This is a genomic window from Streptococcus sp. HMSC078H12 (assembly GCF_001814615.1).
GTDB lineage: Bacteria > Bacillota > Bacilli > Lactobacillales > Streptococcaceae > Streptococcus > Streptococcus salivarius_F.
In genome coordinates, this window is the sequence record NZ_KV817316.1 from 302,674 (window position 1) to 418,016 (window position 115,343).

Here is a 115,343-nt window from a genome sequence, read left to right on the forward strand (position 1 = left end):
AACGTCAAAGGCCTAGGAGTCGTTAGCTACCGTACTTTTGATGCAGAAACAGCAAAACAATTTACTTATGTTATTGGAAAATAGAAAGGAGTTATTTATGCTAAAGCTTAAATACGTACCAGTTGAAAACTGCAAAGCCGAATGGGGTGATAAGTTAGCATTAATGAAAAGATTTGAAGGATTAAAATTGAAGACCTTAAATAATTTACTAACTGAAATGAGAATGAATCCCCAATTCAAAGACTATGTGATTAATTCCGGTCACAGAACTGTTTGGATCAACTTCGAGGGTTTCTTAAATTTCTTACGCTATAGGCAAAATAAACGATTTAAAGAGGTGGGATAATGGAGCAAGTTAAAATAGCTAATATTACTCAAAAGACAACAAGACCTGCTGATAAAACTGGATATATTGAAGTAAAATTTAGAACCTACTTCAATAACCCGTTAACGAATAAACGCAGAGAAATTCTATCTGATTGGTATACTATCGCCAATAAAAAGGGTACCACAGGAAAAATAAAACTATCTCCTCAAATTAAAGCTATTATCCATAAAGAACTTCAAGAGAAGGCCAATAAGGTTTATGAAGAGCTGACTGGAACTATTCTTCTAGAAAAATCAGACATCACGCTTGATGAGGTCTGGAATGAATGGCATAATGAACGAGTTGAAAGACAACTAGTTGCTCCTAAAACATTAGCAGGTGAAAATGGTAGATACCGTAACCATATTACTAAGCAAATCCCTAAGGGTTCGATTTTAAAAAATATTCCATCTAGTTTAATTAAAAACTTACTTGATAATCTTTATCCTATAGGAAACCATAAAAGGCTCGCACAAGGTGTAAAATCCGATTTAACATCAATCTATAAGTTTGCCATTCTTCATGATTACATTTCTCCTGACCAAAATCCAATGCCCTATATAAGTATTGGTAGGAAAGGCCTTTCTGACGAATTAGATCGTTTAAAGAAATCAGATATAGAAGATCAATATCTTGAATCTTGGGAACTCAAAGAAGTATTATCCATTGTTCGTAAGTACAATGAACAGTATGCACGTATTTTTGAATTTCAAGCACTAACCGGAATGCGTATTGGTGAAGTGCTCGGTTTAAAGGAGGAAGCTATTGATTTTAATAAAAATATAGCCTCAGTTATTAGAACTCGTGCTACTCATGGAGGAGCTTCAGAAGATAGCTATGAAGGTAATGTAAAGAACTTACAAAGTTACCGAAATGTCCAATTATCTAAAAGGGCTATCGAAATTCTTAAAGAGGAAATTGAGTTAAATCACCAACATATAAGATTCAATCCTGATTATAAAGATAATGGATGGATTTTCACCTCTAAGAGCATCCATAAACCTGATTACAATGGTACTCCTCTTCATTACAGTGTATTAAACAACTTCCTCAACTCTTCAGAAAATGGTAAACTAAACCGCAAGGGAAACCCGAGACGGGCAGGAATCGATATTGACAATAAGCTTAGTTTCAAGAAACATATTACAACTCATATCTTCCGACACACGCATATCAGCTTCTTGGCTGAACAAGGAGTACCTTTAGAGGCTATTCAAGATCGTGTTGGACATTCTAGAGGTAGTCGAGTAACAGAAATTTATTTGCATATCACTAAAAAAACAAAGGATCAAATTATACCTATCCTTGATACTCTTACACAATAAGTGTGGCAAATCTGTGGCAAAACACAAGAAAAAGGCTTGTCCACATTGGACAAACCCTTTATTTTCAAGCTTATATAGTCTAATTAAGCTTTGTTTGCTGAACCGAATACGTCGATACGTTCTTCAACAGCTTCTGTAATAGCTTCGAAACCTGGTTTCAAGAATTTACGTGGGTCGAAGAGTTTCTTCTTGTCGTATTCTGCTTCATTTGCTTCGTATTCAGCAACAAATTTACGTGTTGCGTTAGCAAATGCGATTTGACATTCAGTGTTAACGTTAACTTTAGCAACACCAAGTTTGATAGCTGCTTGGATTTGATCGTCAGGAATACCTGATCCACCGTGCAATACGATTGGGAAGTTAGGAACAGCTTCTGTCAATTTTTGCAAGTGGTCAAGGTGAAGTCCGCTCCAGTTTTCTGGGTAAGGACCGTGGATGTTACCGATACCTGCTGCAAGGAAGTCGATACCAGTTGCAACCATAGCTTTAGCATCTTCGATTGGTGCCAATTCACCATCACCGATGATACCATCTTCTTCACCACCGATTGTACCAACTTCAGCTTCAACTGATACACCGTTAGCGTGTGCAAATTCAACAACTTTAGCTGCTTTTTCAAGGTTTTCTTCAACTGGAAGGTGTGAACCGTCAAACATAACTGAAGTGTAACCTACACGGATACATTCCAAAGCATCATTGTAGTGACCGTGGTCAAGGTGAATAGCAACTGGTACAGTAATACCCATTGATTCAACCAATTCTTCGATAAGAACTTTACACAATTTGTAACCACCCATGTACTTAGCTGCACCCATAGAAGTTTGGATAAGTACTGGAGCTTGTTTAGCTTCTGCTGCACGCAAGATAGCTTGAGTCCACTCAAGGTTGTTTGTGTTAAATCCACCAACTGCGTAACCATTATCACGAGCTGCTTGGACAAATTTTTCTGCTGAAACGATTGCCATTATAAAGGCCTCCTATATTTTTTTGGGTTTGAACCCGTTTACAAGTTTATTCTATCACAATTAGACTCAAAAAACTAGCTTTTCTACAATTTGTAAGCGTTTTGATTTTTTAATACAAAAAAACCAGTCATCTGACTGGTTACTCTGCGGAAAGAGGGACTTGAACCCTCACGACCTAAAGCGGTCACAGGATCCTTAGTCCTGCGCGTCTGCCAATTCCGCCATTTCCGCTAACAACATTAGTTATTATATCAAGATTGACAACTTGTGTCAATACTTTTTTTGAAAGTTTTTATAACTTTCTCTTGTCTCTTTCGAAACAACTACTATATAATACCATTTATTGTTTACTGACGTCAATACTTTTTTGCCTTTTTTTAAATTTTTTAGCAAAAGTTATCTATTATATCTTTTATCAAAGATTAACCTAAACTCTTATTCAGTTTATCTAATTTCTCTCTAAGGGGAGCTAAGTAGACTTCTTCTCCAAAACCACGCGATTTTAAGCCATCCTCAGCACAAGCCAATAACGATTCTGTCAAAGGTAAAATCATTTTGAGGTCTGTAGCAGAAATATCTTTTTTCGAAAATAAACGACGAATTCTAGGAAAATCATAGTCAAATGCTTCAAAAAAGGGTGAGTCATTCAAAATATTTTCCAGATTTTCCAAATTGACTAAAAGACCAAGGTGAAAGGCTACTGGTGCAAAGGTTAATGAGAAAGGTTGGGTACAAACACTGCGAAACTCAATCGTCCCTCGTGTCGTTAAATCTTGGAATTGATAAGAACGGTGAGTCTTAAAATCTTCCTCACTTGGCTCAATAGTGACTACTTTGCCATGAATAGAGTGTGCTTTGACAGATGACGTACTTAGATAGTCTTTAGCACGTATTGGTTCAAAATAGTAGGTTTCATCACCACGCTTGGCAGTAAAAATGGCTGTCTCAGACAAGTAAGAAAAATAGTCATCTTCGCTCTTAAACACCTTAGGAAATACCCCTGCATTTTCCTCAAACACACCATGCATGGAATTCTCCCAGAAAACATCACGGGAAAGCGCTAAATCCCAATCAGAACCCCAAAATTCAGAGTTTGCCAATAATACTGCCTTGGGTCCCTCTATTTGATTAAAAGCATTTAAAACCCTTAAATAGGACGTTTTTGAAACATCTAACTGTACCTGACTCCCACAGATGAAAGAACCATATTCTGGATAATCATGAAAGAAAGGATCCTTCTTTGCTTTAGATAACTCGAGAAAATCCATAAGCATCTCATAACGAGGAGATTTAACAGATCTGTTGTCATTTTTTACCCAGTTTGGATTCACTCCCCAACCTTGCAACTCATGATTATGATTCTGCAGATAAGGTTGGATTATACCGAGGTAAGTATCCAAACGTTCCTCAACCTCAGAGATTCTTTCAGCCTTTGCAAAAGCAAACTCAATCGTATTGTAGGAGACTTCAAAAAGAATCATATCTCCAGAAGCTTTATCGATAAGCTGAATAGGATTATTATCAGAATCATACTTATCAGCTTGAAAATCAAAATTATCCAAAAGATAGACTAGTAACTGTTTTGTAAGAGAGACATCTGTAGCATTACCACTCAAATTAACAACTGGGTATTCCAACTCAATCCCCACAAATAATTCGGGTTGCTCCTTAATTGGCTCATAGTACCTTTGCTTAAGCAGTTCCTTGGCTGTTGTCAAAATAATGTCCCCCTTTTTAAAATAAGCTTATTCCATTATATCAAAATATTCAGACGATTTATAGACAAAAAAACGCCTGCTTACGAAAAATAACCGTATTACCTTTCGTAAACAAGCGTTACATGCTTATTTATTCCCATTTTTATGATGAGTGTTCCCGCTAGGCGTATGCCCAGCGGTAGACCAGAGCTAGACTAAGAAAAGCTAAGCTATTCCATCATCATAACACTCAACAAAATTGATAAAAATTAAACAAGTTCGATGATTGCCATTGGGGCAGCATCGCCACGACGTGGTTCTGTTTTAAGGATACGAGTGTATCCACCGTTACGTTCAGCATAACGAGGTGCGATTTCTGAGAAAAGTTTTTGAAGAGCAGTTGTTGATGTATATTTATCAGTTGCTTCATCATAGCTTTCAGATGCAATTTCGTTACGTACAAATGCAGCTGCTTGACGACGTGCGTGCAAATCACCACGTTTACCAAGAGTAATCATTTTTTCAACTGTTTTACGGATTTCTTTAGCACGTGCTTCAGTTGTAACGATTGCTTCGTTAATGATAAGATCTGTAGTCAAATCACGAAGAACCGCTTTACGTTGTGAGCTTGTGCGTCCAAGTTTACGGTAAGCCATGTTATCCTCCTATATTATTATTTATCGTTTTTGAGTCCAAGTCCAAGATCAGCCAACTTAACTTTGACCTCTTCAAGAGATTTACGACCTAGGTTACGGACTTTCATCATTTCAGGCTCAGTTTTTTCTGTCAAATCATGAACGGTATTAATACCGGCACGTTTCAAACAGTTATATGAGCGTACAGACAAATCAAGTTCTTCGATGGTACGGTCAAGCACCTTTTCATCGTTCACTTTTTCAGTTTCTTTCATTACATCAGTAGCTTTAGCAACGTCAGTAAGGTCAGTAAACAAGTTCAAGTGTTCAATCAAAACGCGAGCCGAGAGACCGAGGGCATCTTCAGGGATGATTGTTCCGTTTGTCATGATTTCGATTGTCAATTTATCAAAACCATCGTTGCTACCTACACGGGCAGGTTCAACTTGATAATTGACTTTTTTCACTGGTGTGTAGATTGAATCTACAGCCAATGTTCCCACTGGTGCATCATCTTTCTTGTTTTCATCAGCTGGAACATAACCACGGTTTGTAGCTACTGTCATAGTCGCTTTCAAAGAAGCTCCTTCAGCGATAGTGAAAAGATAATGATCAGGGTTAACAATTTCAATGTCGCTATCAGTCAAGATATCTCCAGCAGTAACTTCAGCTGGACCTTGAACATCAAGTTCAATTGTTTTTTCGTCTTCGACGTAAGATTTTACAGCAAGTCCTTTAATATTAAGGATAATTTGCATCACGTCTTCACGGACGCCTGGTACGGTATCAAATTCGTGGAGTACTCCATCAATCTTAATTGATGTTACGGCAGCACCTGGAAGTGATGACAAAAGTACACGACGAAGAGAGTTACCCAAAGTTGTACCATAACCACGTTCTAGTGGTTCGATGACAAATTTGCCGTAATCTTTATTTTCATCAATTTTTGTTATTATTGGTTTTTCAAACTCAATCATTTATTATACTCCCTCGAAACGAACCTTGTGTACTATTGTTATTAAAGATTACACACGACGACGTTTTGGAGGACGACAACCATTATGTGGTACAGGTGTTACATCACGGATTGCTGTTACTTCAAGACCTGCAGCAGCAAGAGCACGGATAGCAGACTCACGACCTGAACCAGGACCTTTAACAGTTACTTCAACTGTTTTAAGACCATGTTCTTGTGCAGATTTAGCAGCAGCTTCTGAAGCCATTTGTGCAGCAAATGGTGTAGATTTACGAGAACCTTTGAAACCAAGAGCACCAGCTGATGACCATGCTACAGCGTTACCATGCACATCTGTAATCATAACAATAGTGTTATTGAAAGTAGCGTGAATGTGAGCAATACCAGATTCGATATTCTTTTTCACACGACGTTTACGTGTTGGTTTAGCCAATGTTTTTACCTCCTATTTTATTTTAATTATTTTTTCTTACCTGCAATCGCAACAGCTTTACCTTTACGAGTGCGGGCATTGTTTTTAGTGTTTTGTCCACGGACAGGAAGTCCACGACGGTGACGGATACCACGGTATGAACCGATTTCCATCAAACGTTTGATGTTAAGGTTAACTTCACGACGAAGGTCACCTTCAACTTTGATTGCATCCACTTCGCGACGGATAGCGTCTTCTTGATCATTTGTCAAATCTTTAACGCGGATGTCTTCAGAAACGCCTGCAGCAGCCAAGATTTTCTTAGATGTTGCAAGTCCGATACCGTATACGTAAGTAAGTGAAATTACTACACGTTTATCGTTTGGAATGTCAACTCCAGCAATACGAGCCATGATTTCTCCTTTCTATATTATCCTTGACGTTGTTTGTGTTTTGGATTTGTTGGACAAATTACCATAACACGACCGTTACGACGAATAACTTTACAGTATTCGCAAATTGGTTTAACCGATGGTCTTACCTTCATGTTTCAATCCCTCCAATTATTTCGATTATTTAAAGCGGTATGTGATGCGTCCACGTGTCAAATCATAAGGACTCATTTCAACAGTCACACGGTCACCGACCAAAATACGAATGTAGTTTTTACGGATTTTACCAGAAACTGTCGCCAAAATTTGGTGTCCATTTTCCAATTCAACAGTAAACATAGCATTAGGCATAGTTTCTACAACTTTACCTTCAATTTCAATCACGTCTTCTTTTGCCACGCAAAAGTACCCCCTAAAATTTCGATTTGATTTCCTCTGAGCACAGAGGTAACAATTATAAGTCAGACTAAAGTATTATAACATGCTTAAGTCTGATACGCAAGTAAGATTATATAATTATTTAATTGCTGCAATCGCTTTTTTAACATCAGCGAATACATCGTCGATATCTTGGTTACCTTGAATATCTGATACAAGACCAAGCTCACGGTAATGTGCAATAATTGGCTCCCCTTGAGCAATATTCACATCCAAGCGGCGTTTCACTGTTTCTGGTTTGTCATCTTCACGTTGGTAATAGTCTTCTTCCTTGTAGTCAGCTGGTGGGTTGAATACTTTATGGTAAGTTTCACCTGTTTCGCGGTGAATAATACGACCACTCAAGCGTTCAAGAAGGCAAGATGGATCCACTTCGATATTGATTACTCCATCAAGCTCCAAACCAAGATCAACCAAGATTTGATCCAAGGAATGAGCTTGTTCGATTGTGCGAGGAAAACCATCCAAAAGGAATCCTTTTTCCTTAATGTCGTCTTGAGCCAAACGCTCTTTAACGATTCCGTTTGTTACTTCATCTGGTACCAATTCACCTTTATCGATGAATGATTTGGCCAAAACACCCATTTCAGTTTGGTTAGCCATAGCAGCACGGAACATATCACCAGTTGAGATGTGAGCTACACCAAATTCTTCAACAATTTTTGCAGCTTGAGTCCCTTTACCAGCACCTGGTAGACCCATAATTAAAAGATTCATCTTACGAACTCCTTATTTTTGTTTTCAAATAACTCTATCAAAGTTTAAAAACATTGGTAGAGTTATCAAAAAACAAAAGAGAAGGGACAGAAAGTAACCTTTCTTTCCCTCTCAATTGTTCATGAGAAGACTTAGTCTTCAAGATTCATAAATCCAACGTACTGACGTTTCAATAGGTAACCTTCGAGTTGTTTCATACCTTCGATACCAGTTGAAATCAAGATCAAGAGAGATGTACCACCAAGCGCGATTGAGCTTGTAAGGTGCATAAATTGTTGAGCCGCAATTGGAGCCAATGAAATAAACGCGAGAAATACAGCCCCGATTGTTGCCAATCTCTTAAGCAATGAAGACATGTACTTTTCAGTCTCACGACCTGGACGAACACTAGGAATGTAAGACCCATTCTTTTGAAGATTTTCAGCAGTTTTTTCAGGATTTACTTGGACAAATGTGTAGAAGAATGAGAACAAGATAATCAATATCGCGTAAGTAATCATTCCACTAGGTGTATTATACGAGAGTAGTCCTTGTAAGTGTGATAACCATGTAACCTTCGAGAAGAATGGAAGAATAGTACTAGGAATTGTTGTAATCGAGCTAGCAAAGATAACGGGAATAACACCAGCTGGATTAACTTTCAATGGAAGGTAAGAACTCGTTGGAGCTCCTTGAACCAATTTAGTATATTGAATTGGAATTTGATATTCTGCCTGTTGAACAAATGTCGTAAAGAAGACAATCGCCAAACCTACCACAATTAGCAAAGCAACTATGATATATGAACGAGTCAATTCTCCTGAACGAACGTTGACAAAGAAATCCTCGTAAATTGTTGAGAACATTTTTGGAATAGAAGCAATGATCCCTGAAAAGATAATCATTGACACACCATTACCAAAACCTTTATCTGTGATTTGTTCACCAAGCCATGTCACAATTATGCTACCAGCAGTTAGAATTGTCCCAATCAATAGGTAGGTTGAAACATTTGGTGTTTTAACCAATGAAATTGATGAGAGAGTATTAAAACTTGCTGTAATACCAATCGATTGAACAAAGGCTAAAACAAGAGTGATGTAGCGAGTCGCTTGGTTCAATTTACGACGACCAACTTCCCCTTGTTTGCCCCACTCTACAAATTTTGGATAAATATCCATCTGCAAAAGTTGGACAATGATTGATGCTGTAATGTAAGGACTAACCCCCATCGAGAAGATAGAGAAGTTATTCATGGCATTACCAGACACCAAGTTAAGCATGTTCAAGAAAGGTAAATCACTTAATTGTTTCAAACTTTCCGCATTGATACCAGGAACTGTTACATGAGTCCCTACACGAAAAACGAAAATAATGAAGATTGTAAATAAAATCTTATTACGAACGTTTTTGACTTTCAATGCGTCTTTTAATAGTTTAAAGAACATAATGAGTTACCCCTCATTAGATGACTTCGATTGAACCACCTTTAGCAGTGATAGCTGCTTCAGCAGATTTTGAGAATTTAGCTGCTTTAACAGTCAATTTCTTAGTCAATTCGCCGTTACCAAGAACTTTAACGCCTGATTTTTCAGCACGAACGATTCCAGCTTCTTTAAGAACTGCTGGAGTTACTTCTGTACCATCTTCAAAGACGTTCAATTGATCAAGGTTTACAAGTGCGTATTCTTTAGCGTTGATGTTAGTGAATCCACGTTTTGGAAGACGACGGAACAATGGAGTTTGTCCACCTTCAAATCCTGGACGTACGCCACCACCGCTACGAGCTTTTTGACCTTTTTGACCACGGCCTGAAGTTTTACCGTTACCAGATGAAGTACCACGACCTACACGGTTACGGACTTTACGAGAACCTTCAGCAGGTTTCAATTCATGAAGTTTCATTATTATTTTCTCCTCTTTTTGTAAAATGCTAGCGCCTCTAACCAAGTAAGGTAGCTCAATTAGAAACTCGCCTATACATGAAATTCAGTTTAAGTCGCAAGGGAACCCTCACGACTTAAATCAATTTTTATTTAACGTCTTCTACAGTTACCAAGTGAGATACTGCGTTGACCATACCACGGATAGCAGCGTTGTCTTCTTTAACAACTGAGCTATTCAATTTACCAAGTCCAAGAGCAACAACTGTTTTACGTTGTTCTGGTTTGCGTCCGATTGGAGACTTAGTCAAAGTAATTTTAATTTGAGCCATTGTTATCTCCTTTCTTATGCCAAGTCAGATACTGAGATGCCACGAAGAGCCGCAACTTCTTCAGCACGTTTAAGTTGTTTCAATCCTTCAACAGTCGCACGAACGATGTTGATTGGAGTGTTTGAACCGAGTGATTTAGATGTTACATCAGCAACACCAGCCAATTCGATGACGGCACGAACTGCACCACCAGCGGCAACCCCAGCCCCTTCAACAGCTGGTTTCAACAATACTTTCGCTCCACCAAATTCTGAACGAACTTCGTGAGGAATAGTTGTACCAACCATAGGAACTTCGATAAGGTTTTTCTTAGCTGCTTCAACTGCTTTACGGATAGCTTCTGGAACCTCTTGAGATTTACCAGTACCAAATCCTACGCGACCATTACGGTCACCAACAACAACAAGAGCAGCAAAACGCATGTTGCGTCCACCTTTTACAACTTTAGTAACACGGTTGATAGCAACTACGCGTTCTTCAAGTTCTACTGCATTATCTTTAAATGCCATTATTAAGTGTCCTCCCTATTAGAATTTCAATCCGTTTTCACGAGCTGAGTCAGCCAAAGCTTTAACACGTCCGTGATAGAGATATCCACCGCGGTCAAACACCACTTCAGAAATACCTTTAGCTACTGCGCGTTCAGCAACAAGTTTACCGACAACAACGGCTTGTTCTGTTTTAGTTCCTTTAGAAACTTCTTTATCAAGAGTTGATGCACTTGCGAGCGTTACACCCGCTACGTCATCAATAACTTGAGCGTAGATGCCTGTATTAGAACGGAAAATGTTCAAACGTGGGCGATCAGCAGTTCCAGAGAGTTTTCCGCGAACGCGACGGTGGCGTTTTTGGCGGAGTTTGTTTTTATCTGGTTTCGAAATCACAATTTTCACCTCTTAATTATAATGCTTGCTCATGAGAGCTTTTGGTAAAGAGACAATCCAAAAAGAATTGCCAAAAGGATAAAATCCTATTATTTACCAGTTTTACCTTCTTTACGACGTACGTATTCACCAACGTAACGGATACCTTTACCTTTGTAAGGTTCTGGTGAACGAAGGCTACGGATGTAAGCAGCTGTTTGACCAACAACTTCTTTGTTAATACCACTTACAACGATTGAAGTTGCAGATGGTACTTCAAAAGTAATACCTTCTGGAGCTTCAACTTCGTCTTGGTGAGATTTACCAACTGAAAGAACAAGTTTTGTTCCTTGGAGTTGCGCACGATATCCGACACCGCGCATTTCAAGTTCTTTTTTGAAACCTTCAGAAACACCAACAACCATGTTGTTCAAGTTTGCACGTGAAGTACCGTGGATTGTTTTGTTTTCTTTTGAGTCGTTTGGACGGTGAAGTGTAACTTCGTTGCCTTCAACTTTGATTTCAATGTTTTTGTTAAACTCACGAGTGAGTTCGCCTTTAGGTCCTTTAACAGTAACAACGTTATCGTTGTTTGTTACTTCAACACCAGCAGGCAAAGTAATAACTTTATTACCAATACGTGACATAGTATTTAATTCTCCTGTTAGATTATCAAGCCACAAAGTGACTAGTTTTCACGGGGATGAGTTTCATTGAATATAATCAACGAAACTCGCACAAATCATTTGAGATAAGTGCTTAGTATCAGCTTCTTACCAAACGTAAGCGATAACTTCTCCACCAACGTTCTTTTGACGAGCTTCTTTGTCAGTCAAAAGACCTTCTGAAGTAGAGATGATCGCGATTCCAAGTCCGTTAAGAACTTTAGGAACATCTTCACGTTTAGAGTAAACACGAAGACCTGGTTTTGAGATACGTTTCAAGTTAGTGATAACACGTTCACCGTTTTGTCCGTATTTCAAGAATACGCGGATGATACCTTGTTTGTCATCTTCGATAACTTCAACGTTTTTTACGAAACCTTCACGTTTAAGGATGTCAGCGATACCTTTTTTAATGTTTGATGCAGGTACTTCAAGTACTTCGTGTTTAGCTTGGTTAGCGTTACGAATACGTGTCAAGAAATCTGCAATTGGGTCAGTCATAACCATTTTATATTTTCTCCTCTTACTAGTAGTTTGAATAATTCACTTGCTAGTTAATGATTGAGCTAGGCTCAGATTGTGTTTAATACAATCAAATTAGGTAAAACTAAATTGATTGTACCATGTTTTTACCAAGAAGCTTTGGTAACACCTGGAATTTGACCTTTGTAAGCCAATTCACGGAAGCAAACACGGCAAAGTTTAAATTTGCGATAAACTGAGTGTGGACGTCCACAACGTTCGCAACGAGTGTAAGCTTGCGTAGAGAACTTCGCAGGGCGTTTGTTCTTAGCAATCATTGATTTTTTAGCCAATTTATTTACCTCCTAGATTATTTTGCAAAAGGCATTCCAAGGCCTTTAAGCAATTCACGACCTTCTTCGTCAGTGTTAGCAGTAGTTACGATAACGATATCCATACCACGTACTTTATCAACATCGTCGAAGTTGATTTCTGGGAAGATAAGTTGTTCTTTAACACCAAGTGTGTAGTTACCACGTCCATCAAATGATTTAGTTGGAACACCATGGAAGTCACGAACACGTGGAAGTGATACTGATACCAATTTATCCAAGAATTCGTACATGCGTTCACCACGAAGGGTAACTTTAGCACCGATCGCTACACCTTCACGAAGACGGAAGCCAGCGATTGATTTCTTAGCTTTAGTAATCAATGGTTTTTGACCTGAAATAAGTGCCAACTCAGCAGCAGCTTTTTCAAGAGTTTTAGCGTTGTTTACAGCTTCACCAACACCCATGTTGATAACGATTTTATCAACTTTTGGCACAGCCATAACTGAAGAATAGTTAAATTTTTCAGTCAAAGCTGGAATTACTTCGTTAGTGTATTTTTCTTTAAGACGGTTAGCCATTTAATACTTTCTCCTTTCCTTCGTGATTAGTCAAGCACTTCGCCTGATTTTTTGTTGTAACGAACTTTTTTGCCGTCAACAACTTTGTAACCTACACGTCCAGCTACACCGTTCTTGTCAAGAACTTGAACGTTTGAAGCATGGATTGGTGCTTCTTTTTCCACGATAGCACCTTGAGGGTTTTCAGCTGATGGTTTTTGGTGTTTTTTGATGATTGCAACACCTTCAACAACAACTTTGTTTACTTTTGGAAGAGCTTTAAGAACTACTGCTTCAGTTCCTTTGTCTTTACCAGCAATAACGCGAACTTTATCGCCTTTTTTTACAAACATTTGAGTATTTCTCCTATTATTTCTTACGCCCTAATGGGCACCCTGAATATATCAGGGGACTAAGTTTGTGTTAATTCAGATTAAAGTACTTCTGGCGCCAAAGATACGATACGCATGTATCCACCTTCACGCAATTCACGTGCAACAGGGCCAAAGATACGAGTTCCACGAGGAGTTTTGTCATCGCGGATGATTACTGCAGCGTTGTCATCAAACTTGATGTATGAACCGTCTGGACGGCGAGCACCAGTTTTTGTACGAACGATAACAGCTTTAACAACATCACCTTTTTTAACAGCTCCACCTGGTGTAGCTTGTTTTACAGTTGCAACGATAACGTCGCCGATGTTAGCGAATTTACGTCCTGAACCACCAAGAACTTTGATAGTCAAGATTTCACGAGCACCGCTATTATCAGCAACTTTTAAGCGACTTTCTTGTTGAATCATTTCAATTGTCTCCTTTTAGTTTTATTAGATAATAACAGCTTCTTCCACAACTTCTACAAGACGGAAGCGTTTTGTAGCTGAAAGTGGGCGAGTTTCCATGATACGAACGATATCGCCTTCTTTAGCAACGTTGTTTTCATCATGTGCTTTGTATTTTTTAGAATAGTTGATACGTTTACCATAGACTGGGTGGTTACGTTTAGTTTCAACTACAACTGTGATTGTTTTATCCATCTTGTCAGATACTACGCGTCCAACAAGGGTTTTACGTTGATTACGTTCCATTATTAGAATTGCTCCTTTCCCAATCTATTATTTGATTTCAGATTGCACAGTTTTAACACGTGCAATTTGTTTTTTCACTTCGTTCAAACGGGCAGTTTGATCAAGTTGACCTGCTGCAGCTTGGAAACGAAGGTCGAAAAGTTCTTTCTTAAGTTCGTTTTCTTTTTTAGCAAGCTCTTCTTGAGACAAGCCACGAAGCTCAGCAACAAACTTTTTGATTTCTTCAAGTTTCATGTCTTCTCCTTATTCTGCTTCACGTTTCACGAATTTACATTTAACTGGCAATTTGTGGCTAGCAAGACGAAGTGCTTCACGTGCAACTTCTTCAGAAACACCTGCGATTTCGAACATTACTTTACCACGTTTAACTGGTGCTACCCAACCTTCAGGTGCCCCTTTACCAGAACCCATACGTACACCGATAGCTTTAGCAGTGTATGATTTGTGTGGGAAGATCTTGATCCAAACCTTACCACCACGTTTCATGTAACGAGTCATGGCAATACGAGCAGCCTCGATTTGACGGTTTGTGATCCAGTGGCTAGTTGTAGCTTGAAGACCGTATTCACCGAATGATACTTCTTTACCACCTTTAGCCTCACCGCGCATTTTTCCACGGAATTCACGACGGTGTTTAACACGTTTAGGTACTAACATTTGTTATTTGCCTCCTTTAGTGTTTTTACGAGCTGGAAGAACTTCTCCACGGTAGATCCAAACTTTAACACCAAGTTTACCGTAAGTTGTGTCAGCTTCTTCCCAAGCGTAATCGATATCAGCGCGAAGTGTGTGAAGTGGAACTGTACCTTCAGAGTATCCTTCTGCACGGGCGATATCTGCACCGTTCAAACGACCTGATACTTGAGTTTTGATTCCTTTAGCTCCAGCACGCATTGCACGTTGGATAGCTTGTTTTTGTGCACGACGGAAAGCAACACGTTGCTCAAGTTGACGAGCAATTGTTTCACCAACAAGGTGAGCGTCCAAATCAGGTTTCTTGATTTCAACGATGTTGATGTGTACTTGTTTTCCAGTCAATTTGTTAAGTTGAGCGCGAAGAGCGTCAACGTTTGATCCACCTTTACCGATAACCATACCTGGTTTAGCAGTGTGAAGTGAAACAATAACTTTGTTTACAGCACGTTCGATTTCAATAGTTGAAACTGAAGCGTCTGCAAGTTCTTTTTGAATGAATTTGCGGATTGCCAAATCTTCGTGAAGGTAATCTGCGTATTCTTTTTCAGCATACCATTTCGCATCCCAGTCACGGATGATCCCGACACGCATACCAATTGGATGTACTTTTTGACCCACGAGTTTACCTCCTTATTTTTCTGACACAACTACAGTTACGTGAGTTGTGCGTTTGTTGATTGGTGAAGCTGAACCTTTCGCACGTGGACGGAAACGTTTCATTGTTGGTCCTTCGTTTGCGAATGTTTCAGATACTACCAAGTTAGCTTTTTCCAAACCAAAGTTGTTTTCTGCGTTAGCGATAGCAGAGTTAAGAGTTTTCTCAACAATGCGAGCTGCTTTGTTTGGAGTGAATTTCAAGATTGCGATTGCATCAGCAACGTTCTTACCACGGATAAGATCAAGAACAAGACGTGTTTTACGAGGTGAAACACGCACTGTACGAGCCATTGCTTTAGCTGAAGTAATTTCTGCCATTGTGTCCTCCTCCTATTAACGACGTGTTTTCTTATCGTCAGCTGCGTGACCTTTGTAAGTACGAGTTGGTGCAAATTCACCAAGTTTGTGACCTACCATGTCTTCTTGGATGTAAACAGGAACGTGTTTACGTCCATCATAAACTGCGATAGTGTATCCGATGAAACTTGGGAAAATCGTTGAACGACGTGACCAAGTTTTAATTACTTTTTTCTTTTCGTCATTTGCTTGAGCTTCAACTTTTTTCATCAAATGCTCATCGACGAAAGGTCCTTTTTTAAGACTACGTCCCATTTTGTAGTTTTCTCCTTTAAATTGAATGTACCACAGCGGCTTGCACTAAGAAGTGCTACCGAGTTGGCGGATGTTATGTGCTAAGCGACTAAATTATTTTTCGTTACGACGACGAACGATAAGTTTGTCAGATTTAGCTTTCTTGTTACGAGTTTTAAGACCAAGCGCAGGTTTACCCCATGGAGTAGATGGCGCTTTACGTCCAACTGGTGCTTTACCTTCACCACCACCGTGTGGGTGATCGTTAGGGTTCATTACAGAACCACGAACTGTTGGGCGAATACCTTTCCAGCGATTACGGCCGGCTTTACCAAGGTTGATAAGTGATTGTTGTTCGTTACCTACAGTACCGATAGTTGCACGACATGTACCAAGAACCATACGAACTTCGCCTGATTGAAGACGAACAAGTACGTATTTACCTTCTTGACCCAAAACTTGAGCAGATGCACCAGCAGCACGGATAAGTTCAGCACCTTTACCTGGTTGAAGCTCAATGTTGTGGATAACTGTACCAACTGGGATGTTTGCAAGTGGAAGAGCGTTACCAACTTTGATATCCGCATCTGGACCTGAAACGATACGTTGACCTACTTCAAGACCTTTAGGTGCGATGATGTAAGCTTTAACCCCGTCAGTGTAGTGTACAAGAGCGATGTTTGCAGTACGGTTTGGATCATACTCAATTGTTTTAACAACTGCTTCAACGCCATCTTTGTTACGTTTGAAGTCAATCAAACGGTAGTGACGTTTGTGTCCGCCACCTTGGTGACGTACAGTGATACGACCGTTGTTGTTACGACCAGCTTTGTTCTTAAGAGAAACAAGCAATGATTTTTCAGGAGTGCTTGTAGTGATTTCTGCGAAATCCAAAGAAGTCATGTTACGACGGCCATTTGTCGTTGGTTTATAAACTTTAATACCCACGTTAATTTCTCCTTTGATTATTCAGCTTCAGCTGCAAACAACTCGATTGCTTTAGAATCAGCTGTAAGAGTGATGATAGCTTTTTTAGTTTTTGAAGTGAAACCAGTGTAACGTCCAACACGTTTTTGTTTTGGTTTAACAGTTACAGTGTTCACGCTAGCAACTTTAACACCTTCAAATGCAGCTTCAACTGCTTGTTTGATCAAGAGTTTGTGTGCACGTGTATCAACTTCGAAAGTGTATTTTCCTGCTTCAAGAGCAATCATAGATTTCTCAGTGATAACAGGTTTTTTGATTACGTCATACAAATTCATTATGCAAGAACCTCCTCGATTGATGAGATAGCTTCTTTAGTAACAAGAAGTTTATCTGCGTTTACGATGTCAAGTACACTTGCAGTTGCAGGAGTTGCAACAGTTACGTTTGCAAGGTTACGTGCTGAAAGTTCAGCGAATTTGTTTCCTTCTTCAACGATAACAAGTACTTTAGAATCGATGCTAAGAGCTGAAAGAACGTTTGCGAATTCAGCAGTTTTTGGAGCTGCAAATGAAAGAGCTTCAACTGCTACAAATTTATCTTCTGCAACTTTAGCTGAGTAAACAGATTTCAATGCAAGGCGACGAACTTTTTGTGGAAGTTTGTATCCGTAAGAACGTGGAGTTGGTCCGAAGACAACACCACCACCACGCCATTGTGGTGAGCGGATAGAACCTTGACGAGCACGTCCAGTTCCTTTTTGACGCCATGGTTTACGTCCACCACCTGATACTGCTGAACGGTTTTTAACCGCGTGAGTACCTTGGCGAAGGCTAGCACGTTGGCTGATTACGACATCAAATACTACTGATTCGTTTGGTTCGATACCGAAGATAGCGTCGTTAAGTTCAACTGTGCTAACTTCTTTACCAGTTTGGTCAAATAGTTTTACGTTTGCCATTTTTAACTGATTTCTCCTTTCTTATTATTTAGCAGCTTTAACTGCTGATTTGATAGTGATAAGAGATTTCTTAGCACCTGGTACGTTACCTTTGATAAGGATAACGTTTTTCTCTGGGATAACTTGTACAACTTCAAGGTTTTGAATTGTCACACGGTTGCCACCCATACGTCCTGCCAAGTGTTTGTTTTTGAAAACACGGTTAGGCGCAACAGGTCCCATTGAACCTGGACGACGGTGGTAACGAGAACCGTGAGCCATAGGTCCGCGTGATTGACCGTGGCGTTTGATAACACCTTGGAAACCTTTACCTTTTGAAGTACCAGTTACGTCAACAACATCTCCAGCTTCGAATGTGTCAACAGTGATTTCTGATCCAACTTCCAAGCCTTCAATGTTTTTGAATTCACGAATGAAGCGCTTAGGAGCTGTGTTAGCTTTCGCTACGTGGCCTTTGGCAGGTTTGTTGCTCAATACTTCGCGTTTGTCGTCAAAACCAACTTGAACTGCTTCGTAACCGTCTGTTTCAACAGTTTTAACTTGAAGCACAACGTTTGGAGTAGCTTCGATGACAGTAACAGGGATAAATTCACCTGCTTCAGTGAAGATTTGAGTCATTCCCACTTTTTTCCCTAAGATTCCTTTTGTCATGAGAAAATATTTCCTTTACTTTATTGTTTTTTCAAAAAGTTTTTTATGAGCGTTTTTTATGCTCAAAAAAGTTTTTAACGAGCGTTTTTTATGCTCAATGAATCAAGCTTTTAATTAAAGTTTGATTTCTACGTTCACACCACTTGGAAGATCAAGTTTCATCAAAGCGTCAACTGTTTTTTGAGTTGGGTTGATGATGTCGATAAGACGTTTGTGTGTACGCATTTCAAATTGTTCGCGAGAATCTTTATATTTGTGAGTCGCACGAATAATTGTGTAGAGACTACGTTCAGTTGGAAGTGGAACTGGCCCAGCAACTGTCGCACCTGTGCGAGTTGCAGTTTCTACGATTTTTTCAGCCGCTGTATCAAGCGTACGGTGTTCGTAAGCTTTCAAACGGATACGAATTTTTTTGTTTGCCATTTTTTCTCCTCTTTCGTCTATTTAAGATAATAGGCTAGCTCCTCAAGAAAACCAACACGGATTGCGTGGCAGTGCAACCAGGCGTGTCGCAACCTCTTGTATCATAGCTAAGCGCTGTATTTACAGCACCATAATATAATAACAAAAGAACCTACTCATTGCAAGGGATTTTTTAAGTTTTTTTCCTTTTTCTTTATTTTCTTTTTTGACTAAACAAAAAATCCACCTTAGATGGATTTTTTATCAACTTTCTTGAGTGTAGTCGTACCCCATGTGTTCATAGGCTTTAACCGTTGCAACACGACCTGTTCGTGTACGCATAATGAATCCTTTTTGAATTAGGTAGGGTTCATACATATCTTCTACCGTTTCTCGCTCTTCTGCAATATTCACCGACAAGGTACCTAGACCAACCGGTCCCCCACCATACATTTCAATCATAGTTCGAAGAATTTTTTGATCGACATAATCTAGTCCTTCATGGTCCACATCCAACATAGTCAACGCCTTGTCTGCAATCTTATCATCAATGATGCCATCACCCATGATTTGTGCATAGTCTCTCACGCGCTTAAGTAGGCGGTTAGCAATACGAGGCGTCCCACGGCTACGACGTGCTAGCTCTAGAGCAGCTTCAGGTGTTATAGTCATGTCAAAGATTTCTGAAGTACGTTCAATAATTTCCTTCAAATCTGGTAGCTCATAATATTCCATATGACCATTAATCCCAAAACGAGCCCTCAATGGATTTGACAACATACCTGCTCGTGTAGTTGCACCTACTAATGTGAACGGTGGTAACTCTAGGTGGACACTACGACTTGTTTCGCCCGCACCAATCATGATATCGATGTAGTAATCTTCCATAGCACTATAAAGAACTTCTTCAACTGCCATAGGCATCCGGTGAATCTCATCAATAAATAAGATATCACCCGGCTCCAAGTCATTGAGTATGGCAACTAAATCACCAGCCTTTTCAATTGCTGGCCCAGACGTCTGCTTTAAATTGACTCCCATCTCATTAGCTATCACAAAAGCCATAGTTGTTTTCCCCAAACCTGGAGGACCAAACAAAAGAGTATGATCTAGGGCTTCATCACGAAGTTTAGCTGCCTCTATAAAAATCTTTAATTGGTCTTTAACCTTATCTTGACCAATGTATTCCTTAAAGTACTGAGGACGAAGGGTACGCTCAACATACTCCTCATCTCCTAGTAAATCATTATCTAATATTCTTGCCATAGGCTTATTTTAGCACAAAACAAAAAATGCAGTCAAAATTTGTCCATAAAAAAGAAGACAAGACTTGCCTTCTCTTTTAATTATTTCTTACCACCCTTAACTGGTGCCTTATCAGCTTTCTCTATAGCTTCTTTAATTGTCTTAGTATAGAGTTTAGCGCCACGGTTAATTGAGTCGCTATCGGATCCAAAGTGAACCCCATCTGTACCATTCCAGATAGAAATATTTTCTTTAGCCACTTGATACCAGTCAGCAACCGTCACAAAGTCGTATTTCTTAGCCATCTCTAACTCATACTTACGTAACTGAAGCAAAGATTGGGCCTCATTACCAGATTTACTACCATTATATGGTGTCACAAAGATAATATGGTGACCCTTAGGTAAATTCTTGATGATTTTATTAATAACGCCTTTATAGTCGTCAATCTCATTAACACCACCAGCAATGACAACATCCTTAGCAAGAGCATTACTATCCGCGTAATCTTTAAGCAAATCGTTGATTGTTGATAGGTTACGACTGACTACTGCATCTATAGCGACATTATCAATACTTGATTCCAGCTGATCTTTTGATCTAAGAGCTACGGAGTCCCCTAAAATTGTCACTCCCTTATTCACACCAAATGAAGTAGCCTGACTGTTCTCCGCATTTGTACGCGTCAATTTCATCTTAGTTTGAGCTTGCGACAAACCATTAGCTTCTAAATCTTTCTCAAAGTTCCCTACAGCCGGCGCAAAGAGAGAAATAAGCACTGTAATTAAGGTGAGACCACTAAATACATAAAGCACAATATGTCGGTACGGCGTCAAGTCTAGGTCTATTCCAAAGAGACTGGCCTTTCTTCCTGCAATAAATGGCTCTATTATATAGTAGGAAAGTGTCGCAAAAACAATTGACAGAATCGTTGTCAGAATGACTGCAATAATATTATTGGTCAATTGACTAAAGATAATATATAGTGGCCAGTGAAAAAGATAGACACTATAACTGATTTCTGCCAGATAACTAATAAGAGCAGGCTCTGATTTTCCAGGCAATTTCTCATGGAGGACACGGGCAGAGTAGATCATAACAGCCGTGAACAAACTAGCCAAAACAAAACCAAATAGATAGGTGATGCGTTCCTCAAAATGAAGGACTAAGCCCAACAATACGAGCAAGGCAAAACTCCCTACCATATAAAGGACTGTCTTTTTCAGAGCCCAAAGACGTATATTTTTCTTGAACCTAGCGGTCGTTTCATACACACCCGAAAGTGTCGCAAAGAGCGAGCCTAGGAAGAATGGATAGGCATGCGTAATTGATGAGAAATATAAGCGAGAAAAACTATCAACAAAGAAAGCACTAATAAACATTGATAGGAAGCTCACCATAAAGCAGGCAAGAGATACCATAAAGACTAGGCCTCTAAATTGATTTTGGTGTTTGACACGCTTAGCTAGGAACCAAAGCAAGACACCCCAAAGAATATAATAGTGAACCTCAATAGCCAGACTCCATGTATGGAGGTAAATATGCTGGTTAAACTGGTTCTCGTAATTTCCCCCAGTCAGAATCTCATAATAGTTAGTTACAAAACCGATAACAGAGGTAATTTGACGTCCAATACCTGCAATAAAATCATTTCGAACCAAGAGTGCCAAAGGGGTACAGATAAGCACCATCAACACAAGTGGTGGTACGATCCGGTAGAAGCGTCGTCGCATAAAACCAAGGTAATCAATGCGATGCGTCCGAGATACCTCATCAATCAAAAGCGCTGTAATCAAATACCCTGAGAAGGTAAAGAAGACATCAACACCGATGAAGCCCCCAGGAAGAATACTTGGGAAGAAATGATAGATCAGAACCAAAAATAGTCCTGTCACACGAATATAAGAAAACCAGTTAATTCTCATCCTTTAAAAATCCCCTGCTTAAATTTTCCTTTGTAGGTAACCTTATTTTCAGTAGTCAATTTTCCTTGGCCATCGGCTTGCCCAGACTTGAACTCACCTTGATAAATCCAACCCTCATGAGATTTGAAGGTTCCTTGACCATTAAAGGAACCATTCTTAAATTCTCCTGTGTAGGTATCACCATTGTCATAGGTCAAAGTTCCTTGACCATTCAAACGGTGGTTCTGCATCTGACCTTTATAGGTAATCTTAGTCCCATCAATCTTGATAGAATGTTGCGTTTTTATAGTCACCAAAAACAAGGACAGGGCACATAAAATAATAACCCCTACTGTGATACGCTCAAATTGATTTCGGTCAATATCAATATTTTTAAAATCAAAATCCTTTAGTTGTTTAAAATTCATTGTCTATCCTTAATCCACTGTAACCAGTCTCGACAACCTGCAGTTACCAATTTATATGTTTCTTCAAAGTCACCTGTGTACCATGGGTCCGGCACTCCACCAGGTCTGAAAAGCTTGATTTTATCGTCATAATGCCCTGCAGATATCTGTAGAAGATCCTCAACATTTGACTCATCCATTCCCACAACTAGATCAAAGAACTCAAAATCAGCCTGACTAATCTGCTGTGAGCCCTTGGAAGAGTCAAAAGAAATAGCATATTTCCTTAAAATCTTTTGGGTACCTTGATGAACTGGATTTCCATGCTCCCATGAAGATGTCGCGCGACTTTCGATATGCAAAGACTCTCCTTTGTCCAGCTCTTTCATCACAAATTCTGCCATTGGGCTACGACAAATATTCCCCAGACAAACAAATACAATCTTCTTCATTATTCACCTCTTGCCCAAAAACCATTAAGAGATATGCTCACTTATTTTCTTTGTCAAAATTACGAACACACTTTTAAATCATGAAAGTAGGTTCTCATTAATTTTCATTTAATCAATCCATATTATACCGAAAAACTAATCAAATAGAAAGGTTTCTTTCCTAATCATATCGAAAAATTAGTAACCTTTTTAACAGTTGCAACATTCATATTAATCTATAAGTTTAAGGCGTGAGAAAAGAGAATCTAGTTTCCTAGATTCTCCTTTTATTGGCTTTAGATATTTGACCAAACACTTTCAAGAATGTTTGTTTGTTCACGTCCTGGTCCTACAGAGAAAGTAGAGATACGTACACCTACCAATTCACCAACACGTCGAACATAATTACGAGCATTTTCAGGAAGCTCATCTAAACTTCGGCAACCTGTGATGTCTTCTTCCCAACCTGGCAATTCTTCATAGATTGGTTTACAGCGTTTCAATTGCTCAAGACTAGCTGGGTAGTAATCAATACGCTCACCATCAAGATCATAAGCTACACAAATTTTTACAGTGTCAAGACCTGAGAGAACATCGATACAGTTCAAGCTGAGGTTTGTGATACCTGATACACGACGGCTATGGCGCATCACCACTGAGTCAAACCATCCCACACGACGTGGACGTCCAGTTGTTGTTCCATATTCATGACCAACTTCACGGATACGTTCACCTACTTCATCAAATAACTCAGTTGGGAAAGGACCATCACCAACACGACTCGTATAGGCCTTACATACACCTACGACCTTATTGATTTTTGATGGACCAACACCTGAACCGATTGTAACACCACCCGCAACTGGGTTTGATGACGTTACAAATGGGTAAGTACCTTGGTCAATATCAAGCATAACCCCTTGAGCTCCTTCAAAGAGGACACGTTTGCCTGCATCAAGAGCGTCGTTCAAGATAACAGATGTATCTGTAACGTACTGCTTAATTTGTTGTCCGTAAGCGTAGTATTCTTCAAAAATCTCATCGAATGATAATTCTTCAGCCTCATACATCTTACTGAAAAGACGGTTTTTCTCAGCTAAGTTTGTTTTCAAACGATCAGTAAAGATTTCTTTGTCCAAAAGGTCTGCAATACGGATACCTACACGCGCAGCCTTATCCATATAGGCAGGCCCAATACCCTTGTTAGTTGTACCAATCTTATTATCACCTTTAGCAGCTTCTTGCAGTTGATCAAGTTTAATATGGTACGGCAAGATAACGTGCGCACGGTCAGAAATACGAAGGCTCTCTGTTGACACACCTTCCGCATGAAGATATTCCAACTCTTTGACAAGTGATTTAGGATTGACCACTACACCGTTCCCGATAACAGAGATTTTCTCTGGGAAGAAAATACCTGATGGAATCAAGTGCAATTTAAATTTCTTACCATCGATAACAATCGTGTGACCTGCATTGTCTCCACCTTGATAACGTGCGATCACTTCGGCATCTTGACTTAGGAAATCTGTAATTTTCCCTTTACCTTCATCACCCCACTGGGTACCCACAACAACTACTGATGTCATATTATTTTGATAACGGACAGCTCCACCTTTACGAGGCTGTCCCCACCTTTCTTGAAAAACTTCACGGTGGGAATTTCACCCACAAGTTTCGCGTTACAGTTTATTATAGCAGAAAAAAGGTTATTTGTTCAACGTTGAAAGCGCTTCTTACAAAATATTCTGACAGTTATAGCTAAGATTGCAACTCGTTATTTACGATCTCTTTTTTATCCTTACATCTTATATAGAACTACCAGCTATTTTATGACCAAATAATTCTACTAGCTATTAACCTGCTTCATATAATGATTTAACTGCCTTTGATTCTTTAAAACAGTTGTCTTGTCAGAATAATTTTTAACAACTGTATGATACTGCTTGACATATTTTTTGGAACGTCCGTCTAATAAAATCCATTTCACAAATGCAAAATCAAATTTTTCATTACAGTCTTCTGCCATGCTAGGACGTGTCTTTCCCCTATATGTTAAATAGCGCCTAAATGCCCGATAGAGACAATTAACTCTGTTAAAGTTGAAATAGACAATACAGTCAGCTTCCCTCATCCGTTCTTCATAAAGACAGGCCGAGTAATTCCCTTCAATAATCCAATCACTTTGTAGCATAAATGTTGATATATCGTCAGTCATTTCATCAACTGTTCGCTCTTGCCAATTTGATGTGAAATGAATTTTATCTAAATGAAGAACCTCACAATTGTAGTGTTGACCTAAAAAATTTGCCAAAGTCGACTTTCCAGAGCCGCTATAGCCAATGATTGCAATTTTCAACACATGTCTCCTTTTTCAATTCTGTTTCCTGACTAATATCATAACACAAAGCATATATCTTAGAAGGAATTATCATTTGGAACAACTCTCCTTTGGACAAACAAGCACGTAAAGTTCTGTTTAAAGTGAGTTCTTTCTTAGAAAAATAAAAAAAAGAGACCTACAATCAAGTCTCTTTTCGATATTAAACTGCCCCCTACAGGGCTCGAACCTGTGACCCATGGATTAAGAGTCCACTGCTCTACCAACTGAGCTAAGGAGGCTGGATGCTGTATTGGTACCGATGATCCACGGTTTGTATTGAACCCGCGACGTAAAAAAGCAGGTGGGCGACTCGCTACTAACTTCAGTTGCTTCTGGGTGAGCCAGCCTGCACACTGTTAATAGACCTCTGTCTCCCGATAATACAAAAATTAGTCGGTCAACACTTATATGTGGATTCGTATACCACAGCAATTTCTATGTTTTTATAATACCACTTTTGAAAATTATTGCAAGAGGAAAAATCAATTTTTTTGCAATCGTTTTCGTTGATTCCTCTCGTATTACCTAGATAACTTATCGATCCGTTCTTTATTAGCTCCAAGAGCTCTTTCATATTTCCCGGTTTCATTGGGTTGGAAATAATTCACACCTCTTAATTTATCCGGAAGATATTGTTGTTTGACCCACTTTTCAGGATAAGCATGGGGATACTTGTAATCTTGTGCATTGCCCAGTTCCTTGCTTCCAGCATAGTGTCCATCTCTCAAATGACGAGGAATAGGTAAATTCCCTGATTTTCTAAGGTCTGCCAAGGCAGCATCCATAGCCATATAAGCCGAATTCGACTTAGGAGATAAAGCTAAGTCAACAACTACATTGGCAATCAAAATACGCGCCTCTGGGAAACCTACTTTCTGTGCAGCTTCCAAAGCTGTAACCGTGTGAACTTGCGCATCAGGATTAGCTAAACCAATATCCTCGTACGCAATCACAGTCAAGCGTCGTGCTAGACTAGGGAGATCTCCTGCTTCAACCAAACGTGCTGCATAGTGAAGACTGGCATTAACATCAGAGCCTCGAATAGATTTTTGCAAAGCAGAAAGTACATCATAGTGTCCATCACCGTCTTTATCCATGGTGATATAGCTACGTTGTAAACTATTTTCCACTGTATCTAAAGTAATATGGCGAAGCCCATCTTCTGAAGCTGGCGTCGACATGACAGCTAAATCTAAGGAATTATAAGCCGAACGTAAATCACCATTAGTAGCCGTAGCAATAAAATCTAGAGCATCCTCATCTAACTGGACATCAAAGTCAAAGCCACGCTCCTTGTCCTCTAGAACACCTAGGATAGCTTCCTTAATATCCTCGTTAGAGAGTGGTTCCAACTCAAATATTTGTACACGACTACGGATGGCTGGTGTGACAGAAAAAAACGGATTCTCCGTTGTAGCCCCAATCATGATAATATTACCATTCTCTAAGAGTGGCAATAAAAAGTCTTGTTTAGCTTTATCCAAACGATGAATCTCATCTAGAAGCAGAACTAAGCCACCTGAAAATTTAGCCTCTTCCGCAATTTCCTGTAGGCGTTTCTTGCTATCAACAGTAGCATTAAAGGTTCTAAAAGCAAATTTTGTTGTTCCTGCAATAGCACTAGCTATTGAGGTCTTCCCGATTCCTGGTGGCCCGTAGAGAATCATTGACGACAGCATATTCGCTTCTACCATACGGCGAATAATTTTACCTTCACCAACCAAATGCTTCTGACCAATCACCTCTGAAATTGTACGTGGACGCATGCGTAGAGCAAGATTATCTGGCATCTTCTCTCCTTTTTTAACTGATTTTTTCTTATTATAATAAGCATATACTATTTTGTTATAAAAAGAAATTATAAATAGTTCTTGTCAAACCTAAATTCTTATGATAGAATGTTTTGGTATGTGGTGCTAGCACATCCGTAATAAATTCTACCTAGGAGGAAAACACGAAATGGCTAAAGTATGTTACTTTACAGGACGTAAAACTGTTTCTGGAAACAACCGTTCACACGCTATGAACAAAACTAAACGTGCCGTTAAACCTAACCTTCAAAAAGTTACTATCCTTGTTGATGGTAAACCTAAAAAAGTTTGGGCTTCAGCTCGTGCGCTTAAATCTGGTAAAGTTGAACGCGTTTAATCTTATTGGATATTAAGAGAGATGACTCCAGTCGTCTCTTTTTTTGTTCATCGTCTTTCCCTTTTGGCTATACTTATGTTATAATAAAGAACTAACAGATAATTCTTATAGAAAGAAGGTGTCAGTATGGGATTTACAGATGAAACTGTTCGTTTCAACCTAGACGACGGTAGCAAAGATGAAATCAGTAATACTTTGACAAATGTCTACCGTTCGTTGGCTGAGAAAGGTTATAATCCTATCAACCAAATTGTCGGTTATGTTCTGAGCGGTGACCCTGCTTATGTTCCGCGTTATAATGACGCCCGTAACCAGATTCGTAAATACGAACGTGATGAAATCGTTGAAGAACTCGTTCGCTATTATCTTAAAGGAAATGGAATTGACCTCTAATGCGAGTAATGGGACTTGATGTTGGCTCAAAAACAGTAGGAGTTGCGATTAGTGATCCCCTCGGTTTTACAGCCCAAGGCGTTGAAATTATCAAAATTGACGAGGAGGCTGAAGAGTTTGGTTTCGACCGACTAGGCGAGCTCGTTAAAGAATATAAGGTAGAAAAATTTGTTGTTGGTCTTCCTAAAAATATGAATAACACTGAAGGACCACGTGTTGAGGCAAGCAAAGCCTATGGTGACAAAATCAAGGAAATCTTTGGAATTCCTGTAGATTACCAAGACGAACGCTTGACAACTGTTCAAGCCGAGCGTATGTTGGTTGAACAAGCAGATGTCAGCCGTGGTAAACGTAAAAAAGTTATTGATAAATTAGCTGCCCAACTTATTCTACAAAACTACCTCGATCGAATGTTTTAAGAAAGTGTAATAGAGACCTAATAGTCAAGTGACAATCTAGTAAACTGCCAAGCAAATCTACTAGATTTCCTCACTATTCAGTGCTCTCTACAAAAAGGAGAACAATATGTCACACAATCACGACCACAACCATGATCATGAAGTCATCACTTTAGTAGACGAACAAGGAAATGAAACACTTTTTGAAATCTTGTTGACTATTGATGGACGCGAAGAATTTGGTAAAAACTATGTTCTTTTGGTACCAGCTGGTGCTGAAGAAGATGCTAATGGAGAAATTGAAATCCAAGCATACTCATTCACTGAAAATGAAGACGGTACTGAAGGCGACCTTCAACCAATCCCTGAAGATTCAGATGCTGAATGGGATATGATTGAAGAAGTTTTCAATAGCTTCATCGATGAAAACTAAAAAATAATCAATGCCATAGGCAAAGAAATGACTTGTTAAAAAGAGATTGGGATATTGTATCTCAGTCTCTTTTTTAGATATTTTTTTCTTAAATGTAAGAAATTAGAGGAAAATTGACTAAATGGTATTATCTGATATACTTTAAATAAGACAATTAGGGGATAAGACCCTTTTATTTATAACTATCCAAATGTCAACAAAGGAGTTTAATTGTGAGTCCATACAACGAAGACAATACTTTAGATTCAAGTGGCTACCAAGGTTATCATCGAAGCCACCATCGATTTCATATACAAGATAATCAATCCGAAAAGATTGAAGTGACAATTCAGGGACATACAGAAGAATCAAATTCGTCTCAAATAGAGAAAAAAACTAAGATTTCACTTCCATGGAAGCATAAAGGCCATATCCTGATTCTCAGTTTGATTTTGAGTATTTTTAGTATATCAGTTCCCTGCTTTACAGACTTTGCCAATAATATACAGTCTCAAAACCTTTACATTGCAAAAATGTTTGCCAATGGTAGCTTACCCTACTCTGACTTTTTTGCGACAGGCGGCTTCTTTTATTACTTACTAGTTTCTCTGGCTTTCCGTTTAGGATCAACTCTTTGGCTGATTCCTATTCAATTCCTTACCTACTATCTTTCTGGAAGTTACCTTTACAAGACTGTCATGCACATGACAAACAAGAAGGAAATTGCCACTCTAATTAGTATTATTTTCTATGTCACTAATGGAACACTTGGTTTTGGTGGGCTCTACCCTATCCAATTTGCTATGCCTTTTGTCCTAGGTGCTATCTTCTTCTTAACTCGTTACTTTGCGGGTCACAGTCGTGATGAAGCCTTTATTCTTTACGGCTTCGCTGGCACTGCGGGAGCTCTTTTTGAAGCTCGAACTCTTATTTTCTGGATATTGTCACTTGTGACAATCTTCGTTTACAACCTTGTCAACAAACACTTTGCTCGTGGTTTTTATCAAGTTCTTTGTATTATTTTTGGTAACATTCTAGTATTGTATCTATGTCTTTACTTTATCCTAAATTTACAAATTACATCGGACTATATTAACCAAGTTTTGGTTTACAACTTTACACAACTTGCTGTAGAAAAAAATGACTTTCTACTTACGTTAGCTTACCAAAGTTTTGCTGTCATCGGCTCTGGATTACTTATTGGTGCACTTACTACAAGCAACCACCTTCTTGGCGATGCTAAAGATAAGAGCATCAAGTGGGTACTACTCCTTAGTTTTATCTTTACAGTGGTTTACAGCTTGTTCTCTCAAAGTTTTGGACTTTACAGTATTCTCAACATCGTACCTTATGGTCTAGTCTTGACAGCACTTTCTTTAGATGATGCTATTAAAAAGAGAGCAGAGCGAACTTCTCACCGACGTCGTAATGGTAACCAAATTCACACACTTAAAGTTTTTGGTATATTCCTTAGTCGTAATTACTTCTTACCTATTGCAGTCTTTGCATTTGCTTTCGCGATGCCAATCATTATGTTCCTATTTAATTTAGGAAATAATACTGAACGTAGTACTGTTGCAAATTACCTCGCTAAAAATACCAAAAAAGATGAAACTATCTACGTTTACGATTCCTCAGCAAAAATTTATTTGGAAAGCGGTCGTAAAGCAGCCTCACAATTTGTTCTTCCAGAACTTAACACAGCTAAATCTAGTCATCAGAAAGCTCTCTCAGATACTATTATCCAAGATTCAGCACAATATATCGTTGTTCAACAAGATACACAACTACCTTCTGATGTTAAATCTACACTTTCAAAAAACTATAAAAAAGACCCTGTAAAAGGCGTTGAACGATACACTGTTTACGTCCTAAAATAGGTCAAAAAATCAATATATAGTGGTTGAGATAAAAATATACCACAATATATTGATTTTTTTTTGCCTAGTGCTATAATTAGTAACGAGGTGATTTTTAGATGATTACATTAGAAAAAGAAAAGGTTACAATCAACCCTGATATCAAAGTCATCAAACGTGATGGTCGTATGGTTGTCTTTGATTCAAGTAAAATATATGAGGCTATCCTCAAAGCAAGTGAGGCTATTACACCTATCACACCCTTAATTGAAGCAAAGTTGGAAGGAATTGCCAACCGTATTGTTGCTGAAATTAATGACCGCTTCACTCAAAATATCAAAATATATGAAATCCAAAGCATAGTAGAGCACGAGTTACTCGAAGCTAACGAATATGCTATCGCTCAAGAATATATCAACTATCGTACCAAACGTGATTTTGAGCGTTCTCAGGCTACTGACATCAATTTCACCATTAGTAAACTTGTTAATAAAGACCAGGCTGTTGTTCATGAAAATGCTAATAAAGATAGCGATCTTTACAATACACAACGTGATTTAACCGCAGGAATTGTCGGAAAATCTGTAGGACTCAAGATGCTTCCTCCACACGTGGCAAATGCTCATCAAAAGGGAGATATCCATTTCCACGATTTAGACTACAGCCCTTACACACCTATGACTAACTGTTGTTTGATTGACTTCAAAGGCATGTTGGCAAATGGTTTTAAAATTGGTAACGCTGAAGTTGAAAGTCCTAAATCCATTCAAACTGCAACAGCACAAATTTCACAAATCATCGCAAATGTTGCCTCTAGTCAATATGGTGGCTGTACTGCAGACCGTATCGATGAGTTTTTAGCTCCTTACGCAGAACTTAACTACAAAAAACACTTAGCTGATGCTAAAGAGTGGGTAGCTGAAGAAAAACGTGAAGACTATGCACGCGCCAAAACGCGTAAAGATATCTACGATGCTATGCAATCTCTTGAATACGAGATTAATACGCTTTTCACTTCGAATGGACAAACTCCCTTTACCTCTCTCGGTTTCGGTTTAGGGACAAACTGGTTTGAGCGTGAAATCCAAAAGGCTATCCTACAAGTTCGTATTTTAGGACTTGGCTCCGAACACCGTACAGCCATTTTCCCTAAACTCATTTTTACCTTAAAACGTGGACTTAACTTAGAGCCTAGCTCACCTAACTACGATATTAAGCAACTAGCTCTTGAATGTGCAACAAAGCGTATGTATCCAGATGTCTTATCATATGACAAAATCGTTGAATTGACAGGTTCCTTTAAGGCTCCTATGGGATGTCGTTCCTTCCTACAAGGGTGGAAGGATGAAAATGGTGTTGAAGTTAATTCTGGACGAATGAATCTGGGTGTTGTAACCCTTAATCTTCCTCGAATTGCCCTAGAATCTAAGGGAGACCAAGATAAATTTTGGGAAATTTTTGAAGAAAGAATGGGAATTGCCAAAGATGCACTCGTCTACCGAGTTGAACGTGTCAAAGAAGCTACACCTGCTAATGCACCTATTCTTTATCAGTACGGGGCCTTTGGCCAACGTCTAGGTAAATTCGATAATGTAGATCAACTCTTCAAACATCGTCGTGCAACTGTATCACTTGGTTATATTGGGCTTTATGAAGTAGCATCTGTTTTTTATGGTAGTGACTGGGAGACTAATCCAGAAGCCAAAGCGTTCACGTTAGATATCGTTAAATCTATGAAAAATGCTTGTGAAAGTTGGTCTGACGAATATGATTATCATTTCTCTGTTTATTCAACACCATCAGAGAGTTTGACGGATCGTTTCTGTCGTTTGGATACTGAAAAGTTCGGTGTCGTGACTGATATCACAGATAAAGAGTATTACACCAACTCTTTCCACTACGATGTTCGTAAAAATCCAACACCATTTGAAAAATTAGAATTCGAAAAAGCATACCCAGAATCTGGCGCAACTGGTGGATTCATCCATTACTGCGAATATCCAGTCCTCCAGCAAAATCCAAAGGCACTCGAAGCTGTCTGGGACTTTGCTTATGACCGTGTCGGTTACCTCGGAACGAATACTCCAATTGATAAATGCTACAAGTGTGATTTTGAAGGGGACTTCACCCCAACAGAACGTGGATTCATGTGCCCTAACTGTGGCAACACAGATCCTAAAACAGTTGATGTTGTCAAACGTACTTGCGGCTATCTAGGAAACCCACAGGCACGCCCAATGGTTAAAGGACGCCACAAAGAAATCTCTGCTCGAGTCAAACACATGAACGGTTCAACCATAAAATATGAAGGTAAACACCTTTAATAAGACCTAGAATACATTATAATAAACTAGAAGCAGCTGGATGATACCTTCCAACTGCTTTGCTTATTTCATTTTTAGAAAGGAATATAATGGGAAAATATCAATTAGATTATAAAGGTATGCAACAAGTGGAACGTTACCACGAAAAAAATGCAACCGTCAAAAACGATAAAAAAGCACGTGTCCAAGCCCTTTTGAAAAAAGCTGGAAAGAAGAAATAATATGATCTTACGCCGACCGAGTCAAACAGATAAAGAAGCTATCTTAGAGATGATAGCTGAATTTGAAAGGGAGCAATCTGCTCATGATGGTGGATTTTGGAACCCCGACAATTTTGTTTATGAAGAGTGGCTAGAAGAAAATATTCAAGCGGAAGCGGGACTCAATATTCCTGAAAACTGGGTTCCTGCTATCCAGCTGGTTAATTTTGACGAAGCGGATCATGCTCTTGGTTTTCTCAACCTTCGTCTCCGATTAAATGACTACTTACTAGAAAAAGGGGGCCATATCGGCTACTCAATCCGTCCATCCGAACGAGGAAAAGGTTATGCGAAAGAATCACTCCGTCAAGGCTTACAAGTAGCTAAAGACAAGAATATTCATCGTGCTCTGGTCACTTGTAATATCAAGAATCCTGCTAGTCGAGCTGTTATATTAGCCAACGGTGGCCAGTTGGAGGACATTCGCCATGAAACTGAGCGCTATTGGATAGATTTGGAGTAGAATCATGACATGGAATACACCAAAACCACAGGAATGGAAGTCTGAAGAACTTAGCCAAGGACGTATTATTGACTACAAAGCTTTCAATTTCGTTGATGGTGAAGGCGTGCGTAACTCCCTTTACGTCTCTGGTTGCATGTTTCATTGCGAGGGATGCTATAACGCTGCCACCTGGTCCTTTAAGGCAGGAATTCCCTATACTAAAGAACTTGAAGAACAAATCATGAGGGATCTAGCTCAACCTTACGTACAAGGTCTCACGCTACTTGGTGGTGAACCCTTCCTAAACACAGGAATTCTCATTCCCCTAGTCAAACGCATTCGTGAGGAACTCCCGGAAAAAGATATCTGGTCTTGGACTGGTTATACTTGGGAGGAGTTGATGCTTGAAACTCCTGATAAACTAGAACTTCTTCAACTCGTTGACATTCTCGTTGACGGCCGCTTTGACATCACTAAAAAGAACCTTATGCTCCAGTTTCGAGGATCATCTAATCAACGTATTATTGATGTCAAAAAATCTCTTAATCAAGGAGAAGTCGTTATTTGGGACAAGCTAAATGACGGTCAAACCAACTATGAACAAGTCGATCGTAAAGATATGCTATAAAAAAAGTCTGAGCTTATAACTCAGACTTTTTTATGCAATTTTAACAAAAACTAGCTCATTATTAGAGGATAAATCCTCACGATAATTAAACTCATCAAAGGACAATTTTCGTAAATCATTAATCGTTTGACAATTCTCCTCCATAACAGCTGTCAAAAAAGCCCCTCTTGCCTTTTTGGAAATCGTAGAGTGAGTCTTAAGAACCCCATTGCGGTCTTCCATAAAACTAACCGTAAATAACTGCTTACGAAGAGTTGAACTAAAAACATCCTCGAATTCACTCGAAAGCAAAGAAACAACTGGAACTTGACTCTCCTCTAAAAATTGGTCATATTCGGCACGCCAATAGTTTTTTAAGGACTGACCATTAACCTTTATCTTCGTATGAAAGTCATGACGATGTTCTTGAATAGGGTAAAAAGCGGGAATGATTCCATAAAAAGAAGATGTGATAAACACTTGTTGACCTAAGAAATCTTTTTCACATGTGGATAAGTCACTACGTTTGATGTGACGATACATCAGACCATTAAAAAGCTCGACAGCCGGATAGCTCTTCGCTTCTCCCGACAAAATCGCAGCCCAGCGTTGCTTTTCTTTCTCAGCCTGCTCAGGCTTTATTTTATAAGCTGTGGATAATTCATCTGTGGACAATTTTGACATTTCAGTTAGGATAGCCACACTCTTTTCGGATAATTTTTGAGACGTAACTTCCTTACTGGCCTTCATTTCTTTTGCGGTTGGAATTAAAAATCTTATCATACTGATATTGTAAAGTCAAGCAAGCATTTCGTCAAGAATTCTCTCCAACAAAAAAGAAGCTAACATTCGTCAACTTCCTTTTTTGTTAGTCATCTAAATCAACAAAACGACCTAGAATATGTACATTCTCTGCGATGGAGACAAAGGCTTTGGGATCTGCCTTTCTCATATAATGCTTGAAGTCAGTATACTCTTCACGCGTAATAATCGCCAGTAATACTGCTTTCTTTTCGTGATTATAAGTCCCTTCCGCATCATTAATCATCGTTACTCCACGGTGGAGTTTTTTCTGAATCATCCTTACAACTGGGTCGGGATTACTTGTGACAATCATAGCCTGCATTTTCTTTTGTTTCGTGAAAATCGCATCTGTAACTCGACTAGAAACAAAAATAGTCACCATTGAATAAAGAGCATATTTCCAACCAAAAAGAATGCCCGCAAAAACCATGATAATCCCATTGACAATCAAGGAGATATTCCCAACATCACGGCCTGTTTTCTTACGAATAGTGAGGCTAACGATATCCGTCCCTCCACTAGAGATACGTGATTTTAAACCGAAACCAATCCCCGTTCCCATGACCAAACCACCAAAGATAGCATTGATCAAAGGATCCTCTGTCAAGATTACATGTGGCATCACCTGAATAAAAAGGGAGCTCATCGTTACTGTAATGAAAGTAAAGATTGTAAATTTATGGCCAATCTTATACCAAGCCATAATCAAGAGAGGGATATTAATCGCATAGAAAGTCAATGATACTGGTATCTCAAAGCCTAAAGTTCTAACACTCAATGCCGATAAAACCTGTGCCAAACCTGTCGCTCCACTGGAGTAAACATGTCCAGGTTGAAAAAAGAAATTAACGGCGATTGACGATAAGAGCCCGTAAAGTAAAGAAGCTGAAACTTTTTCAGTATATTTTTCACGGGAAATACTACGTACAGCCTGCAAAACGCCCATTTTCTTCGCAGACTTTTTCGCTACAAATTTAACATGTTTATGAAGAGGTGCTTTATTCATTTTCTAAATCTACATGAAGGGCAAGTTCTTCCAACTGTTTATCAGCCACAAGACTTGGAGCCTGAGTCATAGGATCTGATGCCTTATTATTTTTAGGGAAGGCAATCACTTCACGGATATTATCTTTACCTGCAAGAAGCATAACAAAACGGTCAAGACCGATAGCCAAACCACCATGTGGTGGGAAACCATAGTCCATAGCTTCAAGAAGGAATCCAAATTGCTCGTAGGCTGATTCTTCAGAGAAACCAAGGGCTTTCAACATACGTTCCTGTAGGTCTTTATGATTGATACGTAGACTACCTCCACCAAGCTCATAACCATTCAAGACAATATCATAAGCTACAGCACGTACCTTGGAAAGATCTCCTTCAAGCTCTGCTGCAGAATCTTCTGTTGGCAAAGTAAATGGGTGGTGAGCAGACATATAGCGCCCTTCTTCTTCAGACCACTCAAACATTGGCCAATCGACAACCCAAAGGAAGTTGAACTTAGTGTTGTCAATCATGTCAAGTTCTTTAGCAATTTGATTACGCAAAGCACCAAGTGTATTATTAGCGATTTCAAGTGTATCTGCTACAAAAAGAACTAGATCATTCTCTTCGAGGTGTAAAGTATTTGTCAACTTATCCTCAATACTTGTCAAGAATTTAGCAACTGGACCTGCTAGAGCTCCATCAGTCATCTTAACCCAAGCAAGACCTTTAGCACCAAATTGTTTGGCAAACTCTGTCAACTTGTCAATACTTTTACGTGAGTATTTGTCTGCATTTCCTTTGACAACAATTGCCTTAACAGCTGGTGCCTCAGCAAACACTTTGAAGTCTACACCCTTGACAACCTCTGTCAAGTCTTGTAAAAGCATGTCAAAGCGTGTATCTGGCTTGTCAGAACCATAGTTATTCATGGCATCATCATAAGACATGCGTGGGAATGGTAGTGTAACTTCAATTCCTTTAGTTTCTTTCATAACCTTAGCAATCAATCCCTCTGTAATATCTTGGATTTCTTGCTCATTAAGGAATGACGTTTCCAAGTCAACTTGTGTAAATTCAGGTTGACGGTCTCCACGCAAATCTTCATCACGGAAACACTTAACAATTTGATAATAACGGTCAAAACCAGCATTCATCAATAATTGTTTAGTGATTTGAGGACTTTGCGGAAGAGCATAAAAGTGACCTTGGCTAACACGGCTTGGAACCAAGTAATCACGAGCACCTTCTGGTGTAGATTTTGTCAACATTGGTGTTTCAACATCGATAAATTCCAAATCATCAAGATAATTACGGATGGCGTGAGTTACCTTTGCACGGAGCTTAAAGTTTTCCAACATCTCTGGACGACGAAGATCCAAGTAGCGGTAACGCATACGTGTATCATCACTAGCCTCAACACCATCTTTGATTTCAAATGGTGTTGTTTTGGCAGTATTAAGGACTTTAAGGTCTTCAACTTTAAGTTCGACAGCACCTGTAGGCAAGTTATCATTAGCTTGTTCACGCGCTTCAACAGTTCCTGTGACTTCAATAACAAATTCGCTACGCAAGCTTTCAGCTGTTTCAACAACATTAGCATCCGCATTTTCAGGGTTAACAACCAACTGCATCAAACCTTCACGGTCACGAAGATCGATGAAAATCAAACCTCCGAGGTTACGACGGCGAGATACCCAACCTTTCAAAGTAATAGTAGTTCCGATGTGTTCACTACGAACACGTCCGGCATACATAGAACGTTCCATAAATACACTTCTTTCGTTAATTTTTTAGTCTTAACTATTATAGCAAAAAGCCCATCAAAACCCCACCCATTTCAGGTTAGAATTTTAATAGACTTTCTTTTTTATAAAACTATTTGCCAAATTGTTTCAATAAATCACTAGTATCCACGTAATCTTCAGCAAACTCTTCAAAATCTTCAAAACGATAATCGGCTGTTTCTAAGTCAAGTAAACTATTCCAACGGAATCCGTAAACATCTTCAATGATAACACTAAGTTCATCAGTTTCCTCGTCTACCTGCCATCCCAAATAACGTTCCTGTGTTTCAAAACTCAAGACCACATCTTGACAATCTTGACGCCAAACTTGACCAAGTAATTGCTGACACATCGCATGATCACTTGCAGGCTCATCATTGAACCAAGTAATATCATGTTTATCAAGAAAGGCAATCAATTGCCAAAACTGTTGTTGGAAACGAATGGGCTTACTACGATCAAAAGCCAAACTGAACTTTTCACTCCGTTTGAGCATATCAACTATACTAACCATATGCCCCCTACTTTTCTAACTGTTCGAGGACTACAGCAAAGTTTTTAGTTAGCTCTTCGAAACTTACAGTAACTTCCTCACGAGTAGCATTATTTTTGACATTGACCTGACCTGACTCCACTTCACTCTCACCTAATGTGATAACCGTCTTAGCCTTGAAGGTATCTGCTGACTTAAATTGTGCCTTAATCTTACGTCCAAGGTAATCACGTTCAGCCTTAAATCCTTGATAGCGGATAGCTTGAACTAACTCAAGAGCTTTGCCATTGGCACCTGAACCAAGTACTGCAATGTAAACATCCAGACTTTCTTCCACAGGAAGTTCGATACCTTGTTTATCAAGAACCAAAAGCAAGCGTTCTAAACCAAGTCCAAAACCAAAACCAGCTGTTTCTGGACCACCGAAGTATTCAACCAAACTATCATAACGACCACCTGCACAGATTGTCAATTCAGACTTATCAATAGTGGTAATAAATTCAAAAATCGTGTGATTATAGTAATCAAGACCACGTACCATATTAGTATCAATCACGTAAGGAATGTTAAGACTATCGAGCATGGTACGTACTTCGTCAAAGTGCGCTTGACTTTCTTCATCTAAATAATCAAGGATAGAGGGAGCATTTTCAACTGCAACCTTATCTTCTTTTTCTTTTGAATCGAGTACTCGCAAAGGATTTTCATCCAAACGGCGTTGACTATCTTTTGACAAACTTTCACGCATCGGTGTCAAGTAGTCAATCAAGGCCTGACGATAAGCCAGACGACTCTCAGTATTTCCAAGGCTATTCAAATGAAGGGTAACATCCTTAATGCCAAGCGTATTAAAGAGTTGGTAGGCCATAGCAATGGTTTCAACATCTGTTGCAGGATTTTTTGATCCAAAGCACTCTACACCTAGTTGGTGGAACTCGCGCAAACGTCCTGCTTGAGGACGTTCATAACGGAACATTGATCCAATATAATAAACTTTAACAGGTTTTTGGACCTCTGGCGCAAAGAGTTTGTTTTCTACATAAGAGCGTACAACCGGTGCTGTTCCTTCTGGACGAAGTGTAATATGACGGTCTCCCTTATCATGAAAATCATACATTTCTTTAGTAACGATGTCAGTTGTATCACCTACTGAACGTGAAATGACCTCGTAATGTTCAAACATAGGTGTACGAATTTCACCATAATTGTATTTCTTAAATGTTTCACGTGCAACATTTTCTACGTACTGCCATTTGGCACTATCCGCAGGTAAAATATCCTGCGTTCCCTTAGGTTTTTGAAGTTTCATAATGATGATACAGGCCTCAAATAGACCTGCCCTCCTTTTCCGTTATTACAGATATAATCACTCTATTCTATCATAATTTATATAGCTTTTGGGAAATGGTGGAGGATTTTTCAACGTCAGAAAGAAACAGACCTCTCGGCCTGCCACAATCATTAATCTTCCTTATAAAGAATGAAGGTCACAATGAAAGAGACCACAACAGAAATTACAAGACCCGCAATAGCTGTGTAAAAATATTTAAGTGTATCTTCACCGATATACGCTGCAATCGTCAAGAGACCTGGGGAACCACCCGCAAAATTTCTCGCACCTAAAATACCAAGGAAGAAGCCACCTACTCCCCCTGCAACAATAGATCCTATAAGGGCTGCTTTATTTTGCAAAGTTACCCCATAAAGAGCCGGTTCCGTAATCCCACAAATCGCAGTAATCCCAGCAGATGAAGCTAGAGCTTTTTTATTGGTATCCTTAGTTTTTAAAGCAATAGCAAGGGATGCTCCACCCTGAGCCACATTTGAAGCCAAAGCACCTGGCTGTGCAATCGTATCATAACCAATAGTCATACGGTTATTGATTCCAATGGATACTAAGCCATAGTGAGTTCCTGTTGTAACCATTAACGGGAAGGTTGCTCCTACAATTGTCGGAACAACCCATGGGCCAAAGTTTTCCAACCACTTAAAGAAGTCACCCAACCAGTTACCAATGACAGCACCAATTGGACCTAAAATCAAAAGTGTTACGATTGCAGTAATTAAGGTCGTAATCATAGGAACCAAGAAAAACTTCACAGCCTTTGGTGAAATTTTAATCGCAAAGCGCTCCACGTAACTCATAAACCAAACTGCCAAAATAACAGGGATAACCGTTGATGAGTAAGAAGTTAATGTAAGAGGAATACTAAAGAAAGAGACGCCATGACCTGATTCCTTGGCAGTTGTCACAATCTGAGTAAAAGCTGGGTGTAATAAAATAGCACCAATCAACATCCCCAATTGAGCATTCGTCTTAAACTGTCGAGCTGCTGAGGCACCTAAAAATACAGGTAAGAAATAAAATCCAGCATCGCCAATAAAATTAAGAACTTGATAGTTAACATCATCTACAGCTACTACCTTAAAGACAACCAGAAGAGATAACACGGCTTTGATCATCCCTGCTGCTGTAATTACTGGTAAGATTGGGGTGAAAATCCCAGAAATAAGAGCTAAAAAGCTTTGAAGAGGAGTTCTATCTTGTTTTTCCGATGATTCCTTAGATACTTCATCCAGATCAAATAAACCTTCTAAAGCGCGGTATACATTTGGTACATCACTCCCAACAACAACTTGATACTGGCCACCACTCTTAGTCAAACTCACCACACCATCGATAGCTTTAACAGCCTCATCATCAGCTTTAGAATCATCTGCTAAGGTAAAACGTAAACGTGTCGCACAATGGGTTAGATTCTGAACGTTCCCCTTTCCTCCTACAGCTTCTAAAATTTTCTGTCCTATCTCTTTATAATCCATGACACTTCCTTTCTATATTCATAAAAATAGAGAACAAGCTGAGCCTGTCCTCTGCATTTTTTCTATTATGACCAAACTTTATCAGTAATTGTTTTAATCAATTGCAATTTATTCCACTCATCTTGCTCAGTCAAGATATTACCTTCTTCAGTTGAGGCAAAACCACATTGAGTTGAGATACCAAGGTTCTTAAGTGGTACAAGTTCAGCCGCTTCATGGATACGAGCAATGACAGCATCTACATCTTCCAAAGCTGGATCCTTAGAAGTAATCACACCAAGTACCAGTTCAACATGGTCACGGTTATTCCAAATCGTTGGAAGTGGTGCGAAGCTACCTGAACGCGCATCATCGTATTCCAAGAAGAAGATATCATAGTTCAATTGACCAAGATATTTAGCTACTGAATCATAGCCACCTTCAAAAAGGTAAGTTGACTTAAAGTTCCCACGACAAATGTGAGTAGCCAAAGTCAAATCCTCTGGAAGACCTTCCAAGGCTTTATTGATAGTGTACACATCATCCTCAGCAATTTTTGCCAACTCAGCTGTTTTCTCAGGATTATTTTTTTCATTCTCAAACTGTTGAATCAAATAACCCCAAGTCGTATCATCCAACTGTACATAACGTGCACCCAAATCGTAGAAATGTTGGATGGTATCATGGTACGCTTTTGCCAAATCATCAAGGAAATCTGTCCATGAATCATAGTAATCTGCATAAAGATCACTACGGTGGTCACGGTTAATGATGAGTGATGGACTTGGAATAGTTACTTTTGGAGTAATTCCTTCAGGAGTCACCGATTTAAGATATTCAAAGTCACGATAGAAAGGATGATTAGGATTTTCAGCAATTTTACCATTGATACGAACGTTAGTTGTACGTGTCTTAGCTCCATGGAATTTATATGAATCCTCTTGTTGGTAAGCTTCAAAACCAGTTAGGTTCCATAGGAAGTCAAGGTGCCACCAAGAACGACCAAATTCACCATCAGAAACGACTTGAAGACCATTTTCTACCTCATGATGAACCAATTCCTTAACCACTTCATCCTGTACTTTCAACAATTCCTCTTGCGAAATCTCACCATTGGCAAATTTTTCACGTGCTTCTTTTAAAGCTTGTGGACGAAGGTAAGAACCAACATGATCAAAATGATAATGAACTTTACTCATAGTTATTTACTCCTTTTTATTCTTTCATTTAATGTAATAATAAGCCTATTCTAGCACTTGCTGTTATAGCTGTGAAATATGTATTTACTATCACATTGTATAGTTTTTAACTATATATTTTCTTGAGAAGTTTTTTGTCAAGTAACTTTACTTTACAAAAAAGATATGTTATTCTGTTATAGTTGATTTAAAATCAAGAACATAAATATTAATTCGGAGGAAATAAAGAAATGGCAGTACCTGCACGTCACACTTCAAAAGCGAAGAAAAACAAACGTCGTACACACTACAAATTGACTGCTCCATCAGTACAATTTGACGAAACAACTGGAGATTACTCACGTTCACACCGTGTATCACTTAAAGGATACTACAAAGGACGTAAAATCGCTAAAGCTAACGCAGCTAAATAATAGAAGGGAGATACCATGCGCGTAAATATTACACTTGAACACAAAGAATCTGGTGAACGCTTGTACCTTACTTCAAAAAACAAACGTAACACTCCAGACCGTCTTCAATTGAAAAAATACTCACCAAAATTGCGTAAACACGTAATCTTTACTGAAGTAAAATAATTGAATTAAAAACCATGAAAATAATATTTTCATGGTTTTTCTATTACTCAAAGAGGATCTCCTATGACAAAAATAGAAACATTTAAATGGCGTATGTGGCATGTTTATCTCCTTATTTTTATAACCATTCTACTTACAGGTACATTCGTTCGCTATGGTTATAGAATTCAGGCCGCTTATTCCTTAGACGATAGACTTTACGACTATACTAACAAAAAAGTTACTGTAACATCCTTTCAAAACGTCAAAATTGGAAACTTTAACGTTTTAGGTGTTAAGTTTGGAAATGAAAAAGCACTTGAGAGAAGTCAATTAGCCGTCGGTCGCTCCTATCTAGCCTTCCAAGAATCTAGGTATAAAGCATCTAAACACAAGAAGGACCCTAAAAATTATGATATTATTCACTTTTATCAGCTTGGTAAAGACACTGGAAAAGGACACACTATTGATGTACTAGAGCTTGCTAAAAAACTAGGATACGATGATCCCGATTCCATGGATAATACCATGTACTCCGATGGCAGGGATGAGTTTGTGAAATTTTCATCCTATGACAACGAAAAAGTATTCTATGTCAATTTACGCACCCATAAGGCAACTAAAACCAAACCAGCAAAAGTCAGTCAATACTACGGATTTGCTAAACCTTATCGCTATCTCCTTTCAAAGGATAATTTTTCTGTAGGTCATAAAGAGGATCCCCTCACTATCAACTCCATGCCCCTTATCTGGACCAAAGAAAGAAATTTTGCTGATTACAAAGATCAAGACGATAACGAATACAGTGACCAATCGCTCAAAAAAAGATTCGGCCTAATTATCGTAACAACTGATTCACTTAATTTGGATGATGCCATTAAACTCCAAAAAGAGTTAACACCAGATAAGGAGGATATCTATTGGTATTTTACAAGTACTGATACAACGACTGGACACCTCGAGGATGTTAAAAGTCAAAAAGATTACAACCTACTAGTTAAGGAGAGTCATAACTAATATGTTAAAAAATAGCTTCAAATACCTTAAAATTACTATGCCCTTGATTTTATTATTGACCATGATTGCTATCTTTTTCTATTACAATGCTCAAGAAAATATTAAAGGGTTTTATAAAACTCGTGGATTTCAAGGAAAGGTGCAAATAACTGGTATCGGATGGGCAGATAAAATTACTTATCGTATGAATAAAGAAGATGAGGTTAAACATTACCTGATTTTCCATATTGATTATCAAGAGACCATTAATAACAAAAAAGAACATGTAAAGACTCAACTGCCTCTCCATATTCAAGATTTACTCTATCCTTACATTGCCAGCCCAACAGAAAGCGACTCAGATTTTAATCATCAAAATAGTGAATATAAGATTTTACCTGATGAAAGAGAATATGGGAACGACTTTGTTAAAAAGTCTATTAAAATCAACCCTAGAAATCAAAAATTTATCAATGATATCTCTAAAGCTTTAAGTACCGAGAACGATTTAAAAAATATTATTGTTCAGATAGAACCTGTACCATACACGACACTCTATACTTATGAGAGGGGACATTCTAAAGCCCTAGGTGGCTATTATGATTTTTCACTTAAAGATGCTCTACGAAACAAACAACTTACTGTCCAATTGAGTTTTCCTTCTGGTTCCACGACTAAAGAAATTGACTTACATTCTCAATTAGAACAGGTACTTAAAAACTCTGAACTACCAGATGGATGGTATATCTTAAATCAAAATAACGACTTTCCAAAAGAGGTACATATTGATGACAATCAAATTAGAATTAACTAAAGAAAGAACTCGGAGAGAATTATCTGAGGAAGAATGGGCTTTCCCTATTTGGAGATGGGCGGCTTTCTCATTATTTGACACCCTAATCCTAGTTAGTCCCCTGACAAGAGAATTGATTTATCCTGGAGGGAGTGATTCTCGTTTTTACCTAGGTAAATCATTGGGTAACTTGATACTAGATGATACACAACGCTTCATCTTTATTATTATCATTCTAACTCTGTTGCTACCTGCTTTTGCCTTAATCATAGAAAGCCTATTATTTTCAAAAGGGTATCCTCTACTTTCAATAATATGTAGCTGTCTAATTTTTGTTAGTGCAACAGTCCTATTTGTCTATAGTCTCAGTATTGTCCCAGATTTTTGGAGCTTTACAATTTATAGTTATATGCTTTACCTTCTCTTCAACATAGGTAACTCCCTCAGAAAAATCAATAGAATCATCAATCTTAGGCAGAATAACACCAAAGAATAACAGCCTCTATCCACATAATACTCCCCTTTTAGCATAGGAATGACACAAACAAAACAAATAAATCTTGTCTACTCTATAGTTGACCACCTAGCTAAAATCTTCGATATTAATTTTAAAAATCATTTTAGGAATACTCTAGACCCATGTCCCAGAAATAAATCTCACTCCTTTGGTAGCAAATAAACAATGTAATTTATAGTAAAAAAGATCAACACATTATTGTTGATCTTTTATTTTCACTCTAAATCTTTCAGAATATCTGTAAATCTATGTGTAAACATAGCTGTCATCCCCCATATATTTTCTGTCAAGTTTCTGTAAAAAGGAATATGACGTTCACTGTACCCAAAATTATATTTTTCTCTGTTTTTAACCAGGAAAAACGGAAAATCTTTCGCATCGCTCAAGGTAGAAGTCACTTTATAATAAATCGGATTCTCTGTCAATAAGGTGTCAACACAAACTGTAAACAACCGTTCTACCTCTTCATTCGGATGAATATCCTCCCAATTTTCTATATTTATCCTTCCAACAAAGCAATGGATGGTTCTCCCCTGATGAATCAGATAATCAATCTCTCCCCAAATGTCAATTTGATCAGGAAATAAGTTTAGTTCCTCACAAGTTTCTCGTATAGCAGCTTCTTGAAAAGTCTCACCGTCTTCGACACGGCCACCAGGAAAAGAAACCTCACCTGGTTGAGAAATATGCTCACTTCGTACTTGGTAAAGGATTTGATACTTATCAGTTTTTACATCATATATCAAGGGTAAAAGCACTGCATAGCGTCCTCTCTCCCCTAGTGGCTTTGGCTCGTAATGAGCTAGTTTATCTTTAATAGTCATAAGAACTCCTTGACTTCATATTATCATAAAAAAGAAGTTATCCCTATTATATAAATTTTTTATATATAAAATATTGACATATCTTTCTAAAAGAGATACACTCAATGTGTAAAATAATTATATATAATTTTTATACATATCCTAAAAGCAAAGGAGCACATTATGTATTTTCCAACATCGTCAATCCTGATAGAGTTCCTAATACTAGCTATTATAGATAGAGAAGACTCTTATGGCTATGAAATTAGTCAAACCATTAAGCTTGTGGCTAATATCAAGGAGTCAACACTTTATCCTATTCTAAAAAAGCTTGAAAAAGCAGGCTATATGACCACTTATAGCCAAGCATATCAAGGGCGTAAACGTAAATATTACAGTATTACCCAAGAGGGAAAAAATCATCTTCAATTTCTTAATGAAGAATGGTTAACCTATAAAGAAACCCTCGATGGTATTGTAGAAGGGAGATTAAGACATGACAAGGACTGAATATATAGCCAAATTAACAAAATATCTACGAAAATTACCACAAAAGGACTATGAAGAGGCTCTCGAATATTTCATGGAATATTTTGAAGAGGCTGGACCTGAAAATGAAGCTCAGGTTATTGCAGAATTGGGTACACCTAAGGAAGCAGCACATGAAGTCATTGGTCGTCTTCTAGACGAAAAGATTATTGAGGAAAAGAGTAGCTTACGTAATAAAACAACTATCCTCTGGATTGCGATTCTAGCTGTTTTAGCCAGTCCAGTCGCCTTACCAATTCTACTATTCTTCCTAGCTATGCTATTGACACTTCTTGTGGTTATTTTTGCAGTTATAGTGACTGCCTTAGCTCTTACTTTTGCCTTACTCATTAGTGGTATTTACACTTTCTTTACAAGCTTCTCTCTCTTAAATGTTTCACTAGCTTCAACACTGTTTGGAGTGGGGCTAGGTCTATTGATGTTTGGAGGAGCACTCTTACTGCTTTTGATTTCATTTGAAATCTGTAAATTTATTGTAAAGCTAATTACCCTATTGATTAAATGGCTCATCAAGAAAGGAAGAAAATCATGAAAACTTGGAAAAAGATTATCCTCGGAGTGTCTCTTCTCTCTCTATTTTTAGGAGGAGGATTAGTAGCTTGGGGTTATAGTCAAGGTGGCTTGACAGATTTACAAAATCAAACTAAAAGTGAGCAAGATTATGTCAAGAAAGAAGTTAAGGACTTCAATAAAATTGATATTAAAAGTAGTAGCTACAATGTGCTTATTAAAAATGGTGACGTTGACAAAGCAACGCTTTCTTACTACCAAAAAACAAAAAATCCAATTGACATATCTGTAAAGGATGGTCAATTGACTATCAATGATAACAACTCTGAATTAGATTCGACTTCTAACAAACATATTAACTTTTTCGGATTAAAAGATTTAGTAAGGCTTTCTACTCTCAAAAAGGAAGTCAGAAATAAAACCATTGTCATTACACTCCCTAAAAAACAAACGATTGATTTTTTAAAGGTTGATTTAGCAACTGGAAATCTAGATTTAAGTAATAGCACCATCAAACAAGCAGACATCAATCTAAATGTAGGGAACCTAACTTTTACTAAAATGATTGTCAGCAACCTAAAAGCTAATCTTGATGTTGGTAGTGTTGATAGTGATCATACACTTTTTACTAACTCAGATTTATCTATTGCAATGGGAGATTACTCTGGAGATAACCTGATTTTCAATGGTCACAATAAACTTGATATTACATCCGGTGATATTGAAATAGCTCTTAAAGATTACACGCTCAATGTTCAAGCCGATAGTCATTCAGGAGAGGTGGACATCACAAATAACCTTAAGATTTCAAAGGATAACACACTAACCATTACCTCAGACCTCGGTGATATAACTGTTGAATAACATAAAAAGCCAGCTCACATTAGAGCTGGCCTTTAGTTTATTCATTTTCAGACTTTGGTCTATAAATAATAATACCTACAACTACAAAAATAAGTAAGAAAATGAATAACATACGTACTTGATCTGAGATCTGTCCTGTCATTGAAATAGTTTGACGAAGACCTGATACCGAGTAGGACATTGGTAAGAATGGTTGGACGACCTTAAAGAACTTAGGACTAAGTTCAATTGGATAAGTTCCTGCACTAGAACCTAGCTGCAAAAGGAGCATAATCATAGAAGCAAATGCACCATATCTATCATCCCAACCCACAAGAGCTGTAACGAGCGCCATTAAAGTCCATGCTGCAAGGAGAATCATACCAAATGTAGCTAATGGATGATTTGGTTCAACTCCCACAAATCGAATGGCAATATAAAGGGCAATTGCAGCCAAAGTCGTAATGATACCATTGATAAAGAACTTATTCTTAGCCCAATCAAAGCGGCTCGTAAAGTTTCTTCCTGTCAAGCTCTTAGCAAAGATAACATTAGTTGAAAGAGCGACAACCATAAGAGAAACAGAAATCATATATGGAGCCATCCCTACACCATTAGTGTCAACCTTATCCTTATCAGTTTTCTTCTCTTTAAGCGGAGCACTAACCATTTTTGCATTGTCTGAGTTTACAGAAACAAGAGATAATTGCTGATTAGCCTTGTTTAATGAATCAGATAATGTAGAAAGGTTGGTTGACAGACTTGTCAATCCATTTGTTAAGGTATTTCCTCCAGTTGCTAATTGTTGAGCTCCTGTATTGAGAGCACTTGTACCACTCTGAAGAGTAGCAAAACCAGTCATTAAACTACTACTGTTAGCATCTAGAGTTTGAGCACCACTGGCAATCGTTGACACAGCACCAGTATAAGTTGACAAACCATTTGAAAGTGCGCTTGCACCTGTTGCTAGAGTACTTTGAGCGGTTGACACACCTGATGCCACTTGAGTTGCTCCTGGTGATAATTGATTGACAAGTACTGAATTGACATTAGCAATATTAGCTTGCATTGATGATACCGTTGATGAAGCTACAGGGAGAAGAGCATTCGCCGAACTTGCAATGCCTGAAATAGACGTTTGTAGAGAAGCCAAACTACTTGAATCTCCGCTACTAGTTGTTGTCGTACCTGTCAAGCTAGATAAAGCAGTTGACATACTTGACACATCAGATGCAATAGTTGAAGCATAACTACTAGCTGTAGAGCCTGCATTACTAATTGCAGATGTAATCTCCGCTTGTTGATCTGCCGTCAAGCTTTGATAAGCAGCTGTTCCTTGTACCGCAGCCAAATCATTTGCTTTATCAGTTGCACTAGCTGTAGCTATAGAGCTAGCTGCAGAAGAAATATTTGAAAGATAAGTCGCTATTGAACTTGTATCTACTGATGTTGTTGATGTTCCACTTGGTAATGATGTATTACTTACCGCTGTATTAAGATTTTGAATTGCTGTATTTAAATCAGTTAAATTAGTTGACAGGGTTGACAACTGTGCTTGCTGTTCTTCAGATAAACTTGTTGCTGTAGCCATTTGACTGAGCGCTGTTGACAACGAATCTGCACCTGTAACTAAGGTATTCATGGCCTCTGCTCCTGATACAAATTGACCTGCAGCAGAATTAACAGCCTCAGAGTTCGCATTTAACTGTGACAAAGCGCCTGACAAAGTTGACACACCTGAAGTATAGGCAGACGCGCCTGAACTCAAGGTATCAACACCTGCAGCCAATGTTTGTGTAGAGCCAGCAAGTGTTCCTAAACCATTTGATAAGGTCTGACTCCCAGACTGAAGTGCGCCTGCACCTGCATATAATTGACTAGCCCCATTCGCTGCAGTTCCCATACCACTCTGAAGTTGAGACATACTCCTAAAGACAGCTCCAACATAAGTTGACGTAATATTTTTAGAAACGGTATCCTTCAACTTAGACATGGCAGAATCGCTCATTTTTGAAGAAACGAAGCTATGTCCTGCTGTTGTTTGATAAGAAATTTCCAGTTTCTTAGGATCATTTGTCAAAAGACTTGCTGCATTACTTGAGAGGTTTTCTGGAAAAGTGATTACCATATAGTAATCACCATCCTCAATTCCTTTTTGGGCTTCATTTTCAGTCACAAAGTGATAGTCTAGATTTTTGTTTTTAGACATATTGTCTACCATATCATGACCAATATTCAGAGTCTTATTCTGGAAACTAGCACTCTTATCTTTGTTCACTACTGCCACTGGTAAGTGTTTGACATTACCGTAAGGATTCCACATAGAAGACAAAAAGATTAGATTATATAAAGCAGGTATCAATGAGACACCAATAATAGTTATCCAGAGCTTTGGACTTTTAAGAAGAGCCTTTAATTCTGCTAACATATTTCTCCTTTTTAGACATTGTGTTTATTTTTATGATATAATCAATTATAAACTCATTTACCTGAAAATCAATGTTAAACAATCGCTTTTTGGACATATAGTCTAAAAGTGTATAAAAGGAGATTTGTATGTCAAAAGATCAAAGACGCGCGCAAACAAAAAAAGCTCTTTTAGATGCTTTAGTAATATGTCTTGAAGACCAAGATTTCAATGATATTACTACCATTCGTCTGGTTCAAACAGCTGGGATTAGCCGTTCGAGTTTTTATACCCACTACAAAGATAAGTATGAAATGATTGATAGTTATCAGAAAGAGCTTTTCCACAAGCTAGAGTATATCTTCGATAAATATGAAGGAAAGAAAGAGGGAGCCTTTCTCGAAATCTTTGAATTTCTCACTCGTGAAAAGCTCCTATCAGCTCTATTGTCTACCAATGGATCAAAAGAAATTCAAGATTTTCTGATACATAAACTTCAGCGTATGATAGCTGAGGACTTCATTGATCCCACTGCTGAAGAAAGAGCTCTCAAAGGATTCGAGAAAGACTATGCCAGTATTTATTTTGCGCATGCTATTTTTGGCGCTTGTCAAGCCTGGATAAATAAAGGTAAAAAAGAATCACCTCAAGAAATGACAGACTTTCTTCTACGATTTATTCCACAATAAAATCACTTCAAAAGCATAAAAAAGCTGCAAACCATTTCAATAGTTAAAGCAGCTTTTTTCTTTTACAATAAAATCCTTAAAATAAGGAAATGATAAGTGAAAGCAAGGTCAAAATTGCGGGTCCGCCTTGCGTTAAAATAATTTTCTTATTGGCAGTTATAGCTCCATAAATAGCAGCAAAGAAAACATTGAGTACAAAAACAGTTACAAGTAGCTGACTATTTGTAAAAATTCCATACAAGAGGAATACAGCAATCAAACCATTGTAAATCCCTTGATTTTTAAATAAGTTTGTAACAGAATCACGTTGAAGTTCTTCTTTGCTCATATTGAAAACACGACTAGTCGTGTCTGAATGTGTCGCAAAAGTTTCCAAATACATGATATAGAGATGCTCCAAAGCAACAATCCCAGCTAAAATTAGTGTAATAATAGACATAGTAGCCTCCTTCTTAAATAACTTTGATAGTATATCAAAAGTGAACCTTTAAAACAACATGTACGTTTCATACAATTTGAAATATGGTAAAATAAAGAATGAAAGAGAGGTTCTTATGACAAAGACAGAAGTAATCCAACGTCTCCAAAAAGATCTGGGAATTCCCAGATTTCAGGCTTATATAGAGGATAAAGATTACTCCGAAGAGGAGTACGACCAACTAAAAAAAGATTTTGAAGCCTATTTCACTAACTACGTTTCAAATGTTTCAGCAGATTTTGAAGGCGGATTGGATAATAAATAATTTATACCTGAAAATCATCTATTATCATATTTCCCCCCTAGTCACTTGTATTAGACTAGGGACTTTTTTATTAGAAAACAAACTTGTAACTAAACAAATAACTGAATAAACCTAGAAATCAATGATTTAAGATAAACAAAAAAGCCCATAACAACGGGCTTTTTGCAAAATGAATTTTAAAATTAAAGCATTTTGTTGTAGAATTCAACGACAAGTGCTTCGTTGATTTCTGGGTTGATTTCATCACGTTCTGGAAGACGTGTCAATGAACCTTCAAGTTTTTCAGCATCGAATGATACAAATGCTGGACGTCCGATAGTAGCTTCTACTGCTTCAAGGATAGCAGGAACTTTAGCTGATTTTTCACGAACTGAGATTACTTGACCAACTTCAACGCGGTATGATGGGATATCAACACGTTTACCGTCAACAAGGATGTGACCGTGGTTTACGAATTGACGTGCTTGACGACGAGTAGTTGCAAGACCGAGACGGTAAACAACGTTGTCAAGACGACGTTCCAAAAGAACCATAAAGTTGAAACCAAGTGTTCCACCTTTAACTTTAGTAGCTTGTACGAACAAGTTACGGAATTGTTTTTCACCCAAACCGTATGAGAAACGAAGTTTTTGTTTCTCAGCCAATTGCAAACCGTACTCTGAAAGTTTTGAACGGTTGTTTGGACCGTGTTGACCTGGTACGTAGTTACGACGTGCCAATTCTTTACCTGTGCCTGTAAGTGAGAAACCAAGGCGACGTGATTGTTTCCATGATGGACCTGTATAACGTGACATTAATAATGTCCTCCTATAAAAAAATATTTTTAGGAAATAACGTTTTAGATAAACCTGATTCGTTCAGAAAGACTTCGCCCAAACAGCAAAGGTTACTTTTCTAGCCGACTTCCTGTTGACGAGCTTCATTTTATCCTGCTATTATTTCACATACTTTAGTATTTTACCACGAAAAAAAGCCCAAGTAAAGGCTTTTTCTTATTTATTTTCGATTTCAGCTTGTTCCTCAGGACTCAAATAACGAATGAGAGTCTTCTCAGTCAAAATATCTGAATAAGTGTAAGATTCAACATAACTATTATTAATAGCTCCTGCTTGAGAACTGAAGTCTTGATATTCAACAATAAACAATGATGGATAAACTTCTGTCAATCGACCAATTTTATTCTTTTCACGTTTACGTCCATTCTCTAGGGTCAATTCTACTAGCTGACCTTCATGTGACTTAATAGCTTCCTTGATGTTTTTCATCTTAGCAACATCTGCAAATGCATCACTCATATGTATGTATATCTCCTTAAATCTGAAAATTATGATTCCTCAAACTGAGCAATCGATGAAAATTTATTGTATTCTTTTTGGAATAGTAACTTGACTGTTCCACGCGCACCAGCACGGTTTTTTTCTAGGATAACTTCGATGGTATTATCTTCAATCGCATTCTCTGGTTCTTCACCTTCTTTTCGGTAGTAATCATCACGATATAAGAAGGCTACAATATCGGCATCCTGCTCGATAGATCCTGACTCACGAATATCAGACAAGACTGGACGTTTATCCTGACGTTGTTCAACCCCACGAGATAACTGACTCAAGGCAATTACAGGAACTTTAAGCTCCTTGGCCAGAATTTTTAACTGTCTTGAAATATCTGAAACCTCTTGTTGGCGATTTTCTGGTCGCGTCCCTGTAATCAACTGCAAATAGTCGATCACAATAAGACCGAGACCACCCTCTACTTCTTGTGACAATTTACGGGACCGTGCACGAATCTCAGTAATCTTTATACCCGGGGTATCATCTATATAAATAGGTGCCTCAGCCAATGCCCCTTGAGCAATCATCACATTATTCCAATCTTGCTCTGTCAATTGACCTGTACGTAAAGCATGGGAATCAATCATCCCTTCAGCTGCCAACATACGATCAACCAAGCTTTCTGCCCCCATCTCTAGTGAAAAGACTGCAACAGCTTTATTTTGCTTGGTGCCAACATTCTGAGCAATGTTCAACACAAAGGCCGTTTTACCAACTGCGGGACGAGCTGCTAAAATAATTAATTGATCAGGGTGTAAACCTGTTGTAATCTTGTCAAGGTCACGGAAACCTGTTGGTAACCCAGTAACATCTGATGTTTGCTGTGAACGCATCTCCAAAGTATTAAAATTGACATCAAGAACTTCAGATATTTTGCGGAAACCACTACGATTGCTATGCTCTGAGACATCAACTAAGGCTTTCTCAGCATTCGCAATAATTTCATCAGATTCAGTTGCACCCTCATATGCTTGGTTGACAGTCTCTGTCAATCTATTTATAATACGGCGAAGCATGGCTTTCTCAGCCACAATCTTAGCATAATACTCAGCATTTGCGGATGTTGGGACACTATTGACCAAATCTACAAGATAAGAAATACCCCCTATATTTTGGAGGTCATCTTGGTCATCTAGAATGGTGCGTACTGTCGTGGCATCAATGGCATCATTTCGATCCGACAGCGTTACCATTGCTTTAAAAATGACACGATGGGAATACTTGTAAAAGTCGTCTGCTTCGATAAACTCTCGAACTGTAATCAACTTTTCCGGGTTAATGAAAATAGCCCCTAGAACAGACTGTTCCGCTACTAAATCATGAGGTTGCACTCGTAATTCTTGAGCTTCTGCCACAATTATTCCCTCCTTTACAAGATTTACTTATAGTGTCAACGAATTACTCAGCACTATTTTTGATGTTAAGTTTAATTTGTGCACTCACTTCTTTATGAAGCTTTACAGGAACCTCAATTAGACCAATCGCACGAATAGGATGTTCAAGTTCAATATGGCGTTTATCAACTTTAATACCAAATTGTTTTTGAAGTCCTTCTGCAATCTTTTTGGCTGTAATTGAACCAAAAGTACGTCCGTCTGGTCCGACCTTCTCAGTAAATTGAAGACGATTTTCTTCTTTTTCAAGTTGCTCTTTAACTTGCTTCGCTTCAGCCAACAACTCTGCTGCATGTTTTTCTTCAGATTTTTGCTTACCTTTCAACTCACCGATAGCTTGGTTTGTCGCTTCCTTGGCAAGATTCTTTTTAATCAAGAAGTTTTGAGCGTAACCTGATGGTACTTCTTTAATTTCGCCTTTTTTACCTTTACCTTTAACGTCTTGTAAGAAAATAACTTTCATTTTAGTCCTCCTTGGGAGCCAATTCTCCCATAATAGTTTCAATCAATTTATTTTTTGCTTGAGCAACACTACAGTCTCGCAATTGGCAGGCCGCTAAGTTGAAATGGCCTCCACCACCCATTTTCTCCATAATACGTTGTACATTAATCGTTTTATGGCTTCGAGCAGATATATTCACAGTAGAATCACTGGTCCTAGCGACAACAAAAGTTGCTTCGATACCTGCCATGGCAAGCATCGTATCTGCTGCCTTAGAAATCACAACATTATTATAACATTTAGGATTATCACCTGAGGCAACAATGATATCATCTGTAATACGTTCACCTGCTAGAATTAGCTCATTGATACGTCGATACTCTTCAAAATCAGTGGCAGAAATCGTTTGGATTTCTCCACTATCACTTCCTAAACTACGCAGATAAGAGGCGACATCAAAGGTTCGACTAGTCACACGAGTTGAGAAATTTTTAGTATCCAACATGATACCTGCCATAAGGATAGAGGCTTGGATTTTACTTAAACGTTCTGGGGCACCTTGGAATTGCAATAACTCCGTAACCAATTCACAGGCTGAGCTCGCCCCACTTTCAATAAAGGTCAAAACAGCATTTTCAGGAAAATCATCATCTCGACGGTGATGGTCTACAACAATAACTTCATTAAATCGATCATAAAAATCCTTAGATAAGGTTAAATTGATTTTAGAATGGTCAACCATAATTAACAACGAATGTTGGTTGACTAACTCTTCGGCCTCTGAAAGTGTAATAAGAGGTGACTGACCATCTTCTTTTAGCCGTTCGACTGCACGCTCAATATCTGCATTCATAGCCGTATCATCGTAAACAGCATAGCTTTTTCGAACAATTTGACTGGCAAAATGAGCCATACCGACCGTTGCCCCTAGAGCATCCATATCGAGATTCTTATGTCCGACAACAAACACTTTTTCGACTGTTTTCAACTTATCAGAGATTGCAGTCATCATAGCCCTTGTTCTTGTACGAGAACGTTTTACTGTTGAAACAGAACCTCCTCCAAAATAAAGAAGTTCCTTGTGATCATCGTTTTCCTTGACAACAGCTTGATCTCCACCGCGAACTAGTGCGATATTCAGATTCTGCAAGGCAACCTGACCGATTTGATCATGCTTAAGCGTACCAAATGAAATTCCCATGCTCAAAGTCAGTGGTAAACCACGCTCCTGAGCCTGCTGACGGAAATCATCCAAGACAGAAAACTTTTGATCCATGAATTCTGTCAAAACACTGTAGTTGGTGAAGAAGTAAAAACGATCACCTTCAATACGTCGATAATGAATATGCTTGGCCTTAGCAAACTCAGAAATAAACCCTGCCACGAATGTGTTGATTTTTGAAACATCGGCATCGGGTAAACTTCCCGTCACATCGTCGTAGTTATCAACTGAAATAATCCCGATAACAGGACGAGTCATATTTGGATCAGCATTTTCATCTTGATCATAAACATTGTCAATAAAATATGTCAACTTATTGTCAAAATCCACAAAAGCGGCATATTTATTGTCACCAACGGTTATCACATTCGAAGGTGAACCCTTTCGTTTCTGGGAAATAAAATCCGCAATCAACTGCTTATTGAAATTTCCATTTTCATCCGAAAGTACTAGCTTCGCATAGGGGTTGAACCATTCAATATGATCGTTCTCATCAAAAGTAATAACCCCAACAGGCATCTTTCCGAGAAGGGTCTTCAAAGAATCTTCAACATCCTGATTCAGTTCATCTAATTGCTCTATTTCTAAGGACTCATATGTTGTCTTTTGGTAATGCAATAAGGCAACAACTACTACCATAATAATAAAAAGCGCAAAAATGAGTGCAGACTCCGATTTTAGTACGCGAACAAAAATAGTAGCAATTCCAAAAAGAATTAGCCCAATCATTACAAGATGAATCGTTGCAAAGTGAAATCTTTTCATATAAAACCTCTTAATCTAACAATTATAACATAAAAAAGCCTTAATTAAAAGGCTTTTAAACGTGTTAGCACCGTTAGTCTACTTTCCTGCGGGCCTTATTATTACCTTCAAGATAAACCATCAGAATTGAGATATCTGCTGGGTTGACCCCTGAAATACGACTCGCTTGACCAATGGTCTCAGGATTGATTTTCTTAAATTTTTGACGAGCTTCGGTAGCGATGGAATCAATAGCATCCCAATCAATATTTTTTGGAATCCTCTTTTCTTCCATACGCTTCATCTTAGCTACTTGATCCAAAGCTTTATTAATATAACCTTCATACTTGATTTCGGTCTCAAGCAACTCTACTATCTTCGCGTCCAAATCTTCTACAGCTGGACCTACAAACTGAGTAGCTGTGGCGTAATCAATCTCTGGTCTACGCATAAACTCTTTAGCTGTCATGGCATCTGTCAATGGCTTAAAGCCTAGAGCTTGAATTTTTTCATTCGTTTCTTTAATAGGTTTTAATTTTTCTTTTGACAAACGTGTCAACTCGCTGTCAAACTGATTTTTCTTAATTTCAAAGATACGCCAACGTTCATCGTCAACCAAACCAACTTCTCGACCAATAGGTGTCAAGCGCATGTCAGCATTATCATGACGTAATATGAGACGATACTCTGCGCGTGATGTCAATAAACGATATGGCTCCAAAGTTCCTTTCGTGACAAGATCGTCAATCATTACACCAATATAGGCATCACTACGTTTGAGAATAAGTTCAGGTTTACCTTGAACTTTAAGAGCCGCATTGATACCAGCAACTAGACCTTGACCTGCTGCCTCCTCGTATCCAGAAGTTCCGTTGGTCTGTCCTGCTGTAAAGAGACCTGAAATCAACTTCGTTTCAAGTGTTGCACGTAGTTGATGAGGGAGCACGATATCATATTCAATCGCATAACCAGTTCGCATCATCTCTGCCTTTTCGAGACCTTTAATTGAGTGAATCAACTCTTTTTGAACATCTTCTGGCAGACTAGTTGACAGGCCTTGCACATAGACTTCCTCAGTCTCTCTTCCTTCAGGTTCAAGGAAAAGTTGATGGCGATTCTTATCGGCAAATCGGACAATTTTATCTTCGATTGATGGACAATAACGAGGTCCCACCCCCTTGACAATACCTGAAAACATTGGGGCACGGTGTAAATTGTTATTGATAATATCGTGGCTCTCTTGATTCGTATAAGTTAGCCAACAAGGAATTTGATCCTGAAGATAATCTTCATCCTTCGACAAGAATGAAAAATGATTCGGCTTTTCGTCACCTGGTTGAATTTCAGTTTCTTCATAATTAATTGATGATGCCTTGACACGAGGAGGGGTACCTGTTTTAAATCTTCCTATTTCAAGGCCAAGATCCCTCAAGTTATCTGCCAATGTAACAGATGCAAGACTATTATTAGGACCTGAAGAATATTTGAGCTCACCTAGGATAATTTCACCACGCAAAGCTGTTCCTGTTGTGACAACAACCGCTTTAGCTCCATATTTTTGATTTGTGGCTGTTCTGACACCAACTACCTTACCATCTTCAACAAGAATTTCATCAACCATGGACTGACGGAGAGTCAGGTTTTCCTGACGCTCAACTGTATGCTTCATTGTCATAGCATACAAGGCTTTATCGGCTTGTGCACGTAAAGCTCTGACAGCAGGTCCCTTACCGGTATTCAACATTTTCATCTGAATATAAGTTTTATCAATATTTTTACCCATCTCTCCACCAAGGGCATCAATCTCACGGACAACAATTCCCTTGGCCGATCCCCCAATGGAAGGATTACATGGCATAAAAGCCAGCATCTCTAGGTTAATAGTCGCTAATAAAACCTTACATCCCATGCGGGCTGCAGCTAAGCTAGCTTCCACACCAGCGTGACCAGCACCAACAACAATTACATCAAAATTTTCATCAAACTCGTAAGACATTTTTTAGATTTATGCAGTGATTTACAATCAACTGCCCATCCTTTCTTTGTTTTTTTCCTACAAAAATAGCCAAAACTCCAGAAAACTGTACGCAAAAACGCACAATTCTCATGAGCTTTGACCATCATGACTATTGTTAAAGTTATTTTATCAAATCAAATCGTTTTGTCAATGAAAATCACTATTTAATCAAGGTCTGCACACTGACGATAATCATCTGTATACCTATTGAGAATAGTAAAAGTCCCATCATTTTCGTGATAATTTTCATCAAATTTTCTCCCAAGAAGCCTGCAATTTGTTTTGCACTTCTTAACAGGAGATAAGTGATGACACATAGTAGAGCAAAAGCAACTACGGTTATCAGTTGATTCTGCAAACCTCCATTAGCCAGACTTAAAGCAGTTGTAATTGTACCTGGTCCCGCAAAAAGTGGCATTGCAAGAGGAGAAATAGCAATAGACATTGGATCTGAATTTACTGCTTGCTGCTCCATTCCTTTATAGCTGGGTGAATGATTACCATTAATCATATGATAACCGATAACGGCCACTAATATTCCACCAGCAATTCTGAAAGAAACAATTGTAATTCCAAATACTTTAAAAATGAAATCTCCTGAAAAGATAAAAACAGTTATAATAACAAAGGCAATCAAAAGACTCCTAAAAGCAATTTTTCGTGAAATTTTTTGACTATCATCTGCTACTAAAGCCATGTAAGCAGGAAGATTTGAAATTGGGTTCATTATAGCGAAAAATGCCATAAATGCATAAAAAAATTGAGAACTCATCGTTTTTACTTAACTCCAGTTAGATATACTGACAAACTTTTCCGTCTTTATACGCTTGGTCAATAATACCGCCGCCCAAACATTCCTGACCATCATAGAAAACAACGGCTTGACCTGGTGTAATAGCACGCTGAGGTTCAGCAAAAATCACCTCTGCTTTATCACCTTTAACCTTTACAGTAACTTTACTATCAGGTTGACGATAACGGAATTTTGCTGTACATTCCATTTCAAATTCTTCTGGCATATCTCGAGTAAAGTGAATCATTGAAGCGTCAAGAGAAGTTGACATCAAGGACTCATGGTGGAAACCTTGACCCACGTAAAGAATATTTTTAGAAAGATCTTTTCCTACTACAAACCAAGGAGCATTATCTCCACCTTTTTGGCCACCAATACCCATACCACCACGTTGACCAATGGTATAATACATGAGTCCATTGTGTTCACCCATATCACGACCATCGACAGTCATCATACGACCTTTTTGAGCTGGTAAGTATTGACTAAGAAACTCTTTAAAGTTTTTCTCACCAATAAAACATATTCCTGTTGAATCTTTTTTATTGGCTGTTGCAAGACCTGCACGTTCAGCAATCTCACGAACTTCTGGTTTTTGTAGATGTCCTAAAGGAAACATCGTTTTCTGCAACTGCTCTTGCGAAAGTTGACTAAGGAAGTAGGTTTGATCTTTATTGTTATCTGCACCACGCAACATATGGAAAATGCCATCTTCATCGCGAACAACTTGAGCGTAATGTCCTGTAGCCACATAATCCGCTCCCAATGTCATCGCATAATCTAAGAAAGCCTTAAACTTGATTTCCTTATTACACATAACGTCTGGATTAGGGGTACGGCCTGCACGGTACTCTGCTAAGAAATACTCAAATACACGATCCCAGTACTCTTTTTCAAAGTTGACAGAGTAATAGGGGATACCAATCTGATCAGCTACTGCTGCTACATCTTTATAATCTTCGGTTGCTGTACACACACCAAATTCATCTGTGTCATCCCAGTTTTTCATGAAAACACCGATTACATCATAACCTTGCTCTTTTAAAAGTAAGGCTGTTACTGATGAATCAACGCCACCACTCATACCGACAACAACACGTGTTTTTGAATTATCAGTCATAGATAACTCCTCCCATCAAATAAAAATTAACATAGACTTGAAGGGTCTAGTTATTCAAATATCGATTTGAAGGTCGATTTTGAAGCGTAAAAGCACGCAAGCTTAATTATATCATGATTAAAGAATAATGCAAAAAGGTTACCACTAGGCAACCTTTTTGATACTTATTTTCGTGTAAAGCCACTGTAAACCTATTACTCCCAAGACTATTATTGGAATCAATAACGCTACAAATAGCCATCCTGGCTCCTTATAACTTAACACAAGTTTATTCTGTCCTTCTTGTGATGAAACGGTCGGTGTACCAATCGTTGACAAGCTATAGTCATCCTTGTCTAGTTCTTTACCATTTAGTGTCAAGATAGAATCTTTATAGACAACTATCGGTAGATTCTGTTTCTCCCCTTCAGCAGCCTGCCAAGTTAATACAAGATAACCATCTTCGAGTAGCTTTTCTGCCTTCTGATTCGTAACGATATTTTCGTAATAAAGATCATAAGTGTTCTGCTTACCTATTGTCCCATAAATAGGTACGTAATCTGGTGTGGGTTTGACAACTAAATTTAAAAACTGTGACAAGTCACTGTCATTCATGGTAAGACTTATCGTCTGATAATCTCCTTCAACGTAAGTATGTTTAACAATGGAAATAAGTTCACCATCTTGTGCCGCAGTTTTTACACGATCGGTAGTATCCATCATATTCTGAATGAGACCAACACCCGCAAAGGCAAAGAGTAAAACAGCAATACTTTTTCGCCAGTTTACAAATCGCGTGACCGTTAACCCCGTAATTGCTAAAAGTAAAATGGTAGCAGGAACAAAGAACCTAAATGGAAATTGGATCAGTTCAGCAAATGTATTTCCATTTTCTACTAGATACTGCCACGGAAAAAGACCTGTCGACAAGAAGAAAAAGACAAAATAAATAAAATGCAGTATTTTTTTCCATCTAGCAAATTTCTTCCAATTCAAAACAGCGTAAAGAAACTGTAAAATGAGTAACACCATTAATGAAATTGGGGTATATAGCCAGTATCTTGCTGTCCCATCTATCCCATTCTTACCAATTTCTCTATTTATAAATGGATCTAGGAGATGATTAGTCCCTCTCAAATATAGGAGTACTAACCAGACATTGACAGTCAGTAAGAGGAACAGAATGACTGCTATAAGGACTTGTACGAAGGTTTCCTTTTTCTTAGCTATAGGAGACTTTACAAAAGTGTAAAGATAAAAAGGAAGATACATCATCACTAATATCAAAGCACTGAGTACGTGAACCTGAAAAATCAATGCCATAGATAAGGCAAGTCTAATTGGTTCTACTTTTTGATAAAAGACATAGTGAATTGCTGGAATAAAACAAAAAGGTAGTAAAGCTGCTCCCCAACTAGAGAAACCCTGTCGCATCGTCCAGTATTGGATAGAGAATGTTGTCGCATAGAGTAAACCTAGTGACAAGGAAATTGTTGTCTTAACTTTACACTGCTTGAGCAAGGCATACATTGAGGACTCGGCTAGTATATGTAGTAATACCCTTGACACAATCTGATAACGAAACCAAGTGCCACTTACTAAAATAAGCCCTCCTTGTAAATAGGCAAAAAAAGGACCGTAAAGAGCATTGACAATGCGGCCTGACTGTTGGAATCCATATAAAGATAAAAAGTAAGAAAGGTTACCATTTTTTAGTTGCATAGCAGCTTCATAGAACCTGTTATAGTGAAAGATGGAATCTGAACCTAAAATGACTTTTCTTGTAAATAGTTGTGGTGTAACCAATAACACAGCAAAAGCTATAATAATCAGAGAAACCCACAACTTTTCTCTTGATTTAAAAATTTGTTTCATTGCTATACCTTTCATTCCTATTATAACAAAAAGGCCATACCCTACCTAGTAATAACAAATAGCTCTATAAAATAGATTACCTACATCCAAATTAAAAAGCTGAGAGTATGCTCCCAACTTCTATTAATATTAGTAATTCCAAGCTGACAAACCTTGTGCGTTATAGGCATTCAAGGCTGATTGAATTTGATCCTCAACTGTTGCAGTAGAGCCCCATCCAGGCATTGTTTGAAAAAGACCTGATGCACCTGAACCATTTGCTGCAGTATGATCACCATTTGACTCACGCGCAATAATAGACTCCCAAGTTGACTGAGGAACACCAGTAGCTGCTGCCATCTGTGCCGCCGCATAAGAACCAACTTCTCCTGCAGTGTTCCCATTTGAGAGAACAACTGACCCACTACCAGTTGCAGCAACCGAAGGAGCTGTTCCAGTATTTTGAGTCGACGTAGTATCATTATTCGTTGAAGCAGCGCTTGTAGTAGCAGTATCTGACTGAGACTTTTCAGCTGCTTCTACCGATTCTCCTGTTGTTTCTGACTGAGGCTTACTTTCTTCAACCTTTTCTTTATTAGCTTTATTCTCTTTACTTGAGCTAATTTCTGTTGATTTAACTAAATCTGCTGTCGATTCTGATGTTGTTGATGCTGTTGAAGGTGCTGGGGTAACAGAATCTGAAAATGCATTAACCAACCCTTTATTAATTAGTGTAGAAAGTGAAACTGCCAGAATGACAATAAAACTTGTTACAATTGCTACTGGTACCGCCAATGATTTCTTCGCTGCTAATTTGATACGGCGTCCCTTATAACTTTTTTTAAACATAAATCCCTCCTAGTTAATTCTAGTTACATTCATCATAACCTAGTAATATTACTGCCGATTATTTGTATTATGTCTAATGTTACAATGATTTATCATTTTAATAAAAAAATGCCAAAATTCTGGCATTTTCCCCTTATTTGTATGAGGTTTTACAAGTTTTCCTCATAAGTCAGTAATAATGATTTAGTACCAACCATTAGCATTCCAGAAAGCAAGAGCTGCTGTCCATGAACCATAACGGCTTGCGACATAATTATCTGCTACCTTCTCTTGATTTTCAGGAGACAAGTCTCCGTTCAAATATGATGATGCTAATTGGTAACGTCCATAATATTGCCCATTTTGAGCTGTATAGCTACCGCTTGACTCACGTTGTGCGATTTCTTCTTTGGCAGCTGCCTCTGAAGAAGAAAGATTTGTATTGGTTGCTTGAGTATCTTCACTTTGTGTAGACTCTGTTGATTGTGTTGATTCAGCAGCTGCTTCTGTTGTAGCTGTTGTAGCTGAAGGTTCTGTAGTCTCTTCAGTTGTTTCATTAATTGTTAAGTTTTGACCAATAGAAATCTTATTGGCATCTTGAATACCGTTTTTTGAAACGATTTCATCTACGGTCGTACCATTTTTCTTAGCAATAGCTGAAAGTGTATCGCCTTTTTGGACTGTGTAAGTTTCTGCATTAGCTAAAGCTGTTGCTCCAAGTGTTGCTACTGTAACAAGTCCAAAAAGACCTAATTTTTTAGTGTTAGATGTATTCTTTTTTTGCATGATGATGCTCCTTTATCTATTTATAGTCCAATCCATATTAGTCAAAGATTTTAAGTTGTTTTATTGTTTATGACTAATAGGTAAATCAAGTGGCTTACTCTATATAGGGATTTCTCAATCCAGACTAAGCTGAAGAACTATAACCATGTATCTATAATACCTTGGAAATATAACATCCCCTTGTTAGGGATATTAAAAATATTACAAGTAGGTTGGGATTAGACGAAAAAAGAACGCCTACGTGGGCGTTCATCTAAAACTTCTAGGTCTTAAGACCTAGTTTTTATTTATCTCAACGAATTAACTCTTAAGATAAAAAAGCATTAATCCTAAAGCTAAAATAGCAATAATTGATATGGTATCTCGACTATTCCATGAAAGTCGACGATATTTTGTTCGTCCTTCACCACCTTGATAGCCTCGTGCTTCCATAGCAATCGCCAGAGCATCTGCTCGTTTAAAGCTTGATGCAAACAAAGGAATTAAAATAGGTATTATTGATCGTACTTTTTGAATAATATTTCCTTCACCAAAGTCAACACCACGCGCCTTTTGAGCATTCATAATACGAGTTGTATCATCCATCAAAGTTGGTACAAATCGTAGACTCAAAGATAGCATTAAACCAATTTCATGTGCTGGCACTTTGAAAACAGTAAGAGGTTTTAAAAGTGATTCAACTGCATCAGATAAACTTAAAGGTGTTGTCGTTAGAGTAAGTAGGGTGGAAAAACTAATAATGAGGATAAATCTAAGGAATATCATCCAACCTTGATTTAAACCGACTTCCGTAATCTTTAAAAAGCCGATAGACCAAAGCACACTCCCTTTTGTATTGAAGAAAACTTGAAATAGGGTAGAAAATAAAATAATCCAAATCATTGGTTTGATTCCACCTAAAAAGAAACCAAGTTTTATTTTAGACAAGAAAACCAAGAAAAGTGTAAATAAAGTTATTACAGCATAAGTTAAAGGATTATTAGCCCAAAAGATAATAACAATATAAATCAGCATGGCTAATAATTTACTTCTAGGGTCTAATCGGTGTATAAAAGAGTCCCCAACAATATAACGTCCAATAATTAACTTATCCATGCGACACCACCTCTACGAATTCCTCGATTGTAATAGGGAGACTTTCAAAGTGATAACCTTTTTCTTGTAGCTGTAGCGCAAACTCCGTTATTTTAGGAACACCTAACTGCTTTTCTTTAAGAAAAGTAACCTTTTGAAAAACATCTTTAGGAGCTCCCGACAACACTAGTTGCCCTTTTTCCATAACATTCACAGCTGTTGCATAATCGGCAACATCATCCATCAAGTGAGTTACTAAAACAATCGTCATCCCAGAAAGATGTAACTCCTTAAAGAGAGACATCAATTCCTTCCGGCCCTGTGGATCTAGACCAGCAGTCGGTTCATCCAGCACTAGAATATCTGGTTGCATAGCTAGAATCCCTGCGATGGCAACACGTCGCATTTGTCCCCCTGATAAATCAAAAGGATTCTGTCCATGAAACTCTTCTGGGAGGCCAACTAATTTTAGACTTTCAATAGCACGTTGTTCTGCTTCTTCCTTAGAAACTCCGAAATTTTGAGGTCCAAAGGCAACATCTTCTAAAACAGTTTCTGCAAATAACTGACTTTCTGGAAATTGAAAAACTAAACCTACCTTCTTACGAATTGGTTTTATGTCCTTATTCTTTGATTGACTGGTTATAATCGTATCATCAACGTGAACCTGACCACTAGTGGGTAAATAAAGGCCATTCAAGAGCTGCATAATAGTAGATTTACCACTTCCTGTATGTCCAATAAAGGCCGTATATGAACCATCTTTTATCGTCGTCGTCATATCAAAAAGGGCACGCCCCTCAAAAGGAGTACCCGCTTGATAGATATAACTTACATTTTCGAGAGAGATTCCCATAGTCGTTCTACCAATTCCTTTTCTGTCAGATAGTCTTCACAATCAATCAGACCTTTATTTCTTAGCTTTTGAGTTAATAATGCACTAAAAGGGATATCTAAACCTAAGTCAACTAACTCTGAGCCTCTACTAAATAGTTCACGAGGACTTGAAACAGACTCCACTTTACCTTTTTTCAAAACCAAAACACGGTCACTCAAAGCGACCTCATCGAGATCATGAGTAATTGATAAAACAGTCATTCCGTACTCTTTACGAATAGCTTTAATAGATTGAATCAATTCCTGGCGACCTTCTGGGTCAAGCATGCTGGTTGCCTCATCCAAAATCAAAATAGATGGTCTCATAGCTACAATACCTGCAATAGCCACACGTTGTTTTTGGCCTCCAGATAATCTAGCTGGCTCTCTATCCTTAAATTCTGACATTCCCACAAATTCCAGAGCCTCTTGAACCCTTGAAGCCATTTCTTCATAGGGAACACCTTTATTTTCAAGACCAAAAGCAACATCATCTTCAACAGTTGCCCCAACAAATTGATTATCTGGATTTTGAAAGACCATACCAATCTTATCACGGATATCCCAGACATTGTCTTCTGTTAATTCTTGACCATCAACAATAATCTGCCCAGACTCTGCCACTAATAGTCCGTCAATAAGACGTGCTGTCGTGGATTTTCCAGAACCATTATGCCCTACAATGGATAACCATTCCCCACGTTTCACGTGAAACGATACATCATCAAGAATATAGGATGGTTGATCTTGATGATATTTAAACTTTAAATTTTTTATTTCAATCATTGATTTATCGTACTATTTGAAAGTATCCTTAAATAAGAAACCTGCACCTTTGAAATAATCATAGCCTGAGTAAATTGTAAAGAACAAAGCAATATAAAGCATAATTGTTCCTACAAAATGCAGATGACACAATAATAGAATAATAGATAACATCTGAGTCACTGTCTTAATCTTACCAGGCATAGCTGCAGCGAGAACTGTACCACCGTTCTCCACTAATAAAAGACGAAGACCTGTGACTGCAAGCTCACGACAGATAATAACTGAAACCACCCAGGCTGGCGCTTGATTAATACCGACTAACATAATAAATGCTGACATCACTAGCATCTTATCTGCCAATGGATCTGCAAATTTCCCGAAATTAGTAACAACATGCCATTTTCGTGCCAAATAGCCATCTAAATAATCTGTAATACTGGCAATAGCGAAGACAACCGCCGCAGCAATATGCATGACATTACTTGACGCAAGTGATGTCATCAGTAAAAAGATAGGAATCAAAATAATTCTAGCAAGTGTCAATAAATTAGGTAAATTTTCTTTTTTAAACATTTCTTCTCGATTCTATTGGATTCTTAATGTGAGGTAGCTAGGTGTATTTTTATCTAATTGAGATAAATCAAGTGACTCCCCATTTACCTTTAGAGTTACTTTTGAAGATTGAGCAATAATAATTTGAGTTGGTTTAGTTTTATCAGAAAAATCTAAAGAGTACTTTGATTTTTTCGTTTTTGAAAGTAGATAACTCTCTGAAGTATCTGAGTTATCTACTGAAAACCATGTGTCATCACTATCTTTTGATAACTCCACATCTAAAACTACTGAAGAATTTACATTGGAGAAATCAACCATTAGTTGATTGCCTTGAGTTGTCGTTGTAACATTTGCCCCCGAAACGGTAACCTCAGAAATGCTTCGTGACGATTTAGCCTTACTAGCCGTTGACAGATGATTAACTGTAGAGATAGTATTTGGTTTTATCACCTGAGGTTGATTAGAAAGATGTCTAATAATAATATAACCTACTGAGCAGATGATAAGTAACGAAACCGCACTAAGCATTAGTAAAGGTAGATAGTTAGACTTTCTTTTTTCTTCACGTTTATGCTTTAAAAAGCGTGACATGGGAGCTTTAGCAGCTAAGGTATCTTCCTTACGTTCAACTGGTTTCTTCTCTTTTTTTAGTTTTTGCTCATTCTGTTTCTGCTCCTCAAACAGACGTTTTCCATCTAAACCAACCGAAGTGGCATACTTTTCAAGCGCCTCTTGCTGAATGTCCTCTGGCAAAGCTTTAAGTTGATCCATTTCCATAGCCAGAAGAAACTGGGCTTCGACTCCAGAAATTTTTTCTACATCATACAAACTTAACTCTTTCTTTATACGCGCTGCACGTAATTGCTCACCTAGAGAGTGTAACTTCATTTTTCCCCTTTCTAATATTCTTCTTTGTTTTCGTGTCTCTATTATAGCAAATAATCACTTATTTAGGGAAGACAACAAAATCGGTAATCTCCATATTTGAGAGATAGTGATTCAAAAAATCCTTCAACTCCTTGGAAGTAATGCTCATCAGTTCCTGACCAAAATCAAAGTATGTTTTATCATTCTCAAAATACGCTAAATATTGGCTACCTAAATTCTGGACATTGTCTAGACTACGTAAAAATTCACCATACAAAGCTTTTTTTTGTAAATCCAATGCTTCTTCCGTCAACAATCGTTTTTTATCTGCCGATGTCATCACCTGACGAATTAAACTTGACATACGGATTGGTTCTGCAGTGTCCATAGTCATAATGACAAATGAATATCGATTAGATACCTCGTATTCAATTGACACAGACTCGTCTATTTTTCCTTCAGCATACCAATTTTGATAATAAGGAGACGTCCAGCCAAACAGTAAATTGAACAATAACTGTACCAGTATATTTTCTCTCATACGATTATCAGTAAAAGGAACACTCTTAAAACCAATGGCTAGTTTTGAGATGAATATCTCCATTTGAAGACTATCTAATTTTTGGATATCTGACTCAATGGGGTGCTTTTCTTTCTCGACTATTCTCTCAGGTGGTGTAAACTTACTTTGTTTTTCGTTGACAAAGTTGTAAATTTTTTCAACATCAAATTCGCCCACTAAGACGAGATGACAGTTTGCTGGCCTGTAAAAGCAATCAAAATTATCTTTCAAGTCCTTTACAGTGATTTCTTCAATGCTATCAACACTTCCAGCAATGTCTTGACCTAATATAGTATTGGGATACAAACTTTGTAAACAACCTAGATAAACTCTGTAGTCAGGATCATCCTGATACATATTTATTTCTTGTTCAATAATTCTTTTTTCATGATTGACAGCATCTTCAGAACTTGTAAAGCTCGATGTAAATTTTAATAAAAGCTCTAAAGACTCCTCAAAGTGGTCAAGGGTAGAAAAATAATATGTTGTCTTCTCCAATGTTGTAAAAGCATTGACATCAGCTCCAAGCTTGACAAAATCCAATGTCACATCCCTTCCCTGATCATCCTCAAATAGCTTGTGTTCAAGAAAATGAGCAATACCTGCAGGGTAAGATTGTAACTCACCATCAATATAGAAGTGATTATCTAGCGCCCCAAAATTTGTTGACAAAAAGGCGGCTTTTTCTACAAATCCTTTTTTCTTAATGATTGATAAAGACATACCACTATCTAAAATTGCTGAATAAACTTCTTCATCAATTTTTTGATAATAACGTTTCTTCAAAGCAGCCATTCTAAGACACTCCTTCTAAAAAGAACAAACTCTGTAGCTTAACTTGACGCGCTACACGGCAAACATCTTTTTTAGTAACCTTCTCAATCTCATCTAACCAATTCTCCAATGAAAGACTTTTATCGCCAAAAATTACCTTATTAAAACATTGTTCCACTAATGTTAAGGCATGATCTTCAGAGAGTAAGGCATTCATTCGTATGATTTTTTTGGTTTGATTCAGGAGAGAACTTGAAAAACGTCCTAATTTAATGTAATTCAACTCTCTACTAATTCCTCGCATAGCCTGATTTCTATTAGATTTTTCAATTCCAGCGTAAACTTCTAGTAAACCTGTAAAGATATCAAATTGGCTACTAATTGAATAAGCTAAGCCTTCCTTTTCTCTAAGTGTTGTAAATAAAGCTGAATGGGCAAATTCACCAAACATGGCATTGAATACAATTAAAGCAAAGTAATCTTTATCTCCATATTGATACGGAAATTGGTACCCTAGCTGTAAAATAGATTGACTACTCTGTCTCGGTTCTATCTTTTCTTTCACAACGTTGACATAAGGTTGACTATAGCTAAACTGTAAATCAACTTGACGTCCCTCCAAAGGAAAACGATGTAACGCTTGGAGTACTTGATAATCATCAAATTCTCCAACCATAAAGATATCAATACGATCTCTTGTCAACATGCTTTGAAATTCTTGATAAGCTGTAAACGAGGTTTCTGCTTCAACAAGTTCTGGTTGACCATATTTGGGAACTTTCAATCCCTCGTTTACAAAATAAAGCTCTCTTCCCTTAACTTCACTGTAATAGTAATTATTCTCTGTGTCAACATCCAGGTAGGTCATTAAATTTTGTTTTTCTATGTCAAATACTTTATTTTGGTATTGAGCTACTCTTGACAACGGCTTGTAAAGACACTCTTTCAAAAATCCTAGCACTTCCCAAAATAATCCTTCATTCGTAGGGATAAAAGCATCTTTCAGATATGTCAACTCGATGTCAACGCTATGCGTCAATCCTTTAGTTGACACTCTAGTTGACAACTGTGTTCCATAAAGAGAAGCTAGTCTCTCTTTAAAAGACTGTACTGTTGAATACGTCTGATTGGCTGTAGCCAACATTTGTGAAACTAGGGCTCGTTTAGCAATTGTTTGTTTATTCAAAGAACCTGTCATTCGAAAAACAATACGATTAGTTTTATATTTTTGTGTTGGAATGAAGTGTACATAGACACCATCAGCAATTTTCATTGATAACCTCTAAAAAGTTTATGCTTCCAATTATACCATTTTTATGCTATCTTATCTCAAGAGAAAGTTGAGGTACTATGGAATATAAATTATTTGATGAATACATCACACTGCAGGCACTTTTAAAAGAATTAAGTATCATTCATAGTGGCGGAGCTATTAAAGGATTTTTAGCTAATAATACCGTTTTATTCAACGGTGAGGATGAAAAACGTCGTGGAAAAAAACTTCGTTATGGAGATGTTATTACCATTCCATCTGAGGAACTTGAAATAACGATTGTAGCTCCTACGACAAATGAAATTGAAGAACATCAAAAAGAAGTCGCTGAAAAAGCACGTGTTGCTGCCATTGTTAAAAAAATGAATCAGGATAATAAAAAGAAACAAAAAGCACATCCGTCAAAAGAAAGCAATAAAACTAAACGAAAACCCGTTCGTTTCCCAGGAACCTAACTATGTGGCTCGAAAAAATTGATATTCAACACTTTAGAAATTATACTGAAGCCTCTGTGAGCTTCTCACCTCATCTCAATATTTTTCTTGGTCGCAATGCCCAAGGAAAAACAAATATTCTTGAGGCCATCTATTTTCTAGCATTGACACGTAGTCATCGGACCCGTTCAGATAAGGAACTGATTCAATTTCAGCAAAATACTCTCAAACTGAGCGGCATCGTACATCGTCATAGCGGAAAGCTACCTCTGGAAATCAGTTTATCTAATAAAGGACGGATAACAAAGGTTAACCACCTCAAACAAGCTAAATTATCCGATTATATCGGTCACATGACTGTGGTGCTATTTGCTCCTGAGGATTTACAACTTGTAAAAGGATCTCCAAGCCTGAGACGTAAATTTATAGATATTGATTTAGGACAGATTAAGCCTGTTTATCTCTCAGACCTATCAAGTTATAATCATGTACTCAAACAACGTAATGCCTATCTCAAATCTACTGACAATGTAGACATTAATTTCCTCTCAGTGTTAGATGAACAGCTTTCCGATTTTGGAACACGAGTTATCGAACATAGACTAGAATTTATCAAGCAATTAGAGGAGGAGGCAGATAGACATCATAGTAACCTCTCAAATCAGATAGAGCGCCTTAAAATCTCCTACGAATCTAATATCCCACTGGAAAATAACAAAGTTATTCGCGAATCATTTTTAACCACGTTAAAGCAAAATCACAAAAGAGATATCTTCAAAAAGAACACTGGTGTTGGTCCGCATAGGGATGATTTAACATTTTACATTAATGACATGAATGCATCTTTCGGTAGTCAGGGGCAGCAACGTAGTCTCATACTTTCTTTAAAAATGGCTGAGATTGCTCTGATAAAAAAAGTAACAGGTGAATTTCCTATTCTTCTCCTCGATGATGTCATGAGTGAGCTTGACAATCACCGTCAACTTAAACTGTTAGAAAGTATTGACGAAGAGGTTCAAACCTTCATGACGACAACTTCACTTGATCATCTGAGTAACCTACCACCTGATTTAAAGACCTTCTTAGTTAAGAATGGTGATATTTATGAAAAACAAGTCGATTAAACGACTTGTTTTTCTATTTTTTTGTAATTGACAGATGTGACAAGCATGACCTAATAAGTTGTAAATCCTTTCAACCTAAATCCTTTATTAACAAATATACTCACGTAAATACGTTGTAAACTTATTGTAAATATCTCTGTAAACATAAAAGCACCTATCTGAGATAAGTACTTTTATGTTTATTAATGAGCTGAGTAGTTAGGCGCCTCGTTGGTAATTTGAACATCGTGAGGGTGACTTTCAATAAGTCCTGCACCTGACATTTCAACAAACTGAGCTTTGTCATGTAAAGCTTGGATATCTTCTGCACCTGTATAACCCATACCTGCACGGATACCACCAATCAATTGGAATACAATATCAGCAGCAGAACCTTTATAAGCTACACGGCCTTCAATTCCTTCTGGAACAAGTTTATTCGCTTCGTTAACTGCACCTTGGAAGTAACGATCGCTTGATCCCTTCTTCATCGCTGCAATTGATCCCATACCACGGTAAGACTTGTATTTACGACCTTGGAAAATCTCAGTTTCACCTGGTGCTTCATCAGTACCAGCAAACATAGAACCAAGCATTACAGCATTACCACCTGCTGCAAGAGCTTTTACAATATCACCTGAGTATTTGATACCACCATCAGCAATAATTGTTTTTCCGTATTCACGCGCAACACTTGCAGCATCGTAAATAGCAGTGACTTGAGGAACACCTACACCCGCAACCACACGTGTTGTACAAATAGAACCTGGTCCGATACCTACTTTAACGACATCGACACCTGCTTCATAAAGTGCACGCGCACCTTCAGCTGTTGCAATATTTCCTGCAATCAAAGTACGATCTGGGAAGTGGGCACGAATTTCAGCAATTTTACGAAGAACACCTGCTGAATGACCATGTGCAGTATCAATGACAATAGCATCTGCGCCTGCTTCAAATAGAGCTTCTGCACGTTCAAAGGTATCAGAAGTAACCCCTACAGCACCTGCGACCAAAAGACGACCGAATTCATCCTTAGCTGCATTAGGAAACTCGATAACTTTTTCGATATCCTTAATAGTAATGAGTCCTGACAAACGACCTTCTTCATCAACTAGAGGTAGCTTTTCAATACGATGCTCATGAAGAATACTTTCAGCTGTTTCAAGATCTGTTCCAACTGGAGCAGTGACCAATTTTTCAGAAGTCATGTGTTCTGAAATTGGAGTATCGTAATTAGAGATAAAACGCATATCACGGTTTGTGATAATACCAACCAATTTACGATTTTCAAGTGTCTCAACAATTGGAACCCCTGAAATACGGTAACGTTGCATCAACTCTTCGGCTTCAGCAACTTTATTTTCAGGCGTTAAGAAGAATGGATCAATAATGACACCATTTTCAGAGCGTTTTACTTTTCGAACTTCTTCAGCTTGTTCCGCAATAGACATATTTTTGTGAATGACACCCAAACCACCTGCACGAGCAATTGAGATAGCCATCTTACTATCTGTGACCGTATCCATGGCTGCAGTGATAATTGGGATATTTAATGTCAAATTTTTAGCCAATTTCGTCTTCAAGTTGACGTTGTTTGGTAGAACATGACTTTCCGCAGGAATAAGCAATACGTCATCAAAAGTGTAACCTTTTTTCAAGAATTTAGTGTCCCAATTTGACATTATAATCGTCCTCTTTTCTCAAAGTTTGGAGGTACAGAAACCCCAGTCTATTTTTTAATTGATAATATCATATCATGCTAAAATGATTTGTCAACAGATTTCGCATAAGATTCTAAGAAAACCTTTTTCCAAATAAAAATAGGGCTCCAGATTATCTTGAGTCCCTACTTTTTATTTCTTAGAAATAATTAATTCCCATTGCTTCTTTTACTTCTGCCAATGTTTGTCCAGCAACTTCACGCGCTGCTTGACTACCTTTTTCAAGCATACGGAAAACTTCTCCCATATCCTTGGCATACTCTAAACGACGTTCACGAATTGGAGCTAACTCACGTTCTAAGATTTCTAGAAGATAACGTTTTGTCTTCACATCTCCTAAACCACCTCGTTGATAATGTTCTTTCATTTCAGCAATTGTAGTAGCATCCTCTTCGCGACCAAAGATATCAAGATAATGGAAAACCATATTACCTTCAATTTGGCCTGGATCTTCCACACGAATATGATTTGGATCCGTATACATGCTCATGACTTTTTTACGAACAGTGTCCTCATCATCTGAAAGGAAGATACCATTACCCAAGGATTTAGACATCTTAGCATTACCGTCTAGACCTGGAAGGCGTCCTGCAGCTTCATTTTCAGGGTAGATCCCCTCTGGCTCAACCAAAATATCACAATTATAAGTATGATTGAAGCTACGTGCAATTTCACGTGTCTGCTCAATCATTGGCTTTTGGTCATTACCTACAGGAACATAATTTGCTTTAAAGGCCGTGATATCAGCTGCCTGAGAAATTGGATAAACTAGAAATCCTGTTGGAATCGATTCTCCGAAGCCTTTTTGAGCAATTTCCGTCTTAACCGTTGGGTTACGCTCTAAACGTGCCAATGAAACTAGGTTCATGTAATACATAGTCAACTCAGCCAACTCAGGAATCTGACTTTGAATGAAAATAGTTGACTTCGCTGGATCCAAACCTACAGAGAGATAATCTAAAGCAACATTCCCAATTGATTCTTTGATGATCTCTGACTTTTTTGCGTGATCCGTAAGAGCTTGCTGATCAGCCAAGAAGACAAACATGTTATATTTATCTTCGTTTTGTAAAAGGACACGATTTTTTAAACTACCAACATAGTGTCCTAGATGAAGTTTCCCTGTTGGACGGTCTCCCGTCAAAATAATAGGTTTCGTCATATAATTACCTCTCTAATACAAAAAAATCCCCACGCAAAAACATGCGTGAGGGCGTTAATCACTTTTGATACGCGGTACCACCTCAGTTGATAACTCTTTCTGCAGCTATCATCTCAAACCTTCTCAACAAAGAAGTTGCACGATAAGGGGTGCCAAACCTAACGTTTATGTGTTCACGTTAATCGTCAATTCTCTTCAGCCCATTCATTCCACCTTCATACTGGTTTGCAGCTACCACCAGCTCTCTATAAAAAAGGTAAGAATTACTCTTCTGATGACTATTATTCTACATTGTTTTATCTATTTTTGTCAAGGTTATGTTTCCAGTTTCACGTGAAACACAACCTCATATTCAACCAAAATAGTCATTACTTGACGGAAACTTAAAAAGACTTGATAATAAGAATATCATATCTAGGAGATAATATATGAAACGTCGAATAATAGACATACTTTTAGTTACAATCGGTTCTTTTATAGCTGCTGTCGGCTATAACTCACTTTTAGTTAAGAATAATATTGCTTCAGGTGGTGTCGGAGGGCTAGCCATTAGTTTAAATGCCCTTTTTGGCTGGAATAATGCTAACTTCGTCTTAGCAACAACCATCCCTTTGTTAATTTTATGTTGGTTCTTTCTTGGCCGCGAAGTTCTCCTAAAAACCTTCTATGGGTCTCTTGTCTTCCCAATGTTTATTAAATTAACTGAGGGCTTACCGACACTCACCAAACAACCTTTGTTGGCTGCTATTTTTGGTGGGATTGTATTAGGGCTAGGACTAGGAATAGTCTTCTATGGAAATTCCTCAACTGGAGGAACTGGAATTATCACACAAATTCTCAACAAATATACGCCACTCCCACTAGGAATGGTACTACTTATTGTCGATGGAATCATTGTCGCAATCAGTGCTATTGCCTTTCCTCCTGATACTGTTATGTATTCCATTCTCTCACTTGGAGTTGTTTCTCTTACAATTGATAAAATGATGGTCGGACTCAATTCATCACGAAATCTTCTAATCATTTCGCAAAATAGTGAACAAATCCTAAACTACATCACTAGAGTGGCTGATCGAGGAGCAACAAAAATCCCAGTTCTTGGTGGACATACCGGACATGCACAAAATATGATTATGACTACCTTGTCAACTCATGAGGTTCCAAAAGTTCAAGAAGAAATCCAAAAAATAGATGAAACTGCCTTTATCGTCATTGTTCCTGCTTCTACAGTTATGGGACGTGGATTTAGCCTCCAAAAAGATTACCAAAGAGTTCCAAATGACTTTATCAATCCCTTGTAAAATCAATTGAAATAAAGTCTAATTTCTCGTAAAATAGTAGTTAAGAATAAAAATAAAGGATATTATATGCTTACTGTATCAGATGTATCGCTTCGTTTTAGCGATCGTAAACTTTTTGATGATGTTAACATTGCCTTCACGCCAGGTAATACTTATGGTCTTATCGGTGCTAATGGTGCTGGTAAATCCACTTTTTTGAAAATTTTAGCTGGTGATATCGAACCAACGACAGGACACATCTCTCTTGGTCCTGATGAACGTCTTTCTGTCCTTCGTCAGAACCACTTTGACTATGAAGAAGAACGCGTTATCGATGTTGTTATCATGGGTAATGAACGCCTCTACGATATCATGAAAGAAAAAGATGCCATCTACATGAAAGAAGATTTTTCAGATGAAGATGGTGTCCGTGCTGCTGAATTAGAGGGACTCTTTGCTGAATTAGGTGGTTGGGAAGCTGAAATCGAAGCCTCACAATTGCTTCAGAATCTAAATATCCCAGAAGACCTTCACTATCAAAACATGAGTGAATTGGCTAATGGTGACAAGGTCAAGGTTCTCCTTGCAAAAGCACTCTTTGGTAAACCAGATGTACTTCTTCTTGACGAACCTACCAATGGTCTTGATATCCAGTCAATCTCTTGGCTTGAAGATTTCTTGATTGATTTTGAAAATACGGTCATTGTCGTATCCCATGACCGTCACTTCTTGAATAAGGTGTGTACGCATATGGCCGACCTTGACTTTGGTAAAATCAAACTCTATGTCGGTAACTATGACTTCTGGAAACAATCTTCAGAATTGGCTGCACGCTTGCAGGCTGACCGTAATGCCAAAGCAGAAGAAAAAATTAAGGAACTTCAAGAATTCGTTGCTCGTTTCTCTGCCAACGCTTCAAAATCTAAACAAGCGACTTCTCGTAAGAAAATGCTTGATAAAATTGAGCTAGAAGAAATCGTCCCATCAAGTCGTAAATACCCATTTATCAATTTCAAAGCAGAGCGTGAAATCGGTAATGACCTTCTAACAGTTGAAAATCTCACTGTTAAGATGGATGGTGAGACTATTCTTGACAACATTAGTTTCATCTTGCGACCAGGAGATAAGACTGCCATCATCGGTCAAAACGATATTCAAACAACTGCATTAATTCGTGCTCTTGCCGGTGATATTGACTACGAAGGTACAATCAAATGGGGTGTTACTACTAGCCGTTCTTACCTTCCAAAAGACAATTCTAAAGACTTTGCATCCGGTGAATCAATTCTCGAATGGCTCCGTCAATTTGCCGAAAAAGGTGAAGATGATGATACTTTCTTGCGTGGATTCCTTGGGCGTATGCTCTTCTCAGGGGATGAGGTTAATAAATCTGTTAGTGTTCTCTCAGGGGGAGAAAAGGTACGTGTCATGCTTTCTAAACTCATGCTTTTGAAATCTAACGTCCTTCTTCTGGATGATCCTACTAATCACTTGGATTTGGAATCAATCTCCAGTCTGAATGATGGCGTCCGTGACTTCAAAGAGTCTGTTATCTTTGCCAGTCATGACCATGAATTTATTCAAACAATAGCGAACCACATCGTAGTTGTTTCTAAAAATGGGGTTATTGACCGTATTGATGAAACTTATGATGAGTTCCTTGAAAATGAAGAAGTGCAAGCTAAAGTCAAAGCACTATGGGCTGATTAAACTATAAAAAGATGCAGGTTGGGATATCCCAACCTGTCTTAGTATCATTATGACAAATAAAAAATACCATACGACTTTATTATTTTATCTGGCTGCTTTTTTCTTGCCCGTACTAATCATGATAGGGGTGCTGTATAGCCAAAAAATCTATCCTGGTAGTGAGCGGACTATTTTAACAAGTGATGGTTTTCATCAGTATGTGATTTTTGCAACTGGACTTCGGAATATACTTCATGGAAATGGGAGCCTCTTTTACACCTTTACAAGTGGTCTAGGGCTTAATTTCTATGCTCTAACAAGCTATTACCTAGGTTCCTTCTTGTCTCCACTTTACTATTTCTTTACTGTCAACCAAATGGCCGATGCTTTTTATTATATAACACTCCTTAAATTCGGGCTTATTGGGTTATCAGGAGCTTTTAGTTTTAAGCGGCTCTTTACAAAAGTGTCAAGAAGTTTCATCCTATGTCTTTCTACAGGATTTTCTTTGATGAGCTTCGCTACCAGTCAGTTAGAAATTAATACCTGGCTAGATGCCTTTATTCTAGCACCTCTAATCATATTAGGTTTACACCTCTTACTAAGATTCAATAAACGGGGCTTATACTTTTTTAGCCTAACCTGTCTTTTTATCCAAAATTACTATTTTGGTTATATGATGGCTATTTTCCTAACCCTTTACACCATAGTACAATTGATAACTATCAAGGGATGGAAGAGTAAGATTCTTCATTTCATAGACTTTGGAATTGTTTCTATACTTGCTGGTTTAAGTAGTGCTGTCATGTTACTGCCTACACTACTTGACTTGACCACACATGGTGAAAAGTTTACAGGTGCGTCAAGTTTGTTGACAGAGTCCACCTATTATTTTGACTTCTTTGCGAAAAATCTCGTTGGAGTTTACGATACTACTAAATTTGGGTCAATACCTATGATCTATGTGGGAATCTTACCTTTGATTCTTTTTCTACTTTTCTTTATTAGTAGGGAAGTCAAGCTATCATTACGTATAGGTTATCTCCTATTAGTAGCTTTCTTTATCGCTAGCTTCTACTTACAGCCTCTTGATTTGTTTTGGCAAGGAATGCATGCACCCAACATGTTTCTCCATCGCTATTCTTGGCTCCTATCTCTCCTAATTGTTCTTTTGGCAGGAGAAACACTCAACCGAATTAAAAACTTTTCTTTTAAAAGACTCCTCATATCTTTCTTAGGATTGAGTACCGCTTACTTACTAACTTGGATTTTCCAATCTCACTATAGCTTCATTGAATCAGTCTCCTGGCTATTAAGCCTAGCATTTCTTCTAGCCTATGCCATTCTATTTATTAGCTATTTTAGACAGCAAATTCCTGGGAGTGTTTTTCGCTGTTTCACCTTCTTGTTCTGCATTTTTGAGCTTGCATTAAGTACTTACTATGTTGTTGGAGCTCTGGGAAATGAGTGGGTATTCCCAACTCGTGAAGGCTACCTACGAAATATGTCTGCCATTACAAAACTAGTTTCAGATACTAAGCAAGCGAATAAGACTTTTTACCGTACTGAAAGGTTAGAGGCTCAAACTGGTAACGACAGTATGAAATTTAACTATAATGGTATTTCTCAGTTTTCATCCATTCGAAATACTGCTTCAAGCTCAACACTCGATAGGTTAGGCTTCAAATCTGAAGGGACTAATTTAAACCTACGTTACCAAAATAACACCATTATCGCTGATAGTCTCTTCGGAATAAAATATAATTTATCGAACTTTGACCTTAATAAGTATGGTTTTAATCACGTAACTTCTGAGAAAACAATGGGGCTTTATCAAAATAATAATGCAAGTCAGCTTGCTATCTTAACTGATGGCATTTACAAGAATATTGACTTCACTGTCAATACGCTTGACAATCAAACTAGCTTGCTAAATGCTCTATCTGGACTTAACTTAACCTATTTTAAACGAGCTCCATCTCAACTTTTTGATCAAGATGCTAAGTCTTTGAATCAGCGCGTGGCTAAAAACGTTAGTAACTCGAATAAAGATTTTGTAACAATCACCTATCGAGTCATCGCTCCACCACATAGTCAACTCTATGTTAGTGTTCCTAATATTTCTTGGTCCGATGACAATAACCACTCTCTGTCAATTACTGTAAATGGTGTGACAAGGAATCAAGTTACTGACAATACCTTCGATTTCTTCGATCTTGGCTACTTTGAAACAGAATCAATGGTTACCATCAAACTTAGTTTTCCTGGCAATAAAGCAATATCTTTTGATAATCCTAGTTTTTATGCCCTTGATACTCACAACTATCAGATAGCTATGGATACTATTAATGAACGTGATAGCAAGGTTACGACGTCAAATAATAAAGTGTTCGTTGATTATAGTAGTAAAACGAATGCCTCACTATTCTTCACCATTCCATACGATAAGGGGTGGACAGCGACTATAAACCATAAAAAAGTTAAGATTCAACGAGCCCAAAAGGGGTTCATGAAAGTTGATGTCCCTAGTGGGAAAGGTAAAGTTGTTCTAACCTTCATTCCCTATGGTCTTAAGACAGGTTTAGTGATTAGTCTATTGGCAAGTATCATATTTTGTTGCTACGCTTATTTCATCAGAAAAATAACCGTTATTCAAAAACGCTGATCATCTTAAATTAAAGGCTCTATAATTTCTGTAGTGGGTAAAACCACTGTAGAGATTATAGAGCTTTTTAAGTGTACACAAAAAGTCCCATAAGAACTATAATGAAAAGCGACCAAACCATCATTAGGAAGAACTCATGAGACTTATTAAGAATACCACAGAATTAATTGGAATTAAAGACCCTAACATCATTATTTCACTTGTTTTTGAAACTAACACTCATATCGAGATTCATGCAAAACTTGATTACCCTGCACCATCATGTCCTCATTGCCATGGAAAGATGATCAAGTACGACTTTCAAAAGACTTCTAAAATCCCTCTTCTTGAACAAGCTGGAACTCCAACACTACTACGTCTGAAGAAACGTCGCTTCCAGTGTAAAGTGTGTAGGAGAGTCACGGTAGCTAAGACATCAATCGTTGAGAAAAACTGCCAAATCTCCAATCTTGTTCGACAAAAGGTTGCACAACTTCTAACTGAGAAGGTATCACTAACGGATATTGCCAGAAGACTTCGTGTATCGACGTCCACTGTCTATCGTAAACTTGACCAGTTTACTTTCAAGGAACATTATGACAAACTCCCAGCTGTTATGTCCTGGGATGAGTTTGGGTTCAAGAAAGGTGAACTCGCTTTTGTGGCTCAAAACTATGAGACAAACAAACTCATAACCATCCTTGATAATCGCCGTCAAACCACTATTCGAAACTACTTTTTGAAGTATCCATTGAAAGTACGACAAAAGGTACGGTTTATCACGATGGACATGTCAGGAGCCTATATGCCACTAGCTCGAAGACTTTTTCCAAATGCCGAAATCATTATTGATCGTTTCCACATCATCCAGCACCTTGGACGTGCCTTTTTAAAGACAAGAATTGCGATTATGAACCAGTTTGATAAGAAGTCACTACCTTATCGAGCTTTAAAAAATCACTGGAGACTCTTCCAAAAGGACAGCCGTAAGTTATCTCTCAACCCTTTTTACTCAAAGACCTTCCATCAAACATTATGCCCACATGAAGTCGTTGAGAAGACACTGAATTTCTCAGAAGAACTCACCAATTATTATAACCTCTATCAGCTTTTGCTTTTTCACTTTCAGGAGAAGAGGGGGGATGAGTTTTTTGAACTCATAGAGGAGAATATAAGCAAGGTCAATCATTACTTCAAAACAGTCTTTAGGACTTTTCGTAAACATAAACAATACATCAAAAATGCACTAGAAACACATTACTCAAATGCAAAATTGGAGGGGACCAATAAGCTTATCAAAGATATTAAACGTCTGGGCTTCGGTTTTAGAAACTTTATTAACTTTAGGAAGCGTGTTTTCATCACTCTGAACATACAAAAAGAGAAAACCTATCAGGTTCTCTCTAGATGTTAGCTTTTCGTCACCCACTACAGTTGACAAAGAGCCCTTTTTTTGCTTGTTCTAAAGAACTTTTGACTAAGCTAGGCACCGTCTCTAAATAGGACTTCTAGACATAAAAAGCCCCCGCAATCCTATTGACTGCGGGGATTTAGTCTTAGAATAGACCTTTAATCTTGTCTAAAGCGCCACTGACCATTTCGTTACCTGAAACAAGAGATTTAGCTTGGTCGAAGTACTCGCCCAAATCATCTTTATTTTCATCGACAAACTTTTTAGCAGCTTCGAAATCTTTCTTTTCGATCATTTCTTTTACTTGGTTAAATAATTCCATTGGATTCATATCGGTTCTCCTTTATAAGTTTTCTTACAAATCCTATTTAATCACGCTTATAGCAAACTAGCAAGAAATATGTTTGAGAGTAACTAGTGAGATGAGAGTTACAATTTTGCAGCCAAGTGGTATTGAAACTTTTTTAATCTAAAAAAGGCAGTCCATATTGGACTGCCTTTAGGGGTTATTGTTGTTCCGTTGAAGAGCTGCTTGGCTCTGATTCACCCGAACTTGAGCTAGAGCTTGATTCGGATTCTGCAGGATGTAGCTCCTTGTAAGATGGGGTCTTGAATAGATCAGCTGTTGATTTATTGCCTTTTTGCTTGTAGAGGCTAGTTGATTTATCTTTCAGCTTTTTGTTGATCTGTTTCAGTTGATCCATCTGTTTAGTGTAGGAAATTTTGCTAGAATCAACAGGTTTCAAACCATTTGGCGTATAGAAACGAAGGAGGTCACCTGTTTGAACAGCGTCACTCATTGAAAGCTGAGTGGCTACTGCCTTACGAATGGCTTCGTTATCCTTTTTAGTCGTTTCATCAGGGTTGGTAATTTCTTCCCCTGTTTGAGTATTATAGAGTCGACCAGAATAGCTAGTGTATTGAGGAGTAACATATTGACCTGAGGTTCTAAATGCGACAATTTGCTTGTTATCAGGAGATAGGAGGTCTTGTCCCATCTGGATATAAGAGCTGGTGTCAACACCAAGAATGTGAAGGAGAGTTGGAAGGGCATCGACCTCACCACCAAAGGTGTTAGAGATACCACCACCAGTATAACCTGGAATATGAATCATGTAAGGAACACGTTGAAGCATGGCTTTATCATAGTTTGACCAAGTTTCAGGGTTCTTACCGAGAAGTTCAGCAAGATTGCTGCTTCGTGTATCAGAGATACCATAGTGGTCACCGTACATGACAATAATCGAGTTATCGTAAAGACCGGTTTCCTTAAGGTAATCAAAGAAGTCTTTGATTGCTGAGTCAAGATAGTTAGCTGTTGCAAAATATCCGTTGACTGTTTCGTCTTTTGTTTCAGCGAGTGGGAAACCTTGTTCCTTTTCATCGCCTGAGAGTGAAGTGTATGGGTAGTGGTTAGATACTGTAAGGTATTTAACGTAGAAAGGTTGTTGCATTTGTTCCAGATATTTGATGGAATCTGGGAACATGTACTTGTCATTTAGACCATACTGGAAGGAGTTTTCATCAGTTTTTTCAGTGAAGGCTGATGAGTCAAAGAAGTAGTTATAACCCCATTGTTTATAGGTATTATTACGATTCCAGAAGGATCCAGTGTTTCCGTGGAAAACAGCTGACGTATAGTCGCCTGTTTGAGCTAGGATAGATGGCGCAGCATAGGCTGTATTGGTACCACCATAGTTTACCATGTATGACCCTGTACTTAGTCCAAAGAGAGACGTTTCCATCAAGGTTTCAGCATCAGAAGTTTTCCCTGATTTAACTTGGTGGAAGAAGTTTGAAAAGGCTAGGGTTTCGTTTGAGTGGTAAATGGAATTGATGAATGGTGTAACCTCATAGTCTTGACCGTCTACTTTGAGCTTGTAATCAATGAGGAACTGTTGGAAGCTTTCCAGGTGAATAACGATGACGTTTCTTCCTTTAGCAATTCCATAATACTTAGGATCAGGTGCTGCATAGTGCTCTTTAACGTAAGCTTCAACCTTTTTCATATCCTCAGCTGTTGCAGATGAACGAGCCTGTGAGGCCTGATAAGTTAAGTTACCAGAATAGGCTGTGAAGAAGGGAATCCCCATAGCACGAACAATATAGTTATTTGAGAAACCACGTGTCAACAACTCGCCACGGTTAACTTCCGCTAAGAAGAGGTTAACTGAGAGAAGGAGTGTCGATAGTGCAGTGACGGCAAAACTAGCTCGTTTGTTAAATGGCTTGCTGTCCATCTTAAGCTTCTTCCTGAAACCAGCATAGATGAAGAAAGGTACATCAATCAGGTAGAAGAGATAGCTTGGCTCAAGAAGGTTCTTGGCGGAGTCTCCTAGTCCTGCTGCCGAACTAGAACTTGCTAGGATGGTATTTACAGTGATGAAGTCTGTAAACTCTCCAAAGTAAATCACATTAGCAATAAGTAAGAGGTTAAGGATGACATAGATAGCAATGGTAATACTATAAAAGAAACGTCGTTTCTTGAAGTATAGTCCTAAACCTAGAAGCATTAATCCTAGTGGAATAGGGTTAATCAGCGAAAGCATAACCTGATATCTGCTTTCCAACTCAAGATTAATGTTGACGTAATAAGCGAATATGGTTTTTAGCCAGTAAAAGAAGAGTAACAAGAGGATAAATCCAAGTCTTGATGAAACTCCTTTCCAAAAGGCTTCATTAATTTTTTTCAAAGTAATACTTCCTTTGATTCTATATTATCTTAATCATTATACCAAATAAGATAATGACTCTCAAAAATTTACTGCCATTGAGTGTGATATTCCTTGACATAAAATTGATAAAATCTAGTTACGAAACAGAAATAATAGCATTTTTTTGGTATAATGGTAACATGAGTATATTGACGGTAAGTCCCTTTGCGGAGAAAAAAATCAAACAAGGAAAACAGCTTCTTTTAGCAGAAGATTTTCCAAATATAACTGAAAATAATCAGTTGGTTTACCTTTATAGCCAGTCCAAAGATTTTTTAGGAACGGGCTATTTGTCAAGTCAAAATAAGGGGATAGGATGGTTTCTGTCCCCTAATAAAGAAAAATTGACAGTGACTTATTTTCAAGGACTTTTTGAAAGGGCTAAGGCCAAACGTCAATCCTATTATGATAATGAGTTGACGACAGCTTTTCGTCTTTTCAACCAAGATGGTGACGATTTTGGTGGACTCACAATTGATTTATATGGGGATTATGCCCTCTTTTCATGGTACAATGCCTTTGTTTATTCCTTGAAGGATGTTATTGTAGAGGCTTTCCAAACGGTCTTTCCTGAGGTCTTGGGAGGCTATGAGAAAATCCGCTTCAAGGGTCTTGATTTCGAATCAGACCATCTTTTTGGGCAGGAGGCGGCTGATACCTTCACCATTTTAGAAAATGGGGTCACTTATGAAGTTTTCCTCAATGATGGGCTAATGACGGGAATTTTCCTTGATCAGCATGAAGTGCGTGATGGTTTAGTTAATGGCCTAGCTTTGGGTAAATCAGTTTTGAATATGTTCTCCTATACGGCAGCTTTTTCAGTTGCTGCGGCTATGGGTGGAGCGATTGAAACGACATCAGTTGATTTGGCTAAGCGTTCACGTGAATTATCGACGGCTCATTTTGAAGCTAATGGTTTCAGTATGGACAATCATCGCTTGGTCGTGATGGATGTCTTTGATTATTTCAAATATGCAAAGAAAAAAGGCTTATCTTATGACCTTATCGTCATCGATCCGCCAAGCTTTGCCAGAAATAAGAAACGCACTTTCTCAGCAAATAAGGATTACCACAAGTTAATTGCACAGAGTCTTGATATTTTATCAGAGCATGGGACAATCATTGCAAGTACCAATGCTGCTAATATGACCGTGCAACAGTTTAAAAAACAACTGCGTAAGGGTTTGGGAGATGTTACAGCGGACTTCGTTAACCTGCAACAATTACCAGCGGATTTTACCGTCAATCCTAATGATCCAACATCAAATTATTTGAAAGTATACACAATAAGGGTAAATAAATGAAAATTGTAGTTCCGATTATGCCAACTAGTTTAGAGGAGGCACAAGAGCTTGAACTGTCTCGTTTTGAGGGGGCAGACATTATAGAATGGCGTGCAGATTTTTTAGATAAGGATAGTATCTTAACGGTTGCTCCAGCTATTTTCGAGAAATTCGCAGGCTTTGAGATTGTCTTTACCATCCGTACAACGCGTGAGGGTGGCAAGCTTGAGTTAACGGATGCGGAATATGTCGCACTAATTGAGGATGTCGCTGCTATCTACTCGCCAGATTATATTGATTTTGAGTATTTCACTCGTAAGGCTGTCTTTGACCAAATGCTGGATTTTTCAAACTTGGTTTTGTCTTATCATAACTTTGAGGAGACACCTGAAAACCTCATGGAGCTTTTGTCAGAAATGACAAACCTAACGCCAAGGGTGGTTAAGGTGGCGGTTATGCCTAAGCATGAGCAGGATGTTCTTGACCTTATGAACTTCACACGTGGTTTTAAGGTCTATAATCCTGAGCAAGAGTTTGTGACCATGTCAATGGGTAAACTAGGTCGTATGTCACGTCTTGCTGGCGACTTGATGGGTTCATCATGGACCTTTGCTAGTCTTGATAATGCCAGTGCGCCAGGACAAATTAGTTTAGCAGACATGCGCAGAATCATGGAGGTTTTGGATGCAGATTGATGGACACACACGCTTAGCGGCTGTTGTTGCCAATCCTATCAAGCATTCCATTTCACCATTCATTCATAATTTGGCCTTCGAAAAGACACAAGTTAATGGTGTTTATGTGGCCTGGGAGATTCCAGAGTCAGACCTAGCCGAGACAGTTGAAAATATTAGACGTTACAACATGTTCGGTATCAACTTGTCGATGCCATATAAGGAAGCAGTCATTCCTTTTTTGGATGAAATTAGTCCTGCAGCTCAACTGATTGGTGCCGTCAATACAGTTGTTAATCGTGATGGTCATTTGATTGGTCATAATACGGACGGTTTTGGCTTCTTTGCTAGTCTAAAGGACTTTAGCCCTAGAGACGCTCATCTGATGATTTTGGGTGCTGGTGGTGCCGCTAAAGCTATTGTGACGCAGTCAGTTCTTGATGGTGCAAAAAAAGTCAGTGTCTATGTTCGCCCTCAGTCATTGGATAAGGCAAAAGAAAGTTTTAAGTCCTTACTTGAACAGGCAACTTGCCACTTGGAGTTTCATGCTTTAAATGATTTTGAGTATTTTCAAGAGGAACTAGGCCAGGCTGATTTATTGGTGAATGCGACGAGTGTTGGGATGGATGGCGAATCCTTGCCTATTCCTACAGACACAAAATTTCCTAAGGGACTCTTGGTTGCTGATATCATTTATCAGCCTTTTGAAACACCTTTCTTGGCCTTGGCTAGAAAACAGGGAATCGAGGCTGTGAATGGACTTGGCATGTTGCTTCATCAAGCGGCAGGTGCCTTTAAATTGTGGACCGGCAAGGACATGCCAACAGACGCCATTTGGCAGGAATTAGAAAATATTTACAATAGCTAGGAGGGGACGACTATGAAACTAGAGGTAAATTTAACACATAACCCTTATGACATTATTATTGAAAAAGGAGCCCTTAAGACCGTCGGTCAATGGGTGAAGTCACTTTGGGAACCGCAAAAGATTGCACTCATCACAGACAATCATGTGGGAGCTCTATATGCAGAAAAAGTTAAGCTTAGCTTGGAGCACGAAGGTTTTGAGGTAGTCGTTTTTGATTTCTTAGAAGGTGAAGCAAGTAAAAATCTTAAAACTGTTAATAAGGCTTATGAGTTTTTGATTAAGAATGGCATGACTCGTAGTGATGGGATTCTTGCTCTTGGTGGTGGCGTTGTTGGTGATTTGGCAGGCTTTGTCGCTTCGACCTATATGCGTGGGATTCACTTCGTTCAGGTTCCAACTAGTCTAACTGCCCAGGTGGATTCATCTATTGGTGGTAAGACAGGTGTGAACACACCATTTGCTAAAAATATCGTGGGAACTTTTGCTCAGCCTGATGGGGTTTTGATTGACCCTAATGTTCTTGAGACACTTGGTAAACGTGAATTGATTGAAGGTATGGGTGAGGTTGTCAAATACGGTTTAATTGACGATCCTGAGCTTTGGTACTTGCTTGAAAGCATTGATGGTTCAGTTCACAGTATCCTAGAAAACTCAGAAACCATTATTTACCGTTCATGTAATGTGAAGCGTAAAATTGTGGTTGAAGATGAGTTTGAAGGTGGTGTCCGTATGTACCTAAACTTTGGTCATACGATTGGGCATGCCGTTGAACAAACAGCTGGTTACGGTAAAGTCATGCACGGTGAAGCGGTAGCTATCGGAATGGTTCAGATTTCACGAGTTGCTGAGGAAAAAGGTCTGATGCCTAAGGGGATCACACGTCAAATCGCTGAGATGTGTGTCAAATTTGGCTTGCCAGTAGACTATGAGCCATGGCGTGTTGAGGAGCTCTATACAGCCCTCACACATGATAAAAAAGCTCGTGGCAATAGCATTAAGACAGTTATCGTTCCAGAGATTGGTAAGGCAGCTATCAATCAGATTCCTTTAGTTGAAATGAAAGAGTACTTGGAGAAATAAATGAGATATTTAACAGCAGGTGAGTCTCATGGCCCACGTTTAACAGCAATTATCGAAGGTGTTCCAGCTGGTCTTCCCTTGACGGCTGAAGATATCAATGCTGATTTGAAACGCCGCCAAGGTGGTTATGGTCGTGGTGGCCGTATGAAAATTGAGTCTGATAAAGTTGAAATCACTTCTGGTGTTCGTCATGGGAAAACAACAGGGGCTCCAATCACCCTTCATGTTATCAATAAGGACCATCAAAAATGGTTGGACATCATGGCTGTGGAAGACATTGAAGACCGTTTGAAAACCAAACGTAAAATCACTCACCCACGTCCAGGACATGCTGACTTGGTTGGTGGAATGAAATACCGTTTCGATGATTTGCGTAATTCCTTGGAGCGTTCTAGTGCGCGTGAAACAACTATGCGTGTGGCAGTAGGTGCTGTCGCTAAACGTATCTTGGCTGAGCTCGATATTGAAATTGCTAACCATGTTGTTGTCTTTGGTGGTAAGGAAATTGATGTGCCTGAGAATTTGACAGTAGCTCAAATCAAGGAATTGGCTCAACAATCAGAGATTTCAGTCGTTAACCAAGAACGTGAACAAGAAATTAAAGATTACATTGACCAAATCAAAAAAGAGGGAGACACAATTGGTGGTGTCGTTGAAACTGTTGTTGGCGGCGTCCCTGTTGGCCTTGGTTCTTATGTCCAATGGGATACCAAACTTGATGCTAAGATTGCTCAAGCAGTGGTTTCCATCAATGCCTTCAAGGGTGTAGAATTTGGTCTTGGTTTTAAGGATGGCTACCTCAAGGGCTCTCAAGTGATGGACGAGATTCTCTGGAATGAAGAGGACGGCTATACGCGTCGCACTAACAACCTTGGTGGTTTTGAAGGTGGTATGACCAACGGGCAACCGATTGTGGTCCGTGGGGTTATGAAACCTATTCCAACCCTATACAAGCCATTGATGTCAGTAGATATCGAAACACATGAACCTTACAAGGCAACAGTTGAGCGTTCAGATCCAACGGCCTTGCCTGCAGCGGGTGTCGTTATGGAATCCGTAGTCGCTACAGTCGTAGCCAATGAAATCTTGGACAAATTCTCTTCTGACAACATGGAAGAATTGAAAGAAGCGGTAGCACGTCACCGTGACTATGTGAAAAACTTTTAAGCAGCATCAGACAATAGATGGGAGTAGTAATGAGTAAGAAAACTATTTATATCGCAGGATTGGGCTTGATTGGTGGCTCCTTGGCCTTAGGGATTAAAAGAGATCACCCTGATTATGAGATTCTTGGATATAATCGCTCTGACTATTCTCGAAATATTGCGCTTGAGCGTGGTATTGTTGACCGTGCAACAAGTGATTTCAAAGAATTTGCTCCCCTTGCGGATGTTATTATCCTTGCAGTGCCAATTAAGCAAACTGTGGCCTACTTGAAGGAGTTGGCTGACTTGGAGCTCAAAGATAATGTCATCATCACAGACGCAGGGTCTACTAAGTTGGATATCGTTGAGGCAGCTGAACGTTACCTAACAGGTAAAAATGTTCAGTTTGTGGGTTCTCACCCTATGGCTGGTTCCCATAAATCAGGGGCTATTGCAGCTGACGTGACACTTTTCGAAAATGCCTATTATATTTTCACACCGACGAGTCTAACAAGAGAGACAACTATCCCTGAACTTAAGGACATCTTGTCAGGGCTTAAGTCACGATTTGTGGAGATTGATGCGGCTGAACATGACCGTGTAACCAGTCAAATCAGTCATTTTCCACATCTTTTGGCTTCTGGACTTATGGAGCAGGCAGCTGATTATGCTCAGGCTCACGAGATGACCAATCACTTTGCGGCTGGGGGCTTCCGAGATATGACCCGTATTGCAGAAAGTGAACCTGGCATGTGGGCTTCCATTCTCATGACCAATGGGCCAGCTGTTTTGGATCGTATTGAAGATTTCAAAAAACGTTTGGACTATGTGGCCGACTTGATTAAGGCTGAAGATGAGAATGCCATTTGGGAGTTCTTTGACAACGGTCGTAAGAAACGTAAAGAGATGGAAATTCACAAAAAAGGTGGCGTGGAAAGTGCCTTCGATATTTTCGTGGATGTGCCTGACCGAGAAGATGTTATCCTTAGCATTATGGAATTGCTACGAGGAACGTCTTTGGTTAACCTTCGTATTAATGAGGAAAATCGTGAGGATATTCACGGTATCCTCCAAATTACTTTTAAAAATGAAAAAGATCGCACACATGCTAAGACTGTTATTGAAGCCAATACGGATTATCATGTGGTGATTGCCTAGGAGAATAAAATGACAAATATTTATGATTTAGCAAATGAGTTGGAACGTGGCATTCGTGCCCTTCCTGAGTACAAAACTTTGGTAGAGAAAAAAGAAGCGATTGCAGCTGATGCTGAAGCTAGCGCTCTTTTCAAAGAGTTTACTGATTTCCAAGAGGATTTCTATGCTAAAATGCAAGCTGGTACAATGCCAACAGCAGAAGAACAAGCAGCTGTTCAAGAATTGGGTCAAAAGGTAGAAGCTAATGCACTTTTGAAAGAATACTTGGCTGCACAACAAGGTTTGTCTGTTTATTTGAATGATATTGAACGTATCATCTTCAAACCTTTGCAAGAATTGAATAGTTAATCAGAGAGGGTGTGTCAATTGACAGGCCCTTTTCTGCATTCAAAAGAGATTGTCCAAGGAAGAAACTAGAAATATTAAGGAGGAAAATGATGAGTCGTAAGATTGGAATTATTGGTATGGGAAATGTTGGAGCTGCAGTTGCTCATGGAGCAATTGCTCAAGGCTTGGCTGATAGCTATGTCTTTATAGATATCAATGAGAAGAAGGCCGAGGCAGATGCCCAGGATTTTAAGGATGCTATGGCAAATCTACCTAGCTATGCAAACATTGTTGTCAATGATTATGTAGCACTTGAAGATGCTGATGTGATTATTTCATCTCTTGGAAACATTCAGTTACAGCATAATGCTGGTGAGGACCGCTTTGCTGAATTTCCATTTACTCGAGAAGCTGTTTATCAGGTTTCTCAGGAGCTTAAAAAATTGGATTTTAAAGGCATACTCTTGGTTATCTCGAATCCTGTAGATGCTGTATCAGCCCTCTATCAGGAATTCACAGGCTGGCCAAGAGAACGTGTGATTGGGACAGGGACTTTACTCGATACGTCTAGAATGAAGGCGGCGGTAGGAGATGATTTGTCAGTCAATCCAAAATCAGTATCCGGCTACAATCTTGGTGAACATGGGAATTCCCAATTTACAGCCTGGAGTCAGGTTAAGGTCAAAGGTCAAGACATTACAGAATTGACCAGCGAAGAAGAGCGACAAAATCTGTTTATGACTTCCATGAAGGGCGGTCACAAGGTCTTTTATGGTAAGGGCTATACTTCTTACGGCATTGCCAGTGCGGCTCTTCGTTTGGTAGCCATTATCCTTTCGGATGCTCAAGAAGAAGTGGCAGTATCAAGCTATCAAGAAGCCTATCAAACCTATCTTGGCTATCCAGTTATTTTAGGACGTCAAGGGGTGGCTGCTCCCGTTCACTTGTCCTTGTCGGCTGAGGAAAATCTTCTTTTGGAGGAATCTGCTAACTTGATTCGTAATCGTGTTCAAGAAGCTGTTGCCTTTCTGAAAGAAAAGTATGGCAATACTAGAGAGTGAATATTTTGACAATTCAGTCTATGGTTGGGCTTTCGATTATGGTATAATGAGAGTAACTATAAAATTTTCAGGAGTAACCTATGAAACTAGAAACCAAGGCCCAAGGTCTTCATGGCAGCTTGCGTATACCTGGTGACAAGTCAATCAGTCACCGTTCTATCATGTTCGGAAGTCTTGCCAAAGGTGTGACAACTGTTCGTGATATTTTACGAGGTGAGGATGTCCTCTCAACTATGCAGGTCTTCCGTGATTTGGGTGTGACTATCGAGGATGATGGTGATGTGGTACGCATTCACGGTGTTGGTTTTGATGGTCTCAAGGCTCCTCAAAACAAGTTGGACATGGGTAACTCTGGGACATCTATTCGCTTGATTTCAGGTGTGCTTGCAGGTCAAGATTTCGATGTAGAGATGTTTGGAGATGATTCCCTTTCAAAACGTCCTATGGACCGTGTGACCATTCCCTTGCGTCAGATGGGTGTAGAGGTTTCAGGTCAAACAGACCGTGATTTGCCACCATTGAAAATGCACGGTAGCAAGTTTCTTAAGCCTATTCATTACCAATTGCCAGTTGCCTCTGCTCAGGTAAAATCTGCCCTTATTTTTGCAGCTCTTCAAGCTGATGGTGAATCTGTCATCATTGAAAAGGAAAAAACACGTAATCATACAGAGGATATGATTCAGCAGTTTGGTGGTCAGCTTCAAGTAGATGGCAAGGAAATTCGTATTTCTGGTGGCCAAAGCTTTACTGCTCAAGAAGTCGTGGTTCCAGGTGACATTTCTTCAGCGGCCTTTTGGTTGGTAGCGGGACTCGTGGTGCCTAACTCTAAGATTGTCTTGGAAAATGTCGGCATCAACGAGACACGTACGGGTATCATTGATGTGATCAAAGATATGGGTGGTAAGATTACCCTTTCAGATATTGACCAAGTTGCCAAATCTGCGACTATTACGGTTGAAACTTCAGAACTTAAAGGAACTGAAATTGGTGGCGATATCATTCCACGTTTGATTGATGAACTTCCGATTATCACACTCTTGGCGACGCAAGCCCAAGGTAAGACAGTGATTCGTGATGCTGAAGAACTCAAGGTCAAAGAGACTGACCGTATTCAGGTGGTAGCGGATGCCTTGAATGCTATGGGTGCTGATATTGTACCAACTGAGGATGGTATGATTATCACTGGTAAGACGGTTCTTCATGGGGCAGAGGTTAATACCTTGGGTGACCACCGTATTGGTATGATGACAGCTATTGCTGCCCTTTTGGTTCAAGATGGTGAGGTTGACTTGCAACGTGCGGAAGCTATCAATACAAGTTACCCAAGTTTCTTTAGTGACTTGGAAGGATTGCTCCATGGCTAAGGTTTTATTGGGCTTTATGGGAGTTGGTAAGAGTTCCGTCGCCCCATACCTGGATGGTCGTTTCGTGGATATGGATCAGGTCATCGAGGAGAAAATCGGCATGTCCATTGCTGATTTTTTTGCAAAAGAAGGTGAAGCAGCCTTTCGTCAGATTGAGTCTGAGACTTTGGAGGAACTCCTTCAAGAGGGAGATGACGTCATCATCTCTACTGGAGGTGGTGTCGTTGTGACGGAGCGCAATCGTCAGCTCTTGACGAAAAATCGTAAGCATAACGTTTGGCTCCATGCTTCTTTCGATGTGGTCTATAATCGCATTGAAAAGGATACCAAGAATCAGCGCCCACTCTTTCTCAATCATTCCAAAGAGGATTTTAAGGCTATTTATGACGGTCGAATGGCACTCTATCAAGATTTAGCAGATTTGGTTGTCACAGTTGATAACCGAACGCCAGAAGAAGTAGCAAGGTTTATCAAATGTATGTAGGTTATTTGGGCCCTAGTGGGTCGTTTACGCATAATGCAGCCTTAAAGGCTTTTCCTGAGGCAGAATTGGTTTCTCTAGGTACCATTACCGAGGTTATCAAGTCTTATGAAGAGGGACGTGTGGATTATGCGGTCATTCCGGTGGAAAATTCCATTGAGGGCTCTGTTCATGAGAGTTTAGACTATCTCTTCCATCAGGCCGATATTCGTGCTGTGGCAGAGATTGTTCAGCCCATCAAGCAGCAGTTGATGGCGACGAAACATCATGAGAAAATTGAGAAAATCTTCTCACACCCACAGGCTATTGCCCAAGGGAAAAAGTATATTAAACAGCATTTTCCACATGCCAAGATTGAGACAACAGCCAGTACAGCCTTTGCGGCGCGTTTTGTCGCTGATAATCCAGATCAGCCATATGCGGCCATCGCTCCGCATGCAGCTGCTAAGGAATACGGTCTTCAAATCTTGGCTAAGGATATTCAGGAGATTGAAAAGAATTATACCCGCTTTTGGGTGTTGGGGAACACCGTTCCTGAGATTCCGCTCAATCAGATTGATTGCAAATTAACGCTGGCCTTGACCCTGCCTGACAATATGCCAGGGGCACTTTACAAGGCCTTATCGACCTTTGCCTGGCGAGGCATTGACTTGACCAAGATAGAAAGTCGTCCTTTGAAGACGGTACTTGGCGAGTATTTCTTTATTATTGATTGTGATTATACAAAGGAAAAGTTGGCTCAGTTCGCTCTTGAAGAGCTGACTGCAGTTGGAATTGGATATAAAATCTTGGGTGCTTACCAAGTCTATGAAATTTAAAGGGAAATCTTATGACCAAATCTAACAATGGACCGTTTACGCATCATGAACGGTTACGTTACAGCTATCTTTTAAAAAATCTTGCTCACCTGAATGGACAGCAGGCCTCAGAATTCAATTATCTTCAAGGAAAGTTGGATGCCTATGAAGCTGAGCGACGGTATCAAGCGCAAATAGAGGACTATCAAGCAGCATGGCGCCAGCCTTATGACAATCGTTCTGACTACTATCAAGAACGTGATTATGAGTCTGTCAATCAGCTGACAGAGGAAGGACTGCCCGTCTATCGAGAGGAAGTTGCTCAAAGTAAACCTAAACGCAAAAAGGTCCAAAGACAAGCAGCCCCTTCAGCAACGTCGGCTCCAAGGTCCAAGTCGCAAGGAGCCAAGAAGAAGCGGCCAAAGAAAAAGAGAAGGCTCAAGAAGGTTGTCAAGCTAGTACTTAGTTGCTTGAGTCTTGGAGTTGTGTTCTTAGTGATAGCCATGGCCTATCAATTTTACAAGGGAACAGACCTTTCTGCTGCAGGTAATAATGGTAAATCCTACCAGCCTGCCATAGTTGAGACCTTTAATGGTAAGGATACCAAGGATGGGGTCAATATCCTTATTCTAGGTTCTGACCAACGCGTTAGCCAAGAATCTACCGATGCCAGAACAGACTCCATTATGGTGGTCAATGTGGGCAATAAAGAAGGTAAGGTTAAGATGGTTAGCTTTATGCGAGACACCTTGGTCAATATCAAGGGGGCTTCAGAAACCGACTATTCTCAGGACTTGAAACTCAATACGGCCTTCAATATTGGTGAGCAAAATAATCATCAAGGAGCAGAGCTCATGCGTGAGACGCTCAAACGCAACTTTGATATCGATATCAAGTACTATGCCATGGTTGACTTTGAAACCTTTGCGACAGGGGTTGATACCCTCTTCCCAAATGGTGTGGAAATCAATGCCAAGTTTGCGACCATTGATGGTAAAAAAGTATCTTCGGTTCAAGTTCCAGATGATTTGAAGATGGACAAGAACGGTCACGTGCCAAATCAAACCATTAAAGTTGGTAAGCAAGATATGGATGGCCGCACTCTTCTGAATTATGCTCGCTTCCGTAAGGATGATGAGGGTGATTATGGCCGGACTAAGCGCCAGCAACAAGTGATGCAGGCTGTCATGAAGCAGCTTAAGAATCCACTTAGCCTCTTCAAAGGACCTGAGGCTTTAGGGAAGGTTTACTCACTGACCTCAACCAATATGAGCATGACGGACATGTTGGACTTGGGACTTTCAAATGCTGGTAGTTTCAAAAAAGGGATTAATTCGCAAACCATTCCTTCGGATGGTGATTGGATTGATAGCTATGATTTGTATGGCGGTCAAGGGATTGAAATTGATTTTGACACTTATCAGGCAAAATTAAAAGAACTAGGATTTAGATAAGAAAAGAAGCAGGTTCACACTGAACCTGCTTCTTTTTTGGTGTTAAGAGTTTGTATAAGCGCCATGTATAAGAAGTTTTAGAAAATGATAGAGCAAATAGGTCATGATAACAAGAATAATGACGAACTCTACCTTATAAATCAATTGGGTAGCTGGATTGACTAAACCCAGACTGGTGGTAGCTGCTTTAAAAGCATTGGTACTATTGACTAATGGGAAACTAAAGGCAGCAAAAAGTGGTATAAAGCCTTTTCTAACCAGTTTTACAAAGAGATTAAGAGCATAGAAAAAGAATGCTTGTGAGAATAAAAGTAGGGCAAGTAAAATGATAGTTGCAGGTCTTTGATTACTCTTGATTGAGCTGGTAATGAGAAGGGCCAGAGGTGCTGCTAAAATGGCAAGTATGGGCCGATATAGGTGAGGTATGGCTATCTGTCTCATTCTCCATAAAACAAGTGGAAAGAGGGCTAGAGTCGCAAATCCCGTTACTCCCAGAATAAGTCCCTTGATGCTAGTTGGAACACTAGCCGGTACTGTCACAAGACTGATAGCAGGGCCAACATAGACCACGAACCAGCTTGGATAGACTTGATTCAAAGAAAATGGGCGTAAAAAACGCAGACTGAAAAAAATAATATAGGCAATATAAAGTCCAAGGAGTCCAAGCCAAGTCACACTCAATCCTGTTTGAGCTAGTGGGAGGCGGCTGGCAAATAGAAAGGCAGCCATAAAGAAACTAGCAAAGGCCGAAGCAACGACTGGGTTTCGCAAATCTTCTCTTATTTGTTCAAATCCAAGAATCAAGCGTCCCAGTATAAGTATAAAACCTATACTGGCTAAACACCAAATACCCTGAGCAATCAGGGTATAGTGGCTTATTTGATTGGATAAACTAAAGAGGGCAAGAACTAGACTAGATAGGGCCAAGGGAATTTTCTTAAAAAATACCTTCATTGGTCCACCGGCCTTTCTAGCTAGCTGCAAGAATGTGACGAAGCTGCACCGCACTCGGAGATACAATTGGAAGGAAGACGCCTTCATTCCAACGACGGATAAAGCTTGACTCTGATTCTTTCAAATAGCCACGACCACCACTAGCCTGAAGTTCGAGGAGCAAGCTGTTGGCTACGACGTCGACGATATCGATACGCAATTGGAAAAGTTCACGTGGTTTGTCAATGAAATAATCGGCATCATTAAGACCTGCAAAGAGTTGGTCTTGGATAGCAAGAAGATTTTCACGTGTAGCTTCAAATTCTTCACGAAGAACGCTACGGTTACTGTTTAGACTAGCTTCAACCTCATCAAGAGAACGTTTGGCCAAACCAAAGGCAAGACCAAATTGGAAACCAAGGAAGTTTGGACGTGTTTTGGCAATATAGTCCGTACCTTCTTTTGAAAGGATCCAATTAGGATCTAACTTAACGTGATCGAAAGTAAGAGAGGCAGTGTTAGCACCTTGAAGGGAAACAAATTCCAAATCTTCAGAACGGCTAAGACCCTCAGCTTCAGATGGAATAGTGATAATCCAAGGTTGGCTACCGTCTTTAAAATCAGCAGCAAAGAGAGCAGCGAATTTATCAGAACGTAGGTTAGTCACCCAAGGCAAACGACCATCAAGATAGTAGTCATCACCTTCTTGACTGATGGTAACATTCAATTCTTCAATATCTGACAAGAATTTGACCGCATTTGACAAGCCAGTTCCACCAGCACGCTCACCGGTATACAATTCTTTCAACCATGTTTCACGAGGGTAAGCATTGTCACTCGCAAGGATATACTCGATGAAAGTACGGTGCCCCCAAGAAATAAAGGAAGCTGTCAAAGAGTGTTGTGCCAATTCATCAAGCACATCAACGACTTGAGTAGGACCACCACCTAGGCCATCAAACTTAGCAGGTACGCCGATTTTAAAGACGTCGTTTTCAGCAATTTTTTCAAGAAGCTGGTCCGCAATGGGTCCAGACTCTTGGTCAATATGGTCAGCGTTGGTATCCAACCAAGTAAGGAATTCTTTTGAAAAATGTGACATAGGCTTAGGTCCTCCTCTAGTTTATCCTTTGGTTTTGAATTAAGCGAATTCTTGAAGTTCAGGGTTAATCGGTGTTTGTGCGAGATTGTTAGCGTAGTTACACAAGCTAGCAAGGCTGACACCCAAGATAACGTCAAGGGCATTTTGAGCAGTGTAGCCAGCTTCCAAGAAGTCATTGTAGGCTTCGTCACCAACAGCACCTTTAGTATTGATCACAGCAATAGTGAATTTAGCAAGGGTATCAAGTTTTGGATCATCTTCGATTGGTGTACGGTTACGAAGAGCTTCCAAAAGTTGAGGTGTCATTTGGATTTGCTTGATTGAAAAGGCTGTGTGACCTGCCACACAGAAGGCACATCCGTTAGTAACAGCAGCTGTAATTTGAACAACCTCACGTTCAGTTGGTGTCAATGAATTGCGACGGTTGATTTCACCGACAGTACGGTAAGTTTCAAGCGCAGTTGGCGCATTAGCAAGGAGACCAATCAAGTTTGGAATGTATCCCCCATTGGCATCTTTGACTGTTTGAAGGACGTCTTTGACTTCTTCCGGTGCAGTTTCGATTGTATGAATGGTAATATCTGGCATGATTATTCTCCTTTATATAGAAACGACATCTAGCCAAGCGGCTGAGTCGTTTAATTTTTTGTCATGGACCTATGATAGCACTGTATGACTTTTCTGAAAAATCTATATTATTTATGGCCAGCCATAAATTTGATTTATATGTGCTATAATGGAGGGTAGTAAAAGGCTTTGGAAGATATGCTTAAGCCCTATAAGAGTAAAGAAAGTTGAATTATGTTAAATAAAAACGCTATTGTAGAAGTTGAAATTGTCGATTTGACACATGAAGGAGCAGGCGTTGCCAAGGTGGATGGCTTTGTCTTTTTCGTGGATAATGCCCTTCCAGGCGAAATCATCAAGATGCGAGTGCTTAAGCTCAAGAAAAATATCGGCTTTGGTAAGGTTGAGGAGTATGTGACCCTTTCACCAAACCGCAATCAGGACATTGATGCAACCTATCTACGTTCAGGAATTGCTGATTTTGGCCATATGACCTACGAGGAGCAGCTTAAGTTCAAGCGTAAACAAGTTGTGGACAACCTCTATAAGACAGCCGGTATCTCGGACGTAGAAGTTGCTGAAACACTAGGTATGGAAACACCTTACGCCTACCGTAATAAGGCGCAGGTGCCCGTTCGCCGTGTTAAAGGTCAGCTTGAAACAGGTTTCTACCGCAAGAATTCGCACGACTTGATTCCAATTGAAGATTTCCTTATCCAAGACAAGGAAATTGATAAACTCATTGTCTTTGTCCGTGACCTTCTCCGTCGCTATGACCTCAAACCTTATGATGAGAAGGAGCAGACAGGTTTGATTCGTCATTTGGTAGTTCGTCGTGGTCATTATTCAGGTCAGATGATGTTGGTCTTTGTAACGACCAGACCAAAAGTTTTCCGCATTGACCAAGTCATTGCCAAGATTACAGAAGCCTTCCCAAGTGTCGTTTCCATCATCCAAAACATCAACGATAAGAACACTAACGCCATCTTTGGTAAGGAGTTCCGCACCCTTTATGGCCAAGACACTATCACAGACAGTATGTTGGGCAATGACTATGAGATCTCTGCCCAGTCTTTCTATCAGGTTAACACCGAGATGGCTGAAAAACTCTATCAAACAGCTATTGACTTCTCAGATCTAAACAGCGACAGCATTGTTATTGATGCCTATTCAGGAATCGGGACAATCGGCTTGTCATTTGCAAAACAGGTCAAGGAAGTCTACGGCGTTGAAGTCATTGAAACAGCCGTCGAAGATGCTAAGAAAAATGCAGAACGCAACGGCATTACTAACGCCAACTATGTGGCTGACTCAGCTGAAAATGCCATGGCCAAGTGGAGCAAGGATGGCATCAGACCAGATGTTATCATTGTGGATCCACCACGCAAGGGCTTGACAGAAAGCTTCATCAAAGCCAGTGTTGCCATGCAACCTGAAAAGATTACCTATGTCTCATGTAACCCAGCAACCATGGCGCGTGATATCAAACTCTACCAAGAATTGGGATATGAATTGAAGAAAGTACAACCGGTTGATTTATTTCCGCAAACGCACCACGTGGAGTGTGTAGCTTTGCTCGTAAAAGCCTAGAACCTTTGAACGAAAGGGATAATGAAAAGCCTTGATTGCAAGGCTTTTTGCTTTATGGTGGGGAAGTATTAGAGTAAGTAATTTTTGGAGTGAGTGGAAGTGATAGTTAGGAATTCTCAAATTCTATTTCCATTTACACTGTGGGTACGTTTTTATTTCCATTGACAAGGAGTTTGAGGGAATAGAAACGTACCCACCTATATGAAAAAATCACGAAAGGTTTGATCTATGGAAATCAGTAGAAATTAGGTGATACAATAACACGTTATAAAAACCTTGAAATCAGTATGTTTCAAGGTTTTAAGTACTCTTACGGATAGCATTGGGAACATCTAACTTTCTTGAGGAGTAAAGTTTGTTTCTCAATATAGTAATCGTTAAATTGTGTCAAAGCGTTATATGATATGATAATTCCAAATAGTCCTTTGGGCTTTTTATGGCATTGTGATATTCTCTAAGAATACGAGATTGCTTCAATAATTTACAAAGTTATGTGGATTTCTCATAGCTTTTTTACTTTCTTCCTTGACAATTGAGCAAGTGTTCAACTATAATGATAATAGTTGAGTGGTTGTTCAACTGAATCATCGATTATTGAGGTATGAGATGTAATTTTTCTTCTCTATCACCAGTAATGCAAGCTTTATTAGCTGGCTTATTCAACTGGTTTTGTACCCTTATCGGTGCTAGTTTGGTCTTTTTTGTCAAAACCATTCATCAAAAATTCATGGATATGATGATGGGCTTGGCAGCGGGCATTATGACGGCAGCGGCAGTCTGGCCTTTGCTTGTCCCTTCTTTGGACTATAGCCAGTCAATAGCTGCGAACAGATTTTACTGGTTGACGACGGCTGTTGGTTCTATTGTCGGGGGCTTATTTATCCGCTTTATTAATTATTTGGTTCCCGACCTGCATTTGAATCATCAGATGAGTGATAAGGAAGGGATTTTGAATCCCAAAAGACCCTTATCAAAGACCATGCTGCTTTATCTGGTGGTAGTGTTTCATAATATACTAGAGGGCTTAGCAGTTGGTGTGGCATTTGCTAGTGTGGCAAATCTCGCAACTAGACTTTCCTTTACGTGAATGAGTGCCCTTGGATTGGCCTTGGGAATTGGCATCCAAAATATTCGAGAAGGCTCTGCCTTGTCCTTGCCACTACGGGTAGAAGGGCGAAGTAGGAAATCAGCTTTCTACTATGGCGCCATGTCAGCGATTGTTGAGTCGATTGCAGCTGTTTTAGGGGCCTATGCTGTTATGTCTATGACCCAGCTACTACCTTATGCTCTCTTATTTGCGGCGGGAGCCATGATTTATGTTGCAGTGGAAGAACTTGTGCCAGGTGCTCAAGAGCACAAGAATACCGATATTGCGACAGGTGGGGTTATGGCCGGATTTCTAATCATGATGTTACTTGATACAACTTTAGTATAGGAGGAATAGAAAATATGTCACAGTGTTTAACAGCTTGTAATCCAGATTTAATTCAAGGGGTCCATGAGACGGAGTTTGATACCGTTACATTGCTAAATATGTCCAATTTTTTTAAGGCGATTTCTGACCCAACTCGTTTGCGGATTTTACAAGCAGTACGGCAAAATCCAATTTGTGTCGGAGACTTAGCGATTGCGTTACAGATGACCAAGTCTGCTATTTCTCACCAACTACGCTATCTGCGGGACTGCCAATTGGTCAAGGGGGAGAAAAAAGGAAGGATGACCAATTATGAACTTGCGGACGATCATGTCGCAGCAGTCTTGTCTTTGACACTGAAACATTTGAAAGAGGAAAAACATGAAGAAAGAGTATGAACTTCGAGGAATTGACTGTGGCAATTGTGCTGCTAAGATTGAACGTGCTGTCAATCAATTGGAGCAGGTAGAATCTGCCACTGTCAATCTGATAGCTCAAAAGCTGATTTTGGAAACAAAAAGCGAAGATGGGATAGATAAGGAAATTATTGACTTGGTGGATGCTATTGAACCTGGAATCGAAGTTATCAGTGAGAAAAAGGAAGAGGCACTTCCAGAAAAACGAGATTGGGCGAAAGAGCTGCTACTTGCTGTTATGATTCTATTTGCCTTCGGCTTTTTCCTGCCAGAGGAGTATTTCTGGATTCGTCTGGTCTATTATCTGACCCTATATATCATTATCGGCCATAAGGTTCTTATCAAGATGGTTCAAAATATTCAACGTGGTAATCTTTTTGATGAAAACTTTTTGATGAGTATCGCGACCTTAGGAGCCTTTCTCTTGGGAGAATTTCCAGAGGCAGTAGCCGTCATGCTTTTTTATCAGATTGGGGAGTATTTCCAAGATAAGGCCACCTCTCAATCTCGTCAGTCCATTGCACGATTGATGGATATTCGGTCGGATAAGGCTTGGAGACTAGAGGGGGGAGAAACCGTTCAAGTAGACCCTGAAACAGTAAGGGTTGCGGACCATATTTTAGTTAAGCCTGGGGAGAAGGTGCCCCTAGATGGTCTGGTCAGAGAAGGTCGTTCTATTCTGGATACGTCAGCCTTGACAGGAGAATCACTGCCTAGGGAAATTGGCGTTGGTGAGGACATTACAAGTGGTGTGATCAATTTGACTAGTCCATTGGTAATTGAAGTGAGTAAGACTTTTTCGCAATCAACGGTCAACAAAATTTTGGAATTAGTTGAAAATGCAAGCAATAAAAAAGCGGAGACGGAACGGATGATCACACGTTTTTCGCGTGTGTATACACCAGTGGTTGTCGGAATCGCTTTTCTGCTTGCAAGCCTGCCTCCCTTGCTTGGTTTAGGGGAGTGGTCGACTTGGCTTTATCGGGCACTTACCTTTTTAGTCATTTCTTGCCCTTGTGCTCTTGCGGTTTCGGTACCAATGAGTTTCTTTGGCGGGCTAGGGGGAGCATCTAAATTAGGTGTCTTAGTGAAAGGTGGGAATTATTTAGAGGCTCTTGCCAAGTTGGATACGGTCGTATTTGATAAGACGGGGACAATTACAAAAGGTATCTTTGCGGTGGATACCGTTGTCAACGCAGAAGGTGTCGAGGATGATATTCTGTACCTCGCTGCCCATCTGGAAAGCTATTCCAATCATCCAATCGCAAACTCTATTCGAACAGCCTATGGACAGGAAGTGGACGAGAATAGGGTGAGTCAGATTACCGAGCTACCAGGGCAGGGCATGTCCGGTAGGGTAGATGGCAGACAGCTCTATCTTGGGAATGCTAGATTAATGGAAGTTCAAGGGATTGCTTATCCAGCTATTGACAGCACAGGAACAGTTCTCTATTTGGCAGAGGACAGTCATTTTCTAGGCTATTTCCTTATCACAGACCAAGTGAAGGAGACGAGCATCGAGGCCTTGAAGGATTTACAGGCAGTCGGAATTAAAAAGACGGTTCTCCTTTCAGGCGATCGTCAGGCAGTGGTTGATGAATTTGCACAGCAATTTGCCTTTAATGATGCATTTGGAGATTGCTTGCCTCAGGATAAGGTGAGTACATTTGAGGAAATTCTGACTCAGTCTCAGCAGGCTGTTGCCTTTGTTGGAGATGGGGTGAATGATGCACCGGTTCTTGCTAGGGCAGATGTTGGTATTGCTATGGGAGGGCTAGGTTCGGACGCAGCCATTGAATCAGCAGATGTTGTACTGATGGATGATGACCTTGGAAAACTTCCTCAAGTCATTCGACTGGCAAAAAAGACAGTCAGAATAGCCCAACAAAACATGACCTTGGCTATTGTAGTTAAACTAATTTTCTTGGTTCTAAGTGGATTGGGAATTTCTAATATGTGGGAGGCCATCTTTGCAGATGTTGGTGTAACGCTACTAGCAGTATGGAATGCATTGAGGGTCTTGAGGATAGATACCTCCACTTTGTCAAAGTAAGTGAACTGATGTTAGTATGATTTTATGGACACGTTTTGGTAGAATAGTATCTAACCAAAGGAGATGTCCAAATGAGCCAAAAATATACCAAAGAGTTCAAGGAAACTAGTGTTCAATTACATGAAGCAGGACACGTGGAGTGTGTAGCTTTGCTTCTACGAGCTGATTAAACAAGGATTTAGCAAGTGAAAGTCCTAAAGTAAGGAGTCTAAACATGAAATTCCATGAATTTGGGGATAAGAATTTGCCTTCTATCTTACTGATACATGGTGGTGGCAGTTCTTGGTGGAATTATCTTCGTCAAGCACGAATCTTGTCAGAAGAATACCGTGTTATTCTACCCACTTTGAATGGCCACGGCGAGGAATATCAACTTGATTATGTTTCTACTGAAGATTCTGCTTTGGAGATTCTAGACTATATCAAAGCAAACTGTGGTGGGAAATTGTTAGCAATCGGTGGTGTTTCACTTGGTGGTCAAATTGCCATGGAGCTTTTGTCTTTAGACAGTGAAATTGCTGAGAAGGCCATCATAGACGGAAGCCTCTGTATTCCTCAACCAAGGTTAGCTAAAATCAGCATCTTTCTAGTGTCTCTATTTGGTAAATTGATGTTCAATAAATTCTCTTGTAAACTTCAGTTAAGCATGATGAACAAACTCTATCCTAAACTGGCTTATCCAGAGGAAATAAAAGCTTATTATTTGGAGGATCTGCCAAGGACGCCTATCAAAACAATGGTGACCATTTACAAAACCTATATGGGGCGTTACAAGCTGAAAGATACGATTTCTGCTAGCAAAGCTCAGGTTTTGTATATCTATGGTGAAAAAGAATTAAACTTTGTGAAAGCATCGGCGAAATTATTTCAGCAGTTACATCCAAATACGATTTTGTATGAAGCAAAGCGCTATAATCACGGCTATTTATCAGCTTACCTGCCTCAAGAGTGGGTTGATTTGGTTGAGCCTTTTTTAAAGAAGAAATAAGGAAAAATAAAGATGAATAGAATAGTAGACGATCAGATAACGCTTATTCCTTATTATAGAAATGATGACATCTCCCTTATTTGGTATCAAGATAGTGAGGTTTGCAAACAAGTAGATAATACTGATCAGATTTACAATCTAACAAAACTTCATAAAATGTATGATTACCTAACTTCACATGGTTCTTGCTATTATATCCAATATGAAGGAGTGTTAGTTGGAGATGTGACACTCCTAGATAACTCGGAACTTTCTATAGTTATCAGCAAAGAGTATCAGAATTTACAGATCGGAAGACGATGTGTTTCTGAAATGATACATCTGGCGAAAGAACAAAAAATGCTAAAGGTTTCTGTACAAATATATCCTTTTAATACTCAAAGTCAAAGAATGTTTTTGGCTTTGGGATTTCAGAAAGTAGATGAAGAGTGGTATGAATATAAGTTGATTTAGGATAGTTGTAGATTTCCATATATATTAAGTATGTAACCTGCTGTTTATAAAATAATGTTCATGAAAAAAGATATAAAGGGTACCTACTGTTCCATGGACAAGAGTTTTATTCAGAAATCTAAAAATGAAGAGAACACCAACAGATAATTTTTTGTTGGTGTTCTCTTTATGTGATTTTACAATTATCTCTTTTTTTGTTTACAACAAGTTAATGAAAGCTTTCCCCCATTATAATCTGTTCACACCACTATCAGTTTTTTGAGTTATCTCATCACGAATAAAAGAAAGATTAAAGTTGTACATGAGTAAAACTCTAATGCTTAGCCCTAGCTACTTTCTAAATGAAAATAGAATAAGCCTTTACTAAATTATTTATTCATTTGCCACACACAAAATAACACCCCACAAACTACAACTTGTGGGGCATTTTCTTGTATTAGTTCTTCACTTACAAAATAACATCTGTTTTTTCAACTTTATAGAGGGCTATTCCCATGATTAGGGTCAAGACGAGAAGAATTAAAACAGCAGGGGTCCAAGAGTTAAAGAGTTGTTTACTTGAACCAAACAAGACTGGTCCAAGGGCCGCAAAGATATAGCCTCCGGTTTGGGCTAAGCCTGATAGTTGGGCTGTTTTTTCAGGAGTGCTAGCCTTCATTGAAAAGGCAACCATCATGTAAGGGAATAGGACACTAGCAGAACTTCCGATTAAGAGGTTAAGGACTAACCAATACACAAAACTATCTGTATTGACTAGGAGCATGGCAACTCCGATGAATCCTGCTAGGACGGTAATCACTAGCATCAAATGGCGGTTACGATCAGAAAGTTTAGTGATTAGGCTAGGAACGATCATAGAGAATGGAATACTTGTCAGTGTGAAAACGGAAGCTAGAATTCCGGCATTGGCTTCGCCGACACCAGCTTGAGTGGCCATTGTTGGAAGCCAAGTGATAGTGGTGTAGAAGAAGAGTGACTGTAATCCACCGAAAATCATGATGGCCCAGACTTTGCCGCTCTTATACCAACTGCCTGAGTTTTCGCTAGTAGAAGTATCTTGTTCTAAATAATGATTGTGACGGACATTAGGAAGCCAAACCACAAGAGCCAAGGCACAGACTGCTGTCAATACCCAGACCAAGCCTTGCCATGAGGTTGCCTTAGTGATTGGAACGGCTACCGATGAAGCCACAGCTGTGGACAAGCCCATGGCTGTGATGTAGAGTGTGGTTAAGAATCCTAACTGATTTGGCTCATTAGCCTGAATTAGGCTTGGGAGAAGGACATTGATGAAGGCAATTCCAGCTCCGACTAAAAGCGTTCCCACATAAAGAAGAGGAAGGTTGATGGTACGAAGAGCAGAACCAAGGGTCATCACAATTAAAACACCGAGAAAGAGTCTTTCAATACCAAAGCGTTTGGCCCAGCTGGCCGCAAAAGGCGAGAATATTGCAAAGGTCAAAAGAGGCAGACTTGTCAAGAGACCGAGTGAACTGACCTCAACTCCTAGACCAGAAGCAATGTCTGATAAGACAGTGGACAAGGTTGTGAACGGAGCCCGCAAAACGATCCCTAGAAGAAGGATTCCAGGGATTAGAAAATGTGAATGTTTCTGTTTCATAAAGCATCTCCATGTTTAATAAGGGTATTCAAATTTATAAGCATATGACACTAATGCGTCACTTCCATCTTACCATAAAAGATGGAGGTAATGAAAGCGATTACGCTAGATTGTCGCAAAGAAAAAGAGAGAATCTTTAGTTATAAAATCTTATTCTACTGATTATCTAATAACATCATTTAATTTTAAAAGACCGAACATCTAGTCCAGCCTCTTTTCGATATTTTCTTAAATTTCGTACCCCATAAGGAGTCCGCCTTCTTCGGCATAAAAACTACAAAGTCCAGAAGTAGGAAGGACTTCGATGCTTGCTTGGGCGAATTTTTCACGAATCAATGCAGAGAATTGCTCGATAAATTTGTCATTGTTGCGGTGGGCAATCGTAATATGTCCACCTGTATAACCTGCCTTGATCAGTTCATCAAAGGCAGCTTTGATAGCTTTCTTTTGGCCACGAGCTTTTTGAAGCAACTCAAGGGTACCAGTCTTACTAGCTTCACCGACCATACGGATATTGAGGAGTCCAACAACGGTGCCAACTAGTTTGCTTAGACGACCATTCTTCACCAAATTATCAACTTTGGCTAAAACAAAGAGCAACTTAGTCTTAGATTGGTAAGCTGTGATGGCATCAAGGACTTGGTCAAACTCAAGGCCTTCAGCAACTAAGTGATTGAGTTTACGAACGAGCAGGTCGACCTCGCCCCCAGCTGATAGACTATCAATGACGTGAATCTTGGTATCAGGATGCTCTTCCAGATAAATTTTCTTAGCAATTTCAGCACTATTATAGCTCCCAGAAAGGGTTCCGGTAATCGTCACAACGATGATATTGTCCGCCCCTTCAAAGGACTTCATGTAGTCATCAGGACTTGGACAAGCAGATTTGGAAGCAGTTGTAGTTGCATACATCTCCTCCATCATTTGATCAATATTGAGTTGGGCATCATCCCTGTAAATGGTTTCGCCCACTTGGATAGTCAAAGGGACACTGACAAACTCCGTATCTGGTGCCAGATTGTCTAAAGAACGGTAGTCACAGCCTGAATCCGCAATAATTTTCCATTTCATAGGTTATACCTCATATCTGCATAATGTACATTGACAAGTGTTTTGTCTTCTTTTACAATTTTATCATGAAGTGCATTGCTATCATAGTAGATCTCATCAGGTGTGACAGATAGAAAGTGAATGTTATGGCAGAAAGAAAAATCTCAGAGAAATCCTTGGAAAATCTGAAACGATTTAACCAAGAAAACAAGGCAATTACACGAGAATCCATCGAAATTTCTCTCCTGCAATTGTTGGAGAAAAAAGACTTGAAAAAGATTACCATATCAGAACTGGTTGAGCGTGCAGGTGTATCCCGTGCTGCCTTTTATCGTAATTATGGGTCCAAGGAAGAGATTTTGAAGTCTATTTTTGAGTCTAGCATTGCAAAGATTACTAAGTCTTTGGACGGCTATAATCTCAAGACGGATCTTTACCAAGTCTGGGTTTATCTCCTTAAGGAAGTCAAAAAAGAAGCCAAAATCATCAGTCTTGCCATTGATTATAATTTTGAGCAGGTTTTGACCAAGGCAGTTTATGATTTTTTGGAAAAACGAAATGGTAGCTCATCAAATGGTGCCGGTAGTTACCTCAATTCCTTTTGGAGCTCAGCTATTGTCTCAGTGATTTCCAAATGGGTCAAGGATGGCATGAAGACCCCAGCTGAAAAGATTGCCAAACTTGGTCTTCCGCTTTTTCCACATAAAAAGAAGTAGTAATCGCTAAGAGATGGTTTCTAAGTAAACTGCACCTCCATAACTAGTTCAAATGAATAGATAGAACTGTGCACAGATGATACAGAGGACATGAAAGATGATCGAAGAACGAATTCTTGCTGCTAAGCAGTATGTTAAAACCTTATTTGCTGATCGAGCAGATGTCCATGATGTGGCGCATACCCTCCGCGTTTATACCAATGCTATCAGAATTGCACAAGCAGAAGGTCCATGTGATCTGGAGATAGTGGGCTTGTCAGCTCTTCTTCACGATGCTGATGATAAATTGTTCCATACAGAGAATAATGCGAATGCTCGCATGTTTCTAGAAGAGATTGGTACTCCTAAAAACCAAATCGAGCAGATTTGTCGGGTTATCAATGCTGTTTCTTTCAGCAAAAATCGTGGGAAACATCCAGAAACTTTAGAAGGCAAGATTGTTCAGGATGCAGACCGCCTGGATGCGATAGGAGCTTTAGGAATTGCGCGAACTTTTTCCTATGGTGGTCACAAAGGGAGGTCCCTCACTGATACCGTCCAACATTTCCATGACAAGTTGCTTCTCTTAAAAGATGAAATGAACACGGATACTGCCAAACAAATGGCAGAAAGTCGCCATCAATTTTTAATCACCTTTCTAAATGAACTAGAGAAGGAATTGGACTGAGTAAAATATTGAAATGAACTTTCATAAAAGGCTCATTTGAAAGGAAGATATGCTAAATCGACTAATAAGGAAACCCATTTTAAGTTGTTCGCTGATTTTTATCGTCTGCTCTCTAGCTAGGCTCTTTGAATATTTCTATATGAGGACAGATGAAACTTTCTTATCTGAGAACTTTTTACACAAGCTTTTTGGAATACTTTTATTGTGGGGAATTCTTTCAATTTGCAAATTAAGATGGAAAGATATTGGTTTCAGTCCCGACGGCATCGTAAGTGGTATAGGAAAGGGGCTACTCTTTGGCTTAGTGTGTTCCATCTTTGCATATGCCATTGAAAGTTTTACCCTCTTTTTTCTTCATGGCAATGTTCACTTATCGTTTTACGCCAGTGGTTTTTCCTTAACAAACGAAAAAGGATCACAAGCAGGCATCTTGTTTATCATGTTAAATGTGTTATTTAACCTGATAAACGTTTGGATGGAAGAAGGAGTTTTTCGCGGCCTTTTCACAAAAATTCTTGAAGGGATTTCTTACCGCAAGAGTCTATTCTTTATAGCCTTCCTATTTGGAATATGGCACTTGGCAATGCCCTTAAGAGATTATCTTCAAGGAGAATCTTCCCTCACAAATCTTATTGTTATGGGAATTGGTTATGTCATCCTAGCAGGAATGATGAGTATCAAATGGTCTTTACTTTACAAAATGACTGGTTCCTTGTGGCTAGGACTAGGAGATCATCTTTTCAACAATCTTGCTTCAAATCTTGTCCATGTGGTTTCTAATTCTGATGTGGATAGTTTGCAGATTGTGAGAATACTGCTGTGGCAGTTGATGGCGTTTTCTTTAGTGTTGTGGGGTTATCAAAGAACTAACAAGAAAAACTGATAGTCAATCCCTTACTACTACAACTAATAGGAGGTTCAGTATGCCAATTTATGAATTTTGTGCAGAGAATGTCACTCTCTTAGAAAAAGCCTTTAAAGCTGGTGCTCAACGCGTAGAGTTGTGTGATAACCTGGCTGTCGGAGGCACGACGCCTTCTTATGGTGTCATAAAGGCAGCCGTTGAGTTGGCCAAGGATTATAAGGCTAAGGTGATAGTAATGATCCGTCCACGAGGGGGAGACTTTGTCTATGGCCAGCAGGAATTAGCTATCATGCTAGAAGATATCAAGTGTGCGCGTGAGTTGGGTGTTGACGGCTTTGCACTAGGTGCCCTGACTTCAGAAAACCAACTCGATACAGAAGCTCTAAAGACCTTGCTAGATGCAGGTCGAGGCTTAGAGGTCACCATGCATATGGCCTTTGACCAAATCCCTAAAGCAGCTCAGCCTAGTGCTATTCAGTGGCTTAAGGACCACGGTGTGACGCGTCTTCTTACCCGTGCTGGAACTCCTGAGACTGCTCTAGACTTACGCTTGAAACGTTATGCAGAATTGGTTCAGCTAGCAGAAGGTCAGTTGGAGATTTTAGCCGGTGGTGGTATCTCCCTGGCTAATCGTGACCAATTTCTTGCCATACCTGATCTTGAGCAAGTTCATGGAACACGTGTCGTCTTTTAGATTTACAATGGAACCAGCTTCTTGGCTCGGTTTCTTTTGATTTTTGTGCAATGCGAGGCACTTTGCTTTTCTAGTCATTCTTTGGTAAGCTATTACTATAGCATAAAAAAAATTGGGGGATGTATGTTAGATAATTTGTTAAAAAAGAATCCTATCTTGGGTGTCATTATTTATCCGTTATTAGGGCTAGGAGCTATTTGGCTTGGTCACTATTACTCACAGAGCCTTTCGCTATTGGAAAAAACGGGTGGTCAGATTAAGGTTAATACTTTTGTTTACATTGCTTATCAATTAGGTGGGACCAAACTCGTCATGGGGTTCTTTATTCTTTTAGCGCTTTTCTTTTTCTATCTGGGCTATACTTATCTAAAAAAACTTGTCAATACTCAGAAATAAGGATCAAGTTTATACACTAACTGCGGCTACTTGCTTGCAGTTTTTTCTTTTCTACAAGTCAACTAGAATCCCCAATTTATGCTACAATGAAACTATTACGCTTCAAAAAGGAGATGAGATGAAAGCAGAAGAATGGTTAACCTATTTTATAAAGATTTATGGACGTCGCCCAAAGATGACAGAGGTCGACGAGGCGATACAAAATGGTAGTCTCTTGGCTAATCGAGCAGAAGTAGAGAGCTTATTGTTAGCATCTAAGAAGAGCTTTTGGCAAACCTTAAGTCAGTATGTTGTGACTCATAAGGTCGCAGCGTCAGTTCTTGCAGTTTCTTGTATGACGCTTCTTGGTGGTGGTGCCATTTTTGCTTGGCATTCCCTTCATTCACAAGCTCAACAAACGTCATCCCTTGCGGTATCTTCGTCAAGCAGTCAGACAGGTCAAAAGTCTGGCTCAGACAAGTCCAAGCAATCGAGTTCCAGAGCTTCTGAGCCGTCTTCAAACTCTAGTTCTCAAAGTCAGAATGCCTCATCAGAAGCTAAAATGCCTGCCATGGATGTGGATGCTATTCGAAATGGTGATTTTTCAAGCATCGAAGGTGACTGGGTTTCTGACGGTGGTCATGTTGTGACCATTACCAAGTCAGGGCTCACAAAGTCTGAAGAGACAGGAAGTACTGATGGCAAGACTGTCGTTAAAGATTTCAACGGTCAGCCAATGTTTTATTTTGCGGACAATGGTCCAGGACATGGGGTCAATCCTTTTGTACCTGTGCCGGCCAACCAAGCGGCACCGTCTCCGGACAATTCTCTCAAAGACACAGATCGTCTGGTTCAAATTCCAGAATCTGCTGGGCCAGGAGTCGTTTACACATCGTATTATAGAGTGAAAAGCAAGAGCCAGTCCAGTCAATCCAGCCAGACCAATACGACAGCCCTTTGGAATAGTGACAAGGCAGCCAAGCTTGCTAGTTACATGGTAGAGTTTGGCCACAAGATGAATCAAGAAAGTTATAGAAGGCTAACACCTAACGGAAGTGATGATTTCTTTGGTGCCATGTCTTTTGCCAAAAATAACCGCATCATTGTAGGTGAAAAGACAGAACAAAATGCCCCAATGACCAACCAACAAAAGGTAGACGTTGCCTTTTCCGACGATGGTAAAGGGACAGCGGACTATCTCATCGTGGACAGTTACGGGTATTCAGGTTCTGCCATGATTCTCTACCATTTCACCATCCATAAGGGTCAACCAGTGGTCCTAGTTTCCATGCAAAATCAGGGAAATCCTGAAAACATGTATTACATGTACCCTACCAATAATAAGGACATTCAAGAAGCCTTTGCCAATATTGTGAATGACAAGTAAAGGTTTGAGAGGTTTGAAAGAAAAATTTTTACGTCTTAAAAATACAATATAAGTGAACAAAAGATTTTCTATGTTCCAAATCTGTTTATTTACTATTTAAATTATATAAAAGAGCCAGCCTAAAGTTTAGACTGGCTTTTCCTATTATAAAATAACTTAGTTATTCATCTTTTCGCTTTTCTGTCATCAGAGCTAATGGAGTACATATCAATACAATGGTTGCTCCTACAATAAATACATTATCAAATGCCCTGCTTAACTGCTCATTTTTTTCTTTAACAATGACTTTAAGAGCAGATGCTAATTCATCCTTTTGAGCTAATAATTTAATAGCTGTACCAACTTTAGCTTGGCCTCCAGATATAGTTTTTAAACTGCTTGATAACTGAGAGACACTTGAACTAACAGTTTCAACTCCATTGATCAATAACTGATTTGCATCATAAATCTTTCTATAATTGCTCCCCTTTTTAGGTTCTGGAAGATTATCTGTTTTTTGAGCAGCTGTTTTGATTGTATCGACCATATTACTTTGTTTGGTTGAAATACTATTACTATTCTTAGTCGTATCGAAGTTTTTTGCAATTTCCTTCTTAGCAACTTTTTTTACGTCTGTTGATAAAACCCGTTTTTCAATTTGGTTATACGCTGTTTCCTTAATTTGTGTTTTAGCAATATTGACATTACTATTTAAAATGGTAACGAGGAGAGCCATACCAATGGCCTGTCCAACATATCTAGAAGCGTTAACGATACCTGACCCAATTCCAGCCTTATTAATTGGTAAATATTTTACTGATGATGTTAAGGACATTGCCATAAATCCTAGTCCTAAACCAATAATTACATTACAACAAGCGATGATGCTTTGCGAAGTATTATACTGAACAAGACTAAGCATAAATAATCCACCTGCTGTAATAACTAAACCGATACTAATGAGCAATCTTGCGCTAATTTTTTGGTACATCTTAGTTGCTAACGGCATACCTACTACGATAGCTAAAGAAGTAGGAATAATAAGATATGCTGAATGCAAAGCAGAATAGTTGCGAACATTTTGCAAGAAATAGTTTAAGATCAATGAAGGTACGATAATCGCAAATCCAAAAATCATATAAATAAGACTTGAAGATGTAAATGTACTTTCCTTGAATAATTTTAAGTCAATGATAGGTGATTTTACTCTTCTTTCGGTTAAAAAAAGGAAAAATAGGCCAACAACACTAATAATAAAACTAGCTATGATGGTTTGTGAACCCCAACCATACTCGTGACCTTCTAATAAACCAAATATAAGTCCACCTAAAGTACAAGTAAGAAAAATCATACCTAACCAGTCAATATTCTTTGAAATCGTTAAATCGTATGATTCTTTTGTTCCCACTAGAATCATCAAGAATGCAAAGATAGCGATTGGAACATTAATACCAAAAATCCAATGATATGTTGTCCAATGGACAATTAAACCACCAATTACTGGTCCTCCTGCTGCAGCTAAGGCACTGAAGGCCCCCATAATAGCGGTAATACGGCTGGTATTCTCTTTCCCAAATAGTTCAATTCCCATGGGGAGAACAATTGGAGTTAATATGGCACCTCCAATTCCTTGGAAGAACCGAAAAATAATTAAGAGTAATAATGAATCAGCCATCATGCAGGCGAATGAGAAAATGCCAAAT

125 protein-coding genes, 2 tRNA genes, 1 other RNA gene, 3 pseudogenes and 1 other annotated feature (1 of these 132 running past the window's edge) are annotated in these 115,343 nt (G+C 39.0%); of the genes and pseudogenes, 52 read left to right on the top strand and 79 right to left on the bottom strand.

The genetic code is table 11. From position 1 onward, the window contains the following. From HMPREF2979_RS10400 to HMPREF2979_RS10405, 3 genes and pseudogenes are all read left to right on the top strand, one after another. Positions 1-84 (top strand): annotated as a pseudogene (locus HMPREF2979_RS10400) (CHAP domain-containing protein); the annotation flags it as partial. Between the two features lie 13 nt (positions 85-97). Continuing rightward, entirely contained in the window at positions 98-346 is a 249-nt protein-coding gene (locus tag HMPREF2979_RS02845; RefSeq protein ID WP_037611155.1) for a hypothetical protein, read from the top strand. Further along, positions 346-1,692: a tyrosine-type recombinase/integrase gene (locus tag HMPREF2979_RS10405; protein ID WP_070655041.1), complete on the top strand. Its 1,347-nt coding sequence runs from the start codon at positions 346-348 to the stop codon at positions 1,690-1,692. Before HMPREF2979_RS02845 ends, HMPREF2979_RS10405 begins: the two co-directional genes overlap by 1 nt. 83 nt (positions 1,693-1,775) lie before the next feature. On the opposite strand, the gene HMPREF2979_RS02855 is transcribed toward HMPREF2979_RS10405, so the two are convergent. The 41 genes from HMPREF2979_RS02855 to HMPREF2979_RS03050 form a co-directional block, all read right to left on the bottom strand. Continuing rightward, complete coding sequence (locus HMPREF2979_RS02855; RefSeq protein ID WP_002887043.1) at positions 1,776-2,657, bottom strand: class II fructose-bisphosphate aldolase; 882 nt, start codon at positions 2,655-2,657, stop codon at positions 1,776-1,778. Positions 2,658-2,802: 145 nt separating this feature from the next. Continuing rightward, a tRNA-Leu gene (locus HMPREF2979_RS02860) sits at positions 2,803-2,888 on the bottom strand. A gap of 191 nt (positions 2,889-3,079) precedes the next feature. Continuing rightward, entirely contained in the window at positions 3,080-4,375 is a 1,296-nt protein-coding gene (locus tag HMPREF2979_RS02865) for a glutamate-cysteine ligase family protein (RefSeq protein ID WP_021144708.1), read from the bottom strand. Positions 4,376-4,623: 248 nt separating this feature from the next. Beyond that, a complete protein-coding gene (gene rplQ, locus HMPREF2979_RS02870) occupies positions 4,624-5,010 on the bottom strand; it encodes a 50S ribosomal protein L17 (protein ID WP_002885709.1) in 387 nt (128 codons plus the stop codon). A 17-nt stretch (positions 5,011-5,027) separates the two neighbouring features. After that, the gene (locus HMPREF2979_RS02875; RefSeq protein ID WP_002887046.1) at positions 5,028-5,966 is read right to left on the bottom strand and encodes a DNA-directed RNA polymerase subunit alpha; all 939 of its coding nucleotides are present in this window, start codon (positions 5,964-5,966) and stop codon (positions 5,028-5,030) included. A gap of 48 nt (positions 5,967-6,014) precedes the next feature. Then, positions 6,015-6,398 (bottom strand): 30S ribosomal protein S11, encoded by a 384-nt coding sequence (gene rpsK, locus HMPREF2979_RS02880; protein ID WP_002885718.1) that lies wholly within the window; start codon positions 6,396-6,398, stop codon positions 6,015-6,017. 26 nt (positions 6,399-6,424) lie between these two features. After that, complete coding sequence (rpsM, locus tag HMPREF2979_RS02885) at positions 6,425-6,790, bottom strand: 30S ribosomal protein S13 (protein WP_002885820.1); 366 nt, start codon at positions 6,788-6,790, stop codon at positions 6,425-6,427. A 17-nt stretch (positions 6,791-6,807) separates the two neighbouring features. After that, the gene (rpmJ, locus tag HMPREF2979_RS10040; RefSeq protein ID WP_000868345.1) at positions 6,808-6,924 is read right to left on the bottom strand and encodes a 50S ribosomal protein L36; all 117 of its coding nucleotides are present in this window, start codon (positions 6,922-6,924) and stop codon (positions 6,808-6,810) included. A 25-nt stretch (positions 6,925-6,949) separates the two neighbouring features. Further along, positions 6,950-7,168, bottom strand: a complete 219-nt coding sequence (gene infA / locus HMPREF2979_RS02890) for a translation initiation factor IF-1 (RefSeq protein ID WP_001040189.1) — start codon at positions 7,166-7,168, stop codon at positions 6,950-6,952. A 117-nt stretch (positions 7,169-7,285) separates the two neighbouring features. Further along, positions 7,286-7,924, bottom strand: coding sequence for an adenylate kinase (locus tag HMPREF2979_RS02895; protein WP_048790850.1), 639 nt, complete (start codon positions 7,922-7,924; stop codon positions 7,286-7,288). Between the two features lie 131 nt (positions 7,925-8,055). After that, a complete protein-coding gene (secY, locus tag HMPREF2979_RS02900; protein WP_002892081.1) occupies positions 8,056-9,351 on the bottom strand; it encodes a preprotein translocase subunit SecY in 1,296 nt (431 codons plus the stop codon). 16 nt (positions 9,352-9,367) lie between these two features. Then, positions 9,368-9,808 (bottom strand): 50S ribosomal protein L15, encoded by a 441-nt coding sequence (rplO, locus tag HMPREF2979_RS02905; RefSeq protein WP_002885849.1) that lies wholly within the window; start codon positions 9,806-9,808, stop codon positions 9,368-9,370. A gap of 127 nt (positions 9,809-9,935) precedes the next feature. Further along, positions 9,936-10,118 carry a 50S ribosomal protein L30 gene (gene rpmD / locus HMPREF2979_RS02910; protein ID WP_002885773.1) on the bottom strand — a complete coding sequence of 61 codons (183 nt, stop codon included), beginning with the start codon at positions 10,116-10,118 and terminating at the stop codon, positions 9,936-9,938. Between the two features lie 14 nt (positions 10,119-10,132). Further along, complete coding sequence (gene rpsE / locus HMPREF2979_RS02915; RefSeq protein ID WP_002885626.1) at positions 10,133-10,627, bottom strand: 30S ribosomal protein S5; 495 nt, start codon at positions 10,625-10,627, stop codon at positions 10,133-10,135. An 18-nt stretch (positions 10,628-10,645) separates the two neighbouring features. After that, positions 10,646-11,002 carry a 50S ribosomal protein L18 gene (gene rplR / locus HMPREF2979_RS02920; protein WP_002885810.1) on the bottom strand — a complete coding sequence of 119 codons (357 nt, stop codon included), beginning with the start codon at positions 11,000-11,002 and terminating at the stop codon, positions 10,646-10,648. 89 nt (positions 11,003-11,091) lie between these two features. Next, a complete protein-coding gene (gene rplF, locus HMPREF2979_RS02925) occupies positions 11,092-11,628 on the bottom strand; it encodes a 50S ribosomal protein L6 (protein ID WP_002887056.1) in 537 nt (178 codons plus the stop codon). Positions 11,629-11,754: 126 nt separating this feature from the next. Then, positions 11,755-12,153, bottom strand: coding sequence for a 30S ribosomal protein S8 (rpsH, locus tag HMPREF2979_RS02930; protein WP_002887509.1), 399 nt, complete (start codon positions 12,151-12,153; stop codon positions 11,755-11,757). 122 nt (positions 12,154-12,275) lie between these two features. Next, a complete protein-coding gene (locus HMPREF2979_RS02935; RefSeq protein ID WP_001085699.1) occupies positions 12,276-12,461 on the bottom strand; it encodes a type Z 30S ribosomal protein S14 in 186 nt (61 codons plus the stop codon). A 17-nt stretch (positions 12,462-12,478) separates the two neighbouring features. Next, on the bottom strand, positions 12,479-13,021 hold the full coding sequence (gene rplE, locus HMPREF2979_RS02940) for a 50S ribosomal protein L5 (protein WP_002887058.1): 543 nt from the start codon (positions 13,019-13,021) through the stop codon (positions 12,479-12,481). Between the two features lie 26 nt (positions 13,022-13,047). Continuing rightward, positions 13,048-13,353 (bottom strand): 50S ribosomal protein L24, encoded by a 306-nt coding sequence (rplX, locus tag HMPREF2979_RS02945; protein WP_002885874.1) that lies wholly within the window; start codon positions 13,351-13,353, stop codon positions 13,048-13,050. Between the two features lie 80 nt (positions 13,354-13,433). Next, positions 13,434-13,802: a 50S ribosomal protein L14 gene (gene rplN, locus HMPREF2979_RS02950; protein ID WP_002885711.1), complete on the bottom strand. Its 369-nt coding sequence runs from the start codon at positions 13,800-13,802 to the stop codon at positions 13,434-13,436. Positions 13,803-13,826: 24 nt separating this feature from the next. Further along, positions 13,827-14,087, bottom strand: a complete 261-nt coding sequence (gene rpsQ / locus HMPREF2979_RS02955; RefSeq protein WP_002885836.1) for a 30S ribosomal protein S17 — start codon at positions 14,085-14,087, stop codon at positions 13,827-13,829. A gap of 27 nt (positions 14,088-14,114) precedes the next feature. After that, entirely contained in the window at positions 14,115-14,321 is a 207-nt protein-coding gene (gene rpmC / locus HMPREF2979_RS02960; protein ID WP_002885754.1) for a 50S ribosomal protein L29, read from the bottom strand. A 9-nt stretch (positions 14,322-14,330) separates the two neighbouring features. After that, complete coding sequence (gene rplP, locus HMPREF2979_RS02965) at positions 14,331-14,744, bottom strand: 50S ribosomal protein L16 (RefSeq protein WP_000960950.1); 414 nt, start codon at positions 14,742-14,744, stop codon at positions 14,331-14,333. A 3-nt stretch (positions 14,745-14,747) separates the two neighbouring features. After that, positions 14,748-15,401 carry a 30S ribosomal protein S3 gene (rpsC, locus tag HMPREF2979_RS02970; RefSeq protein ID WP_002885727.1) on the bottom strand — a complete coding sequence of 218 codons (654 nt, stop codon included), beginning with the start codon at positions 15,399-15,401 and terminating at the stop codon, positions 14,748-14,750. Between the two features lie 12 nt (positions 15,402-15,413). Further along, positions 15,414-15,758 carry a 50S ribosomal protein L22 gene (rplV, locus tag HMPREF2979_RS02975; RefSeq protein ID WP_002887063.1) on the bottom strand — a complete coding sequence of 115 codons (345 nt, stop codon included), beginning with the start codon at positions 15,756-15,758 and terminating at the stop codon, positions 15,414-15,416. A 15-nt stretch (positions 15,759-15,773) separates the two neighbouring features. Next, entirely contained in the window at positions 15,774-16,052 is a 279-nt protein-coding gene (gene rpsS, locus HMPREF2979_RS02980; protein WP_000533765.1) for a 30S ribosomal protein S19, read from the bottom strand. A 93-nt stretch (positions 16,053-16,145) separates the two neighbouring features. Continuing rightward, positions 16,146-16,979, bottom strand: coding sequence for a 50S ribosomal protein L2 (rplB, locus tag HMPREF2979_RS02985; RefSeq protein ID WP_064520872.1), 834 nt, complete (start codon positions 16,977-16,979; stop codon positions 16,146-16,148). A gap of 17 nt (positions 16,980-16,996) precedes the next feature. Further along, the gene (locus tag HMPREF2979_RS02990) at positions 16,997-17,293 is read right to left on the bottom strand and encodes a 50S ribosomal protein L23 (protein ID WP_002887066.1); all 297 of its coding nucleotides are present in this window, start codon (positions 17,291-17,293) and stop codon (positions 16,997-16,999) included. Continuing rightward, entirely contained in the window at positions 17,293-17,916 is a 624-nt protein-coding gene (gene rplD, locus HMPREF2979_RS02995; protein WP_002885795.1) for a 50S ribosomal protein L4, read from the bottom strand. The genes HMPREF2979_RS02990 and rplD overlap by 1 nt, the downstream gene beginning before the upstream one ends. A 24-nt stretch (positions 17,917-17,940) precedes the next feature. Beyond that, positions 17,941-18,567 (bottom strand): 50S ribosomal protein L3, encoded by a 627-nt coding sequence (rplC, locus tag HMPREF2979_RS03000; RefSeq protein ID WP_002885755.1) that lies wholly within the window; start codon positions 18,565-18,567, stop codon positions 17,941-17,943. Between the two features lie 114 nt (positions 18,568-18,681). After that, positions 18,682-18,990, bottom strand: a complete 309-nt coding sequence (rpsJ, locus tag HMPREF2979_RS03005) for a 30S ribosomal protein S10 (RefSeq protein WP_002885653.1) — start codon at positions 18,988-18,990, stop codon at positions 18,682-18,684. Between the two features lie 243 nt (positions 18,991-19,233). Next, entirely contained in the window at positions 19,234-20,235 is a 1,002-nt protein-coding gene (gene ruvB / locus HMPREF2979_RS03010; protein ID WP_002887068.1) for a Holliday junction branch migration DNA helicase RuvB, read from the bottom strand. A gap of 80 nt (positions 20,236-20,315) precedes the next feature. Then, positions 20,316-22,139, bottom strand: a complete 1,824-nt coding sequence (locus tag HMPREF2979_RS03015; RefSeq protein ID WP_070655043.1) for an acyltransferase family protein — start codon at positions 22,137-22,139, stop codon at positions 20,316-20,318. Beyond that, positions 22,136-22,546, bottom strand: coding sequence for an MORN repeat-containing protein (locus tag HMPREF2979_RS03020; RefSeq protein ID WP_002885750.1), 411 nt, complete (start codon positions 22,544-22,546; stop codon positions 22,136-22,138). Before HMPREF2979_RS03020 ends, HMPREF2979_RS03015 begins: the two co-directional genes overlap by 4 nt. Continuing rightward, positions 22,543-22,977 carry a low molecular weight protein-tyrosine-phosphatase gene (locus tag HMPREF2979_RS03025; RefSeq protein WP_070655045.1) on the bottom strand — a complete coding sequence of 145 codons (435 nt, stop codon included), beginning with the start codon at positions 22,975-22,977 and terminating at the stop codon, positions 22,543-22,545. Before HMPREF2979_RS03025 ends, HMPREF2979_RS03020 begins: the two co-directional genes overlap by 4 nt. A 275-nt stretch (positions 22,978-23,252) precedes the next feature. Beyond that, on the bottom strand, positions 23,253-24,545 hold the full coding sequence (locus HMPREF2979_RS03030) for an adenylosuccinate synthase (protein ID WP_070655047.1): 1,293 nt from the start codon (positions 24,543-24,545) through the stop codon (positions 23,253-23,255). 260 nt (positions 24,546-24,805) lie between these two features. Beyond that, entirely contained in the window at positions 24,806-25,315 is a 510-nt protein-coding gene (locus HMPREF2979_RS03035) for a DNA topology modulation protein (protein WP_070655049.1), read from the bottom strand. 190 nt (positions 25,316-25,505) lie between these two features. Then, a tRNA-Lys gene (locus HMPREF2979_RS03040) sits at positions 25,506-25,578 on the bottom strand. Then, positions 25,579-25,774, bottom strand: a non-coding RNA gene (gene ssrS, locus HMPREF2979_RS03045) — 6S RNA. A gap of 86 nt (positions 25,775-25,860) precedes the next feature. Further along, positions 25,861-27,129, bottom strand: a complete 1,269-nt coding sequence (locus tag HMPREF2979_RS03050; protein WP_002885641.1) for a replication-associated recombination protein A — start codon at positions 27,127-27,129, stop codon at positions 25,861-25,863. Positions 27,130-27,298: 169 nt separating this feature from the next. On the opposite strand from HMPREF2979_RS03050, the gene rpmB reads away from it, so the two are divergent. The 9 genes from rpmB to nrdG all read left to right on the top strand — a co-directional run bounded on the left by rpmB (position 27,299) and on the right by nrdG (position 34,206). Beyond that, entirely contained in the window at positions 27,299-27,487 is a 189-nt protein-coding gene (gene rpmB / locus HMPREF2979_RS03055; RefSeq protein ID WP_002885786.1) for a 50S ribosomal protein L28, read from the top strand. 126 nt (positions 27,488-27,613) lie between these two features. Continuing rightward, positions 27,614-27,880 (top strand): IreB family regulatory phosphoprotein, encoded by a 267-nt coding sequence (locus HMPREF2979_RS03060; RefSeq protein ID WP_002885737.1) that lies wholly within the window; start codon positions 27,614-27,616, stop codon positions 27,878-27,880. After that, on the top strand, positions 27,880-28,299 hold the full coding sequence (ruvX, locus tag HMPREF2979_RS03065) for a Holliday junction resolvase RuvX (RefSeq protein ID WP_002887078.1): 420 nt from the start codon (positions 27,880-27,882) through the stop codon (positions 28,297-28,299). Before HMPREF2979_RS03060 ends, ruvX begins: the two co-directional genes overlap by 1 nt. A gap of 106 nt (positions 28,300-28,405) precedes the next feature. Beyond that, complete coding sequence (locus HMPREF2979_RS03070; RefSeq protein ID WP_002887079.1) at positions 28,406-28,711, top strand: DUF1292 domain-containing protein; 306 nt, start codon at positions 28,406-28,408, stop codon at positions 28,709-28,711. 212 nt (positions 28,712-28,923) lie between these two features. After that, positions 28,924-30,570 (top strand): hypothetical protein, encoded by a 1,647-nt coding sequence (locus HMPREF2979_RS03075; protein WP_070655051.1) that lies wholly within the window; start codon positions 28,924-28,926, stop codon positions 30,568-30,570. A 98-nt stretch (positions 30,571-30,668) separates the two neighbouring features. Beyond that, entirely contained in the window at positions 30,669-32,873 is a 2,205-nt protein-coding gene (gene nrdD / locus HMPREF2979_RS03080; RefSeq protein ID WP_070655052.1) for an anaerobic ribonucleoside-triphosphate reductase, read from the top strand. A gap of 89 nt (positions 32,874-32,962) precedes the next feature. Further along, positions 32,963-33,094: a hypothetical protein gene (locus HMPREF2979_RS10410; protein ID WP_002885877.1), complete on the top strand. Its 132-nt coding sequence runs from the start codon at positions 32,963-32,965 to the stop codon at positions 33,092-33,094. A 1-nt stretch (position 33,095) separates the two neighbouring features. Then, positions 33,096-33,596, top strand: coding sequence for a GNAT family N-acetyltransferase (locus HMPREF2979_RS03085; RefSeq protein ID WP_070655054.1), 501 nt, complete (start codon positions 33,096-33,098; stop codon positions 33,594-33,596). A gap of 4 nt (positions 33,597-33,600) precedes the next feature. After that, positions 33,601-34,206, top strand: a complete 606-nt coding sequence (gene nrdG, locus HMPREF2979_RS03090) for an anaerobic ribonucleoside-triphosphate reductase activating protein (RefSeq protein ID WP_002885801.1) — start codon at positions 33,601-33,603, stop codon at positions 34,204-34,206. Positions 34,207-34,236: 30 nt separating this feature from the next. Here nrdG and yaaA (HMPREF2979_RS03095) read toward each other — a convergent pair whose 3' ends face one another. From yaaA (HMPREF2979_RS03095) to HMPREF2979_RS03125, 7 genes are all read right to left on the bottom strand, one after another. Beyond that, positions 34,237-34,968, bottom strand: coding sequence for a peroxide stress protein YaaA (gene yaaA, locus HMPREF2979_RS03095; protein WP_070655056.1), 732 nt, complete (start codon positions 34,966-34,968; stop codon positions 34,237-34,239). An 85-nt stretch (positions 34,969-35,053) separates the two neighbouring features. Continuing rightward, a complete protein-coding gene (locus HMPREF2979_RS03100; protein WP_070655058.1) occupies positions 35,054-35,995 on the bottom strand; it encodes a YitT family protein in 942 nt (313 codons plus the stop codon). Further along, entirely contained in the window at positions 35,988-37,739 is a 1,752-nt protein-coding gene (aspS, locus tag HMPREF2979_RS03105; RefSeq protein WP_070655060.1) for an aspartate--tRNA ligase, read from the bottom strand. The genes HMPREF2979_RS03100 and aspS overlap by 8 nt, the downstream gene beginning before the upstream one ends. A gap of 109 nt (positions 37,740-37,848) precedes the next feature. After that, a complete protein-coding gene (locus tag HMPREF2979_RS03110) occupies positions 37,849-38,271 on the bottom strand; it encodes a hypothetical protein (RefSeq protein WP_070655062.1) in 423 nt (140 codons plus the stop codon). Positions 38,272-38,278: 7 nt separating this feature from the next. Next, positions 38,279-39,559 (bottom strand): histidine--tRNA ligase, encoded by a 1,281-nt coding sequence (gene hisS / locus HMPREF2979_RS03115; protein ID WP_070655064.1) that lies wholly within the window; start codon positions 39,557-39,559, stop codon positions 38,279-38,281. A 152-nt stretch (positions 39,560-39,711) separates the two neighbouring features. Beyond that, complete coding sequence (locus tag HMPREF2979_RS03120; protein WP_070655067.1) at positions 39,712-41,073, bottom strand: PTS transporter subunit EIIC; 1,362 nt, start codon at positions 41,071-41,073, stop codon at positions 39,712-39,714. A gap of 65 nt (positions 41,074-41,138) precedes the next feature. Then, positions 41,139-42,251 carry a vitamin B12 independent methionine synthase gene (locus HMPREF2979_RS03125; RefSeq protein ID WP_070655069.1) on the bottom strand — a complete coding sequence of 371 codons (1,113 nt, stop codon included), beginning with the start codon at positions 42,249-42,251 and terminating at the stop codon, positions 41,139-41,141. 230 nt (positions 42,252-42,481) lie between these two features. Between HMPREF2979_RS03125 and rpmF the strand changes: the two genes are divergently transcribed. The 5 genes from rpmF to HMPREF2979_RS03150 all read left to right on the top strand — a co-directional run bounded on the left by rpmF (position 42,482) and on the right by HMPREF2979_RS03150 (position 45,093). Next, the gene (gene rpmF, locus HMPREF2979_RS03130; RefSeq protein ID WP_002885630.1) at positions 42,482-42,664 is read left to right on the top strand and encodes a 50S ribosomal protein L32; all 183 of its coding nucleotides are present in this window, start codon (positions 42,482-42,484) and stop codon (positions 42,662-42,664) included. A gap of 15 nt (positions 42,665-42,679) precedes the next feature. Beyond that, entirely contained in the window at positions 42,680-42,829 is a 150-nt protein-coding gene (rpmG, locus tag HMPREF2979_RS03135) for a 50S ribosomal protein L33 (RefSeq protein ID WP_002262412.1), read from the top strand. A 63-nt stretch (positions 42,830-42,892) separates the two neighbouring features. Continuing rightward, a complete protein-coding gene (locus HMPREF2979_RS03140; protein ID WP_070655071.1) occupies positions 42,893-43,825 on the top strand; it encodes a hypothetical protein in 933 nt (310 codons plus the stop codon). 1 nt (position 43,826) lies between these two features. Beyond that, a complete protein-coding gene (locus tag HMPREF2979_RS03145) occupies positions 43,827-44,618 on the top strand; it encodes a hypothetical protein (protein WP_070655073.1) in 792 nt (263 codons plus the stop codon). Next, positions 44,593-45,093 (top strand): hypothetical protein, encoded by a 501-nt coding sequence (locus HMPREF2979_RS03150; protein WP_070655075.1) that lies wholly within the window; start codon positions 44,593-44,595, stop codon positions 45,091-45,093. The genes HMPREF2979_RS03145 and HMPREF2979_RS03150 overlap by 26 nt, the downstream gene beginning before the upstream one ends. A gap of 236 nt (positions 45,094-45,329) precedes the next feature. On the opposite strand, the gene HMPREF2979_RS03155 is transcribed toward HMPREF2979_RS03150, so the two are convergent. Continuing rightward, positions 45,330-45,938: an NUDIX hydrolase gene (locus HMPREF2979_RS03155; RefSeq protein WP_070655077.1), complete on the bottom strand. Its 609-nt coding sequence runs from the start codon at positions 45,936-45,938 to the stop codon at positions 45,330-45,332. Between the two features lie 162 nt (positions 45,939-46,100). On the opposite strand from HMPREF2979_RS03155, the gene HMPREF2979_RS03160 reads away from it, so the two are divergent. From HMPREF2979_RS03160 to HMPREF2979_RS03170, 3 genes are read left to right on the top strand one after another with little or no spacing between them, the layout of a single operon-like run. Continuing rightward, positions 46,101-46,427 (top strand): PadR family transcriptional regulator, encoded by a 327-nt coding sequence (locus HMPREF2979_RS03160; protein WP_014632494.1) that lies wholly within the window; start codon positions 46,101-46,103, stop codon positions 46,425-46,427. Further along, positions 46,414-46,998: a DUF1700 domain-containing protein gene (locus HMPREF2979_RS03165; RefSeq protein ID WP_070655079.1), complete on the top strand. Its 585-nt coding sequence runs from the start codon at positions 46,414-46,416 to the stop codon at positions 46,996-46,998. Before HMPREF2979_RS03160 ends, HMPREF2979_RS03165 begins: the two co-directional genes overlap by 14 nt. Next, complete coding sequence (locus HMPREF2979_RS03170; protein ID WP_083312365.1) at positions 46,995-47,840, top strand: DUF4097 family beta strand repeat-containing protein; 846 nt, start codon at positions 46,995-46,997, stop codon at positions 47,838-47,840. The genes HMPREF2979_RS03165 and HMPREF2979_RS03170 overlap by 4 nt, the downstream gene beginning before the upstream one ends. Positions 47,841-47,877: 37 nt before the next feature. Here HMPREF2979_RS03170 and HMPREF2979_RS03175 read toward each other — a convergent pair whose 3' ends face one another. Beyond that, a complete protein-coding gene (locus tag HMPREF2979_RS03175) occupies positions 47,878-50,247 on the bottom strand; it encodes a YhgE/Pip domain-containing protein (protein ID WP_070655083.1) in 2,370 nt (789 codons plus the stop codon). A gap of 128 nt (positions 50,248-50,375) precedes the next feature. On the opposite strand from HMPREF2979_RS03175, the gene HMPREF2979_RS03180 reads away from it, so the two are divergent. After that, positions 50,376-50,915, top strand: coding sequence for a TetR/AcrR family transcriptional regulator (locus HMPREF2979_RS03180; RefSeq protein WP_002885702.1), 540 nt, complete (start codon positions 50,376-50,378; stop codon positions 50,913-50,915). A gap of 76 nt (positions 50,916-50,991) precedes the next feature. On the opposite strand, the gene HMPREF2979_RS03185 is transcribed toward HMPREF2979_RS03180, so the two are convergent. Continuing rightward, on the bottom strand, positions 50,992-51,354 hold the full coding sequence (locus HMPREF2979_RS03185; RefSeq protein ID WP_014635189.1) for a DUF1304 domain-containing protein: 363 nt from the start codon (positions 51,352-51,354) through the stop codon (positions 50,992-50,994). 115 nt (positions 51,355-51,469) lie between these two features. On the opposite strand from HMPREF2979_RS03185, the gene HMPREF2979_RS03190 reads away from it, so the two are divergent. Next, positions 51,470-51,658, top strand: coding sequence for a hypothetical protein (locus HMPREF2979_RS03190; RefSeq protein ID WP_002885644.1), 189 nt, complete (start codon positions 51,470-51,472; stop codon positions 51,656-51,658). A 182-nt stretch (positions 51,659-51,840) separates the two neighbouring features. Here HMPREF2979_RS03190 and rpsD read toward each other — a convergent pair whose 3' ends face one another. From rpsD to yfmF, 18 genes are all read right to left on the bottom strand, one after another. Further along, complete coding sequence (rpsD, locus tag HMPREF2979_RS03195) at positions 51,841-52,452, bottom strand: 30S ribosomal protein S4 (RefSeq protein WP_002885833.1); 612 nt, start codon at positions 52,450-52,452, stop codon at positions 51,841-51,843. A gap of 198 nt (positions 52,453-52,650) precedes the next feature. Then, positions 52,651-52,953, bottom strand: a complete 303-nt coding sequence (locus HMPREF2979_RS03200; protein WP_002885699.1) for a Veg family protein — start codon at positions 52,951-52,953, stop codon at positions 52,651-52,653. Positions 52,954-52,982: 29 nt separating this feature from the next. Continuing rightward, entirely contained in the window at positions 52,983-54,344 is a 1,362-nt protein-coding gene (dnaB, locus tag HMPREF2979_RS03205) for a replicative DNA helicase (protein ID WP_002885809.1), read from the bottom strand. A gap of 43 nt (positions 54,345-54,387) precedes the next feature. Then, the gene (gene rplI / locus HMPREF2979_RS03210; protein WP_002885729.1) at positions 54,388-54,846 is read right to left on the bottom strand and encodes a 50S ribosomal protein L9; all 459 of its coding nucleotides are present in this window, start codon (positions 54,844-54,846) and stop codon (positions 54,388-54,390) included. Position 54,847: 1 nt separating this feature from the next. After that, on the bottom strand, positions 54,848-56,812 hold the full coding sequence (locus HMPREF2979_RS03215) for a DHH family phosphoesterase (protein WP_013991330.1): 1,965 nt from the start codon (positions 56,810-56,812) through the stop codon (positions 54,848-54,850). Between the two features lie 73 nt (positions 56,813-56,885). Continuing rightward, the gene (gene mnmG, locus HMPREF2979_RS03220) at positions 56,886-58,787 is read right to left on the bottom strand and encodes a tRNA uridine-5-carboxymethylaminomethyl(34) synthesis enzyme MnmG (protein ID WP_048790838.1); all 1,902 of its coding nucleotides are present in this window, start codon (positions 58,785-58,787) and stop codon (positions 56,886-56,888) included. A gap of 181 nt (positions 58,788-58,968) precedes the next feature. Continuing rightward, positions 58,969-59,580, bottom strand: coding sequence for a MarC family protein (locus HMPREF2979_RS03225; protein WP_021144748.1), 612 nt, complete (start codon positions 59,578-59,580; stop codon positions 58,969-58,971). A gap of 19 nt (positions 59,581-59,599) precedes the next feature. Further along, complete coding sequence (gene mnmA / locus HMPREF2979_RS03230) at positions 59,600-60,721, bottom strand: tRNA 2-thiouridine(34) synthase MnmA (RefSeq protein WP_021144749.1); 1,122 nt, start codon at positions 60,719-60,721, stop codon at positions 59,600-59,602. Positions 60,722-60,865: 144 nt separating this feature from the next. After that, the gene (locus tag HMPREF2979_RS03235) at positions 60,866-62,575 is read right to left on the bottom strand and encodes a glycosyltransferase family protein (protein ID WP_070655084.1); all 1,710 of its coding nucleotides are present in this window, start codon (positions 62,573-62,575) and stop codon (positions 60,866-60,868) included. Between the two features lie 129 nt (positions 62,576-62,704). Next, a complete protein-coding gene (locus tag HMPREF2979_RS03240; RefSeq protein WP_070655086.1) occupies positions 62,705-63,403 on the bottom strand; it encodes a transglycosylase SLT domain-containing protein in 699 nt (232 codons plus the stop codon). 183 nt (positions 63,404-63,586) lie between these two features. Further along, positions 63,587-64,168 (bottom strand): aggregation-promoting factor, encoded by a 582-nt coding sequence (locus HMPREF2979_RS03245; protein ID WP_002885621.1) that lies wholly within the window; start codon positions 64,166-64,168, stop codon positions 63,587-63,589. 300 nt (positions 64,169-64,468) lie between these two features. Further along, complete coding sequence (locus tag HMPREF2979_RS03250) at positions 64,469-65,263, bottom strand: energy-coupling factor transporter transmembrane component T family protein (RefSeq protein WP_070655088.1); 795 nt, start codon at positions 65,261-65,263, stop codon at positions 64,469-64,471. Continuing rightward, positions 65,256-66,098, bottom strand: a complete 843-nt coding sequence (locus HMPREF2979_RS03255) for an energy-coupling factor transporter ATPase (RefSeq protein ID WP_070655090.1) — start codon at positions 66,096-66,098, stop codon at positions 65,256-65,258. The genes HMPREF2979_RS03250 and HMPREF2979_RS03255 overlap by 8 nt, the downstream gene beginning before the upstream one ends. Next, entirely contained in the window at positions 66,074-66,904 is an 831-nt protein-coding gene (locus tag HMPREF2979_RS03260) for an energy-coupling factor ABC transporter ATP-binding protein (protein WP_070655092.1), read from the bottom strand. Before HMPREF2979_RS03260 ends, HMPREF2979_RS03255 begins: the two co-directional genes overlap by 25 nt. Before the next feature lie 12 nt (positions 66,905-66,916). Continuing rightward, a complete protein-coding gene (gene pgsA / locus HMPREF2979_RS03265; protein WP_048676458.1) occupies positions 66,917-67,459 on the bottom strand; it encodes a CDP-diacylglycerol--glycerol-3-phosphate 3-phosphatidyltransferase in 543 nt (180 codons plus the stop codon). 12 nt (positions 67,460-67,471) lie between these two features. Then, a complete protein-coding gene (locus tag HMPREF2979_RS03270; RefSeq protein WP_070655094.1) occupies positions 67,472-68,329 on the bottom strand; it encodes a helix-turn-helix domain-containing protein in 858 nt (285 codons plus the stop codon). Positions 68,330-68,387: 58 nt separating this feature from the next. Continuing rightward, positions 68,388-69,665 (bottom strand): EF-P 5-aminopentanol modification-associated protein YfmH, encoded by a 1,278-nt coding sequence (gene yfmH / locus HMPREF2979_RS03275; RefSeq protein WP_070655096.1) that lies wholly within the window; start codon positions 69,663-69,665, stop codon positions 68,388-68,390. A 1-nt stretch (position 69,666) separates the two neighbouring features. Continuing rightward, a complete protein-coding gene (gene yfmF / locus HMPREF2979_RS03280) occupies positions 69,667-70,917 on the bottom strand; it encodes an EF-P 5-aminopentanol modification-associated protein YfmF (protein ID WP_070655098.1) in 1,251 nt (416 codons plus the stop codon). Between the two features lie 77 nt (positions 70,918-70,994). Between yfmF and yaaA (HMPREF2979_RS03285) the strand changes: the two genes are divergently transcribed. Next, positions 70,995-71,372: a S4 domain-containing protein YaaA gene (gene yaaA / locus HMPREF2979_RS03285; RefSeq protein WP_014635201.1), complete on the top strand. Its 378-nt coding sequence runs from the start codon at positions 70,995-70,997 to the stop codon at positions 71,370-71,372. Positions 71,373-71,374: 2 nt separating this feature from the next. Then, entirely contained in the window at positions 71,375-72,475 is a 1,101-nt protein-coding gene (gene recF / locus HMPREF2979_RS03290; RefSeq protein ID WP_070655100.1) for a DNA replication/repair protein RecF, read from the top strand. Between the two features lie 182 nt (positions 72,476-72,657). Here recF and guaB read toward each other — a convergent pair whose 3' ends face one another. Together guaB and trpS are read right to left on the bottom strand one after the other, a co-directional pair. Further along, positions 72,658-74,139: an IMP dehydrogenase gene (gene guaB, locus HMPREF2979_RS03295; RefSeq protein WP_013991341.1), complete on the bottom strand. Its 1,482-nt coding sequence runs from the start codon at positions 74,137-74,139 to the stop codon at positions 72,658-72,660. A gap of 178 nt (positions 74,140-74,317) precedes the next feature. Continuing rightward, positions 74,318-75,340, bottom strand: coding sequence for a tryptophan--tRNA ligase (gene trpS / locus HMPREF2979_RS03300; RefSeq protein WP_070655101.1), 1,023 nt, complete (start codon positions 75,338-75,340; stop codon positions 74,318-74,320). A 44-nt stretch (positions 75,341-75,384) separates the two neighbouring features. Continuing rightward, positions 75,385-75,624, bottom strand: a binding site (T-box leader). A 144-nt stretch (positions 75,625-75,768) separates the two neighbouring features. Here trpS and HMPREF2979_RS03305 point away from each other — a divergent pair. The 4 genes and pseudogenes from HMPREF2979_RS03305 to HMPREF2979_RS03320 all read left to right on the top strand — a co-directional run bounded on the left by HMPREF2979_RS03305 (position 75,769) and on the right by HMPREF2979_RS03320 (position 82,360). Continuing rightward, entirely contained in the window at positions 75,769-76,641 is an 873-nt protein-coding gene (locus HMPREF2979_RS03305; protein ID WP_013991342.1) for a YitT family protein, read from the top strand. Positions 76,642-76,707: 66 nt separating this feature from the next. Further along, positions 76,708-78,330 carry an ABC-F family ATP-binding cassette domain-containing protein gene (locus tag HMPREF2979_RS03310; protein ID WP_070655103.1) on the top strand — a complete coding sequence of 541 codons (1,623 nt, stop codon included), beginning with the start codon at positions 76,708-76,710 and terminating at the stop codon, positions 78,328-78,330. Positions 78,331-78,379: 49 nt separating this feature from the next. Next, on the top strand, positions 78,380-80,974 hold the full coding sequence (locus tag HMPREF2979_RS03315) for a YfhO family protein (RefSeq protein ID WP_070655105.1): 2,595 nt from the start codon (positions 78,380-78,382) through the stop codon (positions 80,972-80,974). A gap of 136 nt (positions 80,975-81,110) precedes the next feature. Next, a pseudogene (locus HMPREF2979_RS03320) lies at positions 81,111-82,360 on the top strand (ISL3 family transposase). A 149-nt stretch (positions 82,361-82,509) separates the two neighbouring features. Here the strand turns inward: HMPREF2979_RS03320 and HMPREF2979_RS03325 are convergent. After that, positions 82,510-82,695 (bottom strand): hypothetical protein, encoded by a 186-nt coding sequence (locus tag HMPREF2979_RS03325; protein ID WP_002886071.1) that lies wholly within the window; start codon positions 82,693-82,695, stop codon positions 82,510-82,512. 175 nt (positions 82,696-82,870) lie between these two features. Further along, positions 82,871-85,057, bottom strand: coding sequence for an LTA synthase family protein (locus HMPREF2979_RS03330; protein ID WP_070655107.1), 2,187 nt, complete (start codon positions 85,055-85,057; stop codon positions 82,871-82,873). 161 nt (positions 85,058-85,218) lie between these two features. Here HMPREF2979_RS03330 and HMPREF2979_RS03335 point away from each other — a divergent pair, with 161 nt between their 5' ends. The 12 genes from HMPREF2979_RS03335 (at position 85,219) to HMPREF2979_RS03390 (ending at position 96,770) form a co-directional block, all read left to right on the top strand. Further along, positions 85,219-86,382, top strand: a complete 1,164-nt coding sequence (locus HMPREF2979_RS03335) for a class I SAM-dependent rRNA methyltransferase (RefSeq protein ID WP_070655109.1) — start codon at positions 85,219-85,221, stop codon at positions 86,380-86,382. Beyond that, a complete protein-coding gene (aroD, locus tag HMPREF2979_RS03340; protein WP_070655111.1) occupies positions 86,379-87,056 on the top strand; it encodes a type I 3-dehydroquinate dehydratase in 678 nt (225 codons plus the stop codon). The genes HMPREF2979_RS03335 and aroD overlap by 4 nt, the downstream gene beginning before the upstream one ends. Further along, complete coding sequence (locus HMPREF2979_RS03345) at positions 87,046-87,903, top strand: shikimate dehydrogenase (protein ID WP_070655113.1); 858 nt, start codon at positions 87,046-87,048, stop codon at positions 87,901-87,903. Before aroD ends, HMPREF2979_RS03345 begins: the two co-directional genes overlap by 11 nt. A gap of 12 nt (positions 87,904-87,915) precedes the next feature. Then, positions 87,916-88,983: a 3-dehydroquinate synthase gene (gene aroB, locus HMPREF2979_RS03350; RefSeq protein ID WP_014633389.1), complete on the top strand. Its 1,068-nt coding sequence runs from the start codon at positions 87,916-87,918 to the stop codon at positions 88,981-88,983. Then, positions 88,984-90,150, top strand: a complete 1,167-nt coding sequence (gene aroC, locus HMPREF2979_RS03355; protein WP_070439237.1) for a chorismate synthase — start codon at positions 88,984-88,986, stop codon at positions 90,148-90,150. Between the two features lie 29 nt (positions 90,151-90,179). After that, positions 90,180-91,286 (top strand): prephenate dehydrogenase, encoded by a 1,107-nt coding sequence (locus HMPREF2979_RS03360; protein ID WP_022496016.1) that lies wholly within the window; start codon positions 90,180-90,182, stop codon positions 91,284-91,286. 9 nt (positions 91,287-91,295) lie between these two features. Further along, entirely contained in the window at positions 91,296-91,634 is a 339-nt protein-coding gene (locus HMPREF2979_RS03365) for a YlbF/YmcA family competence regulator (RefSeq protein ID WP_002890462.1), read from the top strand. An 89-nt stretch (positions 91,635-91,723) separates the two neighbouring features. Then, a complete protein-coding gene (locus tag HMPREF2979_RS03370; protein WP_070655115.1) occupies positions 91,724-92,674 on the top strand; it encodes an L-lactate dehydrogenase in 951 nt (316 codons plus the stop codon). Positions 92,675-92,754: 80 nt separating this feature from the next. Continuing rightward, positions 92,755-94,038 carry a 3-phosphoshikimate 1-carboxyvinyltransferase gene (aroA, locus tag HMPREF2979_RS03375; protein WP_070655117.1) on the top strand — a complete coding sequence of 428 codons (1,284 nt, stop codon included), beginning with the start codon at positions 92,755-92,757 and terminating at the stop codon, positions 94,036-94,038. Continuing rightward, on the top strand, positions 94,031-94,522 hold the full coding sequence (locus HMPREF2979_RS03380; protein WP_070655119.1) for a shikimate kinase: 492 nt from the start codon (positions 94,031-94,033) through the stop codon (positions 94,520-94,522). Before aroA ends, HMPREF2979_RS03380 begins: the two co-directional genes overlap by 8 nt. Next, a complete protein-coding gene (pheA, locus tag HMPREF2979_RS03385) occupies positions 94,513-95,337 on the top strand; it encodes a prephenate dehydratase (protein WP_002890467.1) in 825 nt (274 codons plus the stop codon). The genes HMPREF2979_RS03380 and pheA overlap by 10 nt, the downstream gene beginning before the upstream one ends. 11 nt (positions 95,338-95,348) lie before the next feature. After that, positions 95,349-96,770: an LCP family protein gene (locus HMPREF2979_RS03390; protein WP_070655121.1), complete on the top strand. Its 1,422-nt coding sequence runs from the start codon at positions 95,349-95,351 to the stop codon at positions 96,768-96,770. Positions 96,771-96,812: 42 nt separating this feature from the next. Here the strand turns inward: HMPREF2979_RS03390 and HMPREF2979_RS03395 are convergent, their stop codons facing one another. The 3 genes from HMPREF2979_RS03395 to HMPREF2979_RS03405 are packed head-to-tail and all read right to left on the bottom strand — an operon-like array spanning position 96,813 to position 99,393. Beyond that, on the bottom strand, positions 96,813-97,724 hold the full coding sequence (locus tag HMPREF2979_RS03395; protein WP_261787287.1) for an SLAC1 family transporter: 912 nt from the start codon (positions 97,722-97,724) through the stop codon (positions 96,813-96,815). Between the two features lie 16 nt (positions 97,725-97,740). Next, positions 97,741-98,805 (bottom strand): acyl-CoA dehydrogenase family protein, encoded by a 1,065-nt coding sequence (locus HMPREF2979_RS03400; RefSeq protein WP_070577885.1) that lies wholly within the window; start codon positions 98,803-98,805, stop codon positions 97,741-97,743. A 39-nt stretch (positions 98,806-98,844) separates the two neighbouring features. Then, positions 98,845-99,393, bottom strand: coding sequence for a carboxymuconolactone decarboxylase family protein (locus HMPREF2979_RS03405; protein WP_002885920.1), 549 nt, complete (start codon positions 99,391-99,393; stop codon positions 98,845-98,847). A 213-nt stretch (positions 99,394-99,606) separates the two neighbouring features. Between HMPREF2979_RS03405 and rlmD the strand changes: the two genes are divergently transcribed. From rlmD to HMPREF2979_RS03435, 6 genes and pseudogenes are all read left to right on the top strand, one after another. Beyond that, positions 99,607-100,962 carry a 23S rRNA (uracil(1939)-C(5))-methyltransferase RlmD gene (rlmD, locus tag HMPREF2979_RS03410; protein ID WP_070655124.1) on the top strand — a complete coding sequence of 452 codons (1,356 nt, stop codon included), beginning with the start codon at positions 99,607-99,609 and terminating at the stop codon, positions 100,960-100,962. A gap of 601 nt (positions 100,963-101,563) precedes the next feature. After that, a pseudogene (locus HMPREF2979_RS10415) lies at positions 101,564-102,397 on the top strand (ZIP family metal transporter). 14 nt (positions 102,398-102,411) lie between these two features. Further along, entirely contained in the window at positions 102,412-102,774 is a 363-nt protein-coding gene (locus HMPREF2979_RS03420) for an ArsR/SmtB family transcription factor (protein ID WP_070655126.1), read from the top strand. Continuing rightward, complete coding sequence (locus tag HMPREF2979_RS03425; RefSeq protein WP_002890512.1) at positions 102,758-104,845, top strand: heavy metal translocating P-type ATPase; 2,088 nt, start codon at positions 102,758-102,760, stop codon at positions 104,843-104,845. The genes HMPREF2979_RS03420 and HMPREF2979_RS03425 overlap by 17 nt, the downstream gene beginning before the upstream one ends. Before the next feature lie 214 nt (positions 104,846-105,059). After that, a complete protein-coding gene (locus HMPREF2979_RS03430) occupies positions 105,060-105,833 on the top strand; it encodes an alpha/beta fold hydrolase (protein WP_070655128.1) in 774 nt (257 codons plus the stop codon). Between the two features lie 12 nt (positions 105,834-105,845). Next, entirely contained in the window at positions 105,846-106,286 is a 441-nt protein-coding gene (locus HMPREF2979_RS03435) for a GNAT family N-acetyltransferase (RefSeq protein ID WP_070655130.1), read from the top strand. Between the two features lie 448 nt (positions 106,287-106,734). Here HMPREF2979_RS03435 and HMPREF2979_RS03440 read toward each other — a convergent pair whose 3' ends face one another. Further along, positions 106,735-107,907 (bottom strand): CynX/NimT family MFS transporter, encoded by a 1,173-nt coding sequence (locus HMPREF2979_RS03440; RefSeq protein WP_070655132.1) that lies wholly within the window; start codon positions 107,905-107,907, stop codon positions 106,735-106,737. Between the two features lie 228 nt (positions 107,908-108,135). Continuing rightward, the gene (locus tag HMPREF2979_RS03445) at positions 108,136-108,978 is read right to left on the bottom strand and encodes a DegV family protein (protein WP_070655134.1); all 843 of its coding nucleotides are present in this window, start codon (positions 108,976-108,978) and stop codon (positions 108,136-108,138) included. A 125-nt stretch (positions 108,979-109,103) separates the two neighbouring features. On the opposite strand from HMPREF2979_RS03445, the gene HMPREF2979_RS03450 reads away from it, so the two are divergent. The 6 genes from HMPREF2979_RS03450 to HMPREF2979_RS03475 all read left to right on the top strand — a co-directional run bounded on the left by HMPREF2979_RS03450 (position 109,104) and on the right by HMPREF2979_RS03475 (position 113,661). Next, positions 109,104-109,673: a TetR/AcrR family transcriptional regulator gene (locus tag HMPREF2979_RS03450; RefSeq protein ID WP_021152105.1), complete on the top strand. Its 570-nt coding sequence runs from the start codon at positions 109,104-109,106 to the stop codon at positions 109,671-109,673. Positions 109,674-109,770: 97 nt separating this feature from the next. After that, on the top strand, positions 109,771-110,340 hold the full coding sequence (locus tag HMPREF2979_RS03455) for an HD domain-containing protein (protein WP_070655136.1): 570 nt from the start codon (positions 109,771-109,773) through the stop codon (positions 110,338-110,340). A 139-nt stretch (positions 110,341-110,479) separates the two neighbouring features. Continuing rightward, positions 110,480-111,223: a CPBP family intramembrane glutamic endopeptidase gene (locus tag HMPREF2979_RS03460; protein WP_261787288.1), complete on the top strand. Its 744-nt coding sequence runs from the start codon at positions 110,480-110,482 to the stop codon at positions 111,221-111,223. Between the two features lie 40 nt (positions 111,224-111,263). After that, positions 111,264-111,899, top strand: a complete 636-nt coding sequence (locus HMPREF2979_RS03465; RefSeq protein WP_070655140.1) for a copper homeostasis protein CutC — start codon at positions 111,264-111,266, stop codon at positions 111,897-111,899. A gap of 123 nt (positions 111,900-112,022) precedes the next feature. Beyond that, a complete protein-coding gene (locus HMPREF2979_RS03470) occupies positions 112,023-112,295 on the top strand; it encodes a hypothetical protein (protein ID WP_064523327.1) in 273 nt (90 codons plus the stop codon). A 118-nt stretch (positions 112,296-112,413) separates the two neighbouring features. After that, the gene (locus tag HMPREF2979_RS03475; protein ID WP_070655142.1) at positions 112,414-113,661 is read left to right on the top strand and encodes a DUF4767 domain-containing protein; all 1,248 of its coding nucleotides are present in this window, start codon (positions 112,414-112,416) and stop codon (positions 113,659-113,661) included. Between the two features lie 160 nt (positions 113,662-113,821). Here HMPREF2979_RS03475 and HMPREF2979_RS03480 read toward each other — a convergent pair whose 3' ends face one another. Next, positions 113,822-115,343, bottom strand: the 3' portion of a protein-coding gene (locus HMPREF2979_RS03480) for an MDR family MFS transporter (protein ID WP_070655144.1). The gene runs 245 nt beyond the window's last position; 1,522 of the gene's 1,767 nt are visible here — the last part of the coding sequence; its start codon lies off the right edge, out of view; the stop codon is at positions 113,822-113,824.

Bases quoted from the DNA above. Each gene is read 5' to 3' on its own strand.
- pgsA (WP_048676458.1), bottom strand. From the start codon at position 67,459: ATGTTTAAAAAAGAAAATTTACCTAATTTATTGACACTTGCTAGAATT.
- HMPREF2979_RS03110 (WP_070655062.1), bottom strand. From the start codon at position 38,271: ATGGTTAGTATAGTTGATATGCTCAAACGGAGTGAAAAGTTCAGTTTG.
- rplI (WP_002885729.1), bottom strand. From the start codon at position 54,846: ATGAAAGTTATTTTCTTACAAGACGTTAAAGGTAAAGGTAAAAAAGGC.
- HMPREF2979_RS10410 (WP_002885877.1), top strand. From the start codon at position 32,963: ATGGGAAAATATCAATTAGATTATAAAGGTATGCAACAAGTGGAACGT.
- mnmA (WP_021144749.1), bottom strand. From the start codon at position 60,721: ATGACTGATAATTCAAAAACACGTGTTGTTGTCGGTATGAGTGGTGGC.
- HMPREF2979_RS02855 (WP_002887043.1), bottom strand. From the start codon at position 2,657: ATGGCAATCGTTTCAGCAGAAAAATTTGTCCAAGCAGCTCGTGATAAT.
- HMPREF2979_RS03390 (WP_070655121.1), top strand. From the start codon at position 95,349: ATGACCAAATCTAACAATGGACCGTTTACGCATCATGAACGGTTACGT.
- aroC (WP_070439237.1), top strand. From the start codon at position 88,984: ATGAGATATTTAACAGCAGGTGAGTCTCATGGCCCACGTTTAACAGCA.
- HMPREF2979_RS03025 (WP_070655045.1), bottom strand. From the start codon at position 22,977: ATGAAGAAGATTGTATTTGTTTGTCTGGGGAATATTTGTCGTAGCCCA.
- HMPREF2979_RS03060 (WP_002885737.1), top strand. From the start codon at position 27,614: ATGGGATTTACAGATGAAACTGTTCGTTTCAACCTAGACGACGGTAGC.
- rpsE (WP_002885626.1), bottom strand. From the start codon at position 10,627: ATGGCATTTAAAGATAATGCAGTAGAACTTGAAGAACGCGTAGTTGCT.
- HMPREF2979_RS03400 (WP_070577885.1), bottom strand. From the start codon at position 98,805: ATGTCACATTTTTCAAAAGAATTCCTTACTTGGTTGGATACCAACGCT.
- HMPREF2979_RS03030 (WP_070655047.1), bottom strand. From the start codon at position 24,545: ATGACATCAGTAGTTGTTGTGGGTACCCAGTGGGGTGATGAAGGTAAA.
- rpmB (WP_002885786.1), top strand. From the start codon at position 27,299: ATGGCTAAAGTATGTTACTTTACAGGACGTAAAACTGTTTCTGGAAAC.
- rpmG (WP_002262412.1), top strand. From the start codon at position 42,680: ATGCGCGTAAATATTACACTTGAACACAAAGAATCTGGTGAACGCTTG.
- HMPREF2979_RS02895 (WP_048790850.1), bottom strand. From the start codon at position 7,924: ATGAATCTTTTAATTATGGGTCTACCAGGTGCTGGTAAAGGGACTCAA.
- HMPREF2979_RS03335 (WP_070655109.1), top strand. From the start codon at position 85,219: ATGAGTATATTGACGGTAAGTCCCTTTGCGGAGAAAAAAATCAAACAA.
- HMPREF2979_RS03145 (WP_070655073.1), top strand. From the start codon at position 43,827: ATGTTAAAAAATAGCTTCAAATACCTTAAAATTACTATGCCCTTGATT.
- rpsM (WP_002885820.1), bottom strand. From the start codon at position 6,790: ATGGCTCGTATTGCTGGAGTTGACATTCCAAACGATAAACGTGTAGTA.
- rplX (WP_002885874.1), bottom strand. From the start codon at position 13,353: ATGTTTGTAAAAAAAGGCGATAAAGTTCGCGTTATTGCTGGTAAAGAC.
- yaaA (WP_070655056.1), bottom strand. From the start codon at position 34,968: ATGATAAGATTTTTAATTCCAACCGCAAAAGAAATGAAGGCCAGTAAG.
- HMPREF2979_RS03365 (WP_002890462.1), top strand. From the start codon at position 91,296: ATGACAAATATTTATGATTTAGCAAATGAGTTGGAACGTGGCATTCGT.
- rplQ (WP_002885709.1), bottom strand. From the start codon at position 5,010: ATGGCTTACCGTAAACTTGGACGCACAAGCTCACAACGTAAAGCGGTT.
- HMPREF2979_RS03125 (WP_070655069.1), bottom strand. From the start codon at position 42,251: ATGAGTAAAGTTCATTATCATTTTGATCATGTTGGTTCTTACCTTCGT.
- HMPREF2979_RS03050 (WP_002885641.1), bottom strand. From the start codon at position 27,129: ATGCCAGATAATCTTGCTCTACGCATGCGTCCACGTACAATTTCAGAG.
- HMPREF2979_RS03445 (WP_070655134.1), bottom strand. From the start codon at position 108,978: ATGAAATGGAAAATTATTGCGGATTCAGGCTGTGACTACCGTTCTTTA.
- rpmF (WP_002885630.1), top strand. From the start codon at position 42,482: ATGGCAGTACCTGCACGTCACACTTCAAAAGCGAAGAAAAACAAACGT.
- HMPREF2979_RS03460 (WP_261787288.1), top strand. From the start codon at position 110,480: ATGAGGACAGATGAAACTTTCTTATCTGAGAACTTTTTACACAAGCTT.
- HMPREF2979_RS03270 (WP_070655094.1), bottom strand. From the start codon at position 68,329: ATGAAGTTACACTCTCTAGGTGAGCAATTACGTGCAGCGCGTATAAAG.
- HMPREF2979_RS03180 (WP_002885702.1), top strand. From the start codon at position 50,376: ATGTCAAAAGATCAAAGACGCGCGCAAACAAAAAAAGCTCTTTTAGAT.
- HMPREF2979_RS03085 (WP_070655054.1), top strand. From the start codon at position 33,096: ATGATCTTACGCCGACCGAGTCAAACAGATAAAGAAGCTATCTTAGAG.
- rplE (WP_002887058.1), bottom strand. From the start codon at position 13,021: ATGGCTAACCGTCTTAAAGAAAAATACACTAACGAAGTAATTCCAGCT.
- HMPREF2979_RS03450 (WP_021152105.1), top strand. From the start codon at position 109,104: ATGGCAGAAAGAAAAATCTCAGAGAAATCCTTGGAAAATCTGAAACGA.
- HMPREF2979_RS03455 (WP_070655136.1), top strand. From the start codon at position 109,771: ATGATCGAAGAACGAATTCTTGCTGCTAAGCAGTATGTTAAAACCTTA.
- rplC (WP_002885755.1), bottom strand. From the start codon at position 18,567: ATGACAAAAGGAATCTTAGGGAAAAAAGTGGGAATGACTCAAATCTTC.
- HMPREF2979_RS03120 (WP_070655067.1), bottom strand. From the start codon at position 41,073: ATGGATTATAAAGAGATAGGACAGAAAATTTTAGAAGCTGTAGGAGGA.
- HMPREF2979_RS03165 (WP_070655079.1), top strand. From the start codon at position 46,414: ATGACAAGGACTGAATATATAGCCAAATTAACAAAATATCTACGAAAA.
- yfmH (WP_070655096.1), bottom strand. From the start codon at position 69,665: ATGGCTGCTTTGAAGAAACGTTATTATCAAAAAATTGATGAAGAAGTT.
- aroD (WP_070655111.1), top strand. From the start codon at position 86,379: ATGAAAATTGTAGTTCCGATTATGCCAACTAGTTTAGAGGAGGCACAA.
- HMPREF2979_RS03310 (WP_070655103.1), top strand. From the start codon at position 76,708: ATGCTTACTGTATCAGATGTATCGCTTCGTTTTAGCGATCGTAAACTT.
- HMPREF2979_RS03430 (WP_070655128.1), top strand. From the start codon at position 105,060: ATGAAATTCCATGAATTTGGGGATAAGAATTTGCCTTCTATCTTACTG.
- yaaA (WP_014635201.1), top strand. From the start codon at position 70,995: ATGGAATATAAATTATTTGATGAATACATCACACTGCAGGCACTTTTA.
- HMPREF2979_RS03155 (WP_070655077.1), bottom strand. From the start codon at position 45,938: ATGACTATTAAAGATAAACTAGCTCATTACGAGCCAAAGCCACTAGGG.
- rplP (WP_000960950.1), bottom strand. From the start codon at position 14,744: ATGTTAGTACCTAAACGTGTTAAACACCGTCGTGAATTCCGTGGAAAA.
- trpS (WP_070655101.1), bottom strand. From the start codon at position 75,340: ATGACGAAACCTATTATTTTGACGGGAGACCGTCCAACAGGGAAACTT.
- HMPREF2979_RS03235 (WP_070655084.1), bottom strand. From the start codon at position 62,575: ATGAAACAAATTTTTAAATCAAGAGAAAAGTTGTGGGTTTCTCTGATT.
- HMPREF2979_RS03245 (WP_002885621.1), bottom strand. From the start codon at position 64,168: ATGCAAAAAAAGAATACATCTAACACTAAAAAATTAGGTCTTTTTGGA.
- HMPREF2979_RS03325 (WP_002886071.1), bottom strand. From the start codon at position 82,695: ATGAATCCAATGGAATTATTTAACCAAGTAAAAGAAATGATCGAAAAG.
- HMPREF2979_RS03100 (WP_070655058.1), bottom strand. From the start codon at position 35,995: ATGAATAAAGCACCTCTTCATAAACATGTTAAATTTGTAGCGAAAAAG.
- HMPREF2979_RS03250 (WP_070655088.1), bottom strand. From the start codon at position 65,263: ATGGATAAGTTAATTATTGGACGTTATATTGTTGGGGACTCTTTTATA.
- HMPREF2979_RS03345 (WP_070655113.1), top strand. From the start codon at position 87,046: ATGCAGATTGATGGACACACACGCTTAGCGGCTGTTGTTGCCAATCCT.
- aroA (WP_070655117.1), top strand. From the start codon at position 92,755: ATGAAACTAGAAACCAAGGCCCAAGGTCTTCATGGCAGCTTGCGTATA.
- HMPREF2979_RS03420 (WP_070655126.1), top strand. From the start codon at position 102,412: ATGTCACAGTGTTTAACAGCTTGTAATCCAGATTTAATTCAAGGGGTC.
- rpsQ (WP_002885836.1), bottom strand. From the start codon at position 14,087: ATGGAACGTAATCAACGTAAAACCCTTGTTGGACGCGTAGTATCTGAC.
- HMPREF2979_RS03315 (WP_070655105.1), top strand. From the start codon at position 78,380: ATGACAAATAAAAAATACCATACGACTTTATTATTTTATCTGGCTGCT.
- HMPREF2979_RS03465 (WP_070655140.1), top strand. From the start codon at position 111,264: ATGCCAATTTATGAATTTTGTGCAGAGAATGTCACTCTCTTAGAAAAA.
- rlmD (WP_070655124.1), top strand. From the start codon at position 99,607: ATGTTAAATAAAAACGCTATTGTAGAAGTTGAAATTGTCGATTTGACA.
- pheA (WP_002890467.1), top strand. From the start codon at position 94,513: ATGTATGTAGGTTATTTGGGCCCTAGTGGGTCGTTTACGCATAATGCA.
- rpmC (WP_002885754.1), bottom strand. From the start codon at position 14,321: ATGAAACTTGAAGAAATCAAAAAGTTTGTTGCTGAGCTTCGTGGCTTG.
- HMPREF2979_RS03190 (WP_002885644.1), top strand. From the start codon at position 51,470: ATGACAAAGACAGAAGTAATCCAACGTCTCCAAAAAGATCTGGGAATT.
- HMPREF2979_RS03405 (WP_002885920.1), bottom strand. From the start codon at position 99,393: ATGCCAGATATTACCATTCATACAATCGAAACTGCACCGGAAGAAGTC.
- HMPREF2979_RS03380 (WP_070655119.1), top strand. From the start codon at position 94,031: ATGGCTAAGGTTTTATTGGGCTTTATGGGAGTTGGTAAGAGTTCCGTC.
- HMPREF2979_RS03200 (WP_002885699.1), bottom strand. From the start codon at position 52,953: ATGAGTGATGCATTTGCAGATGTTGCTAAGATGAAAAACATCAAGGAA.
- rpmJ (WP_000868345.1), bottom strand. From the start codon at position 6,924: ATGAAGGTAAGACCATCGGTTAAACCAATTTGCGAATACTGTAAAGTT.
- aroB (WP_014633389.1), top strand. From the start codon at position 87,916: ATGAAACTAGAGGTAAATTTAACACATAACCCTTATGACATTATTATT.
- HMPREF2979_RS03170 (WP_083312365.1), top strand. From the start codon at position 46,995: ATGAAAACTTGGAAAAAGATTATCCTCGGAGTGTCTCTTCTCTCTCTA.
- rplO (WP_002885849.1), bottom strand. From the start codon at position 9,808: ATGAAACTTCATGAATTGAAACCTGCTGAAGGTTCTCGTAAAGTCCGT.
- HMPREF2979_RS03305 (WP_013991342.1), top strand. From the start codon at position 75,769: ATGAAACGTCGAATAATAGACATACTTTTAGTTACAATCGGTTCTTTT.
- HMPREF2979_RS03140 (WP_070655071.1), top strand. From the start codon at position 42,893: ATGACAAAAATAGAAACATTTAAATGGCGTATGTGGCATGTTTATCTC.
- HMPREF2979_RS03425 (WP_002890512.1), top strand. From the start codon at position 102,758: ATGAAGAAAGAGTATGAACTTCGAGGAATTGACTGTGGCAATTGTGCT.
- HMPREF2979_RS03370 (WP_070655115.1), top strand. From the start codon at position 91,724: ATGAGTCGTAAGATTGGAATTATTGGTATGGGAAATGTTGGAGCTGCA.
- rplN (WP_002885711.1), bottom strand. From the start codon at position 13,802: ATGATTCAACAAGAAAGTCGCTTAAAAGTTGCTGATAATAGCGGTGCT.
- HMPREF2979_RS03435 (WP_070655130.1), top strand. From the start codon at position 105,846: ATGAATAGAATAGTAGACGATCAGATAACGCTTATTCCTTATTATAGA.
- hisS (WP_070655064.1), bottom strand. From the start codon at position 39,559: ATGAAACTTCAAAAACCTAAGGGAACGCAGGATATTTTACCTGCGGAT.
- HMPREF2979_RS03150 (WP_070655075.1), top strand. From the start codon at position 44,593: ATGACAATCAAATTAGAATTAACTAAAGAAAGAACTCGGAGAGAATTA.
- HMPREF2979_RS03260 (WP_070655092.1), bottom strand. From the start codon at position 66,904: ATGATTGAAATAAAAAATTTAAAGTTTAAATATCATCAAGATCAACCA.
- HMPREF2979_RS03225 (WP_021144748.1), bottom strand. From the start codon at position 59,580: ATGAGTTCTCAATTTTTTTATGCATTTATGGCATTTTTCGCTATAATG.
- rpsS (WP_000533765.1), bottom strand. From the start codon at position 16,052: ATGGGACGTAGTCTTAAAAAAGGACCTTTCGTCGATGAGCATTTGATG.
- rpsD (WP_002885833.1), bottom strand. From the start codon at position 52,452: ATGTCACGTTATACAGGTCCATCATGGAAACAATCACGTCGCCTTGGT.
- HMPREF2979_RS02990 (WP_002887066.1), bottom strand. From the start codon at position 17,293: ATGAATTTGTATGACGTAATCAAAAAACCTGTTATCACTGAGAAATCT.
- nrdG (WP_002885801.1), top strand. From the start codon at position 33,601: ATGACATGGAATACACCAAAACCACAGGAATGGAAGTCTGAAGAACTT.
- HMPREF2979_RS03215 (WP_013991330.1), bottom strand. From the start codon at position 56,812: ATGAAAAGATTTCACTTTGCAACGATTCATCTTGTAATGATTGGGCTA.
- HMPREF2979_RS03070 (WP_002887079.1), top strand. From the start codon at position 28,406: ATGTCACACAATCACGACCACAACCATGATCATGAAGTCATCACTTTA.
- HMPREF2979_RS03020 (WP_002885750.1), bottom strand. From the start codon at position 22,546: ATGAATTTTAAACAACTAAAGGATTTTGATTTTAAAAATATTGATATT.
- HMPREF2979_RS02845 (WP_037611155.1), top strand. From the start codon at position 98: ATGCTAAAGCTTAAATACGTACCAGTTGAAAACTGCAAAGCCGAATGG.
- HMPREF2979_RS03470 (WP_064523327.1), top strand. From the start codon at position 112,023: ATGTTAGATAATTTGTTAAAAAAGAATCCTATCTTGGGTGTCATTATT.
- HMPREF2979_RS03015 (WP_070655043.1), bottom strand. From the start codon at position 22,139: ATGAGAATTAACTGGTTTTCTTATATTCGTGTGACAGGACTATTTTTG.
- recF (WP_070655100.1), top strand. From the start codon at position 71,375: ATGTGGCTCGAAAAAATTGATATTCAACACTTTAGAAATTATACTGAA.
- HMPREF2979_RS10405 (WP_070655041.1), top strand. From the start codon at position 346: ATGGAGCAAGTTAAAATAGCTAATATTACTCAAAAGACAACAAGACCT.
- rplV (WP_002887063.1), bottom strand. From the start codon at position 15,758: ATGGCAGAAATTACTTCAGCTAAAGCAATGGCTCGTACAGTGCGTGTT.
- HMPREF2979_RS03255 (WP_070655090.1), bottom strand. From the start codon at position 66,098: ATGGGAATCTCTCTCGAAAATGTAAGTTATATCTATCAAGCGGGTACT.
- rpmD (WP_002885773.1), bottom strand. From the start codon at position 10,118: ATGGCTCAAATTAAAATTACTTTGACTAAGTCTCCAATCGGACGCAAA.
- HMPREF2979_RS03475 (WP_070655142.1), top strand. From the start codon at position 112,414: ATGAAAGCAGAAGAATGGTTAACCTATTTTATAAAGATTTATGGACGT.
- secY (WP_002892081.1), bottom strand. From the start codon at position 9,351: ATGTTCTTTAAACTATTAAAAGACGCATTGAAAGTCAAAAACGTTCGT.
- HMPREF2979_RS03240 (WP_070655086.1), bottom strand. From the start codon at position 63,403: ATGTTTAAAAAAAGTTATAAGGGACGCCGTATCAAATTAGCAGCGAAG.
- HMPREF2979_RS03440 (WP_070655132.1), bottom strand. From the start codon at position 107,907: ATGAAACAGAAACATTCACATTTTCTAATCCCTGGAATCCTTCTTCTA.
- rpsH (WP_002887509.1), bottom strand. From the start codon at position 12,153: ATGGTTATGACTGACCCAATTGCAGATTTCTTGACACGTATTCGTAAC.
- yfmF (WP_070655098.1), bottom strand. From the start codon at position 70,917: ATGAAAATTGCTGATGGTGTCTATGTACACTTCATTCCAACACAAAAA.
- ruvB (WP_002887068.1), bottom strand. From the start codon at position 20,235: ATGGCAAGAATATTAGATAATGATTTACTAGGAGATGAGGAGTATGTT.
- HMPREF2979_RS02875 (WP_002887046.1), bottom strand. From the start codon at position 5,966: ATGATTGAGTTTGAAAAACCAATAATAACAAAAATTGATGAAAATAAA.
- HMPREF2979_RS03185 (WP_014635189.1), bottom strand. From the start codon at position 51,354: ATGTCTATTATTACACTAATTTTAGCTGGGATTGTTGCTTTGGAGCAT.
- mnmG (WP_048790838.1), bottom strand. From the start codon at position 58,787: ATGTCTTACGAGTTTGATGAAAATTTTGATGTAATTGTTGTTGGTGCT.
- HMPREF2979_RS03360 (WP_022496016.1), top strand. From the start codon at position 90,180: ATGAGTAAGAAAACTATTTATATCGCAGGATTGGGCTTGATTGGTGGC.
- nrdD (WP_070655052.1), top strand. From the start codon at position 30,669: ATGATTACATTAGAAAAAGAAAAGGTTACAATCAACCCTGATATCAAA.
- ruvX (WP_002887078.1), top strand. From the start codon at position 27,880: ATGCGAGTAATGGGACTTGATGTTGGCTCAAAAACAGTAGGAGTTGCG.
- HMPREF2979_RS03395 (WP_261787287.1), bottom strand. From the start codon at position 97,724: ATGAAGGTATTTTTTAAGAAAATTCCCTTGGCCCTATCTAGTCTAGTT.
- guaB (WP_013991341.1), bottom strand. From the start codon at position 74,139: ATGTCAAATTGGGACACTAAATTCTTGAAAAAAGGTTACACTTTTGAT.
- HMPREF2979_RS03175 (WP_070655083.1), bottom strand. From the start codon at position 50,247: ATGTTAGCAGAATTAAAGGCTCTTCTTAAAAGTCCAAAGCTCTGGATA.
- rpsJ (WP_002885653.1), bottom strand. From the start codon at position 18,990: ATGGCAAACAAAAAAATTCGTATCCGTTTGAAAGCTTACGAACACCGT.
- rplD (WP_002885795.1), bottom strand. From the start codon at position 17,916: ATGGCAAACGTAAAACTATTTGACCAAACTGGTAAAGAAGTTAGCACA.
- rplF (WP_002887056.1), bottom strand. From the start codon at position 11,628: ATGTCACGTATTGGTAATAAAGTTATTACTTTGCCTGCTGGTGTTGAA.
- HMPREF2979_RS03160 (WP_014632494.1), top strand. From the start codon at position 46,101: ATGTATTTTCCAACATCGTCAATCCTGATAGAGTTCCTAATACTAGCT.
- aspS (WP_070655060.1), bottom strand. From the start codon at position 37,739: ATGGAACGTTCTATGTATGCCGGACGTGTTCGTAGTGAACACATCGGA.